96 protein-coding genes, 10 pseudogenes and 2 other annotated features (1 of these 108 running past the window's edge) are annotated in these 115,343 nt (G+C 36.0%); of the genes and pseudogenes, 77 read left to right on the top strand and 29 right to left on the bottom strand.

Going from position 1 to position 115,343, the window contains the following annotated elements:
- From B3D94_RS18960 to B3D94_RS18995, 9 genes and pseudogenes are all read left to right on the top strand, one after another.
- Positions 1 to 202 carry the 3' portion of a DNA cytosine methyltransferase gene (locus B3D94_RS18960; RefSeq protein ID WP_349679818.1) on the top strand. 98 nt of this gene lie to the left of the window's left edge, so 202 of the gene's 300 nt are visible here — the last part of the coding sequence; its start codon lies beyond the left edge, outside the window; it ends in the stop codon at positions 200 to 202.
- Between the two features lie 97 nt (positions 203 to 299).
- On the top strand, positions 300 to 722 hold the full coding sequence (locus B3D94_RS18965; RefSeq protein WP_291759340.1) for a hypothetical protein: 423 nt from the start codon (positions 300 to 302) through the stop codon (positions 720 to 722).
- 1 nt (position 723) lies between these two features.
- Positions 724 to 1,425: a DNA topoisomerase gene (locus B3D94_RS18970; protein ID WP_069481324.1), complete on the top strand. Its 702-nt coding sequence runs from the start codon at positions 724 to 726 to the stop codon at positions 1,423 to 1,425.
- Positions 1,426 to 1,516: 91 nt separating this feature from the next.
- On the top strand, positions 1,517 to 1,726 hold the full coding sequence (locus B3D94_RS23090; protein WP_175423024.1) for a DNA topoisomerase: 210 nt from the start codon (positions 1,517 to 1,519) through the stop codon (positions 1,724 to 1,726).
- 234 nt (positions 1,727 to 1,960) lie between these two features.
- Positions 1,961 to 3,088, top strand: coding sequence for a DUF6602 domain-containing protein (locus B3D94_RS18975; RefSeq protein ID WP_069481325.1), 1,128 nt, complete (start codon positions 1,961 to 1,963; stop codon positions 3,086 to 3,088).
- Positions 3,089 to 3,500: 412 nt separating this feature from the next.
- Positions 3,501 to 5,507, top strand: coding sequence for an ATP-dependent nuclease (locus tag B3D94_RS18980; protein ID WP_291759346.1), 2,007 nt, complete (start codon positions 3,501 to 3,503; stop codon positions 5,505 to 5,507).
- Positions 5,508 to 5,518: 11 nt separating this feature from the next.
- Positions 5,519 to 7,342, top strand: coding sequence for a UvrD-helicase domain-containing protein (locus tag B3D94_RS18985; protein WP_069481326.1), 1,824 nt, complete (start codon positions 5,519 to 5,521; stop codon positions 7,340 to 7,342).
- Positions 7,343 to 8,082: 740 nt separating this feature from the next.
- Positions 8,083 to 9,408 carry an SIR2 family protein gene (locus B3D94_RS18990; RefSeq protein ID WP_069481327.1) on the top strand — a complete coding sequence of 442 codons (1,326 nt, stop codon included), beginning with the start codon at positions 8,083 to 8,085 and terminating at the stop codon, positions 9,406 to 9,408.
- 276 nt (positions 9,409 to 9,684) lie between these two features.
- Positions 9,685 to 9,822 (top strand): annotated as a pseudogene (locus B3D94_RS18995) (purine-nucleoside phosphorylase); the annotation flags it as partial.
- Here the strand turns inward: B3D94_RS18995 and B3D94_RS19000 are convergent.
- Positions 9,806 to 10,843: pseudogene (locus B3D94_RS19000) on the bottom strand (DNA topoisomerase); the annotation flags it as partial. The pseudogenes B3D94_RS18995 and B3D94_RS19000 sit on opposite strands and share 17 nt — an antisense overlap.
- A pseudogene (locus B3D94_RS19005) lies at positions 10,819 to 11,184 on the bottom strand (glutathione-dependent formaldehyde dehydrogenase); the annotation flags it as partial. The pseudogenes B3D94_RS19000 and B3D94_RS19005, both read right to left, overlap by 25 nt.
- Positions 11,185 to 12,222: 1,038 nt before the next feature.
- Between B3D94_RS19005 and B3D94_RS19010 the strand changes: the two are divergent.
- Positions 12,223 to 12,660, top strand: coding sequence for a helix-turn-helix domain-containing protein (locus tag B3D94_RS19010; protein ID WP_069481329.1), 438 nt, complete (start codon positions 12,223 to 12,225; stop codon positions 12,658 to 12,660).
- Positions 12,657 to 13,838 carry a macrolide family glycosyltransferase gene (locus B3D94_RS19015; RefSeq protein WP_069481330.1) on the top strand — a complete coding sequence of 394 codons (1,182 nt, stop codon included), beginning with the start codon at positions 12,657 to 12,659 and terminating at the stop codon, positions 13,836 to 13,838. The genes B3D94_RS19010 and B3D94_RS19015 overlap by 4 nt, the downstream gene beginning before the upstream one ends.
- A 678-nt stretch (positions 13,839 to 14,516) precedes the next feature.
- On the opposite strand, the pseudogene B3D94_RS19020 reads toward B3D94_RS19015, so the two are convergent.
- Positions 14,517 to 15,389 (bottom strand): annotated as a pseudogene (locus B3D94_RS19020) (GNAT family N-acetyltransferase).
- Positions 15,390 to 16,058: 669 nt separating this feature from the next.
- On the opposite strand from B3D94_RS19020, the gene B3D94_RS19025 reads away from it, so the two are divergent.
- Complete coding sequence (locus B3D94_RS19025; RefSeq protein ID WP_291759354.1) at positions 16,059 to 17,558, top strand: methyl-accepting chemotaxis protein; 1,500 nt, start codon at positions 16,059 to 16,061, stop codon at positions 17,556 to 17,558.
- Positions 17,559 to 17,832: 274 nt separating this feature from the next.
- On the opposite strand, the gene B3D94_RS19030 is transcribed toward B3D94_RS19025, so the two are convergent.
- Entirely contained in the window at positions 17,833 to 18,297 is a 465-nt protein-coding gene (locus tag B3D94_RS19030) for a DUF2691 family protein (protein WP_069481332.1), read from the bottom strand.
- Between the two features lie 174 nt (positions 18,298 to 18,471).
- On the opposite strand from B3D94_RS19030, the gene B3D94_RS19035 reads away from it, so the two are divergent.
- Positions 18,472 to 19,620: a copper amine oxidase N-terminal domain-containing protein gene (locus B3D94_RS19035; protein ID WP_254664277.1), complete on the top strand. Its 1,149-nt coding sequence runs from the start codon at positions 18,472 to 18,474 to the stop codon at positions 19,618 to 19,620.
- A gap of 149 nt (positions 19,621 to 19,769) precedes the next feature.
- Here the strand turns inward: B3D94_RS19035 and B3D94_RS19040 are convergent, their stop codons facing one another.
- Positions 19,770 to 19,973 (bottom strand): hypothetical protein, encoded by a 204-nt coding sequence (locus B3D94_RS19040; RefSeq protein ID WP_069481333.1) that lies wholly within the window; start codon positions 19,971 to 19,973, stop codon positions 19,770 to 19,772.
- Between the two features lie 604 nt (positions 19,974 to 20,577).
- On the opposite strand from B3D94_RS19040, the gene B3D94_RS19045 reads away from it, so the two are divergent.
- From B3D94_RS19045 to recQ, 5 genes are all read left to right on the top strand, one after another.
- Complete coding sequence (locus B3D94_RS19045) at positions 20,578 to 22,464, top strand: FAD-dependent oxidoreductase (protein ID WP_069481334.1); 1,887 nt, start codon at positions 20,578 to 20,580, stop codon at positions 22,462 to 22,464.
- A gap of 193 nt (positions 22,465 to 22,657) precedes the next feature.
- Positions 22,658 to 22,877, top strand: a binding site (T-box leader).
- A gap of 45 nt (positions 22,878 to 22,922) precedes the next feature.
- Positions 22,923 to 24,596, top strand: a complete 1,674-nt coding sequence (argS, locus tag B3D94_RS19050) for an arginine--tRNA ligase (protein ID WP_291759360.1) — start codon at positions 22,923 to 22,925, stop codon at positions 24,594 to 24,596.
- Positions 24,597 to 24,705: 109 nt separating this feature from the next.
- Entirely contained in the window at positions 24,706 to 25,881 is a 1,176-nt protein-coding gene (locus tag B3D94_RS19055; RefSeq protein WP_069481336.1) for a CynX/NimT family MFS transporter, read from the top strand.
- 255 nt (positions 25,882 to 26,136) lie between these two features.
- Positions 26,137 to 27,237 carry a hypothetical protein gene (locus B3D94_RS19060; protein ID WP_069481337.1) on the top strand — a complete coding sequence of 367 codons (1,101 nt, stop codon included), beginning with the start codon at positions 26,137 to 26,139 and terminating at the stop codon, positions 27,235 to 27,237.
- A gap of 7 nt (positions 27,238 to 27,244) precedes the next feature.
- Entirely contained in the window at positions 27,245 to 29,017 is a 1,773-nt protein-coding gene (recQ, locus tag B3D94_RS19065; RefSeq protein ID WP_069481338.1) for a DNA helicase RecQ, read from the top strand.
- A gap of 64 nt (positions 29,018 to 29,081) precedes the next feature.
- On the opposite strand, the gene msrA is transcribed toward recQ, so the two are convergent.
- On the bottom strand, positions 29,082 to 29,603 hold the full coding sequence (gene msrA, locus B3D94_RS19070) for a peptide-methionine (S)-S-oxide reductase MsrA (protein ID WP_083244670.1): 522 nt from the start codon (positions 29,601 to 29,603) through the stop codon (positions 29,082 to 29,084).
- A gap of 177 nt (positions 29,604 to 29,780) precedes the next feature.
- Between msrA and B3D94_RS19075 the strand changes: the two genes are divergently transcribed.
- The 3 genes from B3D94_RS19075 to B3D94_RS19085 all read left to right on the top strand — a co-directional run bounded on the left by B3D94_RS19075 (position 29,781) and on the right by B3D94_RS19085 (position 32,436).
- Positions 29,781 to 30,731, top strand: a complete 951-nt coding sequence (locus B3D94_RS19075) for an LCP family protein (protein WP_069481339.1) — start codon at positions 29,781 to 29,783, stop codon at positions 30,729 to 30,731.
- Between the two features lie 64 nt (positions 30,732 to 30,795).
- Positions 30,796 to 31,995, top strand: coding sequence for an AI-2E family transporter (locus tag B3D94_RS19080; protein WP_069481340.1), 1,200 nt, complete (start codon positions 30,796 to 30,798; stop codon positions 31,993 to 31,995).
- Positions 31,996 to 32,070: 75 nt separating this feature from the next.
- The gene (locus B3D94_RS19085; protein ID WP_291759368.1) at positions 32,071 to 32,436 is read left to right on the top strand and encodes a cupin domain-containing protein; all 366 of its coding nucleotides are present in this window, start codon (positions 32,071 to 32,073) and stop codon (positions 32,434 to 32,436) included.
- Positions 32,437 to 32,479: 43 nt separating this feature from the next.
- Here B3D94_RS19085 and B3D94_RS19090 read toward each other — a convergent pair whose 3' ends face one another.
- The gene (locus tag B3D94_RS19090) at positions 32,480 to 33,655 is read right to left on the bottom strand and encodes an aminotransferase class I/II-fold pyridoxal phosphate-dependent enzyme (protein WP_069481341.1); all 1,176 of its coding nucleotides are present in this window, start codon (positions 33,653 to 33,655) and stop codon (positions 32,480 to 32,482) included.
- Between the two features lie 282 nt (positions 33,656 to 33,937).
- Here B3D94_RS19090 and B3D94_RS19095 point away from each other — a divergent pair, with 282 nt between their 5' ends.
- A complete protein-coding gene (locus B3D94_RS19095; RefSeq protein WP_414674003.1) occupies positions 33,938 to 34,753 on the top strand; it encodes an ATP-binding protein in 816 nt (271 codons plus the stop codon).
- 46 nt (positions 34,754 to 34,799) lie between these two features.
- Here the strand turns inward: B3D94_RS19095 and B3D94_RS19100 are convergent, their stop codons facing one another.
- Positions 34,800 to 35,594 carry an enoyl-CoA hydratase/isomerase family protein gene (locus B3D94_RS19100; protein WP_258270100.1) on the bottom strand — a complete coding sequence of 265 codons (795 nt, stop codon included), beginning with the start codon at positions 35,592 to 35,594 and terminating at the stop codon, positions 34,800 to 34,802.
- Positions 35,595 to 35,955: 361 nt separating this feature from the next.
- Between B3D94_RS19100 and B3D94_RS19105 the strand changes: the two genes are divergently transcribed.
- On the top strand, positions 35,956 to 36,831 hold the full coding sequence (locus B3D94_RS19105) for a tyrosine-type recombinase/integrase (protein WP_291759377.1): 876 nt from the start codon (positions 35,956 to 35,958) through the stop codon (positions 36,829 to 36,831).
- A gap of 51 nt (positions 36,832 to 36,882) precedes the next feature.
- On the opposite strand, the gene B3D94_RS19110 is transcribed toward B3D94_RS19105, so the two are convergent.
- The 3 genes from B3D94_RS19110 to B3D94_RS19120 all read right to left on the bottom strand — a co-directional run bounded on the left by B3D94_RS19110 (position 36,883) and on the right by B3D94_RS19120 (position 40,208).
- Positions 36,883 to 37,737, bottom strand: a complete 855-nt coding sequence (locus tag B3D94_RS19110; protein ID WP_008177642.1) for a transglutaminase family protein — start codon at positions 37,735 to 37,737, stop codon at positions 36,883 to 36,885.
- A gap of 61 nt (positions 37,738 to 37,798) precedes the next feature.
- Positions 37,799 to 38,764 carry an alpha-E domain-containing protein gene (locus B3D94_RS19115; protein ID WP_193831947.1) on the bottom strand — a complete coding sequence of 322 codons (966 nt, stop codon included), beginning with the start codon at positions 38,762 to 38,764 and terminating at the stop codon, positions 37,799 to 37,801.
- Positions 38,718 to 40,208 (bottom strand): circularly permuted type 2 ATP-grasp protein, encoded by a 1,491-nt coding sequence (locus B3D94_RS19120; protein ID WP_291759385.1) that lies wholly within the window; start codon positions 40,206 to 40,208, stop codon positions 38,718 to 38,720. Before B3D94_RS19120 ends, B3D94_RS19115 begins: the two co-directional genes overlap by 47 nt.
- 75 nt (positions 40,209 to 40,283) lie before the next feature.
- Here B3D94_RS19120 and B3D94_RS19125 point away from each other — a divergent pair, with 75 nt between their 5' ends.
- The 3 genes from B3D94_RS19125 (at position 40,284) to B3D94_RS19135 (ending at position 42,556) form a co-directional block, all read left to right on the top strand.
- On the top strand, positions 40,284 to 40,697 hold the full coding sequence (locus B3D94_RS19125) for a hypothetical protein (protein ID WP_291759388.1): 414 nt from the start codon (positions 40,284 to 40,286) through the stop codon (positions 40,695 to 40,697).
- A gap of 328 nt (positions 40,698 to 41,025) precedes the next feature.
- A complete protein-coding gene (locus B3D94_RS19130; protein ID WP_291759390.1) occupies positions 41,026 to 41,988 on the top strand; it encodes a tyrosine recombinase XerC in 963 nt (320 codons plus the stop codon).
- 52 nt (positions 41,989 to 42,040) lie between these two features.
- Complete coding sequence (locus B3D94_RS19135; protein ID WP_291759394.1) at positions 42,041 to 42,556, top strand: DinB family protein; 516 nt, start codon at positions 42,041 to 42,043, stop codon at positions 42,554 to 42,556.
- Between the two features lie 55 nt (positions 42,557 to 42,611).
- Here the strand turns inward: B3D94_RS19135 and B3D94_RS19140 are convergent, their stop codons facing one another.
- Complete coding sequence (locus tag B3D94_RS19140) at positions 42,612 to 43,004, bottom strand: hypothetical protein (protein WP_291759396.1); 393 nt, start codon at positions 43,002 to 43,004, stop codon at positions 42,612 to 42,614.
- A 442-nt stretch (positions 43,005 to 43,446) separates the two neighbouring features.
- Here B3D94_RS19140 and B3D94_RS19145 point away from each other — a divergent pair, with 442 nt between their 5' ends.
- From B3D94_RS19145 to proS, 4 genes are all read left to right on the top strand, one after another.
- Positions 43,447 to 43,596, top strand: coding sequence for a hypothetical protein (locus B3D94_RS19145; protein ID WP_004230023.1), 150 nt, complete (start codon positions 43,447 to 43,449; stop codon positions 43,594 to 43,596).
- A 206-nt stretch (positions 43,597 to 43,802) separates the two neighbouring features.
- The gene (locus B3D94_RS19150; protein WP_291759407.1) at positions 43,803 to 43,973 is read left to right on the top strand and encodes a transcriptional regulator; all 171 of its coding nucleotides are present in this window, start codon (positions 43,803 to 43,805) and stop codon (positions 43,971 to 43,973) included.
- 393 nt (positions 43,974 to 44,366) lie between these two features.
- Positions 44,367 to 46,082 (top strand): putative bifunctional diguanylate cyclase/phosphodiesterase, encoded by a 1,716-nt coding sequence (locus B3D94_RS19155; RefSeq protein ID WP_232540555.1) that lies wholly within the window; start codon positions 44,367 to 44,369, stop codon positions 46,080 to 46,082.
- A gap of 334 nt (positions 46,083 to 46,416) precedes the next feature.
- On the top strand, positions 46,417 to 47,853 hold the full coding sequence (gene proS / locus B3D94_RS19160; protein WP_291759410.1) for a proline--tRNA ligase: 1,437 nt from the start codon (positions 46,417 to 46,419) through the stop codon (positions 47,851 to 47,853).
- A 47-nt stretch (positions 47,854 to 47,900) separates the two neighbouring features.
- Here proS and B3D94_RS19165 read toward each other — a convergent pair whose 3' ends face one another.
- Together B3D94_RS19165 and B3D94_RS19170 are read right to left on the bottom strand one after the other, a co-directional pair.
- Entirely contained in the window at positions 47,901 to 48,575 is a 675-nt protein-coding gene (locus B3D94_RS19165; RefSeq protein WP_291760676.1) for an HAD family hydrolase, read from the bottom strand.
- Entirely contained in the window at positions 48,562 to 49,059 is a 498-nt protein-coding gene (locus B3D94_RS19170; RefSeq protein ID WP_291759413.1) for an NUDIX hydrolase, read from the bottom strand. The genes B3D94_RS19165 and B3D94_RS19170 overlap by 14 nt, the downstream gene beginning before the upstream one ends.
- Positions 49,060 to 49,288: 229 nt before the next feature.
- On the opposite strand from B3D94_RS19170, the gene B3D94_RS19175 reads away from it, so the two are divergent.
- The 5 genes from B3D94_RS19175 (at position 49,289) to B3D94_RS19195 (ending at position 55,338) form a co-directional block, all read left to right on the top strand.
- Positions 49,289 to 49,975 (top strand): diphthine--ammonia ligase, encoded by a 687-nt coding sequence (locus tag B3D94_RS19175; protein ID WP_291759415.1) that lies wholly within the window; start codon positions 49,289 to 49,291, stop codon positions 49,973 to 49,975.
- A 226-nt stretch (positions 49,976 to 50,201) separates the two neighbouring features.
- On the top strand, positions 50,202 to 50,528 hold the full coding sequence (locus B3D94_RS19180; RefSeq protein WP_036125832.1) for an ArsR/SmtB family transcription factor: 327 nt from the start codon (positions 50,202 to 50,204) through the stop codon (positions 50,526 to 50,528).
- Complete coding sequence (locus B3D94_RS19185; RefSeq protein WP_291759421.1) at positions 50,525 to 50,935, top strand: SRPBCC family protein; 411 nt, start codon at positions 50,525 to 50,527, stop codon at positions 50,933 to 50,935. The genes B3D94_RS19180 and B3D94_RS19185 overlap by 4 nt, the downstream gene beginning before the upstream one ends.
- Before the next feature lie 132 nt (positions 50,936 to 51,067).
- Complete coding sequence (locus B3D94_RS19190) at positions 51,068 to 54,238, top strand: ATP-binding cassette domain-containing protein (RefSeq protein ID WP_291759424.1); 3,171 nt, start codon at positions 51,068 to 51,070, stop codon at positions 54,236 to 54,238.
- Between the two features lie 146 nt (positions 54,239 to 54,384).
- Entirely contained in the window at positions 54,385 to 55,338 is a 954-nt protein-coding gene (locus B3D94_RS19195; protein WP_291759427.1) for a nucleoside hydrolase, read from the top strand.
- A gap of 1 nt (position 55,339) precedes the next feature.
- On the opposite strand, the gene B3D94_RS19200 is transcribed toward B3D94_RS19195, so the two are convergent.
- The 3 genes from B3D94_RS19200 to B3D94_RS19210 are packed head-to-tail and all read right to left on the bottom strand — an operon-like array spanning position 55,340 to position 59,115.
- Complete coding sequence (locus B3D94_RS19200; RefSeq protein WP_291759429.1) at positions 55,340 to 56,464, bottom strand: Ger(x)C family spore germination protein; 1,125 nt, start codon at positions 56,462 to 56,464, stop codon at positions 55,340 to 55,342.
- Positions 56,451 to 57,572: a GerAB/ArcD/ProY family transporter gene (locus B3D94_RS19205; RefSeq protein WP_291759432.1), complete on the bottom strand. Its 1,122-nt coding sequence runs from the start codon at positions 57,570 to 57,572 to the stop codon at positions 56,451 to 56,453. Before B3D94_RS19205 ends, B3D94_RS19200 begins: the two co-directional genes overlap by 14 nt.
- Positions 57,573 to 57,588: 16 nt before the next feature.
- The gene (locus tag B3D94_RS19210; protein WP_291759434.1) at positions 57,589 to 59,115 is read right to left on the bottom strand and encodes a spore germination protein; all 1,527 of its coding nucleotides are present in this window, start codon (positions 59,113 to 59,115) and stop codon (positions 57,589 to 57,591) included.
- Between the two features lie 479 nt (positions 59,116 to 59,594).
- On the opposite strand from B3D94_RS19210, the gene B3D94_RS19215 reads away from it, so the two are divergent.
- From B3D94_RS19215 to argH, 7 genes are all read left to right on the top strand, one after another.
- Positions 59,595 to 60,476 (top strand): GNAT family N-acetyltransferase, encoded by an 882-nt coding sequence (locus B3D94_RS19215; protein WP_069481361.1) that lies wholly within the window; start codon positions 59,595 to 59,597, stop codon positions 60,474 to 60,476.
- Positions 60,477 to 60,623: 147 nt separating this feature from the next.
- Positions 60,624 to 61,166 (top strand): glycoside hydrolase family 73 protein, encoded by a 543-nt coding sequence (locus B3D94_RS19220; protein ID WP_069481362.1) that lies wholly within the window; start codon positions 60,624 to 60,626, stop codon positions 61,164 to 61,166.
- Between the two features lie 11 nt (positions 61,167 to 61,177).
- Entirely contained in the window at positions 61,178 to 61,816 is a 639-nt protein-coding gene (locus B3D94_RS19225; RefSeq protein ID WP_291759487.1) for a response regulator transcription factor, read from the top strand.
- A complete protein-coding gene (locus B3D94_RS19230) occupies positions 61,813 to 63,147 on the top strand; it encodes a sensor histidine kinase (RefSeq protein ID WP_291759489.1) in 1,335 nt (444 codons plus the stop codon). Before B3D94_RS19225 ends, B3D94_RS19230 begins: the two co-directional genes overlap by 4 nt.
- A 158-nt stretch (positions 63,148 to 63,305) precedes the next feature.
- Positions 63,306 to 64,601 (top strand): hypothetical protein, encoded by a 1,296-nt coding sequence (locus B3D94_RS19235; protein WP_069481365.1) that lies wholly within the window; start codon positions 63,306 to 63,308, stop codon positions 64,599 to 64,601.
- A 290-nt stretch (positions 64,602 to 64,891) separates the two neighbouring features.
- A complete protein-coding gene (locus B3D94_RS19240; protein WP_291759492.1) occupies positions 64,892 to 66,463 on the top strand; it encodes an APC family permease in 1,572 nt (523 codons plus the stop codon).
- Positions 66,464 to 66,492: 29 nt separating this feature from the next.
- Complete coding sequence (gene argH, locus B3D94_RS19245; protein ID WP_291759495.1) at positions 66,493 to 67,815, top strand: argininosuccinate lyase; 1,323 nt, start codon at positions 66,493 to 66,495, stop codon at positions 67,813 to 67,815.
- Between the two features lie 116 nt (positions 67,816 to 67,931).
- On the opposite strand, the gene B3D94_RS19250 is transcribed toward argH, so the two are convergent.
- Positions 67,932 to 68,789: a PhzF family phenazine biosynthesis protein gene (locus tag B3D94_RS19250; protein ID WP_291759498.1), complete on the bottom strand. Its 858-nt coding sequence runs from the start codon at positions 68,787 to 68,789 to the stop codon at positions 67,932 to 67,934.
- 162 nt (positions 68,790 to 68,951) lie between these two features.
- A complete protein-coding gene (locus B3D94_RS19255; protein ID WP_291759501.1) occupies positions 68,952 to 70,160 on the bottom strand; it encodes a CynX/NimT family MFS transporter in 1,209 nt (402 codons plus the stop codon).
- Between the two features lie 150 nt (positions 70,161 to 70,310).
- On the opposite strand from B3D94_RS19255, the gene B3D94_RS19260 reads away from it, so the two are divergent.
- Positions 70,311 to 70,850 (top strand): helix-turn-helix domain-containing protein, encoded by a 540-nt coding sequence (locus B3D94_RS19260; RefSeq protein ID WP_291759504.1) that lies wholly within the window; start codon positions 70,311 to 70,313, stop codon positions 70,848 to 70,850.
- A gap of 91 nt (positions 70,851 to 70,941) precedes the next feature.
- Here the strand turns inward: B3D94_RS19260 and qoxD are convergent, their stop codons facing one another.
- The 4 genes from qoxD to qoxA all read right to left on the bottom strand — a co-directional run bounded on the left by qoxD (position 70,942) and on the right by qoxA (position 74,717).
- On the bottom strand, positions 70,942 to 71,226 hold the full coding sequence (qoxD, locus tag B3D94_RS19265) for a cytochrome aa3 quinol oxidase subunit IV (RefSeq protein ID WP_008177593.1): 285 nt from the start codon (positions 71,224 to 71,226) through the stop codon (positions 70,942 to 70,944).
- Position 71,227: 1 nt separating this feature from the next.
- A complete protein-coding gene (qoxC, locus tag B3D94_RS19270) occupies positions 71,228 to 71,824 on the bottom strand; it encodes a cytochrome aa3 quinol oxidase subunit III (protein ID WP_069481370.1) in 597 nt (198 codons plus the stop codon).
- Positions 71,821 to 73,770, bottom strand: a complete 1,950-nt coding sequence (gene qoxB, locus B3D94_RS19275) for a cytochrome aa3 quinol oxidase subunit I (RefSeq protein ID WP_291759509.1) — start codon at positions 73,768 to 73,770, stop codon at positions 71,821 to 71,823. Before qoxB ends, qoxC begins: the two co-directional genes overlap by 4 nt.
- Before the next feature lie 68 nt (positions 73,771 to 73,838).
- Complete coding sequence (qoxA, locus tag B3D94_RS19280; protein ID WP_291759512.1) at positions 73,839 to 74,717, bottom strand: cytochrome aa3 quinol oxidase subunit II; 879 nt, start codon at positions 74,715 to 74,717, stop codon at positions 73,839 to 73,841.
- A gap of 349 nt (positions 74,718 to 75,066) precedes the next feature.
- Here qoxA and B3D94_RS19285 point away from each other — a divergent pair, with 349 nt between their 5' ends.
- The 7 genes and pseudogenes from B3D94_RS19285 to B3D94_RS19315 all read left to right on the top strand — a co-directional run bounded on the left by B3D94_RS19285 (position 75,067) and on the right by B3D94_RS19315 (position 83,776).
- Complete coding sequence (locus tag B3D94_RS19285; RefSeq protein ID WP_291759515.1) at positions 75,067 to 76,512, top strand: PLP-dependent aminotransferase family protein; 1,446 nt, start codon at positions 75,067 to 75,069, stop codon at positions 76,510 to 76,512.
- Between the two features lie 649 nt (positions 76,513 to 77,161).
- Positions 77,162 to 77,538 (top strand): annotated as a pseudogene (locus B3D94_RS19290) (enoyl-CoA hydratase).
- Between the two features lie 19 nt (positions 77,539 to 77,557).
- Complete coding sequence (locus tag B3D94_RS19295) at positions 77,558 to 78,526, top strand: MBL fold metallo-hydrolase (protein ID WP_069481374.1); 969 nt, start codon at positions 77,558 to 77,560, stop codon at positions 78,524 to 78,526.
- Positions 78,527 to 78,605: 79 nt separating this feature from the next.
- Entirely contained in the window at positions 78,606 to 79,184 is a 579-nt protein-coding gene (locus B3D94_RS19300; RefSeq protein ID WP_291759518.1) for a LysE family translocator, read from the top strand.
- Positions 79,185 to 79,195: 11 nt separating this feature from the next.
- Complete coding sequence (locus B3D94_RS19305) at positions 79,196 to 79,975, top strand: AraC family transcriptional regulator (RefSeq protein WP_291759520.1); 780 nt, start codon at positions 79,196 to 79,198, stop codon at positions 79,973 to 79,975.
- A gap of 427 nt (positions 79,976 to 80,402) precedes the next feature.
- Complete coding sequence (locus B3D94_RS19310; RefSeq protein WP_291759523.1) at positions 80,403 to 81,899, top strand: ATP-binding cassette domain-containing protein; 1,497 nt, start codon at positions 80,403 to 80,405, stop codon at positions 81,897 to 81,899.
- A 350-nt stretch (positions 81,900 to 82,249) separates the two neighbouring features.
- On the top strand, positions 82,250 to 83,776 hold the full coding sequence (locus B3D94_RS19315) for a DHA2 family efflux MFS transporter permease subunit (RefSeq protein WP_291759526.1): 1,527 nt from the start codon (positions 82,250 to 82,252) through the stop codon (positions 83,774 to 83,776).
- Between the two features lie 72 nt (positions 83,777 to 83,848).
- Here the strand turns inward: B3D94_RS19315 and B3D94_RS19320 are convergent, their stop codons facing one another.
- Positions 83,849 to 84,388, bottom strand: a complete 540-nt coding sequence (locus tag B3D94_RS19320; RefSeq protein ID WP_083244674.1) for a TetR/AcrR family transcriptional regulator — start codon at positions 84,386 to 84,388, stop codon at positions 83,849 to 83,851.
- 171 nt (positions 84,389 to 84,559) lie between these two features.
- Here B3D94_RS19320 and B3D94_RS19325 point away from each other — a divergent pair, with 171 nt between their 5' ends.
- Positions 84,560 to 85,990, top strand: a complete 1,431-nt coding sequence (locus tag B3D94_RS19325; RefSeq protein ID WP_291759531.1) for a DHA2 family efflux MFS transporter permease subunit — start codon at positions 84,560 to 84,562, stop codon at positions 85,988 to 85,990.
- 84 nt (positions 85,991 to 86,074) lie between these two features.
- Here B3D94_RS19325 and B3D94_RS19330 read toward each other — a convergent pair whose 3' ends face one another.
- Entirely contained in the window at positions 86,075 to 86,983 is a 909-nt protein-coding gene (locus B3D94_RS19330) for a C40 family peptidase (protein ID WP_291759534.1), read from the bottom strand.
- Between the two features lie 846 nt (positions 86,984 to 87,829).
- Between B3D94_RS19330 and B3D94_RS19335 the strand changes: the two genes are divergently transcribed.
- From B3D94_RS19335 to B3D94_RS19345, 3 genes are all read left to right on the top strand, one after another.
- Complete coding sequence (locus B3D94_RS19335) at positions 87,830 to 88,789, top strand: 2-hydroxyacid dehydrogenase (RefSeq protein WP_291759536.1); 960 nt, start codon at positions 87,830 to 87,832, stop codon at positions 88,787 to 88,789.
- A gap of 65 nt (positions 88,790 to 88,854) precedes the next feature.
- Positions 88,855 to 89,238, top strand: coding sequence for a cupin domain-containing protein (locus B3D94_RS19340; protein WP_069481383.1), 384 nt, complete (start codon positions 88,855 to 88,857; stop codon positions 89,236 to 89,238).
- Between the two features lie 447 nt (positions 89,239 to 89,685).
- Positions 89,686 to 90,951, top strand: a complete 1,266-nt coding sequence (locus B3D94_RS19345; RefSeq protein WP_069481384.1) for an MFS transporter — start codon at positions 89,686 to 89,688, stop codon at positions 90,949 to 90,951.
- 299 nt (positions 90,952 to 91,250) lie between these two features.
- Here B3D94_RS19345 and B3D94_RS19350 read toward each other — a convergent pair whose 3' ends face one another.
- A complete protein-coding gene (locus B3D94_RS19350) occupies positions 91,251 to 92,864 on the bottom strand; it encodes a PucR family transcriptional regulator (RefSeq protein ID WP_258270138.1) in 1,614 nt (537 codons plus the stop codon).
- Positions 92,865 to 93,018: 154 nt separating this feature from the next.
- On the opposite strand from B3D94_RS19350, the pseudogene B3D94_RS19355 reads away from it, so the two are divergent.
- From B3D94_RS19355 to B3D94_RS19420, 14 genes and pseudogenes are all read left to right on the top strand, one after another.
- Positions 93,019 to 93,431: pseudogene (locus B3D94_RS19355) on the top strand (L-lactate permease); the annotation flags it as partial.
- A gap of 276 nt (positions 93,432 to 93,707) precedes the next feature.
- Complete coding sequence (gene allC, locus B3D94_RS19360) at positions 93,708 to 94,937, top strand: allantoate deiminase (protein WP_291759543.1); 1,230 nt, start codon at positions 93,708 to 93,710, stop codon at positions 94,935 to 94,937.
- A 36-nt stretch (positions 94,938 to 94,973) separates the two neighbouring features.
- Positions 94,974 to 95,777: a (S)-ureidoglycine aminohydrolase gene (gene allE, locus B3D94_RS19365; protein WP_069481389.1), complete on the top strand. Its 804-nt coding sequence runs from the start codon at positions 94,974 to 94,976 to the stop codon at positions 95,775 to 95,777.
- 132 nt (positions 95,778 to 95,909) lie between these two features.
- Positions 95,910 to 96,959, top strand: coding sequence for an ureidoglycolate dehydrogenase (gene allD, locus B3D94_RS19370; RefSeq protein ID WP_069481390.1), 1,050 nt, complete (start codon positions 95,910 to 95,912; stop codon positions 96,957 to 96,959).
- Between the two features lie 18 nt (positions 96,960 to 96,977).
- Entirely contained in the window at positions 96,978 to 98,732 is a 1,755-nt protein-coding gene (locus tag B3D94_RS19375; protein ID WP_291759549.1) for an acyl-CoA synthetase FdrA, read from the top strand.
- On the top strand, positions 98,732 to 99,997 hold the full coding sequence (locus B3D94_RS19380; RefSeq protein WP_069481392.1) for a DUF1116 domain-containing protein: 1,266 nt from the start codon (positions 98,732 to 98,734) through the stop codon (positions 99,995 to 99,997). Before B3D94_RS19375 ends, B3D94_RS19380 begins: the two co-directional genes overlap by 1 nt.
- Positions 99,994 to 100,764, top strand: coding sequence for a DUF2877 domain-containing protein (locus B3D94_RS19385; protein WP_291759554.1), 771 nt, complete (start codon positions 99,994 to 99,996; stop codon positions 100,762 to 100,764). Before B3D94_RS19380 ends, B3D94_RS19385 begins: the two co-directional genes overlap by 4 nt.
- Before the next feature lie 5 nt (positions 100,765 to 100,769).
- The gene (gene arcC, locus B3D94_RS19390; RefSeq protein WP_258270144.1) at positions 100,770 to 101,702 is read left to right on the top strand and encodes a carbamate kinase; all 933 of its coding nucleotides are present in this window, start codon (positions 100,770 to 100,772) and stop codon (positions 101,700 to 101,702) included.
- Between the two features lie 836 nt (positions 101,703 to 102,538).
- Positions 102,539 to 103,138 (top strand): nitroreductase family protein, encoded by a 600-nt coding sequence (locus tag B3D94_RS19395; protein WP_291759558.1) that lies wholly within the window; start codon positions 102,539 to 102,541, stop codon positions 103,136 to 103,138.
- 349 nt (positions 103,139 to 103,487) lie between these two features.
- Positions 103,488 to 103,613, top strand: coding sequence for a hypothetical protein (locus B3D94_RS19400; RefSeq protein ID WP_291760760.1), 126 nt, complete (start codon positions 103,488 to 103,490; stop codon positions 103,611 to 103,613).
- Between the two features lie 171 nt (positions 103,614 to 103,784).
- Positions 103,785 to 103,998 (top strand) — a binding site (T-box leader).
- 127 nt (positions 103,999 to 104,125) lie between these two features.
- The gene (gene serS / locus B3D94_RS19405) at positions 104,126 to 105,406 is read left to right on the top strand and encodes a serine--tRNA ligase (protein WP_291759561.1); all 1,281 of its coding nucleotides are present in this window, start codon (positions 104,126 to 104,128) and stop codon (positions 105,404 to 105,406) included.
- 338 nt (positions 105,407 to 105,744) lie between these two features.
- Positions 105,745 to 105,897: a hypothetical protein gene (locus B3D94_RS19410; RefSeq protein WP_291759564.1), complete on the top strand. Its 153-nt coding sequence runs from the start codon at positions 105,745 to 105,747 to the stop codon at positions 105,895 to 105,897.
- 30 nt (positions 105,898 to 105,927) lie between these two features.
- Positions 105,928 to 106,272 (top strand): hypothetical protein, encoded by a 345-nt coding sequence (locus tag B3D94_RS19415; RefSeq protein WP_291759567.1) that lies wholly within the window; start codon positions 105,928 to 105,930, stop codon positions 106,270 to 106,272.
- Between the two features lie 130 nt (positions 106,273 to 106,402).
- The gene (locus B3D94_RS19420) at positions 106,403 to 106,744 is read left to right on the top strand and encodes a hypothetical protein (protein WP_291759570.1); all 342 of its coding nucleotides are present in this window, start codon (positions 106,403 to 106,405) and stop codon (positions 106,742 to 106,744) included.
- Between the two features lie 277 nt (positions 106,745 to 107,021).
- On the opposite strand, the gene speD is transcribed toward B3D94_RS19420, so the two are convergent.
- From speD to B3D94_RS19435, 3 genes and pseudogenes are all read right to left on the bottom strand, one after another.
- Positions 107,022 to 108,527, bottom strand: coding sequence for an adenosylmethionine decarboxylase (speD, locus tag B3D94_RS19425; RefSeq protein WP_083244675.1), 1,506 nt, complete (start codon positions 108,525 to 108,527; stop codon positions 107,022 to 107,024).
- A 231-nt stretch (positions 108,528 to 108,758) separates the two neighbouring features.
- The gene (locus tag B3D94_RS19430) at positions 108,759 to 108,881 is read right to left on the bottom strand and encodes a hypothetical protein (protein ID WP_291759574.1); all 123 of its coding nucleotides are present in this window, start codon (positions 108,879 to 108,881) and stop codon (positions 108,759 to 108,761) included.
- A gap of 40 nt (positions 108,882 to 108,921) precedes the next feature.
- Positions 108,922 to 109,104: pseudogene (locus B3D94_RS19435) on the bottom strand (IS3 family transposase); the annotation flags it as partial.
- Between the two features lies 1 nt (position 109,105).
- Here B3D94_RS19435 and B3D94_RS19440 point away from each other — a divergent pair.
- The 9 genes and pseudogenes from B3D94_RS19440 (at position 109,106) to B3D94_RS19480 (ending at position 115,093) form a co-directional block, all read left to right on the top strand.
- Positions 109,106 to 109,333 (top strand): DUF1259 domain-containing protein, encoded by a 228-nt coding sequence (locus B3D94_RS19440; protein WP_254664361.1) that lies wholly within the window; start codon positions 109,106 to 109,108, stop codon positions 109,331 to 109,333.
- A gap of 682 nt (positions 109,334 to 110,015) precedes the next feature.
- Positions 110,016 to 110,591: a sigma-70 family RNA polymerase sigma factor gene (locus tag B3D94_RS19445; protein ID WP_291759577.1), complete on the top strand. Its 576-nt coding sequence runs from the start codon at positions 110,016 to 110,018 to the stop codon at positions 110,589 to 110,591.
- Positions 110,581 to 111,618: a hypothetical protein gene (locus B3D94_RS19450; RefSeq protein ID WP_291759580.1), complete on the top strand. Its 1,038-nt coding sequence runs from the start codon at positions 110,581 to 110,583 to the stop codon at positions 111,616 to 111,618. The genes B3D94_RS19445 and B3D94_RS19450 overlap by 11 nt, the downstream gene beginning before the upstream one ends.
- 235 nt (positions 111,619 to 111,853) lie before the next feature.
- Complete coding sequence (locus B3D94_RS19455) at positions 111,854 to 112,357, top strand: MFS transporter (RefSeq protein WP_291759583.1); 504 nt, start codon at positions 111,854 to 111,856, stop codon at positions 112,355 to 112,357.
- Positions 112,347 to 112,538: pseudogene (locus B3D94_RS19460) on the top strand (tyrosine-type recombinase/integrase); the annotation flags it as partial. The gene B3D94_RS19455 and the pseudogene B3D94_RS19460, both read left to right, overlap by 11 nt.
- A 241-nt stretch (positions 112,539 to 112,779) precedes the next feature.
- A pseudogene (locus B3D94_RS19465) lies at positions 112,780 to 113,535 on the top strand (alpha/beta fold hydrolase).
- Entirely contained in the window at positions 113,532 to 114,377 is an 846-nt protein-coding gene (locus B3D94_RS19470; RefSeq protein ID WP_291759586.1) for a DUF2785 domain-containing protein, read from the top strand. The pseudogene B3D94_RS19465 and the gene B3D94_RS19470 overlap by 4 nt, the downstream one beginning before the upstream one ends.
- 4 nt (positions 114,378 to 114,381) lie before the next feature.
- Positions 114,382 to 114,693: pseudogene (locus B3D94_RS19475) on the top strand (nucleotidyltransferase domain-containing protein); the annotation flags it as partial.
- Between the two features lie 112 nt (positions 114,694 to 114,805).
- Complete coding sequence (locus B3D94_RS19480; protein ID WP_291759589.1) at positions 114,806 to 115,093, top strand: hypothetical protein; 288 nt, start codon at positions 114,806 to 114,808, stop codon at positions 115,091 to 115,093.
- The last annotated feature ends 250 nt before the right edge of the window (positions 115,094 to 115,343 follow it).

Genomic DNA, 115,343 nt, shown 5'->3' on the forward strand with positions numbered 1-115,343 from the left:
GGGGTTTGATGACGAAGATTTTGATTTAATGTTAAAAGAATTTCCACAAAAAGAAAACTGTCGTAGTGCTACATTGTATGCGTTAGCAGGGAATAGCATTGTTGTCCAAGAGTTAGAGGCAATATTCGAAGTCATTCTGAATGAGGATTATGTTACTGAATTTATTACTGACTCAACAGGGCAATTACAATTGATTTGCTGAACAATTTAAAGAAATTGATATTACAGTAAATTTAAAAAGTTAAGGATTCACCAAAATTGGTGAGTCCTTTTTTTATCAAAAGGAGCGAGCGTGTAACATGGGGATTTTAAAGCTTTTAAAGAGGTTGAATGAGTGGTTTTTGATACTAGCGATGCTTTATATGAGTATCGATGGAATGTGTGTCTTAACATCTATTATTAGTGATAATGGTGGAAAAGAACGTGAAATTGTCGAGGGTCTTATGAGTATTTTAGTTATGATTTCCTTAACCGAGTCACTAATTTTAAAATTTGTGTTTCGGATGTCTAAAACCTTATTAGAATACTTTTTGCTTGGTTTATCTCTTTATACATTGTTAGGGTTATCGTTTTTAGGAAACGAGGAACGTACAACATTAATAATTGTAATTTACCTTGCTGTAAACACGGTTTTCTTCATAGTTCAAAAATTAATACTACGAAAAAATCTGAAACTGAATAATTTAAGTACAAATAAATTAGTAAATAAAGGTGGTCATTGAAATGAGTGTAGTTATATTATGTGAAAAACCATCACAGGCAAGAAACATCGGTGGCACGTTAGGTATTGAATGTAAGCATGATCATTACTTTGAAATTAAAAAATCAGGTTTACTTCCCAACGGTGCTACGCTAGTTTGGTCAGTCGGCCATTCAGTATCACTAAAGGAACCACATGAGTATGATGACAAGTATGAAACTTGGCGATTAGAAGATCTACCGAATAAGCCCGAAAGATACGAATATAAAGTAGATGAGAGTAAACGAGATCTTTTCAATACTATGCAAAAGCATTTGGCTGAAGCCAAAATAATAATTAATGCAACAGATGTTGGAATCGAAGGTACTCATATCTTCTTTTCAATTCTTGAAACTGCGAAAATTGACACAACAAATAAGACGCTTAAACGCTTATGGATTTCCTCAGAAGAAAAAAGTGAGGTACTTCATGGTTTCCGGAATTTAGAGCCAATAGAAAAGGATTTGCTACGCTTTGAGCGAGGGAAAGCAAGAGCGATTAGCGATTGGTATTTAGGTATGAACACAAGTCGATTTGCAAAACTTAAAGCAAAAGAGAAAAATCCTAATATACCTAAAATCGCAATCGGTAGAAATATGCAAGTGGTTCTATCTATGGTTTATCAACGTCAAAAAGAAATTGAAAGTTTTGTTTCTAAACCTTTCTACGAGCGAGCTCGATGCTGATTTTGTTAGCGATCAAGGCGATTACAGAGGAAGATCTAAGCTAAAATTCGATACTAAAGACTAGTTAAATACTTTCATTGAAAAAAATAAGTTGGTTCCAGGTGAAAATTTTGATGCTACAGTTTCTAGTATTACAAAAGAAACTAAGAACCAAAATGCGCCTACATTGCTAAGTCTATCGTCACTTCAAAAACTAGCATTTAAAAAGTATAAGTATAGTCCAGATAAGACCATTAAAATTGCTCAAGATCTCTATGAAAAACGCGTCTTATCATACCCACGTACATTATCTATAAATTAACTATGGACATAAAAGAATGAAGTTTGATTTACCTCTTGATAACACTCAATTTTGTAGTGAATATTGATTGGACATAATTAGCATGTGGACATGATTGTGAGATAAAAGAAAAATAGTAAACTTTGAAGTACTCAATAATCGGGGAGAAAAGTTTGTTGGTAAAATAAAATGTTATAATATTTTATATGTAAAGCCTTGGAGAAGGCATTTAAATAATATACCAGGGGGGATAATATGGACGTAAAAACTATCTTTAGAAATATTTCTAAACAGCTTATATCTGACTTCGATATTTCAGCACAAATAAATCACTCTGGAATTAAAGGAACGTACAGAGAAGATACATTAAAAAAATTTTTGTTGAACGGTCGTATACCTAAACGGTTTTCAATAGGTTCAGGGGAAATTATTGGACCAAATCATGATGTATCAAAACAATGTGATTTAATATTCTATGATGGGGATAATTGTCCTGTCTTAATGTTTGGCGATTCTTTTCATGTTTATCCTGCTGAATCTGTATTTGGGATTATTGAAATAAAATCTTCCTTAGGTAAAAAGGAATTAACAGATGCTCTAGCGAATGTAGCAGCGTTTAAGAGTATGGTTCCTTTTGATTCTAATGCCACACGACCTTTTGGAATAATATTTGCGTATAGCCTTTCTTCTAATTCACTTGATTCTTTAGAAAAAAACTTAAAAGAGTATGAATCGAAGAATGTAACAGATCTTTGGCCAAATATGGTTGTGGTATTAAATGAGGGAATTATCTATCATAAAAATCGATTTAATAATGTTTTTAAAAGTGAGGAATTCAATGATTTATCGTATCTTATTTCAATAAAATTTAAAGAAGATACATTGTTAGAATTTTACTTATCATTGTTTGATTTATTATCATCTAAGATTAATGCCCCTTTAAATCTAAGAAAATATAAAGAACTCCCTACCAAGTTAGGGAGCTACTATGTTACAGATCACGATAGATTTGTTGATAGTGAAAATGGACTTGTATTGTCTATAAAAGAATGTTTTATTGAAAAAATTTATACATATTGCAAAGCAATTGGAAAAAGGTTATATAGTGAAATTTTATTACTAGAATTGGGTGGATTGCCAGAGAATACAAATATAGAAGATTTTAATCATCAAATTTACTATTATGATCCAGATAACTTGCCCGGATTGCATGAAGTAGAAAATCCTATAGTTATGCTTGAAAAAGGATGTGTGACTTCAGAAAAATTAAAAGTACCTAGCCATACAATTACAATAAATGGTGAAAGGTTTACATTTCCAATGGCGTATTTGTCAGAAGAGGACTTTGAAGTTCAAATTGGAAAATGTATTAATGATTTGTAAACAAGATAATTAAATAGAATGTTAAAAATGATCAAATTTTTTTAAAAACGAAACTAATATCTGCTGATAAAGAAATTTTGATCAATCTTTTTTCAAACTGGATTCTTTATATTTATTGTAAAATGTTGGTTTGTGGGATTTTTTGATCAAACTTTATTTCAAAGCAACCTAAGAAAAGCGCGAGAGATCAATGTTCTTAAAATTGATTTCACGTGCTTTTTAAAGTTTTGATCAATTTTGACTCACCTCTTTTAACCATTATAAACCATATATTGTTACTATATATATATAATGGTATGATTTAAATGGTATATTTGACATGGTTAATGTTTATTTTAAAAGTTTAATTAGAGGCTACAAGGGAGCTTCTTTATTAAAAATTAATATTACTAGTAACAGGGGGAACTGTAAAATGCAAAATAATATAAAGCATCTATTCTTATCGAGAATATTTATCAAAAATTTCAGAAACTTCGGAGAGCTAGATCTTAAAATGACTAGCAAACAAATAATTATAGGAGAAAATAATGTAGGAAAATCTAATTTAATTAGAGCGATTCAATTAATTCTTGATCCAAGTTTATCTGAGCAAGACAGACATTTAAAAGAAACGGATTTTTTTGATGGATTGGAGGAACCTCAAACTAATGGTAAGGAAATAATTATTTCTATTGAGTTGCAAGGGTTTGAGCATAATAAACAGTTAAAAGCTTTGTTATGTGATGCTATAGTTAATGAAAATCCTTTTACAGCCAGAATAACGTATAAATATAAAATTATTAATCCGTCAACAAAAGAATATGGTTTCGTTATATACCAAGGGGAAGATGAAGAAATATCGTTTGGATACAGGGAACGAAAGGTACTAAATTTTATGGTGATTGATGCTATTAGAGATGTTGAATCAGACCTAAAAAGTGAAAAGCGATCACCAATCAAAAAGTTAATTAAACGTATAGATATTTCAGACGAAAAGTTAAAAGATATCGCTGAAGCAATGAAGGGTAATAATGATGAAATATTGAAAATAGATGAAATTAGTATATTAATAAAATCAATCAATAAACAACTTAGTAGAGTTACTGGCAGTAATGGGGACGTAGAAATTGACTTACAGACTAATGATATTATTCCATCTAGAGTACTAAATAATATTAATCTTTCAGTAGGGTCAAAAGCAAGATCAGTTAAGGATTCTAGTTTAGGTATAAACAATTTAATTTACATATCATTGTTAATGATGCATCTCGAAGATGATACGGTACCTAAATTATTGAACGAAACAGCATTTAATGATTTTATTGGTCTACAAAATGGTGAACATAATTGTTTATTAAAAAAATGGTTCCTTAAAAATGACGAAAATTATATTTTGAAAGACTCTATTCCTAATGAAGAGTATATGGAATTGTACGAATTTTTTGATGAAAACCGAAGCAATGAAAGTTCCTTTACTTTATTAGCGATTGAAGAACCAGAAGCTCATCTTCATCCTTCTGTACAGCGAACAGTTTATAGAGAAGTAATGAAAGAAAATACTTCAATATTGGTGTCTACTCACTCACCTTTTATAACATCTATTGCTCCAATAAAGTCAATAGTTCATTTAATACCAAGCAAAAATAAAGGAACTAATGGCTTTTCGACCTCAGAATTAACCTTAAGTGAAAGGGAAATGGAGGATTTACAGAGATATATCGATGTAAAAAGAGGGGAATTATATTTTGGTAAAGGTGTTATTTTAGTAGAAGGAGTTGCTGAAGAATACTTAATCCCAAGATTTGCAGAATTAATGGGTATTCAATTAGATATCGAAGGAATCATATTTTGCAATATTAACGGTACTGATTTTAAACCATATATTACTTTTTTTAAGCAGCTAGGTGTACCTTATGTGGTTATAACAGATGGAGATTATTATTACTATAACAAAGAAGGGAAAAAAGTATTTAACGAAATTTATTCAGAAAGTCATGAAAATTATGGTTATGATGGAATCGATAGAATGAGAGCATTGAATGAGGAAGTTGGGTTATTTCCAAAAGAAACTCTAAACGAAAAAATGGATTTTAATGATATGGATAAAATTTTTAATGAAAATCACATTTTTATAGGAAATCATACATTGGAAACTGACATTATGGAATGTATTGAGGATTGTGAGGGAAGTAAAAACATATTATTTGATTTGTTTGAATCATTAACTTCTGGGGGAGATGGACAGAAAGCTAATTTTAAAACATCTTATAACGCAGGCGAATATGATAAATGTCTAGCTAAAATAGAAAGTAGCCACTCTAAAATTGGGAAAGGTCGATTTGCACAATCATTGGCAAGTAAATGCACTTCTAAATTTAATCCATCGTATGTTAAAAATGCCATTGAGGACATTTTAAAACAGATTTTGAATAAAGAATAGGATGGGATAATGTGAGTATTTTTAGTAAGAAATTAAAAGAACTAGATACTTTACAGTACGAAGCATTTATTAGCAAACAAAACACAATTGTTAGGGCAGGACCAGGTAGTGGAAAAACAACAATTCTAACAATGAAAATTGCGGATTTGTTAAACAATAATATAAAAGAACCTAGAGGATTAGCGTGTATTACCTTTACAAAAGATGCAGCCAAAGAATTTAGTAATAGAGTAAAAAAATTAGGTGTAAAGCCAAGGGAAAATGTTTATTTAGGTACTTTACATGCCTTCTGTATAACACAAATTATATTACCCTTTAAATTAACTTCTACAAAGCATATATCTACTGATATAGCGAATTCTAGTGAATTAAAAAAGATCTTTACTGAAATAAAAGATAGCTTTTTAAAAAACTATAATATTGAACAATTACCTAGTAATCTAAATGAATTGGATGAATATAGAAACTCCTGCTTTGTTGGTATTAGTAAACTAGAAATTGAGGTAAATGGAATTTGGGAAGAATTTATTTCAGTATATGAAAAGGAACTTATAACCTTAAACAAAACAGACTATATATTCCTAGTTAAACAAGCTATAAAGGTTCTAACAGAGAATCAAAATATTAGAAATATTATTGAGGCTAAATTCAAATGGTTACTAGTTGATGAATACCAAGATTTCAACAAACTATTCCATGAGTTGGTATTAGTTTTGAAAGAAAAGACTGATATAAAATTATTTATAGTAGGAGACCCTAATCAATCGGTATATAGCTTTATGGGTGGGTCACATGAATATTTTTATGAGTTTTATGAAGATAGGTCATTTAAAGTAATTAATTTACAAAATAACTATAGAAGTACTCAAGATATAGTAAATGCCTCAGCAAGTTTTTTAAATATAGACGATATAGAATTTATAGCAATTAATAAAGATAAACTTAAAACTAAATTTCAATTTATAACTTGTGAAACAGGTTGGAAAGATCAAGTAAAATATATAGCTGAAACAATTATTCCTTCATGTGATACGAATAAAATACCTAGAGATGAAATTTGTATTTTAGCCAGTAATAATTATAGATGTAAAAATATACAATCCGAACTCTTGAAGTATAATATCAAAGGTAGAATTAATAAGGATGAATTATTCAATAATGAGATTATTCAATTTATTATTACCATAATGAAATACTTAACGAAAAATGATTATTCTTTTAATTTTATTATTAACACATGGTTTAAGATGAAAACACAATCTGGATTAGCTGTTCATGATAGTTTATATAATAGAGAAAGACTATTTTTTTACAAAGTTTTAGAAGAAAGTAGAACTTACTTAAATGATATTAATAATTGGATTTCCAAAATAATAGAGTTATTACAGCTTGAAAATATAATAAATGGTAATGAGAATTACACCGAAATTACTGAAGTTAAAAAGTACTTTTTTGAAGAAGAAATAATAACAGTTAATCAAAAAATTGAGAAGTTATTCCCACCTAATGAATTAGTTATTTCTACTAGACATAGCTCTAAGGGTTTAGAGTTTGATGTTATAATTCTATTAGAAATGGAAGATGGAAAATTTCCTAGCACGAATGTAACTGATGAGTATAGCAAATTTATAGAGGAGAAAAGGTTGTTTTTTGTATGTATAACTCGTGCTAAAAAAGATGTTTATCTGCTTAAATCGGCTTCTCAATGGGAATTGGCAGAAGAAAAATGGGTGAAAAAAGACCTGATTTCTTCTGTGTTCTTTGACGAGGTATTGACAATCTGTAGTGATATAGGTATTAATTACGATGTGAAAACTTTAAATTCAGATGTTTAAAGATATTGTAGTTTTTTGAAGAAGAAGTAAAAACGAGTAAATCTATTGTCTACTTTAGTACCTTTTTAACATAATAAAACGAAATTACAAAGCGTCAAACAAAATTTTGCATTAATTATGTGATATTATTTGGCGCTTATTTTTCGCTGAATAAAAAGTCTAGTAAGATTTAATAAAAGGGAGGTAATCTAATAGAGTTATCTAATTATTCGAAAAAAAGTTTTATTATCATAAATTTAAAGAAACCAGTATTGGAGTGGATACGTAAGATATGTAGGAGAGGAAAGTAAATTAAAATGAACCGATTACAACAAGGTAAGAGACACGATTAAGATACAACATCAGTATATATTAAATTCTCTAATGCGGGGGATTAACTCGATGAGATTTCTTTTAATATATGTGAACGTGGTCATTTTGGTTGGGTCTTCAATTGTTTGATTAACCTATTCTTTGATCAAAAAAAACAAACCATACAAGAAAGAACTAGGTCGTTAAACTTAAACTTCTCAAAAGATTAATGATATGTTTTTTCAAAACCCTTTTTAGGTAACTTTACTAATAGCCTATTATTTATCGATACTATAAATAGATTAACCACGCTTTAGAAATGTTAGAAAGTCATTCCTCAATCTTGTAGCAAAATAGGAAGGAATTAGTAAAAATGGGTTGATTAGATCTGTTAGAAAAAGTAAGATGGATAGAGAAAAGTATAAATAAAATTTACCAGGAGTATAAGTATGAATAAGACACAATATAATAAATTATTACCTGACAGCTTACAAAAAAATATAAAAATGAAAAGTTGCGGTTTTTTTATTGGAGCTGGTATTAGTGTAAAATCGCCAACAAATCTACCAGGGTGGAAAAAACTTCTGAAAGATTTCGTGGTTTATGCAGAAAAAAACAAAGAATTAGAGAAAGACATTATTGAGCAATTGTACGACTCTTTAACACAAGATAAATTACTTGAAGTTGCTGAGTATTTACAAGGAAATCTTAAAGAAAGTTACACAAAATTTTTAACAGGAATCTTTGATAATGAACAAACACTTCCTAATCAAAATCATAAATTACTTGCAAAAATAGAAAGTCCTTTGTTTATAACTACGAACTATGATAAATTGATAGAAAATTCTATGATTAAAAAAAGTATTAACCCAATTGTTTCTACTGCTAATAATAATGAAAAGCTTGAACAAATTCATAATGTTTCATTAAGGCAGAAAATATTGAAAATTCACGGAAATATTGATGATACTGAGACCCTTGTTCTTTCTGAGACAGATTATATGAAAACCCTTAATAATCAAATGTTAAATGTTATTTTGAATAGTTATTTCCATAGATATTCTTTCGTCTTTGTAGGTTGCAGTATGACTGATCCTGATGTATTAATATTTTTAAAAAAATTAAAATCAATATTTAATGGGTATAGTCCAAAACATTATGCATTAGTAAGAAAAGGTTCAATTAATATAGTAGATCAGTATATTTATAAGAAAATATATAATATAGAGTTTTTATTTATTGATAAACACGATGATGTAACAGATTTTTTACAACATACAGTTGCATTACAAAAACCACCAAAAAAAGTTAATCCTTGTGAAGAGGCTCTTAAAATACATAGTAAGTTAAATCATATGGAATATTTATTATATAATATGGAACTTATGCATGATGATAATACTTCTTATGATGATACCTTTAAGTATGATGAAAAGTATATTGAAGAGGATCTTAAATTTGCTGTGATAAAAAGGAATACTTTTGATGAATTCAAAACAATGGATTTAATTAACCTTATTTCATATCCCGAGAGTGATTTTTTGAATGTTTACAACATGGTTAATAACCTAGAAAATGATATATCAGAGCTTGTGAATAATCCACAGCATAAGGCAGTTTTATGTGATTCATTAAATGATACCAAAGATAATTTAACTATATTTATAAAAGAGGTAAGGGATTATATACTAAGAAAAAGATTAATAGTTAATGATGAAATTATAAAAGAAGATAAGAATGAGACAATGTTAAGCAATCTAAATAATAATTTATAGTAAATAAAGAGCAAGTATATTACTATCTTGCTCTTTTTCTATAGGGATAAATAAATTAATGTTTTGACAGGGTGGATATGTCAAAGCTCTAGCTAGTATTAAAGGTAAAAGTTCAAAAATATTGGAGTTCATTAGAACACAAGGTTTTTTTGGATTCATCATTTCTTCTATAGTTTCAAAGAAATAAACATGTAACACCAAAAACGTCTAAATGTACAGTTAGTTTTCAAGAGACGCAAAATCTATAGTTGGTTATGAATAATTCAGGTGAATAATAAATTATTTCGTTTATCGGTATCATACCTAACAGTTTCAGACCACATCTTAACAGGTGAGGCAACATCTTCAGAAGAATGTCAAACGACTTTCAACGATATGTTGAAAGTAGAATTGTTAGTTATTGTGGAAATTTAAAATTAATCTTACGTTCTTTTTCATCCCAAATAAGGTGGGCATTAAAAGTTTTCTCGCCTTTTTTAAATCCTTTTATCAAGTCTGTTTCACGAGCTGCCAAGAGTTTTTTCATATTCGATTGTGAAATAGTTTTTCTTAAAAGTTTCTTTGAAACCGAGAATTTACAATTAGCTGTTTTATAATTTGAACACCCGTAAAAAGTGCCATGCTCTATGATTGACCCCTCGCAAAGGATACATTTCCCAACAACTGTTTTTTCTTTATTATATTTTTTATTATACGGATTATTTGCAGTGATTTTATCGACTGCATTTTGATTAAATGACCATTCCTTTTCACGCTTGTTAGCATCTGAAATCAATTTGTCAGCAAGCTTTTTTACTTGTTCTATAAATACTTTAGGTGAAGCATTGCCTTCGCCGATTTCAGATAGTCGTTGCTCCCATTTTGCAGTCATTGAAGGAGACGTTAAGATGCTTTCACCTAGTGCTTCAATTAATAGTAAGCCTTTAGTCGTTGCAAAGACTTGGTTTTTCTTAACTTCGATATAGTTTTGATCTTTAAGTGTACCAATAATTCCAGCGTGAGTGGCTTCAGTACCTAAACCTTCAGTTTTAGATAAAACCTTTTCTAATTCAGCATCTTCTAAATGTTTACCAGCTGTTTTCATCACTGTAATTAAATTTCCTTCAGAATAACGATTAGGTGGTTGAGTTTCACCTTTTTTTACGTTAGCTTTCGCAACGATACCTTGCTCATTTTCATGTAACGGGGGGAGCAGTTCATCTTTGTCTGTAGGTGAGTTATCTTTAGAATGATAAATAACCTTACGCCAACCTTCTTCCATTAGCACTTTGCCCTTAGAGATGAATTCTGCACGTTTATCAACAAGTGAATGAATCGTTGTGTAAGAAAATATGGCATTGTTGTAATGTGCTGCAATGACTTGTCTTGCAACTAAATCATAAATCTTTTCTTCTTCTGTACTTAGCATTGCTACGTCTGGTATTTGCTCTGTAATATAATACAGTCTTCCTGTTTTGTATCGAATATTTCATAACCATGTTTTGCTTTTTCAAGAGGGAGGACATGTGTAATGATATCACCTGCGTTCACTTTACCATCTGCGATTAAGTTATAGACATGAGGCATGATATGAACAACTGGGGCTTGTCCAGTACGAATCGCTACATTACGCTGGAAAATATCTCCGAGTGGGAAGGCGTTGTATCGACCTCCATATACACCTGTAATTTGGATAGTTCCTCCTTTACGTACAGCTTGACTGGCTGTGACAATAGCTCCCATAGCACCACTTTGCAGTTTTACGCCACTTGAAAGAAATTCGAGAGGCGTCATTTTGAAAGAGGGGAGTAGGGGAGATTCAGGTATGGGGGAATGAATAGTTTTATAAACAAAAAAACTACTCTAAATTGAGTAGCTTAAAAAAGTAAAAATATTTAAAAGATATTTCAAAGATACATTATTTCAAGTTTACATTATCTATTCCCATTTTTACGCTGCCTAGCAATATTTTTAGCCCCAATTCAGCCCCAAATCGCCCCAAAACAAAGCATTAATATGCTATATCTTGCACAGTTCAAAAATACGAAAAAACCTGTAGAAGGTTGATGTAATGGGATTTCCGTCCTAGCTGTTGTTATACTTTGCATCGGTTTCACAGTATATCATGAAATATGTTCCATAGTCTATAAACATTATGACAGCAAGGTTTATTGGCAATTGCTTTATTGAATAGCCCCAGCCACCTGTAAACTGTTACTGAATAAAGCTACGGATTCCGTTTCCATTTCTTTTAAAACATGTCCGTAACTTTATAAATCATATCAGGTGTATTCCCCAGTCTTTCAGAAATTACTTTTACATTCATTCCTTGATGTAATAAGCTGGTGAAATGTGTGTGACGTAATCCATGCAAAGTGATTTTTGGAATAAGAGTTCTTTTTGTGATTATATCAACCATTTTTTGGTTCGTTCAGCAGATAACGGTTCAAACGAGTTAGCGGAGAGAAAGACAAATGAACTTTCAGATAATTTTTTGTCACAGGGAAACATTTATTAACACGAAATGTTTAGTAATGAATATTCACCAAGAAACAGGTCTTTCTAGGAACACTGTTTACTCATTTAAAAGGCAATTAGAATTGGATGTAGATTCGAAATAAAGTCACGACGTTAATAATAAGTAGAAATCCTGTGTTGATAAGCAGGATTTTTTTTGTACCAACGGGTCAGATCATGGAATAAGCATCAAATATGGATAGGATATCTTTCTTGCGTATGAATATTTGCCACAATATTTAACAAGAAATGTTATGAACTGTTGATAGATATATCCTTAAATCCTCTATATTATAAAAATAAAAGGAGATGAAAAACATGATTGGTATGAATATTCGTGTTTTGCGTAAAAGGCATAAACTAAGTCAAGAACAATTGGCTGAAAAGGTAAACGTATCACGGCAGACCATAGCGAAGTGGGAAAACGGGGAGGCTATACCAGATATTCACAAATTCAAAATGCTCGGTGATATTTTTCAAGTAACCATAGATCAATTATCCCAAAATATGAATGAAGAAGAAGCAAACCGGATCAGTCCTAAAGGGAAGCAGTTCTTTGGTGTTGTGAAGGTAGGAGAACGCGGACAGATTGTAATTCCAAAACATGCACGTGAAATGTATCAGATTCATGCAGGTGATAAACTGGTTGTTTTAGGAGAGGATGCGACAAAAGGAATCGCTGTCTTAAAAAGTGACGGCTTCCTAGAATTTGCAGAGATGATTCGAAATGCGGAATCGAAGGATGAGATTGAATGAGTAAAATCATCTTTTTTTCGTTACCCGCACATGGTCACACCAACCCCACTATTCCGGTAGTAACCGAATTAATAAAGAAAGGTCATCAAGTTTGGTATTATTCCTTTTTAGAATTTCAGGACAAAATAGAAGACACGGGTGCTTTTTTTATGGCTTGTGATGAATTTTTACCTAAAGTTACACATATAGAATTGGACCGTAAGGTTGGCAAAGATTTTGCAGCATTAATTGAAATGGCAGCGGATATAACGATTGCTTTGGATAAAAAGGTGTGTAAAGAATTAAGGGATATTCAGCCAGACTGCATTGTATCTGACTCTTTATGTATTTGGGGAAAATTATTTGCTGAGAAACTAGGAATTCCATATATTTGTTCGACTACTTCGTTTGCCTTTAATCAGTATACAGCAAAACTAATGAAGCGGAGTTTCATGGAAGTCTGGAGAATGATTCTAGGCATGCGAAGGATTAACAGAAAAATTAAACTATTAAATGATCATGGTTATCGAGTAGAGAATTTTGTATCGTTAGTTCAAAATGATAATGAAACGGACACCATTGTTTACACTTCGAAAGAATTTCAGCCAATGGCGGATACCTTTTCTGAGCGCTATGCCTTTGTTGGACCATCCATAAAGCAGTCTATACCGATACAGAATGATAAAAGAGTTAGAAAAGTAATCTACATCTCTCTTGGAACTATACTAAATCAGAATCAGGATTTTTACCAAAACTGTCTCAAAGCATTTGGGAAGACAGACTATGATGTTGTGATGTCAGTCGGAGAAAAAACTGAGATTTCGTCTCTTGGTAGCGTACCAGAAAATTTCATAGTGAAAAACACTGTGGATCAGATCTCGGTATTACAGAAAGCAGATGTATTTATTACCCACTGTGGGATGAATAGTACGAATGAAAGTCTATATTTTGGAGTTCCAATGGTTTTATTTCCGCAACATAGCGAACAAAGAATGGTAGCTGACCGAGTTGCCCAGCTCGGTGCAGGATTAAAACTTAATAGAAAAACTCCAAAGTATTTAGCAACAGCGGTAGCTGAAGTGCTCACAAATCGAGTATACCAGGAAGAAGCGCAGAAATTGTCAGAAAGCTTTAGGAAAACTGGTGGTGCGGTAGAAGCAGCTAATGTGATCCTGCGTAAAATTGGAGAGAAATCCTAACGGCTTCGTATTCTGCAAAAGTTTATATGGTGAACAAAACTTCAAGAAGCAGGCGCATTTCTTTATTAAGGAATGCGTCTTTCTTCATCTAAAGGGCCAGATTATAGAATAACGTACTTTAACGAAAGGTTCCAAAACGATGCTGTGGGAATTTTATTTTCTGTAATCTCCAAACTAAAAATGGATGACAAAGTAACTGGCTAACCAACGATATTCGAGATAATATCATAGAAATAAAAGTCACTGATAAGTCAACGGTGAAACAGACCATTAATTTACTCAATATGCTGGTGCGAGTTTTCAGTCTGTACGTAAGCACCGTATTGAACACACGCTGAACAAACACCTGAGAAGACGCTTGCCTTCGTAAAGAAGCATAGTAGGAAATAGCTCAATACGCACATCAGGTTTGGTTTAATGAATTGGCTTCTGTCCGTTACTAGTAAGCTAAAAAACATTACATGGTATTAATATCACCTTTGTAGGAATACCTTGTAACTTCATTTCAACTGCTTTTAATTTTACTTCTTGCGTATAACTCACTCTCGTTCCCATAAAAAATAAGCACCTCCAATTGATATTAGGATACATTACCCTAAATTCAATTGAAGATGCTTTTTTGTTTTGTCTAACCCGAAGGGGGCAGTTCAAGGGGCAGCCCACCCCTCTTTTTGTTACCTAATTGAGTTTTGTGAAGTATCTTATCTCTTCTTTATCCGTATAAAAGCCAACCGATTCGTATAGAGATAAGGCTGATTTATTTGTCGTTAGTACCATGAGAGTAGCTTTTTGTAGCTTATGAGACTTAAGATATTTCAAAGCCTGTGTAAGCGTAAACTTTGCAATTCCACGCTTTCTCCATGGTTCACGGACAAAAACGTCCTCAATTACACCGTAGTCTTCTTCCTGCCATGTCATTAGTCCGCCAATAATAGTGTCTATTTGACGTATGACCATGGATGTCCATAGCTTGTTATTTTTGTATTCAGACAACCTATTAAGACCAAGTGGAGCATCTGGCCAAATTTCAGCTTCAATATCAAGGTAATCTCTTTCCTCGCTACATGTCTCCATGTTCCAGTGTGAGAATTGAAACTCCTCCTGAAGTTTTAACTCAAGAACCTGTTCAGTCAAATCTCGATTCATGCTATACAAACTATTCAGAGGGAGATATCCTTTTTGGATAAAAAACTGATTGTTTGCAGTTTCTTTCGAATCGTTACCAACACAAAGTATTGTTCCATATTCTTGAGGTAAAGTTACCTTTAATTGCTTTGCTCTTGTTAAAAGATATTAATAGACTTTGTCAAGCAGAGTAATGTCCTGTTCTCTTTCAGAAATGGTTTTCAGATTAATATATATAGAGTGATTGTTCTCTTTTGAACGACCAGGAGGAACAACATTAATGATGCTAACTTGCCCCTTAGCGACCATTTTCCCATCTTCAAATGCGCAATAAACGTTACTCCAATTATCTTCGTCCCCGACCCACCAAAATGTCGCGTTGTCTTTTGCTGTTACTGATTGGTACAACTCACCAAGTAAAGGCATATCTCCATGTTCAAAGTTACGAATGAAAAATTCTGTTGGTGATTGGCTCAAAATAATACCCCTCTCAATAGTAGGGGGTTCCGCAGTTTAGAGGGCTAGCTATGCGTTTTCCCCTTGATAAATTTGCCCTTTGCTAACATTCATTTTATCACAGTAAACTCCTTCTTTTACTATTATTACCATTTAAAATAACACACTTTAATACTTGTATCTACATATTTTTATCTCTATATTAATTTTTTTCAACAAGTATATAATCGAATTTCGATAACACACTAATTTTATTCTATTAATAAAACTTCAATGACAAATTCAATTAAAATTTATGAATATAGCATCGATTTATTATGTATTTAAAAAGATTCCTTTGTTTCGCGTTGGATAGCCCGAAAGAAGTAATCAAAGAATCTCTTTTTATCTTATAATTCCTAGGGATTCACTAGTAATTTGAGTATTTGGATACAGATTCAAAAAAATATATAGTTCTTAAAGTAAATGAGGTAGCCGTTATAAGGTATATAGTGCATCTAAAAAATATATAATTTTTCGAGTGCTTTTTAACTATTTTTTCGGTTATAATGAGAAAAACACGAAATATGATTCTAGTTTTATAATTAATGATTCTTGAATTAGTCATGTAATCTATACAATATCGAAGGGGAACTAAGAATGTTTTTAAAAAAAGAACGGAACATAACAATTGGCGATCTTATTAAGTTGAGTGAGGCTCAATTGCAAATGGCTAAACAGGGTCAATATGATTATGAGTATACTTTAGCTTCAACAAATGATGAGGAATTAAAACAGTTAGTACATAATTTAAATCAAGTAAATAGGCTTCGGAAAGAATCTGAAGCTCAATTGCAGAAAAAATTGGGTAATGTATTGAAAAGTAATGAAATTGGTCTTTGGGAATTACAAGTATTGAACGGGCGCTTGGATGATCCAAACAATGTTTTTACAGCTTCGACAGAATTAAAAGAGCTCTTAGGATTCGATAGTTATGCTATTAAAGACAGTTTTCAAGATTTTTTGAAGGTAATTACAGTGGCGCATCGTTCTGATTTTAAAAAGATGCTAGAGGAAAGTTTAGAAACACAAACTCGTTTTAATATGGAGCATTTGATATGCTGTCGTGACGGTCAAGAGCGCTGGATACAGACTACAGGAATGGCTTCTCATCTTGAAGATGATCAGTATCAAATAATTGGTTTGATTATGAATATTCATGATAAAAAAATAAACTTGGAAAAATTACAGGGATATGTAACACGTTATGATTTAATCAATAAAGCTCTAGTAGAAGCGCCATGGGATATGATTGTAGATCAAGGTGATCCATTAAATCCACAAAATTCCTTTTGGTGGAGTGAACAATTTCGAAGAACATTAGGCTTCAAGGATGAACACGATTTTCCAAATATTATGAGCTCTTGGAGTGATCGCTTGCATCCAGAGGACAAGCAGCTTGCATTAGATGCGTTTAGTGCACATTTATTAGATTTTTCTGGGCGTACGCCATTTCAAGTAGATTATCGCCTTCAATTAAAATCAGGTGAATATCGCTGGTTTCATGCAAACGGTACAACGCTTCGTGATAGTGAGGGAGCTCCTTTGCGAGTGGCAGGAACTATTCGAGATATTACACATGAAAAAATGAAAGAGCAAAATGTGCAAGAAACTATGACACGTATGGAGGAATTATCAGCTTCTATTAATCAAATGGTTGTAGGCATTAATTCTATTACTATGCAGGCACAGGAACTGGCGAACACACAGGAAAAAACAACAGAAGCTGCCAATGATGCGAAAGGGGTAGCAGATGAAACACAGATTATATCTCATTTTATTCGAGAGATAGCAGATCAGACAAATTTATTAGGGTTAAATGCTGCAATAGAAGCCGCACGTGCAGGAGAACAAGGAAAAGGTTTTGGTGTAGTAGCTGAAGAGGTAAGAAAATTAGCAGTTAATTCGGCTAAGGCAACAGGTAATATTGAATCAAGTTTAATGCAAATAAAGGTTTCTATTGATACAATCATTGACTATATGGATAAAATTAGTGAGCTTGCGCAAATGCAGGCGGCTCTTACAGAACAATTGAATGCCTCGGCAGATGAAATTGGTACAATGTCACAGGATTTGGTGGAATTTTCAAAGCAACAATAAAATTAAAGAGTATTTATATGATTAATTTTTACTCGGAAATGGATGCAACTCTTCAGGTTACAAATCCAAAAGATGCAATGCTATTAAATAGAACAAAGACTAAAGTGGTAAGGCTAAATAAGTGATTATTTAAAGGCTTTATATAATTTCCCTCATATTCATGATTGGAATTGGAGTAATCCTATTCCAAGATCAGGTGTTTACCCAGCCCAATTTTAAAATAAAAAACTATGTTGTGATTTTTGGCAACATAGTTTTTTTAGTAATCAATTAGTTATCCCCATACTGTCAAACTTGTACGCGTATCATTTTCGTTAGTGATATAGTTAATATTAGTGTAATGAAAACTTTTTGCACGTTCGAAAAGTTTATGAGTAATTGACTCATCTTTTGAAAAAATGGAGACATAACATGAATCTATAATTAAAAGTGCAAGTTCACAAGTGCTCTTTAAAAAATCGTCATAACTTTTAATTTCCATTACCTCTTCCATATTAGGAAAAGCCTTTAGATCCGTAAATATTAAATAATATTCATTAGTTGAAATATATTCTAAGAATGATGGACCATTTAAACTAACACTGTGGGGGAATAAATCTGAACCAAGTGTTCCTTTTTCTATTTTGTAAGACTCTCCAGGACCTACTGACCAATACCAAGAAGGATCAATGATATTTGAAAAAATATCAGATAAAAACTTGCCATACTCATTATTAATCTCGAAAGAAATACCTCGCATTTTAACATCCTTTCTTCGAACTACTAATTTTATTATAAAACAAAAAAATCTATCAATTACAAAATGTAATTTACTGGGCAACTCTCAATAGAAAAATGTATAATTTAGCTTATATTGGAAAATGCAGACGTCTATGCATACCTAAAATAAACAAATCAAGTAGGGGAGTATAAAATGAGGATAAAAATTATCATAACAGTAGTCATTTGTTTATGGATGTTGCCATTTAGTCAAAATGCGCAGGCAGCAAATCTTAGTGAACATTATAATGATATTACAGAAAATGATCTTCATAACAGTATCATTATGTCGCCTGAAAGCTCAAAGGCATTTGTCAATGGTAATATGGTTTCTGCAGTACAGCCACTTATCAAAGATGGAAGAACCTTAGTGCCACTTCGCTTTATTTCTGAAGGGTTTGGCGCAAAAGTCGATTTCAATGCTAAAAACAATACTATAACTATTAAAAATTCTGATAAAATAATAACCTTGAAAATCGGAAACAAGGCTATTGATGTGAATGGCCACTCTATTCAAATGGACGTTGCGGCTAACCTTCATCATAATTCTACCTATATTCCTTTAAGATATATAGGGGAGGCTTTTGATAAGAAAGTAGTTTATTTAAAAAATGAAAACCTACAACCTTATAGTTTGATTATTATTAGGGATGTAAAGGCAGTGGAGCTTGAAAATCTTAAACTTGTCCGCATTTGTGAATGGCTATTTCAGGGGAAATCAATTGTCTATAGCGATCGTTTTATGGCAGTGATCCAAGAAAAAGGCCAATTATTCTATAGCAATTATTTTTCTGATTTTGAACCATTTGTTTATGAGGAATTTGTTGAGGATAAAAATATAGTTAAATTAGGGGATATTTGGATTAAAACAGATATGGGCAATTTTTATATGGACTACGCTTATAACACTACAAGAGAATTTATTTTATATTATGTGGATGGACAATCCATTTCAAGAGTAGCCGTAGAAAAAGCACCGATTAAAGCTGTAAAACCTTATGAGAAGAATGTCTATTATCTAACAAGATATGAGCGTGGTATTGTAAATGCTCATGAAACAAGTAATTTAAAATATGCAACACGAACAAATGGGCAATGGGTTACTGATTATTTAGGTAAACCAGGGTTCTACTATGGTTTTGATACTATAGGCAATTCATATAACTGGAAAATAAATGATAATGGCATCTACATTTTTGGGTATAATAGGTTTGGCCATTTAAGCTCAGAAGATAGAAAAAAAACTTTTGGAAATTACAGGGTAGACGTAAAGGGGCATAATCATGAGGTAATATACCCTTAAAGTTTGCGTATTCATGATACAGCGAATTGGCTGGTTTAGGTTCTGTATTGTACGGAACTTGAGCCAGTCAATTTTTGCTTACTCTGTTCGTAATGATTGGAATGGGGCATTGCCATTTGTTTGATACTACTTTCCGACACGTAAATGTTCTATTGTTTACGTTTCTTTTTAGTATAAAAAGCAAACCAAATATAATATAAGATTACAACAAGTGACAAACCTAATGAAACATATTTATTTTGCTCATTATTCAAAAGAATAATAGAGATAATAGCTAATATAATTGCAGGGGATACCGTGTAAAACCAGATTCGCACAGCTTTATTTTTAAAAGTAACTTCAAATCGATCCATACAAGCACCTCATTTATTATTTCTAAGTTCAAGTAGTTGAAAATTCTTACTTAATAAAAAACATAACATAACAAATTTTGAGTTAGAAGTGAAATGGTAAATCGATGCTGAAGGGACGGAAGAAATTAACCCATGAAAGATTATTGAAAAAAATCTTTTTTCATGTAACTTTATTTGAAGTTGATGCGTCTACATAGTAGTGTATTAACTATTTTTGAAAAAGAATAGTAAATTGACATCATTTACCACAGGGGTTTTAGTTGCTTATTGACAAAAATATAGACTAAAATGATTCTGACTGTTTTTTTATCAGGTATAATTTATCCAGATCATCTAATTATGCCCACAAGCACATCCCCGTTTTGACTGCCTAATGTAAGTGACGAAACGAACCTTGCCTGCATATCGGAAAAAAACATCCCAACTCTCTATATGATGGAATACACGTATCCTTTGCGCTAATTTTATAGGAAAAATACGGTAGTAAATGATATGCCAAACAATATTCGGCAATGAAACAAATAGGACATTCAGCTCTTTTAAGAGACGGAAATGATGATAAAATAAACATGTTATTGGAAATATTAACAATCGGAGGTATATTATGGGTAAGGGCTTATTATGGACAGCCACTTCTATCTTAGTAGTTTTACTTGGGTTTGGAAGCTACTATTTTATCAAAGAAATAACAAACTCTATGGCATACAATAAATTAGTGGATGAGTATAAAAAGCCAGTACCAATTAACAATATAGAGTCTGAATATGATGTAATTGTCATAGGTGGTGAGCCTGAAGGTGTCGCTGCTGCGGTTGCTTCAGCACGTAATGGGGCTAAAACATTATTAGTAGAAAAACGTGAAGAATTGGGTGGATTATTTACATATGGGATGTTGAATTTCCTAGATATTCCACGTGATGGTCATAATAATTCCATCAGTGAAGGTATTTTTAAAGAATGGCATGAGCTTGTTCGAGGCAATGATGCTTTTGGTATCGTCGGAGCTAAAGCAGCATTTAAAAAGCTGATTGATGAGGAACCCAATTTAACATTGTCGGTGCAAACGGAAGTTGTCAAAGCGAATCTTCAACAACACCAACTAACGTCTGTTGAGCTAAAAAATGAATACGGTACATATGTCGTAAATGGAAAATCATTCATAGATGCTACACAGGATGCGGATTTTGCTACGATGTCTAAAGTTCCTTTCTTCGTCGGTGGTGAAGATATAGGGATAAAGGATAAGCGCATGGCTGTAACATTAATGCTTCACTTGAAAAATGTTGATTGGGATCAAGTAAAAAAAGCGGCCAAGTCAGATGTATTTGGCGGGGCTAACTTGAATCATACCGTTATGTGGGGCTTTACAAAGCTTCATGATGAATATAAACCTTTACAAGAAGGTACAAGATTAAGAGGGTTAAATTTAGCGCGAGTGGATGATGAATATTTTATTAATGCCTTACAAATTTTCGGGATTGATGGCTTAAATGATCATTCGAAGCAGGCGGCCATTGCTGCAGGTAAAAAAGAAACATTGCATGTAATTAAATATTTACAGGAAAACTTCCCTGGATTTGAAAAAGCAGAAATCGTCAGCTTCCCAGAAGAGCTTTATGTACGAGAAACTAGACATATCTGGGCGGAATATCAATTACCAATGTCCGATATTTGGCAAAATCGTGATCATTGGGATAGCATTGGCATTGCCTCTTATCCGGTAGATGTGCAGGCTCAAACACCACATGATTATGGCTATGTCATTTCTGCACCGAAGCAATATGCGATTCCTTTCCGATCTCTAGTACCAAAGGATATTGATGGTTTACTTGTTGTAGGACGTTCTGCTGGTTATTCATCTTTAGCAGCGGGAAGTGCCCGAATTGTTCCGACTGGTATGGTGACTGGGGAAGCGGCAGGGACAGCGGCAGCACTGGCTCTTCAACAAGATGTTACTTTTAGAGAAATGAGCAAGGATAAAAAATTAATAGCTACGTTAAGAGAGCAATTGGATAAACAAGGTGCCTACATCAATTCATTTTCTGTGGACTATCCTTATCAGGGCGAATGGTATGATGAAGCCATTCAATCGTTAATTAACTATGGACTTGTAGTGGGTGGTTATGATAATGATTTAAAGGTCGACAGTAAGGCAACGAAAATTAAGTTTGCTAAAATGTTTAAAGAAAGTATGATTCGTGCAGGCGGAGAGAGTACAGCCAATAAAAAAGATGAGCTGGAGATTGTCATTAATAAGGTATATAGCACGGGTGATGAAGCTATTACGCGAGATGAGCTGGCGCAATATTTGGCAGATGTGCTTATCGATGAATCAACTGGAACAAGCTGGGAAAGCTTAATTGAAAAAGAAATTGTTACTGAAAAAGTAGCGAAAAAAGTGAAAGACAATAAGCAACTGAAGTTAAAAGAGATGTATGCCATCATGGCAGATGTCATTCATTATATAGAAAAAGAACGTTCCTCTAAATGAGGAGCGTTTTTTTTATGTGGATCGTTTGAATGCCGTCTGTAACTCATGAAGGTGAATGCAGATGCAATCAGTGCCAACGTTGTTGCTGACCAGGCAAGATATTCTAGACTCCCTGAAGTGATGACAATGATTATTTAATACAAAAAATGTTGACGCCAAGAGAAGACTCCTGTAAAATATGTCAAAATCATAGAAAAATTCGATGAAAAAGAGAGTAATTGATGGGACAACTGGAAAGCGAGTTAGGGATGGTGTGAGCCTAATACAGAATCCATGAATGAAGCGCACTTTGGAGAAGGTTCTCGAACTACTAGTAGAGAATAGCGGGGCGTCACCTCGTTAACAATGGAAAGTGGTCATTATAAATGGCAACTAGAGTGGTACCACGGGATTACTATGCTCTCGTCTCTAATTATAGAGGCGGGGGCTTTTTTTATTGAAAATGGAGGAGACTATATATGAATAAACAAATTGCAAACAATATTGCTGAAATTTTAAAGCATCAGCTAACAACTCAAGACGTGGAACAATTACTAGAAAAACCAAAAAATTTAGAAGTTGGCGATGTGGCATTTCCATGCTTCACCTTGGCTAAAATATGGAAGAAGCCACCTCAACAAATTGCAGCGGAAATAGCGAACCAATTGCAAAATGAGATGATCCATCAGGTGCAATCTGTTGGTGGCTATGTCAATATCTTTTTAAATCAAGAAAAAGTAACGCAACAAGTGTTGGGCCTTATTATGCAGGAACAACAAAATTTTGGTACGAATCAAACCGAAATGGGAAGCGTTGTCCTCGACTTTTCTTCGCCCAATATTGCAAAACCGTTCTCTATGGGGCATTTACGTTCAACCGTCATTGGGAATGCCTTGGCAAATATTGCCGTGAAAAATGGTTACCAGGCTATTCGTATTAATCATTTAGGGGACTGGGGCACCCAATTTGGCAAGCTTATCGTTGCATATCAAAAATGGGGTGATAAGGAAGCCATTACAGCATCCCCTATTGAGGAATTATTAAAGATCTATGTTAAATTTCATACAATGGCCGAACAAGATCCAACATTAAATGAAATGGCACGCTCCGCGTTTAAAGCATTAGAAGATGGTGATTCAGAGGCGTTAGCATTGTGGCAATGGTTCCGCGATGTATCGTTAAATGAATTTCAGACTATTTATCAGCTGCTAGGTATCAATTTTGATGAATATACAGGAGAAGCCTTTTACAATGATAAAATGACAGAGGTTGTGACAGAGCTACAAAGCAAAGGGCTTCTAATCGAATCTGATGGTGCCTTTGTAGTAGAGATGGAGGGAATGCCTCCTTGTTTAATAACAAAAACAGATGGCGCCACACTTTATGCAACTCGTGATTTAGCTGCTGCCTTTTACCGACAACAACAGTATCAACCGAACAAAGTTTTCTATGTAGTTGGCAATGAACAAACGCTCCATTTTAAACAATTATTTCAGGTGATCGAAAAAATGGGGTACGGCTGGGCAAAAGATTTACAGCATGTACCGTTTGGGATGATGCTTAAAGATGGTAAGAAAATGTCCACACGTAAAGGAAAAGTGGTGTTATTAGCTGATGTGTTAGCCGAGGCGATTGCGACAGCTAAGCGCAATATAGAAGACAAAAACCCTCATTTGCAGCAGAAAGAGCGAGTAGCACAGCAAGTAGGAGTTGGAGCGGTTATCTTTAATGACCTAAAATATCATCGTTTAAACGATATTGAATTCTCCATCGAGCAAATGATGAATTTTGAAGGGGAAACTGGGCCTTATGTACAGTATACCTATGCTCGTATTTGCTCAATCTTGGCAAAAGGCGATGTGCCCTCTCAAATGAAGACATTTGCTCCATTAGGGCAACAGGCTTGGCCAATCATTTTATTATTGGAACAATTTCCGAAAGTGGTGGACACCGCTTTTAATCAGGCAGACCCATCCGTTATTGCAAAATATGCGTTACAGCTAGCACGTTTATTAAATAAATATTATGCTCATCAAAAAATATTAGCCGATGATGCCCAGCAAGATTCACGTCTAGCGCTCTGTTATTGTGTAGCAATTGTGTTAAAAGAGTCATTAGCTTTATTGGGCATTGAGTCGCCAGAAAATATGTAGTGAACGGTCACTTAGAGCATCATTGACCATTTATTGAATACATGGTAAAAGGATAGAAGAATAAAAGAAAAACTCTTCCATTGACTGGCAGCAGAGAGGATTAAATAAAATGGATAAAAAACAATGGACCGTTTCACTGATTTTAGTCGTAATGAGTATATTTTTTGTGGCACTGAATATGAGACCCGCAGTAACGGGAATTGGGCCACTCTTTAATGTCCTCATGACAAGCTTACAGGTTTCCAATACGAGTATGAGCTTTCTCACATCCATCCCTGTTTTTTGCATGGGTTTATTTGCTCCTATTGCTGTACCATTTCAGCGTAAGCTTGGAACAAAACTAGCAATCGTGCTGTTAATGGTTATACTCATCTTCGCAAATGGGCTACGCTTTTTCGAAGAAAGCTATCTTTTATTAGTTGTTACCAGTTTTGCGGCAGGCTTGGCTATTGCGATGATTGGGCCTATATTAAATGCATTTATTAAGAAAAAATTCCCTCAACGCTTTACGATTGTTATTGGTATTTATTCATTTGGCATCGGCGTTGGTGCGACATTAAGTGCAGCATTGACTGTGAGCTTTTATCAGTATTTTGATAATCAGTGGACAGTTGCACTGGGTATGTGGGCCTTACTGGCTATGATCGCCCTTATTCTATGGAGCTGGGCAATTCCGAAAGAACAAGTGGCAGATAGTGAAGAATTGGCTAAAAATGAACCGGCACGTAATCCTTGGGTAACTGGACGTGCTTGGTCAATTTTATTGTATTTTGGCTTACAAACCTCACTGTTTTTCTCTATGATGTCGTGGCTTACACCTCTTTTACAGGACAAAGGTATGACGCTTAAGGAAGCGAGTATGATGCTAACGTTTATGTCCATTGTACAAATGATTGGTAATATTGCTGTGCCGATGCTTATGGAGAAATGGACTAATCGATTAGCTTGGGCAGTGGCATTAGGCTGTTTAGGGCTGATAGGCTTTACATTATTATGGCTTTTATCAGGTATTTATTTGTGGCTGGCCGTATTTATAATCGGGATTGTTCTAAGTGGGCTATTTCCGATCGGCTTGCTGTTACCGCTCGATGAAGCAAGAAATGATCAGGAGGCCAACAGCTGGTCATCGATGGTATTTTCAGGCGGCTTTATGCTAAGTGCAATCATTCCTGTTTTGATTGGCGTTTGCTATGACATGACAGGTAACCATACATGGACGTACGTCATTTTCCTAGCATTAATGCTTGGAATAATCGCGACAACAGGGCTATTGCGAAAAAATTAATTCAAGAAGACATGCCATTCATAACGCATGTCTTTTTTTTGTCAAAAATATTTTGAAGGCCTAAAATCCATCCATTTTCACAGCAAATCAAAGAATCCATAAATTTTAATAGGTAGAATGGAATAGAACTAAAGCGATTGCTCTATTTTACTACTAGTTAAATTCGAATAATTATATTATGTAAACTTGAAACATCCTAAGTCCTTGATTATGATAGATAAGAGAGATAGTTGAAAAGAAAGTTTTGGTGAAGGTATGTATAAAAAGATGCTCGTTTTAGGAGCGGCTACAATACTAATGACAAGTTGTGACAGTCAAATAGGTGCAGGATGGTTTCAAGCAGAAAAAGCAGAGACTCCAACAAAAACTGTGGACAAGCAAGAAGAAAAAATAGTGCCTGAGGTTAAGGTGATAGGTGAGCATGGAGTTGGTGCAGGCATTATTATTCAGCAAAAGGATGATGAGCTTTATATTTTAACAAATGGCGCACTAGTAGCCTCAAAGCCAACTGCCCTTGTGCAAATTGGTCAGAATAAGCTAAAGGCAGCGAATGTTCATTTTATGTCAACAGCTCATAATGTTGCACTTTTGCAGGTGACTTATAAAGCGAGTGTACAAGTGCCAAAAATGTATGAGGGGGAGCTCGATCAGCTATCAGTTTACGTGAATGGCTTACCCTATACGATTCAAAAATACGAAGACAAAATAGCTGCCTATTACATTGATACACAGGAAAAGCTACCTTTGGGGAGCCCCGTGTTGGAGGCGGAAAACGGAGCAATTGTCGGTCTTTATTTTAACCGTCAGCAGCAAGGTGAAGCACAACCATACATATTGCCGATTAAGGAAATTCAACCGTTTATGCGGAAATGGTTAAAGGAAGGCATGAAGCCGAGTGTACGCCTATCCCAATCGAAAAATTTATATTCTTATATTGAACAGGGTGATCAAGAAGCCGTACAGCAAGCCATCGACCAATATGGTGAAAATATATTTGCGTATAATATAGATGAAATCAATCTTTTTTTAGATACATTCCATAAGCATCTAAAAGGAGCTGTAACTATTCAAGATGCAAGTGTTATGGAGCCGATTGTAGGATCAGAAGATTTGCAAGACACTTTGACAGGCATGGTTGCCTACTATGCCTCCAAACAGGCGAAGATTCATTTCTCGAACACAGATATTCAAGATATTCGAATAGTGGATCAGCATCTTCGGGTACGTGCTAAAACGGAGTATGTATTGACCAATGCAGCTGGGCAGGAGGCACTTGCCCATTCCATCATGCTTTATGAAATTATGAAAAATGAACAGGGCGAGTACAAGCTACTTCGTCTTACTACCGAGGAGTGAACTTTGCATGGAGCAAGCAAGACAAATGCTACAGCATCATTTTGGCTATGAAGCCTTCCGGCAAGGACAAGCCCAAATTATTGAACAAACTTTACATGGACAATCAAGCCTTTGTGTGATGCCAACAGGTGGAGGGAAATCTATTTGCTATCAGATTCCAGCGTTAATGCTTGAGGGGCTCACAATCGTCATATCGCCCCTTATTTCTTTAATGCAAGATCAGGTGGAAGCTTTACGAGCAGCCAATATTCCTGCTGCCTATATAAATAGTACATTAACAGCACAAGAAGTGAATGAAACGATGCAGCTAGCTAGTGCTGGTTATTTAAAACTACTATATATCGCACCTGAAAGACTTGAAAGTGCTTCCTTCCTTCAAGCATTGTCCTATTTATCCGTCCCATTAATTGCGGTGGATGAGGCACACTGTATTTCTCAATGGGGCCATGATTTTCGACCAAGTTATCGCTCCATTCAAAAACTTTTTACACTATGGCAGCAGAAGCCAACTGTTTTAGCGCTTACCGCCACTGCGACACCTGCTGTTTGTGAGGATATACGGCAATTATTAACCATTGATGAAGATGCAACAGTGATGACAGGCTTCACACGTGATAATCTGGCCCTTTCAGTGTTAATTGGTGAAAATAAAGAACGTTATATTAAAAATTACTTACAGAAAAATAAACAGGAAGTCGGTATTATTTACGCCGCCACACGAAAAGCGGTAGACGCAATTTATGACATGCTTAGTCGGTCGGGTGAAGCGGTAGCCAAATACCACGCTGGGCTATCAGAAGATCTACGGATGTCTGAGCAGGAGCGATTTTTAAAAGATGAGGCACGCATTATGGTGGCTACCAATGCATTTGGTATGGGGATCGATAAAAGTAATGTGCGCTTTGTATTGCACTATCAAATGCCCCGTAACATGGAGAGCTATTATCAAGAAGCTGGTCGAGCTGGTCGAGATGGTCTTCCAAGTGCTTGCATACTACTGTATGCCTCCGGCGATGTTCAAACCCAACGTTTTCTCATTGATCAATCACAAGATGAGGCACGAATACCCCAGGAATTAGCGAAGCTCCAAACAATGGTCGATTATTGCCATACAGAGGGCTGCTTACAAAATGCGATTTTAGCGTATTTTGGTGAAGTACAAGAGGAGCCTTGTGGCCGCTGCAATAATTGTAACGATGGCCGAACGGTAATGAATGTGACGGAGGATGCACAGAAGGTACTCGCCTGTGTTGTACGAATGGGCCAAAAATTCGGCAAGACGATGGTGGCACAAGTACTAATCGGCTCCAAAAATCAAAAAATGAATGAATTTGGGTTTGCACGTTTATCGACCTATGGCATTTTGAAAGGGCATTATTCGTCTAAAGATGTCTCGAACTTTATTGAGTTTTTAATTGCTGAAGGCTTATTAGCAGTTAAGCACGGCACGTATCCGACTATTTATGTGTCAGCCGATGGCAAAGAAGTTTTACTTGGACAACGACAGGTCATGCGGAAAGAAGCTGTTACAGTTAAAAAACTGGTTGATAATGATCCTTTATTTGAACATTTACGTGTGTTGCGAAAAGAAATTGCAGATGAAGAGAAAGTTCCACCATTTGTAGTATTTTCGGATAAAACATTGCGTGATTTATGTGACAAGAAGCCCGCAATACTGGATGATTTACGCCAGATAAGCGGCATCGGTGAAGTGAAATTTGATAAATACGGCAAGCGTTTCTTTGAGGCGCTACAATCGTTTTTAGAAACACCCATCTAAAATTATGCATGTGTTTTTACAAAAAAGAGGTGTCTCAATGAAAAATTGAGGCACCTCCGTTTGTTTATTTATCCCAATGCTTCGTTATAAACTCATCACGGCCGGAAATAGCACGGTCTTGCTTATAGTGATCAGCTTCTTTTTTATAGTAATCTTGGTGATAGTCTTCCGCTGGATAGAAGCGTTCAGCATCACGAATTTTGGTTACAATAGGTTTATCGAAGCGTCCACTAGTGGCAAGCTTTTCTTTAGAGGCCTCGGCGATTCGTTTTTGTTCATCCGTGTAAGTAAAGATGGCTGTTGAATAGGACTCTCCACGGTCATGGAACTGTCCAAAAGCATCAGTGGGATCGATTTGCATCCAATAAATGTCTAGCAGTTGTTCATAGCTAAAAATGGCTGAATCGAATTCAATTTCGACGACTTCTAAATGGCCAGAAGTCCCTTTCTTAACATCTTCATATGTTGGGTTTTCTAAATGGCCGCCCATATAACCAGATGTTACTTTATGTATACCATCCCACTCGACGAATGGCTTAACCATGCACCAAAAACAACCGCCAGCAAATGTAGCTTTTTCTATCATGTACAACATCCTTTCTTTTGTTAAAATATTATAGCATTGTTTGGCGAAAAAACTGAGCATTTGGGTGTAAAATAACAATAAGATAGATGAAGATGGGACTTCCTCTATCAGTTAAATGAAACTTTCCGGCTAATCAATCGTTACATTAACTATAAAAAAATAGAGGAGTTAGTCATTATGGAAGAGCAAGATTATACAAGACGCTCACAACGCCCTACAAAACGAAAACTTCGTAAAGGGAGAGCAATTTTTACATTATTATTACTTTGTATCATGGTAGTGGCAGGTTACTCTATCATGCAGTACCGCAGTGGACTAAAGCTTGCCAATCAAACACAAGTCGAGCAGGAGGATTTTTCTGGCGATACGTTAAAAGGCGATATTGAAAATTACTTAATCCTCGGTGTTGATACACGTGGCGAGGAAAAATCTCGAACAGATACGATGATGGTATTATCTTGGAATAAATCAAACAACGATATTAAACTCGTATCCTTTATGCGTGATATTTATGCGGATATCCCTGGCTATCAATCCTATAAACTTAATACAGCGTATTACTTAGATGGTGTACAGCTGCTGAAGGATACATTGACAAATATGTTCGGCTTACCGATTCACCATTATGCCCTTATTGATTTTAAAAATTTTGAATCGTTGGTGGATATTTTAGCGCCTAATGGTGTAGAGATGGATGTTGAGAAGGATATGTCTGAAAATATTGGGGTAGAGTTAAAGCAAGGTGTTCATCACTTAAATGGACAGGAGTTACTAGGCTATGCACGATTCCGTCATGATGCGGAAGGTGATTTCGGTCGTGTAGCACGTCAGCAAAAGGTCATCGAGGCTTTAAAAAATGAACTTATAACACCTGCAAATGTATTGCATTTACCAAAATTCGTAGGGGCAGCACAAGGCTATATTACAACGGATTATTCTTCTGCTGAAGAAATGCAACAAGTGCTGAAATTGTTATCTAAGGGCAAGGTGAACATTGAAAAAGCAACGATTCCAATTGAAGGTAGCTATCAATTCAAAAACTTTAGTCATGCCGGCGATTCAATCGTTATAGATGTAGAACAAAATAAGGCCTTTTTAAGTGATTTTTTAGGCATTTCACTGGAGTGATGTTTAGCAAAATCCAACATTATCCTGTAATATAAAGGTAGAGCTTTTTGATTGGGGTGGATATATGGAAAGAGAAAGACCAAAAGAGCGTTCAAACCTGTTAGCAACCAAGTTTATTCGTTTCTTAGGTGGTAGAAACCTATTATTTACGCTGGTTATTTTATTATTAGTTGCATGTGTTATTTTTATGTTTAATCAAGTTTCCTTTATCTTTACCCCGCTTCAAGTATTATTTGAAGTAGTCATTTTACCAGGGGTACTAGCCGTCATTGGCTACTATTTATTACGTCCATTGCTGGCGATTTTGGTTAGATGGCGTATCCCGAGAATTTGGGGTATTTTAATTCTCTACATTGCGGTCGTTGGTGTCATAACACTGCTCGTTGTGTTGGTTTATCCGTTTTTACGTGATCAATTCACGAACCTAGTGCAGGAATTCCCAGAGTATTTTATGAAGTTTACGGAAAAATTTGTTGCATTCTTTAATCATTCACGTTTTAACGATTATTTAGATAAAATTAATTTTGACTACAATGAAGTGGTTCAAAACTTTACTACAGATATGGTGAAAACTGTGAAGGATACAGCTGCAAATATAGCACAAGGTGTAGCATCCGGTATTACGGGCTTCCTATCAACGTTAACAGGCATTGTTCTATCGCTTGTAACAGTACCATTCATCTTGTTTTATTTACTGAAAGAGGGCGAAAAGTTACCGAAATTTATGCTGAAAGTTTGCCCACCGCGTATGCGTAAAGAAGTGACTGAAATTTTCCATGATATGGACAAGCAAATTAGTTCTTACATACAAGGGCAAATTTTAGTATCAATGTGTATAGGTGCAATGGTAACGATTGGCTTCTTAATTATTGGTATGAAATATGCTTTATTGCTCGGCTTCCTTGCAATGATTACAAGTGTAGTGCCTTATTTAGGCCCTGTCATTGCCATCACACCAGCCGTTATTATCGCCCTTGTCACATCACCATTGATGCTGATTAAGCTAGCGATTGTATGGACGATCGTGCAGTTAATCGAGGGAAAATTCATTTCTCCTCAAATTATGGGGAAATCGCTCAGTATTCACCCGATTACAATTATCTTTGTATTATTAACGGCAGGCTCACTATTCGGTGTCCCTGGTGTCATTTTAGGGATTCCTGGATATGCAATTTTTAAAGTGCTTGTGACGCATCTATTTAAGCTATTTAAACAGCGCTATAACCGTTACGAGGACGACGTTCATCAAAAATATGATGTATAAATAAAGAAGAAACAGCTACTGCCGATTGACAGTAGCTGTATTTTTAATAAGAGATGAAGGATGGGGGAAAAGGGAATGACATACATACTGATTAATTTTCAAGAAAAATTAGCGAAATTCCAAGAGCACTGGTCACCAAAGGTAATTGCCGAAATGAATGAATATCAATTCAAACTTGTTAAAGTAATGGGAGATTTCGTCTGGCATAAACATGATGATACAGATGAAGTGTTTATTGTTATTGAAGGAGAGCTCCTCATCGAATTCCGTGATGGAGAAGTGAGATTAAAGGAGGGTGAAATGTTTGTTGTACCACGCCAAGTCGAACACAAACCTTATGCCGCTGCCGAGTGTAAAATCTTGCTTGTAGAGCCTGCTGGTGTAGTGAATACAGGGGAGGAAAATTCTGCGCTTACTGCTGAAAATGATGTTTGGATATAGTTAAGAAAACCCTTCTAGCATGTTGCTAGAAGGGTTTTCTATGTTAGTTTTCTTGTAGTACTTGTATTTGCGCTAAACGATCAACAGCTTTCTGAAGGATTTCCGCTGGTTGCACGAGTGCTAAGCGCAGATAACCTTGTCCTGCCGTTCCAAATACAGTACCTGGAACCGTAACTATGCCAACCTGCTCAATCAATTTAAAGGCAAGTTCTGTGCAGTCCATATCATATGGGTATTTTGCCCAAACAAACATCCCGCCATTGGAAGGCGCTGCGTCCCAACCTAGTGCCTGTAAGCCATTCATCAGTGTTTGATGACGCTTAGAGAAGGTAGCACGTAAGCTTGCCGTAATTTCTTCAGCATGATCAAGGGCAACGACAGCTGCATCTTGAATAGGCTCAAAAATACCAAAATCTAAATTCGATTTTAGTTGCTTTATGATCGCGATCATTTCAGCATTTCCTGCGATATAGGCAATACGGGTTCCTGCCAGACTAAAGCTTTTGGAAAGGGAGTTAATTTCCATCCCAACTTCTTTTGCACCCGGTGTAGCAAGGAAGCTAATCGGTCCATCGCCCGTAAAATAAAACTCAGAATAGGCTGCGTCATGCAAAACGATGATGTTATATTTTTTAGCAAAGGCAATCACTTTTTCAAAATATGCTAAGGATGGCATCGCTGGTACTGGATTTCCTGGTAAGTTTAAAATTAATAGCTTTGCTTTTTGGGCAATATCTTCCGGAACAGCGTCTAAGTCAGGTAGATAGTTGTTGTCAGCTGTCTGAGGCATGTAATAGGGTGTTGCACCAGCTAAGTGAATACCTGCGTCATACGCAACGTAAGCTGGGTTTGTGGAAAGCACGATGTCTCCTGGATCACAAAAGGCCATTGGAAGATGCACTAAGCCTTCTTGAGAGCCAATCGTTTGAATAATTTCAGTAGTGGGATCTAAATCAACATTGCTACGGCGCTTATAGTAGCGACTGACTGCCTCATAAAAACGCTGTGTGCCTGTAAGTGTATAGCCATATGATTCAGCTAAACCTGCTCGAAAAGATAGATGTTCACGAATTTTGGCATGTGGGGGAAGGTCTGGGCTTCCTAAGCTTAAGTCAATCAGGGTCATGCCCTTTGCTTGCTGCTCTCTGGCAAAATTTTTCAAATCTCCGAAAATTGCTGGTGTAAATAATGACATTTTTTTAGATGGTACGATTTTCAAGACTAGTACACTCCTTGTAGTTGTATAACAGAATAGTAGTTCACATTTTATCATACTAAAGCACAGAAAGGGACAGATATTCTGAAAAAAGAAAATATTTATATAATGTAGAGGATGTGCGCATAGGCTAGCGAAAATGGAATGCCTAATGCTGGGAAAACCTACTGTAAATTCCGTAAATGTAGAAGTTGTATTATACTTACTATATAGTTTTCAGTCTGAATTATTGGTGCGAATTGATGGATCTAACTGCTATCATTAGCATAAGAGAGGGTGAGGGCCTTGAAGGTATATTCGTTAAGTGGACCAAGTGGCACAGGGAAAAGCACTAGTGCTCTGTCTTTTGCCCATAAAATAGGCGCACAGGCGATTATCGATGATGGATTACTCATTGTCAATGGCGTGAGAGTCGCAGGAGTTTCTGCCAAATTTGAAAAAAATACAATTACCGCTGTAAGGCGTGCCATTTTTACGGATCAGGAGCACCGTGAGGCCGTCAAGAAAGCGCTAGCAAGCCATCGAGTGGAGTCTATTTTACTTATTGGGACGTCAACGAAAATGACGAATAGTATTGCAAAGCAGCTGGAGCTAGGGGCTATCGAGCATTATTATGATGTGGGAGATGTTCGTTCCTTTAAGGACATCCAAAAAGCTCGTTTTATACGTCAAACGCAAGGGAAGCATGTCATGCCGATCCCTTATCGACAAGTTGAGCAAAACTTTTTTAAGCGACTGGTGCTAAAGGGAATGGAGATTTTTTCAACAAAACGTGAAAAAATTGGGGAAACAACCATTGTTCGTCCTGATTTTCAACGGGAGTATATTGAGATTAGTAATCATGTGTATGTCCAGCTACTTACGTATTGCTGTCAACAACAAGATTTCGTACAAAAGGTGGAGCAAGTCCAATTTGTGCTAGGTGAACAGGTCCAAGCTATATTGTCCCTACAGGTAAGGTTACCGATTGATTATCCGTTGGCAGAACATTTATATAACTTACAACAAGCAGTGCAGACGGAATTTTATGAGCATTTTGGCTATGAATTGGATGCTATCCATGTTCATGCCAAATCCGGAATACAAAAGAAAAAGTCATAAAAAACAGGTACTCCCGTCGCTATTGGGCGAGAAGAGTACCTGTTTTTTATTTAGGTTGACGCGTAAACTGTGGCTGGCGTTTTTCAACGAATGCTCGGCAACCTTCTTCAAAATCATTACCGACAAATGGCGTGGAGCCTTGCCATAAGGCTGGAACACTATCCAGACATTCTTGGACAGATTGCTTTACTGCCAGTAAGGATTCAGGAGACATCCTCGCCACAAGCTTACCCATGCGGATCATGTATTTATTTAAATCCTTCTCTGCTACAAGATAATTGAGCATCCCAAGCTTATAAGCTTCCTCTGCTTTAAACATTCTTCCTGTAAACACTAAATCCTTCGTTGTAGCAGGGCCAACAAGCTGTACTAAACGCTGTGCAAACTTATTATTTAATGTGATCCCCAATTTACCAACAGGAATGCCGAGTTTGGCTTTATCGGAGCCAATACGGATATCGCAGGCTAACGCTAATTCCAACCCAGCCCCCATTGCAGGACCATTAATCACACCAATCGTAGGAATCGGCAAGCGCTCAATAGTGGAAATGGTCTTTTCCATATGTATAAACGCCTCTTCAGCCTTGTCGAGAGAAATGGCATTAAATTCTTTAATGTCAGAGCCAGCAGTGAAATTTTGTCCTGAGCCTCGTAAAATAAGGACTTTATTTTTGGGATTATCTAATACTTGTAGGGCAATTTTTGCTAATTGGTCCCACATATTTGCGGTTAATGCATTTTTCGCTTGTGGTCGATGGATTGTAATAATTGCTAGCCCAGCAGTTTCTTGATAAATAATTTTTGCGTCTTCTGCTTCCAGTCGAGTCGTCTTTACTTGCATTTTAGAGAGCCCCCTACATATTTGTCTATATCTTTATTATATAGCACAATGAACGATAAACACGAAATTATACGAATTTTCATATAAAATTGCGTTGTTATACAAAATAGGTGGAATAAATAGCAATTGTTCTACAACAGAGGAACGGAATTTACTATTGTAAGAAAGCAAAAGTTGTGAGAAACTAATAGTCGAACATTTGTTTCTTAATTATGCAAGAAGCATTTGAATGATGGAAGCGGGTATGAACCTTTGAGTACAGATTATCCGACACTATAATATTACATAAAAACCAGAACATACGCACCCAATATATAGTAAAATAAAAATAACTACCGCTCAGCTAACAAGGAGGGAACTCATGATCACACTCAAGGATGCGTGGAACAGATATATTTTGCTGCTGCAGTCATTAAAGAAAAGTGCAGCAACGATGAAGCAGTACAATATGGACGGGCAGCATTTTTTATCCTTCGCCCATGAAAAAAATTACTTGTATGTAGATCACCAATTTCAAGAGTTATTACTAATTTATTGTCACTATTTAAAGGAAACCTATAGCAATATCAATACATTTAATCATAAAATAGCAACAATGCGTGGCTTTGTAGACTTTATTTTCTTACGCGAATGGATGGAGCCCTTTGATTATCAACATATTTTACAGCCGAGAAAAAGGCAAAAAGAGGCGTTACAAGTACTCACAACTAAGCAAATAGGGCAAATGGCTAATGTTTGGCCAAATTATTTTCAATATGCAAAAACAGCAGAGCATGCATGGCTGGCTAGACGGAATGGTTGTATTGTTCAGGTTTTGATGGAAACTGGTTGTAAGCCGGCAGAGCTTGTACGGATGAAATGGTCGCATTTCCAAAAGGAAAAATCAACTCTTTTTATTGCCAATCAGAACGGGCGCCGTGAGGTAAAGTGTTCGCCCATACTTATGGACATGCTAGCACATTATAAGGAAGAAACAGAAGCCATGCATGACAAAGAGGTAGAGGAATGGGTGTGGGTGAGTGAAGCAAGCATGACAAAGCCGATTACGACGAAGACAGTGGAACGTATTTTTCAAACGATGTCTAAAGATATTGGAAAAAACGTCAGAGCCACCGATTTGCGTTATACCGTTATGCAAAGGGCGTTTCAGGAAGAGAAAACACTGGAACATATTCAGCAAGAAATGGGCTATGTTCGCAAATGGGTACTAACAGAAAGACAACAGCGCTTTGAATAAAAAATGTGCAGCAATCGCGTATATCGCCATTCCTGCACATGTCATTATTTATTATAAATGATTCAATGCTTTGACACTTACTTTTACGGTTAAATCATGCTTGCCTCCTGAATAAACCCCTTCAACAGGGCTTATATCACTATAATCTCGACCAATACATAAAATAATATGGTTTTCTAATACTTCCACATTATTTGTAGGATCTAAACCAATCCAGCCAATACCAGGTATCATCACTTCTACCCAAGCATGTGTTGCAATATCGCCGACGAGAGCTGAATTTTCATCGACATATAAATAACCACTAACATAACGTGCTGGAATTCCTTTAGAGCGCAATACACCTAGCATAACATGGGTGAAATCCTGGCATACTCCACGTTTTAGGGCAAATGCCTCACTGGCTGTTGTACCCACATCTGTTGCTGAAGGATCATATTCAAAGCTAGAGTATAAGTATTGCATTAAATTAAGCGAAAAGAGCACAGGATTTTCAGCATGGCCAATTGCATGAAAAACTTCCTCCAGCTGTTGCTCGGTCATATACGTAAAATGAGTTGTTTTTAAATAGGGAAGATAATGTTCATAAAATAGCTGTGAGTGAAAAATAGTTTGCATTTCGGGCGAATATTGAATGCGATGAATAAATGGCGCACGCTGGATACTGACAATCGACGATGTATGAATTTCTAGTACTTGATGCTGCTCAGGAATATAAAATGAACCTACTGTATTTCCCCAAATATCCGTATGCTCACGGGTAAGAGAGGATGGAGTAATCGCAATTCGATAGGATAACAGCCGTTGACGCTCATCACTCCGCGGCTTTAAACGAATCGTATTTAAGCTTTGATCGACTTCAGACTCATACTGAAAAATATTTGTATGTTGAATTTCAAATTTCATCGTGTCCGCTTCCTTCTGCTTACTGACTTGCCTGTTGAAAGGGAGCTGTGATGGATTCCTTTCAAGGTTGTATGCTGGGTTCATATAAATGATAGATTGTCGAGAATGTTTCGCTAAATGCAATCCATTGACTCAATCTTTCCTCCATTATTGTGATGGCTTCCTCAACGCTCATTGACCAAAAATCAAGATGATCGATTCCTAGGACAAAGCTTTTGATGGTCGAATGAAGCGTTAAACATCTTGACGACAAAGGATCATGCTCGATGGATTTGAGAGCTTCTTCTAATTTTTTCAGACAAAACATGACAGAGCAAGGAAAATGTTCATCCTGCAATAAATATTGAATGACGGTTAAGAGATTGGTTTGGCGGTGCTTCTGCAAAAATGATTCTTTTGCGGCAGCAAGGTCCAATAGAAACGTACCATCCATCTCATGAAGAGATTGGCCAGTTATTTTCTGTTGTTCTAGAATAATGAACGTCATCCGCATTGTTTTTTCTGCTCTTTCCAGCCATTTCCCAATCTGCATGAAATAAAAGGGGAGATCCCGATCCATCGTGCTCTCAATTAATCCAGTCACCATCCACAAGGTCTTCCGTACTTCCTGTAAAAAAGCTTGAAGATCAATTAATGGGATAGGCCGATCCGTTGTTAGTATGTCCTGTTGCTTAGTTAAATAAAAGGCATTTTGTATTTCCCAAAGCTCCGCAGGTATACGATCTCTCGTAACTCGAGCATTCTCTCGAATGGCGCGTAATGTAGCAAGGAGAGAGTTGCCGTTTTTCTCAGAAAACAGAAGATAATCAATTAATGGATTAACACGTATAGCTGTATAATTGGCTAAATACTCCTCCTTTGAGGCACAAATATTTAATACAGCCTCCCAATGATCAATATAATCATGTTCTTGCCCAGATTGCTCCAACATATTCAACAGCTGTACCTGTAATATATGTGTATTGGTTTGCGTGCGTTCACTATACCGTGCCATCCAGTATAACGCGTCGGCTACTCGACTCAGCATGCTGCAACTCCTCCTTTAAGATCCATGTGTCCTTAGCACCACCACCCTGCGATGAATTGACCACAAGGGAACCTTCTTGTAAGGCCACTCTTGATAATCCACCTGGCAACACATAACAATCCTCACCCTTCATGGCATACACACGTAAATCCACATGGCAAGGATAGAATCGCCCATTTTGAAAGGATGGTGCTCTAGACAATTTAATAGTTGGCTGGGCAATATATTGGCATGGATGCATCATAATTTTGTCCTTAAACAAAGCGATTTCTTCCTCATCTGCATGGGGGCCAATCAGCATATCATAGCCCCCAGATGCACTCACATTTTTAACGACTAGCTCCTGAATATGCTCCAGTACCCATGCTCGCTGTTGCTCATCTTCTAAATGATAGGTTTTCACATTGGGTAATATCGGCTCTTCTTGTAGGTAATAGCGAATCATTTGAGGGACATAGGCATACATCGCTTTATCATCTGCCACACCATTACCAACAGCATTTAAAATGGCCACATTGCCTGCTTGGTAAACTGCCATTAAATGAGGGACGCCCAATAAGGAGTCCTCACGGAATGCAACCGGATCTAAAAAATCATCATCGATACGGCGATAAATAATATCGATTTGCTGTAAACCGTAGATGGTTTTCATATAAACCTTCAAATCCTTTACGACTAAATCACGGCCTTCCACCAGTTGAATCGTTAAATGCTGAGCTAAAAATACGTGATCATAATAGGCTGAGTTGTACATTCCTGCTGTTAGTAGCACAGCTTTTGGTTCTCGCCCTTCATCCATAGTAGGTGGGCGATGGGCAAGCAATGTTTTTTTCATGTTAGCCATCTGCTTATCAAGAGATAAAATAGTATGTTTTGAAAAAAATTCTGGATACACTTCCTTCATGACGTCACGGTTTTCAAAAACATAAGAAATGCCAGAAGGATTCCGTAAATTGTCTTCCAGCACGAAATATTCACCTTTTTCATCCCGGATTAAATCAATACCTGCTAAAAATATATGATTAGCAATTGGCACATTAAGTCCCTTCATGATAGGCGAGAAATATGGATTCTTTTCTACCAGCTGTCTAGGAATATAGCCATCACAGATGATTTTTTGTTCATCATACACATCCTGTAAAAATAAATTCAGTGCTTCTACACGTTGTTTGACACCTGCCTCAATAATCGCCCACTGTGTTTGAGGAATAATGATAGGGACACAATCAAAGGGCATAGTCCTTTCGGTTCCATCTTGTGCACCATAGACAGTAAAAGTAATGCCTTGTCTGAGAAAGCTTGCTTGGGCTTGACGATATTTCTCTTCGAGTTGCTCCTGAGAAAAAATGGATAGCTTATGATGAAAAGATCGATAATGGGGCTTCGGTTGATTGCCATCAAACATTTCATCGAAAAACAGACTAGAATCATATAAATTCATCATATGGATCCCTCCGAATTTGAGTAGTAATAAAAAAATGGTACACTGTGAGTAAATACATAAAAGGAGCTAACATTCATGACAATCATTAATCTAATGCAAGCTTATGAACTTGATAAACTATCTAAATTAAATTATTCAGACGAGGAGATCTTACGTGCTTTACGGGCAGGGGATGTATCAGCTTGGCAGGAACAAGTACCAAACTATGAATTTAGTGAAACAATGGCACTTTTTCAGGATGACGAACAAGAGTTCTTAGATGCGTTACATGGCCATTATCGAATCAAGTATGTAACTTTGCCTGGCATCCAACGTTTATTGCACCTGCGCTTTAACCTTGAAGAAGGAGTAGATTACCAACTGTTAGAAACTGGTATCCAACATTTGATGTGTGATGAGGAAACGGTCACAAAATTACAGCAAATGTTATCGACGAACTGGTCACTTACAAAACAAGCCGATCAGAAGTACTCGGTTTTTGTAAAATAGTTGTTTTATCCAAATAATACCATGCACGTTATGAGACGAATCGACATAGGTAGTTACCCACCTTTCTATTTTTCGAGTCGCCTCACAAAGCAATAGAAGTATACTAGATTTTAATATTCATCGAACATCAACTTTATACCTAAAAACCAATAACTGTCACAATTTAGTTAGAAGATCCTCTATATAAAAGAGGATCTTTTTTATTCGCATGTATATCGAACGAATGTTTCTAAAACGTAAAAAAGTAGCTTGTTTTTTCAATAAAGTTCCCAAATTTATATTTGGGAACGTTTTTTATGGTAAAATAGAGCAAATAGAGGTGATTGAGATGCAAAAATCAAAACAACCAAAAATCATGAAGGACTTTCTTGTTTATTTAACGACCATCAAAGGAAAGTCACAGCGCACAAGAAAAGAATACGAATATGATTTGACTTTATTTTTCCGTTTCCATACAGCTGTCCAGGAGGAACTGGATTTAGATAATTTAGCAGCCATTAATATTGCCACCATTACAATAGATGAAATTCGAGATATTACATTGGAGGACCTTTATTACTTTATGGAGTATTGTGAGGTACAGCGCGGAAATTCTGCAGCTTCAAGAGCACGGAAGGTAGCGACATTAAAATCCTTTTTCAAATACTTAAAAGGTAAACGAAGACTCATTGAGGAAAACCCAGCAGAGGAATTAGAAACACCAAAAATTGGTCGGAAAAGACCCATCTATATGAATTTTCAAGAAGCTACACAATTTATAGATGGCATACCTGCCAATCAGGCATCACCAAGAAATTACTGTATGATGATGTTTTTCTTAAACTTAGGAATTCGTGTGACAGAGCTATGCCAGCTTAATATTACATCTATACAAGGACGCCATTTAACCGTCGTTGGGAAGGGAAATAAGGAGCGTACTGTTTATTTGAATGATAGCTGCATGCAGGCACTTGCAGACTATGAAAATAGTGGAAAAACACCATATAAGGGAAACGGAGATGAGCCTCTTTTTGTCTCACAGAAGGGAACACGTTTTACGCGGCAAACTGTTGCTAAAATCGTAAAACGTATTAATCAGCAATCAGGCCTCCAAAAAGAGCGACTTACACCACATAAGCTGCGCCATACTTCTGCAACGATGATGTATAAGACGGGTGCTGATATTCGAAGCTTACAACACATCTTAGGGCATTCAAGTGTAGCAACCACTCAAATTTATACACATATCGAGGATGAGCAGCTACAGCAGGTTTTAGAAAACAATCCATTTAATATGGTGCATAAAAGATGATTTACACCCATCTCTGTCGAATATAAAGGTATAACGATTATGGGGGTAGTGTATGATTTTATTTGCAAAGGATCAATTTGATGCCACAAGAGAGCAATTACTTCAGGAGATTAACCATTTAAGTGATACCGAATTTAATGACAAGCCAGATGCACAAAATTGGAGTATAGCACAAATCTGCCATCATCTGATTTTAGTAGAGGAAGCAACAAAGAAGGCTGTTACATGGGGCTTAAAATCACAAGAACAGTCGTCTCCTGAACGAAAAGATATGCAACTGCTGTTAGACCGTACACGAAAATTCCAAGCGCCAAGCATAGTGAAGCCTTCGGAAGAACCATTTCATGTTCAAAAAATGGTGGAATCGCTAGCAACAACAAGAGCGGAATTTCTCGGATTTTTAGAAACGATTGAGGACACTGATGCTTTAGCAAAGCGCACTGTGAAGCATCCAGCTCTTGGTGAATGTCCACTCGATCAATGGATTGAGCAAATTTATCTCCATGAACAACGTCATATTCAGCAAATTCAGGAAATAAAAAATAGCTGGCAACAGGCTCCAAATTAATTTGAAACAACCCATCTATCTGTTTAATAGATAGATGGGTTGTTTTTGCGATTTATCATTGATCAGGAAGTTTTTGGATAAGGTTTGAATAAACGCTTATCTTCATTTTCTTTTCTATAAAATGTCCATTTATATCAGCATAAATGGCTTTAGTTGTACCGTCCTCATACTCTGTAAAAAGCACCTTTCCATGGTTATAGGGTTCCATGATGGAATCTGTATCTAAACTCATATCCGGTAAAATATTCTCTGCGGCTATAGATAGTACTCTTCGTTCACGGAAAAGCTGTCCAATGCCTCTATGTTTACATTTGTAGAAATTAAAAATGAGCAAGCCATTGCTTTTGCGCAGGTACCTCCATTTGCACGGCTCGCCCATTTTTAGAGGCAGTATGGTATTTGCAGTGATTTTTAAGTAATCACCATTTTTGCTTTGTACGATTGTCATTTTAGTCTTAGCATTAAAACTTTAAGAAAATCCAAGTGATGCAAGGGCACGAATCGGAACGAAAAGATGATGACAGTCCATTAGTGGATGTACATCCTGCTTTATACATGCACTATTGACAACAACTTTGAATGGCCTAACCTCCTCTTCTGGCTTTGATACAGACGCTACGAATGCAGGAGTTTTGGCTATTATTCCGAAACCTACTATTAAATTGATCCCTGCTATGATGTTCTTCGTTCCCTCGTTCTAAAGTTTATATTTTAGCATTGAATACCAAAAAAACGCCCTATTTTAGGAGTTCTTAAACGCTAGCAAAGCGATGCAAGCTTGAGATGATTTTTTCTGTCATAAGCACTTGACGTCCATCATAATCTGTTATATATTAAATAAAAATAAAAACAACTGTTATAAAACAGATTCAACTAAGGAGGAGTTTTTAATGTCAAAGTATCGAGATGGGTATGAATTTTATTGTGAAATGTGTGAGCGTTATGGATTAGAACCAATTTCATTCCGCTATTATGTATTACAGTTATCACAGCAACAACTTTCTGCTTATAATATGCAAGCGAAACAATTAGGGATTTAAAAGGATATGGTGATGACGGAAGCCGACGCGAATATTTTATGAAAAGCCCAGCCATACTAATTAATATGGACTGGGCTTTCATCTTTCTAAAAAAAGATTTCGGAAAATTCGTTGATTTATAAAGTAGAGACGGAAAAATATTATCAAAATAAAAATACAGTTATAAGTACAAGGAAAAGTAGTTCAAGTGAAAGGAAGAAATAAAGATGACTGATTATCGTGAAGGCTATGAATTTTATCGACATATATGTGAGGAGCATGGATTAGAGCCCATCAATTTTCACTATTTTATTTTAAATTTATCGCAAGAGCAGTTAAATGCTTATAATGAGCATGCTAAAACATCAGGAGGATCAATAGAATATGAGGTCTCCTAGCTATTTTAGCTATTAAAATGCCTTACTGCTGCTTATGAATGACAGTAAGGCATTTTGTCTGAGTACTTTTACAATCTGATAAATTTATAAGTTATTAGTATGTTGTATTTAATGGAGAAATAGCCTAAGGAAAGTACTATCAATAGTACAAAAGTATTCAAAAACCTTAAAATTAGACAATTTTGTATGTTAATAATAACTAATATTTGTATTTTATATCAAAAAATATTCCAACCTTGCTTTGAATGATTTCATATTTGGGTTGAATTAACTGCTTTTCTAAGACTATAATATAATTACAGAAAAAAGGGCGATATACCACAACTTTATACCTCGCTGTAAAATAAAGCAAAAGTACCAAACCCTTCATATTTTAATGAATGGAGAATGAAAATGATGAATATCACGCCTAGTAGTAATCAAATGAACTACAGTCTTAAAGAATTGCAAGATATTTTTTCCGCTATGAATAGTTCCATTATTGTGGCAATTACAGATCGTACCGGAAAAATTACTTTTGTTAATGATCATTTTTGTAAAATTTCGAAGTATACGCGTGAAGAATTAGTAGGCCAAGATCACCGTTTACTGAATTCAGGCTATCATCCTAAATCTTTCTTTAGAGAGATGTGGAGAACAATCGGTAATGGTGAAATGTGGAATGGCGAGGTTTGCAATCGTGCGAAAGATGGCAGTTTATATTGGGTGAAGACAACTATTTTCCCATTCCTTGATGACCGGGGAAAGCCTTATCAGTATATCGCAATCCGCGTCGATATTACAGCGCAAAAGGATATTAAAAAAATTACCCACATAGCCTATCACGATGAATTAACAGGGCTACCAAATCGTCGTAAATTAGAACAGCGTTTAGAAAATGAATTCCATCAATCTCGACGTACAGGAGAAAAGTTTGCGTTATTTTTCATTGATGTGAATCGTTTTAAACACATTAACGATGGGCTTGGTCATATTATCGGTGATATGTTTTTAGTGGAAATGTCAAATCGTTTAAGGAATATTGATTATACCTCTAATTCTTTCTATCGCCACAACAGTGATGAATTTGTCATGATTTTAAATGATGTGAATCGTATAGAGGAAATGGCCAAGGAAATTATGAGTGTCTTTAATGAAAGCTTTGTAGTAGATAACTATGAATTTTATGCAAGTATTAGCATAGGCATTAGTATTTTCCCGGATCACGCAAACACTGTAGAAGAGTTACTGAAAAATGCTGATATTGCGATGTATGCTGCTAAATCTACGCGAGGAAATCAATATCGCCTCTACCGTGCCAATATGGATGAAGCGAATGATAAATGGCTTTTACTGGAAACAAAATTACATCAAGCATTAAAAAAGGATCTTTTAGAATTACATTACCAGCCTAAAATTGATTTAAAAACTGACACAATTATTGGTATGGAGGCATTATTGCGCTGGTATGATCCAGAATTGGGGCATATCCCGCCGGATCGATTTATTCCATTTGCTGAAGAATGTGGACTCATTAATGATATTGGTGTATGGGTGCTAGGTAAAGCCTGTGCACAGGCTAAACTTTGGAATGAATCATATAATCTCAGATTACGTGTAGCTGTTAATATTTCACCGATTCATATAAGTACATCAGGCTTTGTAGATATGGTGAAGGAAGTCATTGTTGGAACAGGCATTGACCCACATTTATTAGAAATTGAAATTACTGAAATGAGCATGCTTGATTATACAGAAGATTTAATTAATACGATTAATCAATTGCGCGCGCTTGGGATTACGATTTCATTAGATGATTTCGGGACAGGCTATTCATCTCTAAATTACTTAAAAAAATTCCCTGTGGATGTACTTAAAATTGATCGTGCTTTCGTTCGTGATATCGTTCCTGAAAAATCTGGTATCGCGATGATTTCTGCAATGATTTCTTTAGCTCATGCGCTCAACCTACAAGTAGTTGCTGAAGGTGTGGAGGAAGAGGCTGAATTAAACGTACTTCGTGAGCATGGCTGTGAGTATGTTCAAGGCTATTATTTTAGTAAGCCACTTTCTGTAGAGGATTTTACAAATATAATCGTACAGTCGTTCACTAATAGTTCCAGTTATTAATTGCTATTCATGAATAATTTTGCTAAAGTGAGAGATAATATAAATTACAATTTGATGATGTGGCCAAGTAAGTAAGAATAGTGAAACAGAAAATATAGCACCTGCTGAGAGCTATATCACCGCTTCTTTACTGAACACCTACCACGGAGAAGTTATGAAAAACATAACCGAGTCGTTTTCGTTACTAAACGCTAGAGGGTTTTAAGCTTAGCTTAAAGCTAAATTCAAGGTGGTACCACGTCGATCCAGCACAAAGACGTCCTTTATACAAGGACAGCTTTGTGCTTTTTTAATTCATCAAATAAATACTTACAAAAAAATGGAGGTAAGCACAATGTCAAAACAACTAGAGGATTTTTCAAAATGGTATATCGAAACCATTCAAAAAGCAGATTTAATGGATTATACGCCAGTTCGTGGCTGTATCGCCTTTAAACCAGATGGCTACGAAATTTGGGAGCATATACAGGAGGCAATGGACCGTCGTTTTAAAGATACAGGCCATCGAAATGCCTATTTTCCAATGCTAATTCCTGAATCCTTCTTCCAAAAGGAAAAGGATCATATTGAAGGGTTCTCACCTGAGCTTCCTTGGGTGACTGAAGCAGCGGGTGAAAAATTAGAAGAACGCTTAGCACTTCGTCCGACATCTGAAACAATGATTGGCCACCTTTATTCAAATTGGATTAAAAGCTACCGTGACCTACCTGTTCTCATTAATCAATGGGCAAATGTCTTCCGATGGGAAAAGAAAACATTACCTTTCATTCGTACCTCAGAATTCCTTTGGCAGGAAGGGCATACGGCCCATGTTGATGAGGCAGATGCACGTAAAGAAACGATGCAAATGCTAGACATTTATAAAGAAGTGGTGGAACAAGTTCTAGCGATTCCAGTCTATGATGGACAAAAAACACCATCTGAACGTTTTGCAGGAGCTGTCGATACGTATTCGATTGAGGCAATGATGAAAAATGGGAAGGCTGTGCAAGCTGGTACGTCCCATTATTTAGGAACAAAATTTGCAGAAGCCTTTAACATAAAATATTTAAATAAAGCGAACCAGCACGAATATGTACACACAACATCTTGGGGGACATCTACACGTTTAATTGGTTCTGTCATTATGGTACACGGGGATGAGCAAGGACTAGTTTTACCTCCACGAATTGCTCCAACCCAAGTGATTTTAATTCCAGTAGGACCATGGAAAAAGAATCCTCAAATTATGGAGCAGCTGGATGAAATTTTTGCGGCATTAAAAGCGAAGGGGATTCGGGTACGACTTGATGATTCAGACCAATCGCCTGGCTTTAAGTTTAACGAATGGGAGCTAAAAGGAGTGCCTGTTCGTCTTGAATTAGGCCCACGTGATCTTGAAAACAAGCAAGCTTTACTGAAAGCACGTGATGAGGATGAAAAACAGACGATTGAATTATCAGCAGTTGTGACAGCCATTGAGAAAGAATTAACGACGATGCAAACACGATTACTAGAGAAAGCTCGTCAATTCCGAGAGGCAAATGCTCATTCAACGATTGATACATTGCCACAATTACAGCAGCACATTGAAACAGCTAAGGAAAATGGGACTATTCCAGGCTGGGTACTTGCTGGATGGTGTGGGGAAGATGTGTGCGAGGAAAAAGTGAAGGAAGAAACGAAATACACGACTCGCAATATTCCATTCAATCCACCAACAACAAAAACGACTTGTATTTGCTGTGGGAATGAAGCAAAACATACCGTTTGGTTTGCCCAAGCATATTAATAGTACGTACACGAACCCCTGGGCGAAAACTCAGGGGTTTTGTCCTTCTATATGAAGTAACTTTCTAAACGCTCCAACGAATGAATCTCGGCATATGGCTGGATAGCAGTGTCATTTTTGCGAATGGATGGATTAAACCAGACGCCCTTTATATGGGCCTGTTGACACCCATTAATATCCTTCTCTAAGTCATCCCCAACAAAAAGAGTTTCCTCTGGATTGACATCCAGTCTTTTTAAGGCCATTTCAAAGATACGCTTATCTGGTTTACTAAATCCCACTTCCTCAGAAATAATGACCGTATCAAAACAGCGATCTAATTTTGTGTAGGCTATTTTAGCTTTCTGCCTTTCTACAGCGCCATTTGTGATTATGCCCACTTTCACTTGCTGCTTTATACGATGAATGAACGTTATCGTATCCTGATGAACAGCAAAACATTGAGGAAAGTGAAGATTCCAAAAGTCTTGAATAGCATGGTTTGGCATGCCGTTTTGCGGCGGAAATTCACCAAAAAATGAAGCGATAACATCGGTTTTATCACGCTGACCAAAGTATGTTCCATCATATACTTTAGATTGTTGTCGCATTTCATTTTCTAACGTATGATCAACATCTCTGTAACACATTTTTACCAGCTTGAAAAATAATCTATCTACTGCCTCATCTCTATTAAGTAAGGTGTTATCTAAATCAAATAACATTGCTTTAAAACGGTTCAACCAAGTCACGACCTTTCATCCTATCAGTGATGTTTTCCTTTAATAAATAGGTATTAATAATATCTATTGCTTTCTTGACGGTATTAGATGGCAACGCATCTAAAGAAAAATAGGCTAGCTGTAAACTCTCACCATCAACCGTTTCAAGCTGTCCATCTATTTGTTCTGCCAAAAAAACGGCGGTTACCCCATATACTTCATCGCCATTTGGGTATTGATAATAATCCTGCTGACCAGATAGCATCGTTACAAAACGTAGTTGGGAAGTATGTAGCCCAGTTTCCTCAAATAATTCACGTCTTGCGGTATCCTCTAAACTTTCACCAGGTTCCATCGCTCCTCCAGGTAAACCCCACATTTTTATATCAGAGCGTAGCTGGAGCAGAATTTGTTTCTCATCATTTAAGACAATGACCGTTGAACCTACCAAAATTAGAGGCATTGTCCCAAGCTGTTGTCTGAGTGCTTTTACATAATCACTCATAGCATTCCTCCTTTTTCCATCAACCGTTAAGTATACCTTAACATAAATATCCAGATTCTCAGCATGCTTGTGATAAAATAAAAGAGTGATTTCCTACTACATCCCTATCATGTAAAATTATCAATAACGTTGGTGAAAAAAATAGATGAAGCAAGTAGCTTTAATAGCGACTACCTAATAAGAATGCAAGAAGGATTGATCTTCATGGACAGTAAAAGGAGAAATAGAAATGACAGAAACAACTGGCTGGAAAAATAATGCGCACAATCATCCATTCATCGCTTCATTCAGTGGGGGAAAGGATAGTGTTTTAGCTTTATATAAAGCATCACAGGTGGGACGAGCGATGGGTCTTATTGTCATGCTAGAGGAGGAAGGGAAACGCTCTCGATCCCACGGCATGCCACCTGAGCTTATACAGGCTCAAGCCGATTCGATCGGATTGCCAGTCTATACGGCTGCGGCAAGTTGGACGGATTATGAACGTGTATTTATCGAACTTTTAAAAAATGCGAAAAATCAAGGGGCAGAGGTGTTAGTTACGGGTGATTTAGATATGCCTGCACATGGCTGCTGGCATGATGAGGTGACGAAAAAGGTTGGTCTAAAGCTTGGCATGCCATTATGGGAGATGAATCATCGGGACGCAGTTGATGAATTTATTCACTTAGGGTTTGTCACCATGGTGGTGACAGTAAATTTATCATTAGGCATGACAACGGAGGATTTAGGACGAGTACTTACTCCTGATTATATAAAAGAATTGGAAGAGCGTAATATCGACCCTTGTGGAGAAGGGGGAGAGTTCCATACTACAGTTTTGGATGGACCACTTTTCCAATATTCCATTAAGGTTCGTAAATGTCCTATTATTCGAGATGGGGAATATGCATTTTTACCATTAGAACTTGCTTAAAAATATCCTAAAAACAACGATGGATGCCTGTTTTATGGTATGTCCAAAGCATAATATCCATAGACAATTATCATTCATACAAACACAAAGGAGCTCACCTTTGTGTTTTTTGTATTCATAAGTATAAAATCCATAACAAAATGTCCAAAATAATAATTGACTAGACACTAAATGGTGTCATATAATTAGGACACCATTTAGTGTCCTAATAGAAAGGGTGGTGGTTTTGAATAACAATCATCAAGAGCGTGACGTGTATGTAGCCATTGCTGACCCTACAAGACGCCAATTGATTAATTTATTAGCTAAGGCAGATGAGTTACCGCTTCACGAATTAACGGCTCACTTTGATATGGGACGTACTGCCGTGTCTAAACATTTAACTATCTTGAAAGACGCAGGCCTTGTGATCGCTCGAAAAGAAGGTAGGGAAACAAGATATAGGCTAAATGCGGCTCCATTGAAAGAAATACAAGATTGGATATCGATTTACGAAGATTTCTGGAAAGCAAGAATTTCAAAATTACATTTATTATTGGGGGAAGACAAATGAAACCAGATGTAGCATTAGATTTTAAATTTACAAGTTCCATCGAGCAAGTATGGCATGCCTTAACTGATTCGGACACACTGGCAAAATGGATTTGGAGCAATGATTTTCAGCCGATTGTAGGCCATAAATTCCAGTTCCAAGCTGAGCCAAACGAATGGTGGGATGGCATTGTCGATTGTGAGGTACTTGAAATTGATGAGCCGCATAAACTATCTTACACTTGGACAAGTGCGGGTGAAACAACAACTGTAACTTGGACATTATCGCAATCATCTGACGGTACAACTCAGTTACATCTCGATCAAGGTGGATTTAGTGAAGAAACAAAAGCTCGTCAAGGAGCAATTGAAGGAGCTAAATACGCTTGGACTAACATGGGTAGTCAGCTTGAAAAAGTATTAGCCTAGTAATTGAATCAACCTTTATGAAAAAGAGCGCAATTCCTTTAAATGAATTGTGTTCTTTCATTTTCTGAAGGTCGCTCTTCTTAGATAAATAAAGTGTCCATGTGAAAATAGTAAACACGGAAGGAAAACAGAATGAAGATTAATCAACTTATTGCCAACAATATTAACCGTTTAGATGTCGACTTACCTGAAGATCTATCCCTTGGCATTGCTGGCTTGTCTGGATCAGGGAAAACCACTTTTTGTCAAACAATAGGGGAAGAATCCAAAAAGCGTCTTGTTTCTTTATTACCTAAAGCTGAATACCAATATTTGTTTCCAGCGATTATGGAAACGAATTTTAGCGCCATTAAAATGGAGGATATGCCATTAGTTCTTTTTCTAGGGAAATCATCCATATCTACAAATCCACGCTCAACTATCGGTACGCATACAGGTGTATTTAAGGAAATACGTGATCGATTAGCGGAAGAGTTTCATTTATCTCCAGAAGTTTTTTCCTTTAATAATGCACTAGGCTGGTGTCCGACGTGTAAAGGACGTGGGACGACGAAAAATATTGAATGTAAAAAATGTCAGGGGAAGCGCTATAGCCAGGAAGTAGAACAGCATCAGCTAACATTAAGGGATGAACTATATAGTATTTCAGATATCCATCAATTAAGTGTGGAAACGATCTATTCCTTATCAACAGAATTAAAGATTAGTGAAGAAAAACAACGTATTCTTCAAAATATTATCCAAATGAATATTGGCTATTTATCATTAAATCGCATAATGGGTACATTATCAGGAGGAGAATTAACAAGACTCTATTTAGCTGAGTTTATGGCAACGAGCGAAAATACGGTAATTATTGTTGATGAAATCTCCGTAGGTCTTGACCATGACACACTCTTGAAAATTTTAGAGCAAATTCAACGACTTGGCTCTAAAAATCAAATTTGGCTAATCGATCATTCGGATACGGTTTTAGATACAGCAGATAAACATCTATTCTTTGGACCAGGGAGTGGAAAATACGGAGGAAAAATCGTGGAAGAATCTCCTCGACCACAGCCTATCTATTGGGAACGTAGTCAGGTAAAACCAAAGACCTTCTATCAATTCCGCGACCTACATTGCCGCAATATCCAAATAGACGCGATAGAAATTCCACAAAATCAACTTGTCACCTTCACAGGAGAGTCTGGCTGTGGGAAATCAACACTAGTTAATGAGTGTATCGCAAAGGATTTTCTAAAGCGCTATCCAAAAGATAAATTAGTGATGGTTGGGCAAGATCGAAATCAATCGATTACAAGCCGATCCACTGTTGCGACATTTCTTGATATTAAAAAGAAATTGACCAAATATAGTGAGGAAATCGATGATATTTTTCAACGCTCGATTGAAGATATTATCGAGGAGCTCCCGAAGGAAGATATTGCTCATAAACGTTTAAGCTTGCTCATCAAACTTGGTCTAGGCTATTTAACGCTGGAAAGAAAAACACAAACTCTATCAACCGGTGAATTCCAATGTGTGCATTTAGTGTCAGAGCTGTTCGCCAATTCTCGAAATCCTCACACACTGTTTATTTTTGACGAGCCTTCCAAAGGATTATCACAAAATATTTTAAACCAATTTATTGATAGTATTAGGGATATTCTGAAAGATGATTCGATCTCCATTATCATGATTGAGCATAATGCCTATATGCTTGAAAGCTCTGATTATATTGTAGACTTTGATAAAAGGCAGCAGGGGCCAGTGACACATCTTGATGTAGTGGGTCATGAAGCATATTTTAAACAATCGCACCTTACGAAAAGCACCACTGACCTACAAATCACATCTACCTTAGCATCGAAAAATGGTATTCATTACTTACATGACCATCCTATTAGCTATTTTAAAAATGCCGAAAATATTTACAAAGGTGGCATCTTAAAAAGCCTTTCATCAATGGCCCGTCTAATTTACGGTGAATATGAATCGAATAAGATTGCTCCTGTCATTGCGATTGATCTTGAAAGACATTTATACAGCCAATATAGTTTTCTATATGAAATAGGTGGCCTCATAAATCATATTGTCGCTGCCCATCCGACGAATAAGGATACGAGAAGCTTTGATTTCTTTAGCCAAGAAAATCATTGTCCTAGCTGTTCAGGTCGATTACAAATTGAAGAATTCGATTTTGATTTAGTCATTCAAAATAAAAATGTGCCATTCTGGGACGGCTTATTGCATCCTGAGGTGATGGATGTTCTAAAATACTACCAACATTCAAAATTAGCATTCCTTTTTGAAGAGATAAAAAATGAACTAGGTCAAGACATCAGTAAGAGCTATAATGATATGACTGAAGAAGAAAAGTATACATTTTTATATGGTTATTGGGACAAATCATTTTATGATAAAGCAACAAAATCCTCGAAAAAATGGGAAGGCTTTAATTTTATTATTGGCCGTTATATTGTCATCTCTAAATCCATCATTAAAGAGCAAATGAAGGAAACAAGGAAGATGGTACCTTGTCCAATTTGTCATGGCTCTGTCCTGAATCACCAAAAGAAATTACATTTTGGTGACACGGATATTCGAGAAATAATTCATCAACCGATTGATGAGGTCATTAAACTAGTAGGCCATTTACCACAGCTTGAAAAAATCCAAGCCATTGTAGGTAGTGATATGTCACTGATACAAGATGTTTCATTACTGCCAAGGGAAATGCAAGTATCACTGAAAATGATGGAATTAGAGCTTGCCAGCTTTGTTGGCTATGAGATTGTTCTGCAAAATACATTACCATTCTGGGATAAAATCAAAGATAATATTGCTACGATCAGCCGTAAAAACCAAGTAACGATTTGTGATTTCCCGAATATTTATGAAACAAGAGACACAATTATTGATCAATATTTTACGAATGGTAAATATAAAAAACTAACGTATGTTTATGAAGCTTTCGGCTACAAAAAAATTGTGACGCAAATCAATAAAGTGAAAGGCAGTCATTCTTGTCCATTTTGTAAGGGGAAAAAAGTTCTAACGGAAGATGGACTACATGACGGTGTCTATAAATTAACGGTTCCATGCGTTAGCTGTGGTGCAACTGGTATTAATGATGAGGGCCAAAAGGTAATCATCGAGGGCATTGACGTACATACATGGCTAACGGGTACCGTCAGTGATGTTGTAACGGAAGGAACCCAGTTGGAAGCAGTGGCGCAAATTCCTATTTTCAATCGTATTAGAGAGCTAAATAAACAAGAAATGATGGCGGTTTATCAGTATCTTGAACATAATCGTTAAAATTTCGGTTCAAAGCCCATTTGCCAATGCAGATGGGTTTTTATGTATCACTAATTTTTCCAAAAAAGTAAACAATCTGTGTCGTCGTTGACATAGGAACCGTACTATAAGGATAGGTGAATTGGCAGTAAAAGGGAGGCTTATGTTTGATGAAAAAAGTGTTACTATTTGGGGACATTGGCATCGACGATACGATAGCATTGATTTATGCCAGACTACACAAAGAAATCGAAATTGTTGGGTTAATTGCTGATTATGGAAATGTCTCAAGAGAAGATGCTGTATCTAATATTTATTATGTCATGAAATTATTTGATTTTCCCGAGGAAATTCCCGTTATACTAGGGGCAGAGATCCCTCTAACTGGCGAACAGCCAACGTATTATCCAGAAATACATGGAGAGCATGGGCTTGGTCCCATTATCCCGAACGAAGATCATGAAATAAAAATCGAAAACTTTTTGGAAATCGTGCAAATCATCGAAAAATATAAGGATGATGAACTGATCATTGTCAATATTGGACGTCTTACATCACTAGCGACCATGTTTATTCTTTATAATAGACTCATGCAACATGTGAAGGAATTTTATATTATGGGTGGGGCATTTTGGGTGCCAGGCAATGTTACGACCGTAGCGGAAGCAAACTTTCATGGGGATCCATTTGCGGTAAATATTGTGCTCACCTATGCAAAAAATGTTACTATTATTCCATTGAATGCCACACAGAAGGCTATTGTTACACCTGGGATGGTCGATTATATAGACTCATTTGGCAGGACAAAAATCCTCAAACCTCTAATGGAATACTATACAAAATTTTATCAGGAACGGGACCCGTCATTACTAGGCAGCCCCGTCCATGATGCGTTAACGCTAATGGCAACGATTTATCCTGAGATGTTCATTTATGAGTCATACCCTGTAACGGTCATCGATAAATTAGATGGACCAGCAAGAGGGCAGAGCATTGCCGAAACACGACCATTTAAAAATGTAAATAATGATGAAAAAAGACATCGTATTGCATTTGATATCCACTACGACATGTTTTTTCATCATTTTATATCCATTATGACAGGCCATGATAGGCAATAGCCTATTCAAAAACACCATCTCTTAAGATAACAAAATCAACATTCACATTCACTTTCATATCTTTATACATTTTATGCCATTTGTCTTTTGTTAAATCGGAATGTCTCACAACGCTTCTATACTTCTCACCAAAGCCAAAAATATCGGATTCCACTTTCTGACTATGAGCAATTACTCTTGCTATTTCCTTTGACATTTTTTTTTCAACTGCTTCTTCTAATATTCTTACACTTTTGGGGTCATCAAAATTGATATCTGGATAAACCTCTAATACACGTGATCGTATGTTGATGTTGAGGTCAAACTCTGGTGTATCGGCATTTACTAATGTCATTTTTCTTTTTGAATGTATTGCATCAAAAGCAATAGTTATTTTATTTGCGGGTTTTTGAAGAATTTTGGATGGAACATCTTCCTTTTCCAAAACGGCTTCATATAAGCCTACTTTAAATGTATCCCTGATAATCCTTACATAAAAACTGTCCCTTGCAGAGAGCGAACTAACCATTTTGCCACCTTTAAAGAGAGCTACACCACTGAGCTCGACTAATTCCTCATCTCTTTTAATGATCGGCATTGCTAAATCCTTACCAACAGAATAATAATCATGTGCTATCTGATGAAGAGTGGCCGAGATCATGTATTCCTGTCTCACATTTTGCTCGATTAGCCTGAAAATATGCTGTCCTATATCCTCAATATCTTTATATTCGTATTTCAATAAGGGTGCTGTTTTGCCTTCCACCACTGCCATATAGATACCATTGCTAACGCTAGCGTTTTCTAGGTTTGTATCGATGTAGTAACGAAGATCATCTTTCGCCAAATCTTCTCCAAACAAAACAACCCTCATTTGACCAACCATAATTTTTTTTGAAAGCTTACGGTTCGCTTCCATTCGAGTCCCTTTACTCGTATCATTTTCTGTTGTCAAAATTTCTACTTTACTTTGGAATTCCGGATTGACTTCACGAATAACCGCTGTTGTAGCCATTTTATGTTCTGTACCCACATCATAGCCGACTAATGTGGTTAAACCTACTTTGTCTAAAATATTTGTCTGAACACATCCATATAAAAAAACAAACGGTAAAAGAACAATAAAATAGCGTCTAAGCTTGTTCATTTTTATGCACCTTCTTTGATGTGAAGTTCTTTTTCAGTATGGCCAAAATCCATAGCAATACAGGGTAGACAAAGATAACATAAAATGCTATATGTCCAAAAACTGTGTTAATTGTATTAATCTGTATGCGTGTTTGAACGATTATTGTACAGATGAAAGCAAAGAAAGAAAATAGCCAAACAAACGTTGTACCGCGTATATTGACTAATCGAATTACCCCACGATAAGCAGCCCATAAATACAGGCACATATTCGGTATAATAATGAGCATCCAAAAACAAACGGCTATAAATTCAAATCGCTCTACAAAAGGGAAGCTAATAAAACTAAATAATGTCAATGTTGCCCAGATTGTTTTCAAAAGCTTTCCCTCACTATAATAGGTAATCGACACCATCATGACGGATAAATAGATAAATGTTGAAAACAACAAACCTAAATGAACGGGTTTTCTGACATTTTTCTTGTCTTTTACAAATGGATATATAACGTTAATGATTTCGAAGCCAATAATGGTAAAGGTCATTGAATGGGCTCCTTTTAATATAGAAAGAACATCGTTTTCTAAAATAGGAAGCAGACTTTCAGCCACTGAATACTTCAATGGGAAGGCCAACATTGGGAAGATCCATAAAGAAAGTATAATACTAAAAAAAGAAATACCTACAATCACTCGAAGCCCACCCGTAAAGGCATAGATAGTGATAATTAATAAAGTAGCTGACAGAAACCATGTCCCAATACTAGGAAATAACCATACCTGTATCACTTCAATATAATTTCGTAAAACAGAGAAAAATGCAATAAAACAATAAAAGACATACATAGCATTTAAGAAATTGCCAATCCATTTTCCAAATATGTCCTGTTGGATTCCATATAAATCATTGGAGCCGTAGATCTCTAATGTTTTAATCATACAAAAGGTGACAATATGTGAGGCGATGCCTGCAAGGAGAACGGATATCCATGCATCCTGTCTGGCATCTTGATAAATAATGCGTTGAAATCCTTGTATACCAACCCCAACTTGAGCGCCATGCACAACAAAAAAAAGCAAATAGGCATTGATCATATCTTTAGGGCTAAGTTGTATAGGATTTTTCATTTATTTCACCTTCACTTCAACTTTTTTCTGGTTTGACAGGCTCAGGCTCGAATTTGTTTTCATCTTTTGGTCTAGTTAAAGCAGGTCTTTTTGCTGTTAATGGGATAGGCAATCTGATAATACTATCCCGCATTTCTTTCAACCTTGGTGGGTAGAAAGGAGACATATAAGGGGCACCTAAGCTTGTTTGACGTAAAAGATGAATAAGAATAAAGCAAAATGCTAGCATAATGCCGTAAAATCCCCAAAAACCTGCAAGGATAATAATGGGAAAACGAATCAGACGAATTACATTGCCCATCATATAACTTGGTGAAGTGAAGGATGCGAGTGCACTTAAAGCGATGATGATCAATAGAATATTACTAGTAATTCCTGCCTGCACTGCTGCTGTCCCAATTACGATACCCCCAACGATACCAATGGTTTGTCCAATTTTAGTCGGTAGCCTTGCCCCAGCTTCTCTGAGTAGTTCAATAATAAACTCTAAAAGTAACGCCTCGAATATCGGTGGAAAAGGGACCAAGGCCCTGGACTCACTTAATGGCACTAAAAAGGCTTGTGGAAGGACCTCATAATGAAAGGTTACAGCTGCAACATAAAATGGTGTTAAATAAACAGATAAAAAGAAGGCGGCAAGCCGCAATAAACGAAGAAAGGTGGCAATTTGCCATCTTAAATTTTGATCTTCCTGACTTCGGAAAAATTCTGTAAATGCCTGCGGGCAAATGATGGCCAAAGAGCTACCATCCACTATAACGCCAATTTTGCCATCTAATATGGCATCACAAAACCGGTCAGGCCTTTCCGTCAGAAGCATCTGAGGAAAAACGGACAATGAATTATCATCAATCATTTCTGACAAAACGGCACTATCAAGTAGCTCGTCGATATAAAGATCAGTCATTCGTTGGCGTAATGTATTGACCATTTGTTCATTAGCGATGCCATTCATATATAATAGTGCGACAGAGGTATTCGTACGCGTACCGATTTTTAGTTTTTCATGACAAAGGTTAGGACTGACTATGTAGCGACGGATCAAAGAAATATTCGTAGTTAAACTCTCATTAAACCCAACCTGCGTCCCGATTACTTGTGATTCATTTTCAGGGGCTGATAATGATCTGGATTCTCTTGTAGCGATATTGGCAAGAAGAACCTGTGAGTAGCCATCTATATGAATAACGACAGACCCATTGACCATCGAATCTACTGTTTCCTGTAGTAGATTGGATTGTACGATTTCAGGAATAGAAAGAGTCCATTCAATGGCATCAGGTGTTTCTTGAGGACTGTTCAGCAAATTAGCGAGTATGTCATTGTTCAATGTCTGATTATCGACTAAATTATCTATATAAATAAGCGTAAGATTCGGTGGGATAGATTTAATAATTAGATCAGCTGGGTTATTCGTCGCATTTTGAATCGACTGAATAAAATGATCAGTTGTCGGGGCGACCCTTACGAGATTTTCTTTTTCTTTTGGTGCCTCTCCGACGGATGGTGGTTGTTGCTTATTGAAAGGTAGTTTAAATTTCATGCTAAATTATAGGCTCCCTTCATGATTAACTTCGTTTATAGATTTAACATTTGAAGGATATTCTATACTTAGTTCATTCTTTTTAAGTGTAAACATTGTCAATGAATCTCTAGACAACTTTTAACAGAAAGTGGTAAGATTAAAGTAATCTTAAAAACAGAAGGGAGATTAGACATTTATGCTAAAACTTATTATCGCAAATTAAATTCCCATGAATTTAATAGAAGGGCCATTCTATAATGTTTGAAATATTATAGGATTATTTAGTATTGCCCTTTTGCGATAACGTAGAGAAGCATAATTTTGTCTGATCCATATAAACAGATACTATCGTAGCTACTGAAGTGGTTAACGTTGTTTTCTGTGTATAAACAAAGGACTTTATGAGGTTTTCTCATAGGGTCTTTTTTTGTTTTTAGGAGGTGATGATTCCAATATTAATAATAATGTATAAATAGATAAAATCGGAGGGAATAAACATGGAAAAGTACGAATTAGTGAGCGATTATCGTCATGATGATCGATTAAAGGAAAGCTTTAATGATTTAGCGATAGAAACGTTTGGGTTGGATTTTCGAGATTGGTATAGCAAAGGGTATTGGAACGACCAATATATTCCTTATTCATTTGTTCAAGAAGGAAAAGTCATTGCAAATGCTTCTGTTTATAAAATGTCGATTCGCATAAACGGCGAGCAATTAAAGGGGATTCAGATTGGTACGGTCATGACCGATGAACATTATCGTCATCAAGGCTTGGCAAAGCAGCTGATGCTGCATATCATGAACGAGTACGAAGGAGCCTGTGATTTCATGTATCTCTTTGCCAATGAAACAGTACTAGATTTTTATCCGAAGTTTGGTTTTACTCGTATCCATGAAAGTGAATTCAGCTTAGACCTTACAGCAAAACCTATTCAACGACAGCAGACCAGCATCCAACAGCTAACAATTGAGCAAGATCTAGCACTCCTTGAAGATTATGCAAAAAATCGATATATCCATTCAAGTATGATCGCTGTTGAGCAAAATGAAAGTTTATTAATGTTTTATTTTACGTTAGTTTTCCCTCACGCCATTTACTATTTAGAAGACTTAGAAACAATAGTAATCATGGAGGAAGAAGAAGGGGTGTTAAATATTTTTGATATTATCTCCCTACAGTCCATTGACATTGAGGAGTTGTTAGCCAAAATTGTGAAGGATACTACCCAAAAAATAGTATTTTATTTCACACCAGAGTTTACCTTGAATGGTATGACCGCGACCATCCAGCCAAATGATGACGACGCTTTATTCGTTCTTTCGAAAAAAGCAATTTTGCAAGGTAATTTTATGTTCCCTTTAACCTCGCATTGTTAATTGGAAGAGGATGGAACAAACTATGCGCAAGCCCGTACCTTAAAAAGTACGGGCTATTTTTTACAACTTTTAATGTTTTGTCAAATAACTGTAACATTGCTGTTTTACGATACAACCATCAGTTTAATGGAAATGAGGTACAACACAATGAAAAAAATCTATATTCTATTACTTACCGTTATTTTAGCCCTATATATGGTCAAGCTATTTGGACAAGGCCATCAAGACGAAGTTGAATTTATTGATGAAATAGCACCAATAGCCGTTGCATTAAATAAGCAAAATCAAGAGATATTGCCTAGTGTAATTATTGCACAGGCTATATTGGAGTCGAATTACGGTAAAAGTGAATTAGCTGTCAATGCAAATAACCTGTTTGGGATGAAAGGCAGGTATCATGGAAAGTCCATTAAAATGCCGACAGTTGAATATGAACAAAATAAAAGCTACACAACTGAAGCAGAATTTAGAGCTTACCCTGATTGGAAAAGTGCAATAAAGGACCATCGTCAGCTATTATTAGAGGGTACCAGTTGGAATGAACAACAATATGAAGAGGTTTTGGTTGCTTCAACCTATCAAGAAGCTGCCTATGCCTTGAAAAAAAGCAATTACTCGACAGATCCTTTATATCCCGAAAAATTAATTGCTATTATCGAGCAATATAATCTGGAAAAATATGATGATTAGGAGTTTCATACATGAATATTCTCATTGCAGATGATGAATTAGATATGTTAAAGATTTTACAAAACTATTTTCAAAGAGAAGGGTTCACGGTTTTTACCGCAACAAATGGAGAAGAAGCACTTGCCGTTTTTTATCAAGAAAAAATTGATTTGGCCATTTTAGATTGGATGATGCCTAAAATAGATGGGATGATGGTTTGTCGTGAAATGAAAAAAACACAAAAGATTAAGGTCTTAATGTTAACAGCAAGGGACACAGGTGAAGATGAATTTCAGGCGTTAGCAGATGGGGCTGACGATTATGTCAATAAACCATTTTATCCTAAGGTACTGATAATGAGGGCAAAAAAATTACTGCAAATCGAAGCTATACAACAACTACATGATGTGTCCTTCGATGTGACAAGTAAACGTGTTTGGCGAGCAGGGACCGAAATAGAGTTAACGAAAACAGAATTCGAGCTGTTACGAATTTTTAGCCAAAATCGAAGACAAATCTTGACGAGAGATCAATTACTAGATTTAGTGTGGGGGTTGGACTATATGGGAGATCCACGAACGGTGGACACACATATTCGACGATTGCGAGAAAAAATAGGAGAGAACATTATCCAAACACACAGAGGGATTGGATATAGTACAAGCGAATGAAACAGAAACTCGGCACAAAACTAACCATTTATATTACTTTAGTAGTTATTCTTACATTTTCTATATCCTTTGCTGTAAGCCAGTTTTTCCTCCCTAAATATTATCTATATCAGCTGAATAAAAAAGTATCAGAAGCCTTTGATTCTTATCAAGTATTAGAGGATGTAGAATTGGTGGAGCGACAATTTGATGTCACGATTGTAGCAGTCCCATTAGAGGACTCCATTAATGACCTGAATGAAAATTTAAGACTTCAGCTGGCGAGAGAGCATATTGCCCTAAATAAATTTTGGGTTTCCGAGGAAGTACTACAAACTATCTCGGAAGATAAAATTGTAGGAAAGCTCTATGATCAAGGGAAACAAAAGTCTAGCTTTATTGTTCATTATGCGAAAGAAGGGGATCAGCTTGTCATGATTGGAGCCTCTATGGCCCATTTTACAGATATAGCCTATTTTATAAATCGTTTTAATTTAGCCTTTCTGATAGTGAGTATTTTAATCATTATTATGGTCACAGCGCTATTATCTCGGAAGATAACCAATCCATTAAATGAATTGCAACAAGTAGCAAAGGAGATTGGGGAACTGAATTTTCAACAAGCTACCATTCAAACAGGTGATGAAATCGAAGAGTTAGCCAAAAGTATTAATAAAATGAGTACAACGCTTGAATCAGCGCAGCAATTATTAACACAACGGAATCTAGATTTAAAACAATTTATGATAGGCCTAACACATGAGTTAAAAACGCCTCTCGCCCTAATCAATGTATATTCAAGTGGGATCGAAGATGGGATGGATGATGGCACCTATTTAACAGTTATACATCAGCAAGTGGATCGTATGGAAAAAATCATTACAGATATGCTTTATTATGCTCGAACCGAAGAAAATGCTTTGAACGTATCACATTTTAACTTTTTCTCGCTACTACAAGAAATTATCCAAAACTATCAGCCCTTGCAGGGGGAGAAACAAATATTTCTTCAATCTGACGTAACGGAATTTATGCTGAATAGTGAGCAGGAAAAAGTCTATTATATTATAGAAAATTTGGTGAGCAATGCACTAAAATATACATCAGACAATGAAATACAGATTTCCTTTACATCGGGTATATTGGAAATAAGTAATCATACAACACTACAAGATATTTCTAAAATATGGCAACCGTTCTATGTAGGCGAAAGCTCTCGAAATAAGCATTTCTCTGGAACAGGGCTTGGTCTCGCGACAGTGAAAAGTATTGCCGAACAATTAGGCTTTGGAACGAATTCCACACTAACAAATGGAAAAATATCGTTTACGATAGATTTTTCAAGCAAGTAATTGTATTCTGTACAGATCTCTTTTTATGTTCCCATCCGACAAGTGACCATTATTGCCATAAAATACCTTATTTTTGGATAGTTTTTAAATGACACTATAAAAATTGGGCATTTCTCTATAGAATGGTATATATCAAGTAATTTTACTAGGAGGAAATAATGTATACAGTTGGAGTCATTGGCCCTAATTCATCTGTAGAGCGCATCATTAAATTAGGCAAAGAATACGAAATGACTATGAATTTTATAGCATTTCCATATCATGATTTTCATGAAACCGTAAATATTGTAAAGGAAAATCATCACGCTGTGGATGCATGGTTTTTTTCTGGTCAAATTTCGTATATGGTTGCGAAAAATACGTTACATTCAGGTGAAAACTTAGTTTATATTCAACATACTGAATCTGGCATTTATAAATGCTTGTTGCATATGGGCTTTTATCAGGGAGAATTTTTAAACAAGGTAAGTATTGATGAAATCACGACCTCTCATTTGGAGCAAGCCGTAAAACAGCTAGATTTTGCGCCTAAAGAAATCTATGTCAAAACCTTTGATGTAAACACCAGTACAAAGGAATTAGTGGATTTTCATATTGATTTATGGAATCGTGAAAAAACGGCAGGTGCTTTAACTTGCTTTCAAGCTGTCTATTTAGGACTGAAGGAGGCTGGTGTTCCAGCTTATCATATATCGACTACAGATATGGAAATTCTTCAAGCATTACGAATACTAGAAGAAAAACGTAGAACTTTTTATTTTAAAGATACTCAAATTGGTGTTCAAATTATCGAAATTGAGCAATTTGACAAGATTTCTGAAAAGGCGAAAAGCACTTATCATCTTCAGTATTTAGAATTAAAGTTAAAAGAAACCTTACTGCGATTTTGTGAGCAACTAGATGGCTCTTTATTAGAGAAGGGGAATGGCCGCTATATTATTTTTAGCTCTCGTGGAGCTATTGAACGGAAAATTAAGGACTTGCAGGAGACGATCTTTCAGCTTTCAAATGAATCCAATACGACTGTCACTGTTGGAATTGGCTATGGGGTAACTGTTCATTCTGCAGAAATTAATGCTCAGCGCGCTATTCAGCTATCGAAAGAAAAGTCAGAGCTGCCGATTGTCATCGTGCAGGAAGATGGAACGATCATTGAATCTGTAGGTGAAGAAGATGAAGTCAGTTTTTCTTACCAGAGTAATGATGATATTTTATTAGAAAAATTGAAAAAAGCAAAAATTAGCTTAAAAAATTATAATAAATTATGTGCAATCGTCAAAAAAATGAGCTGGCAAGAATTTACCATTAAAGATTTAGCTGCGCATCTTTATTGGGATGAAAGCAATGCTAGACGAATTTTAACAAGTCTAAGTGACGTGGATCTAGTAGAGTACACAGGCAAAGACGCTCAAATTAGCCGAGGAAGACCAAGTAAAATTTATCGTTTGAAATAACCATCTTCATGGATGGTTATTTTTTTTTGAAAAAAATATGTTGAAAAATTCAAACGATTAAAATAAAATCATTTTAAGGTAAACACCTTTTAATTACCTTTAATTAATGGTGCCTAAAAAATGTGTGCAATGTTTCATCATCTAGAAAGGAGCACAATCTATATCAATCACCTACACTACATTGCGCTGCAGAGTAAAATATGTATTTTTTTCTGCCAAAACGTCATTTTATTGAAGCGTCCAAATTAAAAGGTCATACCAATATTCTCTTTTCAGAGAGGGGAACATTCATGAGTCAAGAACAATATTTGAAAAAGAAAATGGGGTTTTGGTCACTTACAACATTATCTCTAGGGGGAATAATAGGATCTAGTTGGCTCTTTGGACCATGGGTAGCTGCAAAATTGGCAGGCCCGGCAGCCATACTTTCTTGGATTATTGGTGCGTTTGTTATCACACTCATAGCGCTTGTTTATGCTGAGTTAGGAAGAGTAAAACCTGAAACAGGAGGCTTAGCAAGATATCCGCTTTATTCTCACGGAAAAATGCTTGCTACCGTTACTAGTTACTCCATCTGGTTTGGCTATTGCGCTACAGCTCCCGTAGAATCATCAGGTGTTATTCAATATGCCAATCAATTTTGGCCAGGATTATACGATGTAACGAAGGAGCAACTAACAACATCAGGTATTCTTGCAGCGATGGTTTTAATGGTATTTTTTGTTGTTTTTAATTATTTTGGGGTGAAATTATTTGCAGTCACAAACAATATTATTACAACCGTAAAGTTTATTGTTCCTGTTCTAACGATCATTGCCTTTTTCATGACAGGCTTTCATACGGAGAATTTTTCAAGCCAAGGATTTGCACCAAATGGCTATAGTGCAGGATTAAGTGCCATTTTAACAACCGGAATATTTTTTGCTTATACAGGGTTTGGCAATGTCATTATGATGAGTGGGGAAGTAGTCAACCCTAGAAGAAATATTCCACTTGCCCTCATTACATCATTAGGTGTTGCGGCAGTATTATATGTGTTACTTCAAATTACATTTATCGGTGCAGTTCCAACAGAAATGTTAGCGAATGGTTGGAGTGGCATTAAATTTGATTCACCATTTGCTAATTTAGCCATGATGGCTAATATGGTTTGGCTATCATGGATTATTACAGCTGATGCGATGGTTTCGCCAACAGGTTCAGCTCTTACTTATACAGCTGGTACGTCAAGACATGTTTTTGGTATGGCGAAAAGTGGTTTCCTACCATCTTATTTTGGAACAATTAATAAAAAATTCGGTGTCCCAACACGTGCACTTGCACTCAATTTCCTAGTAGGATTATTATTTTTATTCCCACTTAAAAGCTGGACAGCTATCGTTGCGATTGTAGGAGCTATCGGTATTTTTAAATATGCATCTGCATGTGTAACGGTTATGGTTTTCCGTAGGGTAGGTTTGACAAAAAATAATGGGTTACCAGGTATGCAAGTCATAGCGCCAATGGCATTCGTTTTTGCCACACTGCTTATTTATTGGACAAATTGGAGTAAGGTACAACTAGCTATTACAGGACTTGTGATCGGTATTGCCTGTTATTTAGTGATTTACTTTATCCAAAAACATCAATCAGTGGAGTTCCTTGGTGGCATATACATTATTTTTTATATTTTAATGCTTGTATTTATGTCCTTCCTAGGGAATTTTGGTGGTAAAGGCATAATCCCTGATCCTCATATGTCCGTAATTGTCGCTATATTTGGCTTAGCCTTTTACTATTTTGCTGTTTACAATGGTGTCTGGTATATGCGTAAAAGAGGAAATATACAGGAATTACAGGAAAGCATTTCTGAAATATCATAACGTTTAATAGAATGGTTGAAGGAGAATGAATGATGAAGCTTTGGGGCGGTCGTTTTAGAAAAGAAGAAAACAAATTAATGGAAGATTTCAACAGTTCACTAAAGGTGGATCAAAGACTTTACACAGAAGATATTAAAGGCAGTATTGCCCATGTCCATATGTTAGTACAATGCGATTTATTGACTGAGAAAGAAGGACAAGATATTGTTAATGCACTTCTTTCCATTTTAGAGGATATTGATAATGACACATTACGAATTGAAGGAAATTATGAGGATATTCATAGTTTCGTAGAGTCGAATTTGACTCTGCGGATCGGTGAAACAGGGAAAAAACTTCATACAGCGAGAAGTCGTAATGACCAAGTAGCAACAGATATTAGACTTTATGCAAAAAACAAGGCGTTTGAGGTGATTGCCTCTATTGAAGAGTTACAACTGAGCTTAGAACAAAAAGCAAAAGACAATAACGTTATTATGCCAGGATACACGCATCTTCAACGTGCGCAGGTTGTAACGTTTCAACATCATCTGATGGCTTATTATAATATGCTAAACCGTGATAAAAAAAGAATTGTGAAAGCGATCGAAATTATGAACGAAAGCCCGCTTGGGTGTGGCGCATTAGCAGGCACTACTCATTCGATTAACCGTGAAATGACAGCTAATGAGCTAGGTTTCTCTAAGCCTGTAGATAATTTCTTAGATGGAGTAAGTGATCGCGACTATTTATTAGAGCTAATGTCAGATTTCTCCATAATCATGATGCATTTAAGTAGATTAAGTGAAGAGCTCATTTTGTGGAGTAGCCAGGAGTTTAAATTTATTACGATTGATGATGCCTATTCTACTGGCAGCAGTATTATGCCGCAGAAGAAAAACCCTGATGCAGCAGAGCTTATACGAGGCAAAACAGGCCGAGTATATGGCTCGCTAACGTCTCTATTAACAACAATGAAGGGTTTACCACTTGCTTACAATAAAGATATGCAAGAAGATAAGGAGCCATTTTTCGATGCATTGGATACCGTATTATCTTGTCTACAAATTATGTCAAAAATGATTGCTACGATGAAGGTGAACAGTGAAAACATGAAAAAAGCCGTCAAAGGAGGGTTTCTGAATGCAACAGAGGTCGCTGATTATTTAGTGAGCAAGGGGGTTGCATTTAGAGATGCTCATAGTATTGTCGGAGCCATCGTTATTTATTGTGAAGATCATGACAAAGCGATTGAGGAATTAACAATAGATCAATTGAAAGAACTAAGTTCATTTATTGATGAAGATATCTATGACTATATCGACTATCAAAATATACTAAGTAAAGGGATTAAAGTAGGTTTACTATTATAAAAAAACAAACCGTTATTTTGACTATTTTATAGTCAAGATAACGGTTTTTTTATTTCAAAGATGAATTAGATTTCTCCGTAAGCCAAATAAGGGAAGAAGCATTCGTTTTTTTACGTTCACTTCATATTTTCTACATTTAAACATTTTGTTTCACAGTAATAGCCTTTGCCGCCAACATAAACTTTTTCTATTTCATTCTTGCTATTGGTTGCTAATTTAACTAATATTTCGGAAGGAGAGTGTAAAGAATAACCTTGTTCAAATACATATACTTCTTTTTGCAATTGGTGTTGTTCATAAAGGTAGCAAGCTAATGCACCATTTGAAGTTCCAGTTGCTGCTTCTTCATTAATATCGTATAGTGGAGCAAAATTTCTGCATATCATTCGATTGTCATTAAAAGTATATAGATGCATCCCGACAACATTATAATATTTGCTAATTTCTTTAACTTTTTCAAAATTAGCTTGCAGTGCATGTAATTGTGTTTCGCTTGTTATAGGAATTAAAATATCTTTTAAGCCCGTGGAAACAATTTGAATTGGGTATTTATTGTCTATATCTTTAATGTCAAAACAGTCGATAAACTCGTTTGGAGATATAACATCATAGAATATCGGTTTGTTTTGTTCCATGAAAATGATGTCATCTTTTATGGTAATAGTAAGAACACCGCTGTTTGTTTCAATCGTATAGCGATCTTTGAAAAGTTTATTTAAATGCATCAGTATCGTGAAAGCGCCAATTGTGGCATGTCCACATAAATCTACTTCTTCCTTAGGTGTAAAATACTCAAATTTGTAATCAGCCATTTCAGATTCTGATATAAATGCGGTTTCCGCATAGCCCAGCTGTTTGGCTATGGCCATTTTTTGAGTAGTGGTCAATGTATTCTCATTAAATACCACTCCTGCTTTATTCCCGCCTTGATGATCCTTGCTAAATGCACTTGCAACGTAAACAGATATTTTCATAAGACTCTTCCTTCCTCACTTATAGTGAATAGCAGTATATAAATTACTATTTAAAAGTATTTTTTGGATAAATTTTCTATAAAGCAAGAGACAAACTATTTTAGCATCTGAAATCTCTAAATATAGTTTGTCTACAGTCTAAAACACGGTTGAAACACTCCGTCATCTACTAGGTAGAACGCGAATAGTAGCTGATTCCGTCTTTGTTTTAACCTTTAACGTCAGCCCCATAATAACGATGATTATAAATAATAAGGTGAAAAGGGCAACGTCAAACGTATTCGTCATATCCTTGATGACACCAACAAGCATTGGAATGATGCCGCTAATGATATAGCCACCAAATTGAATCATCGCTGTCCATTCACTTGCCTCTTTTGGTGTAGTCGTTGCATCTAAAGGTAAAATCATTGCTAATGGGAATAAGCCACCAGCACCGATGCCCGTTAATGTCGCACAGAAAATAGGTGAGATTCCGCCCATGATTAACATCATAATACCAATAAAGGAGCTTGAAGCACAAAGTAGCATCCAAGGTTTTCTCTTTAAACTATTATTTATTAAGATGGGAATGATAAAGCTACAAATCATTTGCATGACTGAAAAAATAGTGACCGTTGTTGCGGCGTAGGCGTCACTATATCCCATATCCTGTACTTTAGGAGCGAGCCATGTAGCTAGGGAGTAATAAACGCCAGATTGTAAACCGAACATGACCATAAGGAGCCAAACATATCGGTTTCCCCAAGGTAGTCGACTTTTTTGACTTGCAGATTTCTCTAATGACTCTTGAGATTGCTTGGATTTTTTGATAATTGGAATCCAAACAATAATACCCATAAGAGCGAATACCGCCCATATCGCTAAAGCTGCGTTCCAGGATTGATGAAAAGCATGCATAGCAGGTACAACTAAACCAGCACTTAAAGACGCTCCAATTCCCATACCCGCAGAATAAACACCGATCATCGTAGAAGAATATTTAGGAAATTCCTTTTTGATATAGCCCGAAATCAGTGGACCTGTGATGGCAATACCTATCCCACTAAGAATAGCGGTTACTAATAAAAATAAAGGGAAAGTTGCCACTAAGCGTAAAGCTGTTGATACACCAATTAATAAAACGGATAGCCCAATCGTCCATTCGATACCCCATCGTTCACTTAGCTTGCCAGCCAAAGGTGCAAAAATCCCCATACAAAATACGGGAAGTGCTGTTAATAAACTTACAACAACACTTGTCATCTGCAAATCCATTTGAATATTTTTCAATACTGGCGAGATAGATGTTATCGAAGCTCGTAAATTCATAGATAGTATAAACAAAGAAAAAACGCTCCAAATAATCGGAAAGTTTTTTGATTTCGCCATCACTGAAAACACCTCTTTTAGTTATTATTTGATATACTATAGTTAACTTTTTAATTTCAAAAATAAACTATAATTAATCGACTTGTATACTATAATATACTTATTGTGCAAAGTCAATGAAAGGGGTGCCATCTATTGCAGGAGGAGAATATGGATTTATCTAGTCAAGTAGGTGTGAACTTAAGAGAGATTCGAAAAAACAAAAGGATGAGTCTCGAAGAGCTTGCAAGCATTAGTAATGTCAGTAAGCTAACATTAGGGAAAATTGAACGAGGGGAAACAAATCCAACTGTTAATATTCTTTGGAAAATATGTAGAGGGCTTCATATTCCATTAGTTTCTTTATTATCTTTTGAAGAAAATGTAGAGGTCCATCGTTTTGGATCGGAATACCAATTTGCAGGTCATAATAACAACTGGTTTGTTGAACCTTTATTCAAAACAAATGCAACTGAGTGGTTTAGAGGTCGTCTTGAACCTAAAAGTGAATACAGCGAGTGTCACTTAGCAGGCTCTGAGGAAATAGTGCTTGTATTGAATGGGCAATTGGAGATAAAGGTAGGAGAGAAAACCCATCAGTTAAACCAATGGGATGTCATTAAATTCAAGGGTGAAGAACTTCACACTTATAGTAATCACTCGGATGAAAAAGTACATTTAATGCTGTCATTAACGTATACAACCCCCTAAGTATGGATAAAGAAAGTCATATTACTCTGTAAGTGTACTGCCAAAAAAAATCGTCCTTACTTTATACAAGTAAAGGACGATTTTTCTCTATTTAGATATACCCCCAAATCATACATAATAATGTTCCGAAAATGGTAACGAGCGCAATGACTAACCCATAATAAATATTCGTATAGATGGCTGGTTTATCATTGGTTTCACCAGCATGCATAAAGACAACTAACTGCAAGCCAGCCTGTATAAATGCTGTGACTAAAAGTATCGTCATCGTAATCGGCATTGATATCTGAAAAAAATAGACACAAGCTGCAATGATGGTAAGGATGATTGACAAGGCAAATCCCATCACTTGTTTTAGTGGGAATAAATCACTCATTTCACACCATTCCTTTCAAGTAAATGAAACTGAAGATAAAAATCCAAACCACATCCAAAAAATGCCAGTATAAGGAGAAGATGAAAGATTTATTAGCTGTTTCAGGCGTTAATCCACGCGTAATTAGTTGGTAGACAATAAACATGCCCCAGAACACACCAAATGTGACATGGGCACCATGCGTCCCTAATGTTGTCAAAAGGGTAGCTGTAAAGGCGCTCGTTTGTAAGCCTGCACCAACATGAACATAATGAATAAACTCATAAACTTCAAACCCAATAAATGTTACACCTAGTAATAGCGTCAAAACATAGAATGTAATCATCGCTTTCATATAGCCTTTGCGCATAGCATGAACGCCTAGACCAATGGTAAAGCTACTTGTTAGTAGAATAAATGTTTCAAATAAAACAGGTGTTATTTCAAAAATGTCCGCTCCAGTTGGACCTGTTCCCGTACGATCCACTAGCACAAAATAAGCTGCGAACAGCGTTCCAAAAAGCATGATTTCAGCGCCGATAAATACCCAAAAGCCTAGTATATTCAATTGATTTTGCTGTGTACTATATTCTAAAGGGAGTGATTGATCGATTTTCATGATTGACTACCTCGCAATTTTGATTCCGTTTCTTTCACTTTTTCGACAGGTACATAATGTCCAGGATCTTTTTCCAATGAACGGTGAGCCATGCAAATAAAAATCCCGATAGTTGTAACGATCGTTGGAATCCACATACCAAATACAAATGAGAAGCCCCAAGCAAAGAATATACAGCCTAAAATAAATGGTATACCGCTGTTATTTGGCATATGAATTTTTTCGTATTTTTCTGGGAACAAATCATGCTGACGATATTTTGCATCCCATAAAGCTTCAGTTGAAATGACATGTGGTACTTTTGCAAAATTATAGTACGGCACAGGACTTGGTGTAGCCCATTCTAGTGTACGTGCGTCCCATGGATCTGAGCCAATGTTTCTTGGTGCATAACGAATACTGTAATAAACGTTGTAGACAATTAACAAAAAGCCAATTGTAAGACCAATAGCGCCGACAAAGGAAACCATATTCCACATACCAAAACCTGTAGATGCTGAGTAAGTATACATGCGACGTGCTTGTCCATCTAAGCCAGAGAAGAACATCGGCATAAAGGCAAGTAGGGTGCTGATTGCAATAATCCAAGCCGTCACTTTGCCGATTTTTTCATTTAACATAAAGCCAAACATTTTTGGCCAATAGTAATGTAATCCTGCTAGCATGGCAAATACAACACCAGGAATAATGACCATATGGAAGTGAGCTACTAAAAACATGGTATTATGGTATTGGTAATCAGCTGCTGACATACCTAGCATTACACCTGTTACGCCACCTATTGTAAAAGTAGGGATAAACAACATGGAATAAAGCATCGGTGTTGTAAAGACAATTTTTCCTTTCCACAAGGTGAATAACCAGTTGAATATCTTCACCCCAGTCGGCACAGCAATAGCCATCGTTGTTATTGAAAAAATACTATTTGTTAAAGCGCCTTGCCCCATTGTAAAGAAATGATGGGTCCATACTAAAAACGATAGGAAGGAAATAATCACCATGGAGCCGACCATCGATTTATAGCCATAGAGATTGCGTCCAGAGAAGGTCGAAATAATCTCACTGTACAGCCCAAAGGCAGGTAAAATGAGGATATAAACCTCAGGATGTCCCCAAACCCAGAAGAAATTGGCCCATAGCATATCCATACCACCATTAGATGTTGTGAAGAAGTTCGTAGCAAATAGGCGGTCGAATGTTCCCATGACAAGGGCAACCGTTAATACCGGAAAGGCAAAAACGATAATTACGTTTGCGACTAATGAAGACCACGTAAACATAGGCATTTTCATTAATGTCATTCCTGGAGCTCGCATTTTGAGAATGGTAACAATCATATTAATACCAGTAATTAATGTACCTAACCCTGAAATTTGTAGAGCAAACAAGTAATAGTTGACCCCTACAGATTGACTAAATTCATTACTAGCAAGAGGGAAATAATTCGTCCAGCCAGCATCAGGTGAACCGCCAATAACAAAGGAAATATTTAATAACATAGCTCCCATGAAAAATAGCCAAAAGCTTAAAGCATTCAAACGCGGGAAGGCCACGTCTCTTGCGCCAATTTGAAGCGGTACAATGTAATTCATAAAGGCCATAATAAACGGCATTGCCATAAAGATAATCATGACCGTACCATGTGTTGTAAATATTTCATTATAATGCTGGGCATCAAGTAATTTATTATCAGGAACTGCCATTTGTGCTCGCATCATAATAGCATCAGCACCGCCACGGAATAGCATAAGAATGGCAGAAATTAAATACATAATACCAATGCGTTTATGATCAACTGTTGTTAACCATTCCCGCCAAAGATAACCCCACTTTTTAAAATAAGTTAATCCAACAATAATCGCTATAACCGTTAGACCAATAGCGACCATAGATGCATAAATAGCTGGGCTTGGATGGGGTATAGCAAAACGTTCAAAGTAATCCATCTGACTATGTCTCCTTTCGACATAAACCTTATCGTAAACTAGTTTCGTTTGAGAAATTCAAGATTGATTTATTGAGAGGCATGATCTTTTTCGTGTGAAGAGCCATGCTGATGTCCACCATGTTCACCCTCAGGTGCCGGTAGAAACGTTAAATGCGTTCCATTGAATGTGGACTGTCCCACATGACCTGGTTCTAATAACGTATTAAATTTTTCCTCTGTTAATAAATCTGCTGTTTCCTTTACTTCCTTCACCCATGCATCAAATTCATCATGAGTCATCGCTGTAACATTAAACGTATTTTCCGCGAAACCTTTTCCATTAAAGTTTGCATTTCTTCCCATAAACTCTCCGGGCATATCCGCAGCCAAATGCAAGGTATTCACCATATCGGCCATTGCATATTTTTGACCCCCAAGCTGAGGAATCCAGAAGCTAGTAATCGGTCCATACGAATAAAGCTTGAATTCGATTGGACGCTCTGCAGGAATATACAAATAATTTACGGTTTCAATATCTTCTTCTGGATAACTAAAATGCCATTTCCAGTTAGATGTTGAAGCATAAATGACCAATGGCTTTTCATCTTTGTATTTTTCCGGTGTCGATTCCACCTTGTAATTACTTTGAACTGAAATAATAGACATGTACGCAACAATTAACACAGGGATACCTACACAAATTACTTCAACCATTGTGCTCCCTTTAATATGGGGAGGCTTATAGTCGGGACTTTGCTTGGAAGCACGAAATTTCATTAACATATAAGCTAAAATCACAAAAACGACTAGTACGATAAAGGACATAATCCCTATCGATAGCATAATATCTTTGGCTTGTACTTGAGCTTGAGGACCTTTTGGATCTAATACTAAAAGTGGGTCACAACCGGTTAACATAGTGACAATAGTGAAAAGACCAATTAATCTGAGCCAACTTTTTTTCATAAACAAACCCCTTTAACTGATTCTTTGAGTGGCTATCGGTTACTATAGGTTTGTATGGATTTTGATTCACAATTGATTTTTATCATAGGGGTACATCCATTGAAAGACAAGGCGTTTTGCAAGATAACACAGAACGTTCTAAAACTAAGAAAGTAATTTTAGTATAATAATATCGAGAGGAATATGCGTCAAGTAAGGGTTTTCATAGATTTTTATGGACTAAAATTAAAAGTGGATGGCGAAAGTATTAAGAAAGTGGATGGTTATTTATCGTTAACATTATATTACGATTGACTTTTTAGCTTTTCAGACAAAGCTAGAAAAAAGAGGCATATAGAGGTGAGATTAGATGAATTGGAAACCAGATCGACATGCAAAAAAGGCTATCTATAAACAACTTGCAGAATATATTGAAAAGGGGATTGCTGACGGAACATTTCCGCCCGATAAACCATTACCATCAGAGCGATATTTAGCGAATGCTTTACAGGTAAATAGAAGTACAGTTGTTAGTGCCTATGACGAATTAGAAGCAATGGGACTAATTGAGCGCAATAGAGGAAGCGGTACAACCATTAGTAAAGATATTTGGGGAATCACAAGAAAGCGAATTCCGAGCTGGAATCGATATATTGAGGCAGGCTCCTTTTTACCGAATCTTCCTGTTACGCAAAAAATAAGAAAAGAGGCAGTGGAACACAAACTCATCAATTTAGCGACCGGAGAGTTATCGGAGGATCTTTTTCCTAAAAGCGCATTAAGAGAGATTACAGCAACACGTTCTTTCATTGGTAGTCTTGGATATGATCACCCACAAGGAAGTGAGATTCTACGAACAACCCTTACAAACCATATTAAAACTACCAGAGGAATTGATACAAAGCCTTCTTCCATCCTGATTACTTCTGGAGCTCAACAGGCGTTACATTTGATTGTCCAATGCCTGTTAAAGCCTGGAGATGCTGTCGCGATTGAAGATCCTTCGTATAACTTCAATTTACCTATTTTTAAATCAGCTGGTTTAAAAATCCATTATCTTCCTATTGATAAGGATGGCATTAATCCGGATGATTTGCAAGCACTATATAAAAAGCATCGAATTAAAATGATATTTTTAAACCCAGATTTTCATAACCCAACAGGCTCTTCATTAGCTATAAAGAAAAGAGAGGCTATTCTAGAAATATCGTCCAAGCTAGGCATTCCAGTAGTAGAGGATGACCCCTATAGCTTAACAGCCTTTTCAGGTGAGAAAAGACCAACATTAAAATCATTAGATAAAAACGGAAATGTATTATATATTAGCTCCTTATCTAAAATTGTAGCTTCAGGTTTACGAATTGGCTGGATTATTGGTCCTACATCAGTTATTGAAAGACTATCCGACGCCAAGCAACAAATTGACTTTGGCCACTCCAGCTTCACGCAATGGATAGCGAATGATTTTTTAGAGTCAGCCAATTTTAACTTGCATATGAAACATTTAGTGAAAGAATTAGAAAGACGCCGAGATACAATTGTCCAAAGTCTCAATACGTACTTAAAGGATCAGGTAACATTTTTTCCACCACAGGGCGGCATTCATATATGGTGCCAAGTACTGATGGAAGATTATAATGAAACGCAATTACTAGAAGAATCTATTAAACGTGGAGTCATCTATGTGCCTGGCTCGACTATGGGTTCACAAAAGGGATTTGTCCGTTTTACGTACGGCAGAGAAGATATTCGGTCCATCGATGAAGGAATCAAAAGGTTTGCACAAGCACTGCATTGCCTAAATGGAAAAAGATGAGTTTTTGTCAATAATAGACAAGTGGATGGTTAAATTAACACTAATGTGGATGGTTAAAAAAGTAGGGAAAGTATTTATGATAGAAACATGGATAACCAACATCCATCAAAGCTATCGACAATCATAGACGTGTGGATCGATTCACAATTATTCGCACAAGTAATGAAATCTGTAAATGGGGAAGGTGATAGGGAAACCTTGACAGAATGCCGAGGATATTAGGGACGAGGTAGGTCACTAATGCTAGTAGGTCCATGTGTCACAGAGGTTTTTACGAAAAAATGCTAGAAGCCCACTTTTAATAAAGAGGTTATAACATTCACAACACCTATCGTTAATGTTGTTTTAAAGCTTTACCTGTTCGAACAGTCTCATTTTTAGCTTTAGCTGCCGATGAAAAAAATCAAGGCAGTCACTACTTATTATATTTTATTGCCCACGAGAATATATAAGGGATATAGGCACTCCTTATATACTCCAATCAAATCTAGTTAAAAACATGAAGTAGCCACCTAGCTCCGCACTACCATCAGCGCGCTAGGTGGCTACTTTTATAGAAAAGCTAGGGAAAATAGTTGAGTAATCTATCAATAAGTTTTAATATTCTGATTATAACAACTTTTTGATTACTTAGCTAAGGGGGATGATGATGGTATTACAAATAGGGGAAAAAATAACATTTGAACGTACTTTTATAAAGGAAGATGTAGAATTATTTACGAAGGTTTCTAAAGATGAAGGTGCTCATCATATAACGCCTGACGAACAAGGGCGGTTTGTTGTGCAAGGGCTACTAACAGCCTCACTTCCTACAAAAGTAGGGGGAGACTCTAATGTGCTAGCTCGTAACATGAATTTCGAGTTTTTACGTCCAGTTTTAGCGAGGATACGATTCGTTGCAACGTCATAATCGAGCAATTTGAACGAGATGAAAAAAATCGAACAGCCATTACAGCACTATTTACATGCATCAATCAATTGGACAAAGAAGTATTAAAGGGGAGTTTTTCAGGTATTATTTTATAAATCAAAGTAGGGGGTATATATGAAAAGTACTGAGATTCTTTTTTTTGAACGTCCATTTCCAAGTGCGAATAGTATAATTATTCGTGGTGATCAATCATTTTTAGTAGATACTGGATTTGGCAGCGATATTGTGCGAACTGAGCAGCTTTTAACATCTGCAGGGATTTTACCAGCGCAATTAAACGGCATTATTAATACCCATTATCATAGCGATCATGTTGGAGGAAATCATTATTTTCAACAGCAGTATGAAATACCCGTTGCTGCACATCCTTGGGAAGGTGAAATGGTGAATCAATGCGATTTAGAGTCCTGTGGTGCACATTTTTTAGATCAACCCGTGGAACAATACACTGTTCAGCAATTACTAGTAGATGAACAGCAAATTATGACGGGGCAAAGTGCTTTCCAAGTTTTACATACACCCGGACATACATTGGGTCATATTTCTTTATACGAGCAAAAACAGGAAATATTAATTTGTGGAGATTTATTTCATTATAATGATGTGGGATGGCTGAATATATTTAGAGAAGGGACAAACAGTATAAGACGTTCCATTGAAAGTTTAGATCGACTCGCTAGACTTTCTATCAAAAAAGCATATCCTGGTCACGGTCGGGCTATCGATGAGCCATCCATAATGATAGACAAAGCAAGAGAAAGACTTGAAAAATGGATAGAGTCTCCTGAAAAAATGGCTTGGCATGCCTGTAAGCGAATTTTTTCATTTACGCTGATGATAAAAAATGGATTAAAGAGTAGAGAAATCACTCCTTATCTACTAAGCTGCAGTTGGTTTTACGATTTCGCTGTCCACTCTTTCCGTTTAAAACCCGAGGAATTTGTACAACCATTGTTAGATGAAATGATTCGATCTAAAGCAGCAGCATGGCATCAAGACAAATTAATCTCAACTGCACCTTATGAAGCACCAAATCAAAAATGGATAGAAGAGGATTGGAAACCAAGTGATTGGACAAAGTAAATGTGCAATTTTGTACTATAATGATTTTAATAATAGATGTAATAATTCAAAGAGATAAACTTGAAAGGAAGTTTGCTTCATGGATATTACATCTTTTTTATTGTACTGTTTTATTATTACGGCTACACCAGGGCCGACAAATGTGGTTATTTTATCAACGACACAAAATTACGGTATTAAAAAGGGCTTACATTTTTCTTATGGTTCTACAATTGCGTTTTTTATTTTATTAGCATTATCAGCTTTTCTAAATTCATTGTTTTCAACTTTGGTCCCAAAAGTCTTGCTAATCATGCAAATTATCGGAACTGCTTATATGCTTTATCTAGCCTATCAAATAGTTAAAATCGATATTTCGAGTGATGCTACTAATAAAGCTGGAAACTTTAAATCTGGTTTTTTCATGCAATTTTTAAACCCTAAAGTCGTATTATTTACAATGACAGTTATTCCAAGCTTTGTGCTACCATACTATGAATCGTTTTTTGCGGTATTCGTAAGTGTATTCGCCATTACCCTCATCGGATTAATAGCTTTCTTATTATGGGTATTGTTTGGAGCTATCTTTAAACAATTTTTACAACACCATAAAAAAGTCGTCAATGCTTGCATGGCATGTTGTTTAATATACGCAGCCATCATGATTTGGATTGAATAGAGGGGAAAAGAATGCAGCAATTTACTTATAAAAAAATGGATGGAATTACAGCATTGAAGGCAAGCTTTACTGATTTTAAGTATAAAAAGCATGCTCATCAAGAATATGCATTCGGGGTAACGTTAAAAGGTATCCAGCATTATCATCTAGATGGAAGTTTACAGCTTTCACACCAAAATGGCGTTATGCTTTTTAATCCTGAACAAGTACATGACGGAATGGCTTATAATCGTGAAGGACTCGAATATGTAATGCTTTACGTAGAGCCATCTTTATTTTTAGAGGCTATTCAAAAAAGAGAAATCATTAGTTTTGATAAGCCCATTATCTATAACAATCGTATAAAGAATCATATACTAAAACTGTCACATGCCATTTTAACAGAAGAAAATTCAGCATTATGTCATGAGTTGTTTTTACATTTATCAGATGGCTTAGTGGAGCAAGATTTTAGTCCAGCAATGCAAATGGATAGTATTATGATTAGAAAAGCCAAAGAAATCATCCATTCACATGTAGAGAATACACTAAAAATCGAAGATATCTGTCAGGAGCTACAATTGACAACATTCCAATTCATTCGTCTTTTTAAAAAGCACACTGGGATTACGCCTTATCAATATTTCTTAAACTGTAAAGTCGAACGAGCTAAATCCATTATTGAACAAACAGGTGATATTTATGCGGGAGTTGCACAATGTGGATTTGTTGATTTACCCCATTTGAATAAACATTTTAAAAGTATTTTTGGTATCACAGCATTTGAATATTTATCCATTGTTAAAAACTGAGAGTAAAATGAATGAAATTGACAATAAATAGAATTTTATGTTAAAGTAGAGTTACTTAAATTGATCGGAGGGTGAAAAGATGAGCCATTGTTTATTTATTCGAAAACATCATTTCAATATAAATAAACAAGAAGCCATTCTTCACCTATCATATTTAGAAATTACTACTCTATGACTGTTTATGCTCATTCAAAAAATGTTGAGTGTTCGAACAAATACTGAATCAACATAAATGATCAAATGGTTGCCACTGATTAAAAAATCTGGACACCCATATAGGTTGATACATAGGGAAACTATTTTCATTGAGCAAGATGCTTCTGTTTATAAACAGAGGCATCTTTTTTGTTTTTATCAAATGTCGGGGTGATGCATATGAACAACTAAAAGGAATGATTACGGAAGAATTAATGAAGGGAGCATTCACATGATTGAAATTCAACATCTAACCATCAGAACAATTAAAGACAATCGGACGTTGATCAATCAATTCCAGCTAAGTATTGAAAAAGGAGACAAAATTGTCATTATAGGTGAGGAGGGCAATGGCAAAAGTACATTATTAAAATGTATTTATAACGAAAAATTAATGACGGATTATTGTACGTTTGAAGGAAAAATTCATAAGGACGGCTACTTAGTAGGTTATCTTTCACAGGAACTATCGGCACAGGAAGAAGTGTTAACGATCACTGAATTATTTTTAGATAATAGTTGGAATAAGGCTCTGTTAATGGCCATGGATGATTTTAATATCCAATCCTTGGTTTCAGATCAAACGATTAGTGATTTCTCAGGAGGGGAACGATTTAAATATCGTTTTTTAAAATTACTCTCCATGAATCCTGATGTTCTGTTACTGGATGAACCGACAAACGATTTAGATATAGGCACAATAGATTGGCTAGAAACGTATATGCAGCAAACTACGATTCCCATCATATTTGTATCGCATGATGAAACATTTATTAAAAATACAGCGAATGCTATTATTCATATGGAGCTTACCAATCGCAAGCAAATACCCAAATATACATTTTCAAGAGAGCCCTATGAAACATACCTAGTACATCGGGAAAACGATTTACGCAAACAAGAGCAGGTAGCGAGGAAGCAAGCAGCCGATTATAAAAAACAGATGGAAAAATGGCATGATGTATGGAATAAGGCAGAGCATCAGCATCAAAATGTAGCTCGCTCGGACCCGAGATTACAGAAGAAAGTAAAATCATTAAAACACCAAAAGCAGCGAATGGACAGAGCTACAGAGAATTTTTTCGAGATTCCAATTGTAGAGGAGGCAAGCGAATTCCGATTCGATTCCTCAATCCATATACATCGCCATAAAAAAATTCTAGAGCTATCATTGGAAACGCTTGAAATAGCAAACAAACAGCTTTCCCAAAATATAAACTTATCGATCATTGGACCAGAAAAGGTTGCGATTATTGGGGAAAATGGGGTAGGGAAATCAACCTTGCTAAAAAGGATATTGGACACGTTGAAGGACCGTTCTTCATTAAAAATTGGATATATGCCGCAAAATTACGAGGATTTATTGGACCCAAATCAAACTCCTATTCGTTTTTTAGAAAGAACAGGTGATAAGGAAGCAATGACGAAAGCTTTTACTCATTTGGGGAGCATGAAATTTACGAGCGATGAAATGCAGCAAAAGATTGGCCAGTTAAGCGGTGGTCAGAAGGCTAAGCTGCTTTTGTTAAAGATGATTATGGACGGTTGTGAACTATTAATATTGGATGAACCAACGAGAAACTTTAGTCCTTTGACAACGCCTGTACTGTGTCATGCATTAGCCCAATATGGTGGCGCCATTATTAGTGTTTCGCATGACCGCCGATACTTAAAGGAAGTTGTATCAACCATTTACGAATTAACGAATGATGGCTTAATCAAGAAATAAGCAATAAAAAAGTCGATTCTCTGTAAGAAAAGAATCGACTTTTTTCAAAAAAATATATGTAGAACACATTGAAATCAACAATGGTTTATGGTAAATTTATAGAGATAGACATTGTATAATTAACTTACCACGTACTTTCCCTATTTTAATTATACAATATACTCTATTCTTTCGTCAACAGTTTTATTAATTAGTTTTTAAAGGGGTGGTTGCTATGAAATCAGCAAAGGCACTACAACAGATGGGAGGAAAAAACTACTCAGCTCATTGACGAAGAAGTCCAGACCTAAAAAGACAATCGAAATTCTCAAGAAAATGAAAAAGTTAAAAGAAAGTAGGATTGATACTACATGTCGGAGAATACCATTTCTGTCGAGACAAAAGCGCCATACGGCATGATTGCCATTTTATTTATTGGGGCATTTGTCGCAATTTTGAATGAAACATTATTAAACATTGCTCTCCCAGCCATTATGACGGAATTTGACGTAAATGCTACTGCCGTACAATGGCTTTCCACAGGCTATATGTTGATTAACGGTATTTTAATACCGGCAAGTGCATTCTTTATTCAACGTTTTACAGATAAAAAGCTATTTATTACCGCAATGGCCTTATTTACACTAGGTACATTCCTAGCAAGTATTGCACCAGCATTTGGTGTATTATTAGCGGCACGTATGATTCAAGCTGCCGGCTCAGCCATAATGATGCCTTTACTAATGAATGTTATGCTTACTGCATTCCCAGTTGAAAAACGAGGTGCAGCTATGGGGATGTTCGGTCTCGTGATGATTACTGCTCCTGCAATTGGACCTACACTGTCCGGCTGGATCATTGAGCATTATAGCTGGAGAATGTTATTTGATATTGTTCTACCAATTGCTATTTTGACATTAATCTTTGCAGCCTTTAAATTGAAGGATGTGACACCACAACGTGCCATTAAGCTTGATGTGCTATCACTCATTCTATCGAGTATCGGATTCGGCGGACTGCTATACGGCTTTAGTTCGGCAGGGGAAAAGGGTTGGGACAATGTACTTGTCTATGGAACAATAATTGTCGGAACGATTGCTTTAATTACCTTTGTCCTTCGTCAATTTCGTATGGATGAACCAATGCTTGAGTTTCGTATTTTCAAATATCCTATGTTTGCCTTATCATCGGCAATTTCCATCGTCATTGCGGTAGCTATGTTCTCCGCAATGATATTAATGCCTATATATGTACAAACGATTCGTGGTATTTCACCAATGGATTCAGGTTTATTAATGCTACCAGGTGCGATTGTGATGGGGATCATGTCGCCAATTACCGGGAAGCTCTTTGATAAATATGGCGCAAGAAGCTTAGCCGTATTTGGATTAATCATCACGATTGTCACTTCTTATTACTTTAGTAAAATAAGTATGGATACGGCTTATTCGACACTTGTTCTGCTATATACATTACGTATGTTTGGAATGTCGATGGTTATGATGCCCGTTATGACAAATGGTCTGAATCAGCTACCAGCACATAATAATCCACACGGAACAGCAATGAACAATACGCTTCAGCAAGTATCCGGTGCGATTGGATCAGCTGTATTGATTACAGTAATGAACAATAAAACAACTGCTAAAGCTGAAGAAATAGCTGCTAGTGCCATGAATAATATGAGTGCCAATGCACAGACATCTACACAGGGTGCCGCTGAACTAAAACAACAAATCATGAATGAAGCCATGCTCCATGGTATCAATTACACCTTCTTTATTTCAACATTGATTGCGGTGATCGCACTCATTCTTGCATTCTTTATTAAAAGAGTTAAACCAAATCAAGAAAATATGATGCCTAATGAGGCTGAAAAACAAGTAGAAGTGAAATAGGTAGGGAAACGGGTGTTGCTTAAATTAGCAACACCTGTTTTTTAGTTAAAATAATCTCATTATAACGACTAATTATCGATATAACGCAATCATTTGATTGGCGATATACTCTGAACTAAACTGAATGCCATCTTTAAGCCACCACATAATGATGCCTAGTACCGACGAGGCGAGTATATCCATAGATAGTGTTATTTCTGTCGGATCCAAACATTCCCTTTCACGCTTAATCACAATCATGTCTTTTAACATTCTATGGAATTTCCTTTTGAAGCCAGGATGTTCAAAAAGCACAGCTAAAATTTTTCGATGTTTATAAAAATAATCTAAAAAGGTCATCAATTTTTCTTGATTATTTAAATTGTCGATTTGTAAAGTAGGTGATATTTTCATCGACAGGTCGTCAAAAATATCGTACACAACTTGCTTTAATAAATCATTGATATCTATAAAATGCAAATAAAAGGTTGCACGATTTAGCTCAGCACGCTGGGCTATTTTTTGTACGGTAAGTTTTGTAATGTCCGGATCTTCAATTAATATTTCTACAACAGCTTCTTTAAACACTCGTTTAGATCGAATAGCTCGTGGATCTTGCTTTTTCTGTGACATCAATGACATTCTCCTTTATCTATTAAATTCTATTTTATTAATAGTTTTTATAAATCTGTTGTTTAATTAACACTTCTTTAAAAATTGTAAATAGGCATCAAAAAATAAAAATGTTATTATCTATTTTATTGACAGTGTGTTAATAAAACAAGTAGAAAGAGGAATTTTAGCATGTCGGAATTGATCAATAAAAAAGTGTTGTTAACTGTCTTAATCTTAGGCTGTTTTTTATCGACACTGAATCAAACATTGTTAAACGTAGCATTGAGTAATTTAATGGAAGTATTTTCAGTTTCAGCTACAACTGTACAGTGGTTATCTACTGGCTTTATGTTAGTGAACGGAGTATTAGTTCCCATTACGGCATACTTAATGAAACGTTTTTCTACACGCCAATTATTTATTAGCTCCATGCTATTTTTATTAATTGGTTCGATTATATGTGCTATGGCACCGAACTTCGCTTTGTTGTTAATAGGGCGTATGGTTCAAGCCGTTGGCGCAGGAATTATTATGCCACTGCTGATGAGTATCGTCATGTTTATTTTCCCACCTGATAAAAGGGGCAGTATGATGGGGTTAATAGGACTTGCGATGATTTTCGCTCCAGCAATTGCCCCTACATTAGCAGGCTTTATTATCGATTATTATTCATGGCGTTGGTTATTTATCGGTCTCATTCCGTTGGTGGTCATCATTATTTTATTAGCCGTAAAATACTTGATAAATGTCTCTGAAACAGCCAAAACGAAGTTAGACGTAATGAGTGTTATATTATCAACTATTGGTTTTGGTTTAATTTTATATGGATTTAGTAATGCAGGTAGTCACGGCTGGGATGATAAGGTGGTCATCAGTACGATCATTGTAGGGATCGTAACCATTGCAATATTTTGTTTAAGACAAATAAAATCCAATGATCCGCTTCTAAATTTATCCGTATTTCAAAATAAAGTATTTACATTAACGTCCATCATCAATATGATTGTCACAATGATGATGTATGCGGATATGATTTTATTACCAATCTATTTACAAAATGGGAGAGGATTTACGGCATTAGACGCAGGTTTATTATTACTACCTGGTGCACTTGTAAATGCCTTTATGTCTCCTGTTACAGGAAAAATGTATGACCGTTATGGAGCGAAGCCGTTGTTTATCATTGGTTTAATTTTCATCATACCTTCTATGTGGATTGTTACAGATTTATCAGAAACTACATCTTTTACTTTTTTAATGATCCGTACCATTTTCCTACGTATAGGTTTGAGTTTTATTACGATGCCTTTGAACACAGCTGGGTTAAATGCCTTGCCGAAAACACTTATCACACATGGTACAGCAGTTAATAATACGTTGCGTCAAATTTCGGGTGCGATAGGAGCTGCTGTGGTCATCACCATTTTTACAGCACAAACGACAAGCCATGCGAAAAGCTTGCTTGTAGAAACACCCAATGCTACGGCTGAAATGGTTCGAACACTAGCATCCATCTTAGGCTCCAGCGATGCCTATTATTTCATGACCATCTTAGCGATTATCGCATTTATTTTAACACTATTTGTTCCCTCTAAAAAAATGATGCAACAAAACGGTTAAGAAGGCTTTGCGATGGATTTGAGTGGGGAGGTGAGCTTGAAATTAAAAAAATGGCGTTTCATCAATGTGAAACGCCATTTCATATTATTGAGTTAATCGTTGGATAAAAGCATCTAAATGTTCGATTGTAACATTATCGTTAACACCAAATAAATTATCACCTTTACCTACAGTAATATTATTGGATGCAAGGATGGATACATAGCTGTTAGCCCAATGTGATCCAGGAACATCTACAAAGTTTTCTGTAGCTCCTTGTTGTTTTAAGTGGAATGCTTCTACTAAAACTTTTGATAGTTGACCGCGTGTAATAGGTGAACCTGGATTGAATTTCCCGTTTTCATCACCAGTAAATACACCGATATTTTTTAGGGCTTCAGCAGCACCTGCATATTTAGATCCTGGCTTTATATCAGGAAAACTTGAATTTGTATGACTAGTATCTAATTGTAGCTTCTTAGCTAATTTAAGAGCGACTTCTCCACGTGATGAATAAATAGTAAAGTCTATTTCAGCATCTTTTACCTCTCCATAATCAGAGAAGCTTGCAACACGTTTTGCCCCCACGTAACGAAATCCCCAATAATACGGGTCATTGATTTTATCAATTTTAACCCCTGAACTAGTAGTAGCCGAAATAAAATTGCTGTCACCTATGTAAATGCCAACGTGAGAAACACCGCTTCCCGAAGTATTAAAAAATACGAGGTCGCCAGTCTTTAAATTGTCCTTAGCAATAGAAGTACCTTGTTGATATTGAGCATTCGATGTACGTTCTAATGAAATACCTAACTTAGAAAATACTAATTGTGTATAGGCAGAACAATCAACACCTGTCTTAATATCTGTGCCTCCATATTTATAAGGAGCACCAATATATGCTTTTGCTGTATTTGTTATATCTGTATATGTAGCTGCTTGCGCATCGTGAATACCTATTCCTGTAAAGAACATAAAAGATGCAAAAATCGGTAGTAATATTTTTTTCTTCAATTAATCCTTACCCCTTTCAAAAAGCAATCGCTTTTGAACTAAAGTAAGAATATCATGAAACGGTTAAGAGTTATTTTTCAATAATATTACTGATTAACACTTTCCTATGATTCTGACATGTTATTTTTAATTGTGTAATGTATCTGCAATAATTATGGTCAATTTTGCTAAAAATATATGAATTAATTGGATATTAAGGGATATAAGTTCTATTAATTATATTTATGCTAAATATGGAGACATTCAATAATCAATTCTCTTGCTAGAAAAAATATAAAAAGTTGAGATTTAATAATGAATTCTCGTTAAAAATAGGGAGGAGGGAATTATGGTCAATAATTTGGCATGCTTTAGAGGAATTAGTTGATCACCACGATATAGTAGATATTATTCATTGGAACTTGACTTGAATAAATTAAATCTTCTTCTACGCAAGACGCTATCAACTAAAGAATATTCAATCCAAGGCAAGTTTCCATGAGATGACGAAGAACTTACAGAAAAGGTACAAGGGAAAGTAATCCTAAAGCGTATTTCTAGTTATTTTAAATAGTAGCTTTAGTCAAAAACATGTAATGTCGTTTCTGTTTTTGTTTAAAGTGAACAATGTTATTTAAATGGACCTATCCTACAATTAAATTAAGCAATTAACATAATAAAAAATAAAAAAGGAAGTGACTGAAAACGAAAATACCTGATTTTTTTGTGCAATATGTGCAAAAAATATCATCCACCTCTTGCTGTGAAATAACAGTCTTGAAGAAATGCGAATCTCTCTTCTATAAACCTATGGTAACTAGTTAATCAACAGACGTATTAATAAATAATAGGAAGGAATGGATTGAAATGTTAGTCAAATTATTAGAACCATTGAATGTTTCAGATTCGATCATTGAAAAATTAGCGGAGCCAATCAAACAGGCCGGTCACGAATTTGTTTATTACAACAAGAAAACAACCGATAGTGCAGAATTAGCAAAACGTAGTGAAGGTGCAGATGTGATTATGATTGCTAATAATCCTTATCCTTCAGAAGTGATTGATCAAAATGCCAATTTACAATTAATAAATGTAGCCTTTACAGGTGTTGATCATGTAGGTATCGGGCAAGCGAGAAATCAAGATGTTATGATATGTAATGCAGCTGGATATGCGAATCAAGCAGTTGCTGAATTAACAATTGGTTTAGTATTAGATGTGTACCGTCATATCACTCAGGGTGATAAAGAAATCCATGCCGATCATTTCCCAGGAGCATTCCAAGGTAGTGAAATTAAAGGGAAAACAGTTGGTTTGATTGGTACAGGAAAGATTGGTATGATGACGGCTCGTTTGTTTAAAGCATTTGGCGCAAAAATAGTAGCTTCAGACCAATCTAGAAGAAATCCGGAAGCTGAAATTTTGGGTATCGAGTACATGGAATTAGATGAGTTATTAGCACAATCAGATATTGTGTCATTACATATCCCATTACTTTCAAGCACAAAAGGATTAATCTCTAAAGAAAAATTAGAATTAATGAAGGAATCAGCTATTTTAATCAACTGTGCACGTGGCCCAATTGTTGATAATGATGCATTAGCAGATGCATTAAATGAAGGGCGAATTGCAGGAGCGGGAATTGACGTATTTGATATGGAACCGCCTATTCCTGAAGACTATAAACTATTACATGCCAGAAATGTTGTTTTAACACCTCATGTAGGCTTCCTTACGAATGAGGCAATGGAACTGCGGGCTAAAATTGCATTTGATAACACAATGGCATTCTTAGAGGGAAAACCTCAAAATATTATTCGCAGATAATCATTTTCTGATAAACGCTAAATGACGTGGGACTAGTTTGAAATTCGAAACAAGGAGAAAATACCATGACATTAAAACAATTAGCAAGAGAAGATTTAAAAAATCGTATTTTCCATTGGCCAGATATTCAAGAGTTTAGAGAAGAAGAAGCAACAAAACATATTTTTTATGAAACACCTAATACTGTTGGAGCTATATGGTGTATGCGCCCAGGACAAACTTTGCCACTTCACTCACACGAGAAAGCTGATGATATTTGGGTTGTTGTTGAAGGAACAGCAGATTATTATCCAGAATGTGGTGAAATGGTTCAAATTAAAGCTGGTGATGTTGTAGTTTCACGTGCAGGTGAAAAGCACGGAATGACTAATAATTCTAGTAGAGATTTCATCATGTTAGGGATTGCAGGTCCGACACCAATCGGCTTTATTGCGCATAAACATCATTAAAGAGTTAACCATCACGTCTGTTGATTAACTAGTTTTCATAGTAAAAAAGATTCTTCCTTGTAGATGCATTATCCACAAGGGAGAATCTTTCGTGCGGTTACAAAGGATTGTCACACCTGAGTAAAATTTTTTTACAAAATAGGATTTGAGCAAAGGTGTTTGCACTTAGATTGCGATCGGTCCGATTACCTATAGGGTAGTCGGGCTTATTTTTGTTTATTCGAGCCGAGAAAAGTTTGTAGATACAAAAGCACTGAGTAGAAATCGGCAAATAAGAATGCCATAAGTCATGCATTTATAAACTTCTCAAACATTGTCTTTTGTCTAAAATGTGCAATGCTGGTTCTGTTTTTGTTAAAAGTGAACAATGTTATTTACGTACTCATCACCTAAAATTAAATTAAGCACTACATAAGTAAAAAAAAAGAAAAATGGGAGTGTCATATTATGGGACAAACAGTTAAAAAGAATGACCCGAATTATTACAAAAAAATCATTTTTGCCCTGTGTTTAGGTTGGGTAGCTATTTGGATTTATCGTACAATACTCACACCAATATATCCACAAATTCAAGAATCGCTTGGTAATATTAGCGATACTCAAGTAGGACTTATTGCTTCTATTTATTTCTTTGCCTATACGGGTATGCAAATTCCATCAGGAATACTCGTTGATAAATTTGGACAAAAACGAGTATTGATCCCTGCGTTTATCATATTTGCATTAGCAGCAGTCGTCATTGGATCAAGCACGACAATCACTCAAGTTTATGTAGGCGCCTTAATGGCGGGTCTTTCAACTGGCTCATACTATGGTGCGGCCTTCTCATTATCCGCTAAATATATGCCAAAAGATAAGAAAAGCTTTTCTAATGCGATCATCAACAGTGGTTCGGCATTAGGGATGGTTATTGGTCTAGTAGGCTCATCTGTATTAGTAGGTGGCCTTGAAATCCAATGGAATTACATGCTTTATATGATAGCAGTCTTAATAGTAGCTGTAACATTTGTGTTTACCTTATTTGTTAAACAAGACAAAAAAACAGCTACAAACGAAACATCCGAAGATAAAATAACAGCACAAGCCACAGTATCTCAAGGCGTAGAATTATTCTCGATAAAAAAATTAGCTATTTACTTCGTCTATTTTGCAACATGTTATGGTTATTACATGATCGTGACATGGTTACCATCATTCCTTGTCGGAGAAAAAGGATTTGAACAAGGTTCAGTAGGATATGTAGCTGCTTTAGTTGCAGTCACAGCAGTACCTGGTGCATTGATATTTTCTAAGTATATTGATAAAAATGCACATATGCGTCAGAAATTAATAATCTTCTTGTTAATTGGGGCAGCCGTAACAATTAGTTTAACCGTATTTGCACCTAACCCTTCTGTCCTTTATGCAGCATTAATTTTATACGGTTTATTAGGTAAACTTGCCATTGATCCAGTTTTAATCACATATGTAACGGATTCAGTACCTTCCAATAGCATGGCCAAAGCACTAGGTATCTTTAACTTCTTTGGAATGACTTCATCAGTTATTGCGCCAACTCTTACAGGTTATATTGGTGATATCACTGGTTCGAAAGTATTAGCATTCTATATTGCAGCAATACTTCTTGCAGCAGCAGCGATTTTATTCTTCCTTGTCGTGATGTTGAAAGAGAAGAAAGAGAAGAAAGTAATCCATCCCCTAACTAATGAATAAAGTAAAGCTACCTATTAGCGGAGGTTTAATACATCTCCCGCTGATAGGTAGTTTTGTTATTGCGGCCCAAAGGCAGCGACCAGCTGGAAGCAGCGATGCTCGTGGAACGGTTGTTAAAGCAGCTCCATTTATATGTGGATTCAATCGAATAAGCGTCTGTTTATTGATAATATCGTGAGTAGGAGCTACTTCATTTGCATACTCATAATTGAGGTAGGGAACCGAGTGTTCCGGTAAATTAGGTAAAAAGAATCCCGCTAAAAAGCATTCATAACAGCTTTTTAGCGGGATTTTTAAGTTTATAAATTTACTTTCTCTGAAGCAAATAATGCTAATCGTAGATCCAATGATATATCAGGCGATTCGATAGACTGACCTAAGATCTCTTCACATTTTTTAATACGATATTTTACTGTATTCCGATGAATAAATATATCTTCAGAAGTCTTTGTCAGATCACAATGATTCGCCAAATAGATTTTCAATGTATGTTTTAGTTCTTTTTCTTTCGTCGATTTTGGATAGGCTAATGAACCAAGTGTATACGTGATAAACGGTTTTAATTTATTGGCTGGAATGAGTTGTAACAATTCTTCTACACTTTTAGATTTATAGAGTTCTATAAATTCCACTTTACTACTTTCAGACTTATGATCAAAAGCTTCATTCGCTTCAAAATAAGAGAGTGGTAACTGTGAGAATTCAGTCACTTCATTACCAATACCGAATGACAGTGTACTATTAAAAAGTTTTTGATACTCTTTTTGGATATATTTACAGTAATCTAAATAATATTGATGTTTAGTTTGTAATAGGATCGTAAATCGATGATTACCTGGAGACCTATAAACACTGATAGAAGGATCAATGTCAGTAAATTTATGTGTTAGCCATTCAAAAGTCATTTGATAACGTTCATTCAAATAGATATTATTTTCCACATCCCTTTCTTGATCAATCGCACAAACGATCACTTGATAAAAATTGGATGGTTGAATAAGGTGCTTTTTTAAAAACTCAGGGTGCTGTTTGACTGAAATAAGATTATCAGGATGTTCAGACATCAATGTTTCGAAAAATCGGTTGACATCTTGTTGTTCCGCTTCTTTGATTTTACTATTTTTATAAATGGCGAGACTGAGTGTATTTACGGCTTGTTCTATGGCAAGCAAACTAAATGGATATGTGAGCGTATTAACATTTGAAACCATCAAATAATACGGAAAATATTTAAATGCTGGAACTTCAAATATAATATGTTCCTCTTGGAAAGATGCTTTATTATTAGGTGAAATTTGCTTGGAATTAACACATCTTTTGAAGTAACTAAGATTTTTTTGAATTTGCTCTGAGTGTTCTTGGAAGTGATGGCTCATCGTTTTAATTTGATGAAAAGGATTTAAGAGCATTACAGGGACTCTAAGAAGTCTGCTCATTCGTTCAATCATCATTTCCAAGCTTAAACCTCTCATAAGCATTGTATTTAATTCTTGTTGGATATCTAATGCAAAATATAACTTTTCAGTTTCTTCATCCAAGATATAGGATGATATATGATGTGTAATGGATCCGAGATTCCAACTATCAGGGATTCTAATAATAGGAAATTTTAACTTGTTTGCAAATTCTATTACTTCATCATCAATTTTTTCTAAAAAACGCGATAATTTAACGCCTATGCCAGCAACTTGTATATCATTTAATTCTAGAATGAGATCCTTTAATCCGGATTGGTCGTGTTGATAACACATACCCGTAGTGACGATAAATGAATGAGGTGCTGTGAAATTTTTAATATCTGGTGTTTCCGTAATATCGACCATTTCTACTTCTCTATCTAAATCTCCCTCATCATTTAATAATGTTAAATCAGAAAATTGTTGGACAGACATGATTTCTTTTAATGTTGTCATAAGGATCATCTCCTTTATATTTGTTAGAAAAAGCCCAAAATAATAAGAAATATATTTGTAAAACGCTACAAGGATAACCTATCACTCTGATTGTATACTATTTTTGAAGGTTATTATACGTATAATTCTTTATTTCGAAATAGTAAAGGAGAATCTTACAATCGTACTTGTAATGACTTTTGCCAATCTTTCTGACTTCTCTGGGCTTAACATTTCTCTATTACCCGGACCTGCCAAAACGGGTGAATTCTTCGCATTTGTTAGTCCAGTATTAGGCTGGATTGGTGGCTTTCTAACGGAATCGGTTGTAAATAATCATGCACTATTCGGTAGCTTACAGGCAGTTACCGAGAGCAGATAGGCATCTCGCCATCATTGCTAATAGCAGCTAACACTGCTGGGCGAAGCGAAGCAAAAGTGATTTCTCCACAATCTATCGCGATTGCAGCAGCAGCTGTTAATCAAACCGGGGATGAGTCTAAAACCTTTCAATAGCCAATACGATATAGCTTGGGCTTGCTCCTATTTCTAAGGTTCTTGACACACGGGCTATCGTTTATCCTTTAATCATTTTAATAGGGACTATACCACATAGATTTACTATGTGGTTTTTGTTTTTTAGTAAGGATAGAATGGATGATTTACTCCACTCATACGCCTTCTTAAAGCCTTTCCATAATCGATAGCAAACAGCGTTCTTTTTTACTCCGAGCTACTTGCTCCTTATCCATATCTATTTGTCTAAAGTGCATAAAAAGACCATCCATTATTGTTCATTGTGTCAATGAATGGTTATGGGGGAGGACCTATAATAAAAGTGTAGAAGGAAGGAGTGAAAGAGGTATGGATATTCAATCAACTTTTGAAATGTTAGATAAGAAATTTACAGGTTTTGGTGGCTTAGAACAGGGTGGAATTACACGCCTTTTATATTCTCAAGAATGGAATGATGCAGTTCGTGAACTGGAAAAAACATTCAAAGAAGAAGGATTAGAAGCAAGCTTTGACGATATCGGGAACTTAACTGGGCGTCTGGTTGGCAGTAAATATCCGGAAGAAACCATTTTAACAGGATCACATATCGACACAGTAGTTGAAGGCGGTCATCTAGATGGCCAATTCGGTATCTTAGCTGCACTAGTAGCTGTGAAATATTTAAAAGCTAAACACGGCCAACCACTACGCTCATTAGAAGTATTATCTCTTGCAGAAGAAGAAGGCAGTCGATTCCCTTACACATTCTGGGGTAGCAAAAACTTCTTTAACTTAGCTAAAAAATCGGATGTTGAGACAATTGCAGATGCTGAGGGCATTAAGTTCGAAGACGCGATGCGTAAATCAGGCTTTGATTATCGTAAAACTACTGACGTTCGTAATGACATCAAAGCATTTGTTGAAATTCATATTGAACAAGGCAAAGTGCTAGAGACGGAAAACAAAACAATCGGTGTTGTTAATGGCATCGTTGGTCAAAAACGCTTCACGATCAACTTAAAAGGTGAAGCAAACCACGCTGGTACTACGCCAATGTCATTACGTCGCGATACAGTTGTTGCCTATAGTGAAATTGTCTCAAATTTAACAAAACGTGCTAGAGAAATTGGGGAACCACTTGTTTTGACGTTCGGTCATATCACACTTGTACCAAACACAGTCAATGTAGTTCCTGGTGAAATTACGTTCTCCGTAGACTGTCGTCATATTGATCAGCAAATATTAAATGATTTTGCAACGGAAATCGAAGACAAAATTAAATTAGTCGCTGAAGCAAATAGCATGACTTATGACATTAATTTATGGATGGATGAAGCACCAACATTGATGGACAAAAAAATTGTTCAAATCATTGAACAAGCAGCAAAGAATAATGTGGGTAATCAATATAAAGTGATGCCATCTGGTGCAGGACATGACTCACAAATCTTTGCTCAATATGTTCAAACGGCAATGTTGTTTGTACCTTCTATTGGTGGAATTAGTCACAACATTAGTGAAGAGACGAAGATAGAAGACCTTGTTAAAGGTATTGAAGTATTAAGTGATGTACTTTATGAACTAGCATACAAAGAATAAAAATAATGAAAATAATGAAAAAGGAGCCAGATACTTATGGGTTACTTAAATCAAGTTCAAGGATACAGAGAAGGTTTATTAGAAACACGTTCTGTCATTAAAAAAGACAATTATGCGGTAATCACACCAGATGGCCTAGTTAATAATGTTGTACCTGGCTTCAAAGATTGCGACGTCACAATTTTAGGGTCCCCGCGTTTAGGTGCAAGATTTGTAGATTACTTAGTAACAGTAAAAAACCAAGGTGGAAACAAAACTGGTTTCGCTGGTGATGGTATTCAATCTTTTGTATACGTTGTTTATGGCAAAATCAATGCGTTTGCTGATGGTAAAAAATACGAATTAACTGAAGGTGGGTATTTATATGTGCCTCCACACTTACAGTTAACTTTTGAAAATAATAATAACGGTGAAGATAGCCGCTTATTCTTATACAAAAAACGTTATCAACCTCTTAAAGGACAACCTCTTAAAGGGTATACCCCAGAAGTCGTTACAGGTAATGTGCACGACATCGAACAAGAGGCATATGAAGGGATGAAAGAAGTATTAATTCAAGACTTATTACCAAAAGAAATTGGCTATGATATGAACATTCATATTCTTTCATTCAAACCAGGTGCTTCACATGGTTACATTGAAACACACGTTCAAGAACACGGCGCTTATGTTTTAAGTGGGCGAGGCATGTACAACTTAGACAATGAATGGATGCCGGTTGATAAAGGTGATTATATCTTTATGGGCGCTTATGTACCGCAAGCAACCTATGCAATTGGTTTAGATGAACCATTCTCATACATTTATTCTAAAGATGCAAATAGAGATATTGATTTATAAAAAGGAAGTCTATTATCTCCGATAGTTAACCAAAGATAAATTAGGCATCTTAGTTACAAAAAAATTTCTAAAATAAAATTCTGATTATTTAGAATCTGAGTCAAAATATTAATTAAATGAGGAGTAAACAAGATGCGTGTATCTAAAGAAGAACTATTTAATTTAATGAAGCAAAAGTTTATAAAAGCTGGATTAAATGAAGGAGCGGCACATGATGTTGCAGACGTATTAACATACGCTGACCATAGAGGTATTCATTCACACGGTGCTGTACGTGTTGAATACTATTCTGAACGAATTGCAAAAGGCGGGATTACAAACAATCCCAACTACACATTTGAACAAACAGGACCAGCATCTGCGATCTTTAATGGGGATAATGGTCCAGGTCACCAAATAGCAAAACAAGCGATGGAAAAAGCGATTGAAATGGCTAAAAAATCAGGTGTTGCCGTTGTTGGTATGAAAAATATCTCACATAGTGGTGCTTTAGGTTACTTTGTTGAAATGGCAGCAGAACAAGATATGGTTGCTCTAAGTATGTGTCAATCAGATCCAATGGTCGTACCGTTTGGCGGAACTGAACCTTATTTTGGGACAAACCCAATTGCTTATAGTGCACCATCTGCTGATGACCGCATCATTACATTTGATATGGCGACTACTGTCCAAGCATGGGGCAAAATTTTAGATGCAAGAAGTAAAAATGCATCGATTCCAGATACATGGGCTGTGGATGCTACTGGTGCACCTACGACGAATGCAAGAGATGTTCATGCACTCCTGCCAATTGCAGGTCCAAAAGGATACGGCTTGATGATGATGGTAGATATTTTATCAGGTAGTCTTCTAGGAGTCCCACATGGTATACACGTGTCTTCTATGTATCAAGACTTAACTAAAGGACGCGATTTAGGTCAAATTCATATCGTCATTAACCCTGCCTATTTCACAGATTTGAATGCTTTCAAGCTACAAATTACAACAATGCTCAATGAATTAAAAGCACAGCCCGCAGCAGAGGGTTATGGAGAAATTTATTATCCAGGTGAACGCGGTATATTAAGAAGTAAGGAATATGATAAGGAAGGTATTGAAATCGTAGACGACATTTACAACTATCTTGTGTCAGACGACGTTCATTACGATCGTTATCATGGGAAAAATAGATTTGCAGAATAATAAAATTGGAGGATCATCATGTTATACACAATTATAAAAGAAAACACTTATAAAGACTCCATCGTGTTAATGCTTTTATCCAACAAGTTGTCTGCAATTGATGGTGTAAACAAAGTATCGATCATGATGGGAACACCAGCGAATAAGGACATTTTTAAATCTTCTGGCTTAGGCACGGATGAATTAGAAAAAGCAAAGCCAAATGATATTGTCATCGTTGTAGATACAGAGCAAGAAGAAAAAGTAGACGAAGTGAAAGAAGAAGTAGAAATCGCTTTAAAAGGTGATTCAGATTCACAAAATACGTCTAAAGATCAAGAAGCTCATAACTGGAAACGTGCAATGGAGCTTGCGAACAATCCAAATTTAGCGTTAATTTCAATTCCTGGTCAATATGCTGCAATGGAAGCGGAAAACGCATTGAACGAAGGTTTACATGTGTTCATGTTTAGTGACAATGTTTCGAAAGAAGACGAAGTGAAACTAAAACAAAAAGCGCATGAAAAAGGGTTATTAGTGATGGGTCCAGACTGTGGTACTGCCCTTATTCACGGCGTCCCCCTTGCTTTTACAAATAACGTCAACGAAGGCGATATAGGTATAGTTGGGGCATCAGGTACAGGGATTCAAGAAGTCACAACAATTATTGACCGTTATGGTAAAGGTGTTACGAATGCTCTTGGAACAGGTGGACGTGATTTATCGACGGAAGTTGGTGCCATTACGATGTTAGATAGCATCAAAGCGTTAAATCAAGATCCAAAAGTAAAAGTCATTACAGTGATCTCCAAACCACCTGCGGAGGAAGTACAACGCAAAGTATTAAACTTATTAAGAAATATTGATAAACCAGTTGTTACGCTATTTTTAGGTGACAAACCTTCCTACCAAGAAGAGAACATTTATCATGCTTATACACTTGAAGAAGCAGCAGTTGTAGCTGTCCAATTATCTAATGGTGATAAACCGAATTTTGAACCGACAACAGCTGATGTTAACGTTGTATTAAAAGAATCACAAGTTGGTATTAAAGGTTATTATTCAGGCGGTACATTAGCATCTGAAGCGGCTATGCTAGTGAGAGATGCGTTTAAAGATACAATGACTGAAGAGAAAAGCGAAAGCTATGTTTTAAAAACAAACACTCATGAAATCATTGATTTAGGTGATGATGTTTATACAAAAGGTAAACCACATCCGATGATTGATCCTGAAAAACGTATCGAAATGCTTGAAAAATCTATGAACGACCCTAAAACTGCAGTCATTATGATTGATAACGTGATCGGTAACGGTGGTCATGAAGATATGGCTAGTGAGCTAGCACCAACAATCAAACGTATTTTGGATAGTGCACGTCAAGAAGGTCGTCAGCTTGCAGTGCTTGCAACGGTTGTAGGTACAGCACAGGACATTCAAGGTTACGATAAACAAATTGCCATTTTAAAAGAGAGTGGTGCAATTATTTGTAAGACAAACGATCAAATGGTCCGCACAGCTATCCAACTTGTAGGCGGTAAAGTGGAACAACCAATTACTGATGTACAAAAATTTAACTATACAGAAGAAAGCTTAATAGTGGATGAGAAAATTCTGTCATTCATCAATATGAAACCAAGCGTTATCAATATTGGGCTAAAAAGCTTTACGGAAGCTGTTCAAAACAGTGGCTCAGAGTGTGTTCAATTTAACTGGCGCCCAATTGCTGGTGGCGATGAGAAGTTAATGAAAGTACTTCAATTCTTAAACTATTATGAAGGAGGTACAATCTAATGGGATACAAAACAATAAATGAAGCGAATGAAGCCGTTATCCAGAAGATCATAGCAGCAGCACCATTTTTAACGGATGTTGTACCTGCTAAATCTGTGATTCCTGAATTAGAAGAGTACGTGCTATTACATGCTGGACCTCCAATTAAATATGAAAACATGACAGATCCTATGCAAGGTTCCTGTGTTGGTGCAATCCTTTTTGAAGGATGGGCAGAAGACGAAAAGAATGCACGTGAATTACTTGAAAACGATAAAATCAAATTCATTCCATGTCACCATGTGAATGCAGTTGGACCAATGGGTGGTATTACTTCCCCTAACATGCCAGTCCTTGTTGTTATTAACAAGGAGAGTGGTAACGAAGCGTATTGTCAAATGAACGAGGGGATTGGTGCAGTATTACGCTTCGGTGCTTATAATGAGCAAGTCATCAATCGTTTACACTGGATGAAGGATGTATTAGGTCCAGTATTAAGTAAAGCCTTAAAAACATTTGATGGAGGCTTGAACGTCAACGTATTGATTGCTAAAGCTATTGCAATGGGTGATGAGTTCCACCAGCGTAATATTGCAGCTTCACTTGCATTTTTAAAAGAACTGTCTCCAGTAATTGCTTCATTAGATAACGTTGAAAAAGATCAACGTACAGAAGTAATCCAATTCTTAGCTGACACAGACCAATTTTTCTTAAATATTGCTATGGCGACAGGCAAAGCGATGATGGATGCAGCACGTACCATCGAACACGGTACAGTTGTTACCGCAATGTGCCGAAACGGTGAAAACTTTGGTATCCGTATTGCCGGTATGGGAGACGAATGGTTTACTGGTCCTGTTAATACCCCGCAAGGATTATATTTCACTGGTTACTCAGCAGAAGATGCAAACACAGATATCGGTGATTCAGCGATTACAGAAACAATCGGTGTCGGAGGTATGGCGATGATTGCAGCACCTGCAGTAACACGCTTTGTTGGTTCGGGTGGATTTAATGATGCACTTGAAACAAGTAATCAAATGACTGAAATCTGTATTAGCGAAAATCCGAACTTTGTTATCCCAACTTGGGACTTTAAAGGCGCATGTTTAGGTATCGATGCACGGAAAGTTGTTGAAACAGGGATCACACCAGTTATCAACACTGGTATTGCCCATAAAATTGCGGGGTACGGACAAATTGGTGCCGGTACAGTACATCCGCCAATTGAATGTTTTGAGAAAGCCATCACAGCATATGCTGAAAAGCTAGGATTTAAAGGATGATTTTACAAGCAAGTGCGGTTGGTTCAATCGCACTTCAATTATTGAGTGAAGGAAAAACCTTTACCGTGCACAGTATGTTTGAAAAAGGTTTAAATATGGTTGATCAAGATGGAGAATTGATATTTGTTGGTACCGATGAAAATGGGACATTTCCGTTCGGGATCCTGCTTGATCCTCAAACGAGACAAACAGTAAAGACCAATATTAAGGTAGGCGATACATTAATATTTCGTAATAATCGTCTTTTTCATAACCACTTCGAAATGGTGTTTAATATAAAAATAATACCGTTAGATATGGATTTTGAACATGCAAATATAAATAAATTGAAAGAAAATTTTAAATTCATTTCATTTACATCATACGAATCATCAGATTTTGAACGAGCACGTGTATTATCCTTGATTAATCGATTACAAGATCCAACCCAAAATCTTGACGAGACATTCCGTTATTTTATTGGGCGTGGACAAGGCTTAACACCAACAGGTGATGATATATTAGTCGGTATATTGTACGGACATTTTATTAAAAATTTTATCGAACATAAACATCTAGAAACACTAAAAGCTCTTATCAAGGAACCTTTAACAACCATTGTCAGTAAGCGTTTCTTAACCTGTGCTATAGACGGTGTATTTAGTTCGAAGATTACAGCATTGCAACATGATCCATCTTTAGAAAGCATGAACAGTCTTATAAAAGTAGGATCATCATCTGGGATGGATACGTTATATGGCATTTACTTGTCATTAACTAAGGAGTGAAAGAAATGGGAAAAAGTGTAGTTATTGCTTTAGGTGGTAATGCCATTTTACAGCCGAAACAAGAAGCAACTTATGATAATCAATTTAAAAATGTAGTGTCGGCAACAGGCCATATGGTGGAAATTCGAGAAGCGGGTCATAACATCGTCATTACACATGGTAATGGTCCGCAAGTGGGGAATATCATTGCCCAAAATGAAGCTGCGAAAAATGTAGTCGAACCACTACCAATCCATGTTTGCAACGCAGAATCACAAGGTTTCATTGGTTATATGATGGAAACAGCTTTAAAAAACCATATGAAAGAACGTGGCATAGCTACAAATGTGGTTACATTGTTAACGATGGTTGAAGTCGACAGGGATGATCAAGCTTTTAAAAATCCGACTAAACCAATCGGTGTATTTTTCTCGGAAGAAGAAGCGAAACGTTTAGAAGAGCAAGGCTTTACTATGGCAGAAGATGCTGGGCGAGGATATAGAAGAGTTGTCCCTTCACCAGAACCAAAAGTGATTCATGGTATAGATGAAATTAAACGTTTAATTGATGAAACGATTGTTATTTCATCTGGTGGTGGCGGTATACCTGTATATCGTGAAGACAGTGGTCAATTACATGGTATTGAAGCAGTCATTGACAAAGATCGTTCAGGATTAAAGCTAGCGCAACAAGTGAATGCAGAAGTTTTCATGATGCTAACAGATGTGCCAAATGTCTATATTAATTTTGGTAAAGAAAATGAGCAAAAGCTAAGCCACATTACCGTAGCAGAAGCTGAACAGTATGTTGCAGAAGGACAATTCCCGGCAGGTAGTATGTTACCAAAAATGCAAGCAGCTATAGAATTTGCAAAATTAGGGAAAGAGTCAATCATTTGTTCAATCGATCAAGCAGTAGCTGCATTAGATGGAAAAGCTGGTACACGTATTACAAAATAAGTTTAACGTATGGTTCAAGAACCATCATCCATTAAGTTTGCAAAGTCATGAAGTGAGTAATCACGGTCTATAGACGTTGCAAACTTTTTGACGCTTCAAAAAGTTTTTCATTTGTAGAATTAGTGTGGAAAAGGAGTTTGAGACATTCTATGATTTCCCAGCCATTCACACACTATTAAGTGGTGTGTTTTTCAATAGAAGAGAAGAAAAGAATCTGGAAAACGTGAAGGAGAAACAAGTAGTTGATTTTGTTGAGGAAAAGACGAGGAAAATAGTAAATTAGTAATTTTTTTCACATTCCCGAAATGGTTTTGAAACTTAATGAAACGAAAGACCTCATAGTTAAAAAATTACTTAAACTTTGAGGTCTTATTTATATACCACATAAATTAACTTATCTTCGTTATCGTTAACATCATTACTTAAGCAATAGTAATTTAATGGAATAATTATTGATGAGATGGACTGGGAGAGTAACACCTTTCAAGCACAAGAGGCAATTGGCAGAACATCTAGTGTACTGTTCTTGGTATGGATGTTGTTTAACATAGTCAATATAAGTTGATTTTTTATTAAACAAAATTATCGAATCTTTTCTTAAATTTACTTCTGAATACTCTTACTTTTGTTTGGGCAATATATTTTTGAACATTAAACGTGATTATATAACTTTCAATTCTTTTTTGATTTAAAAGTAGGCGTGACGGACAGGGGTTGCAGTTCTATTTGGTGGAGGTCTTAGAAATAAAATGGCCATTTGAAAATTCTAAATAAAGATTTGGTAAGTAAAATTCTCGAAGCACGAGGTACAATTTAAATTTCAGGAGGAAAAAATTATGACAAAAGATTTCTACACTACACTTAAAGAAAGACGTTCTTACTACGGAATTAGTAAAGAGATAAAAATATCGGATGAAAGAATAAAAGAAATTGTAGAATTTGCTGTGAAATATACTCCATCAGCATTTAATTCCCAAACAGCGCGTATTGTTGTCTTATCTGGTGACGCACATAATAAATTATGGGACATCACCACGGAAACATTAAGAAAAGTAGTTGGAGATCAAGATTTTTCAGGAACTCAACAAAAAATGGATTCCTTTAAGGCAGGTTATGGGACAGTATTATTCTTTGAAGATCAGGCTGTAGTTAAATCGCTTCAAGAGCAATTTGCACCCTATGCTGAGAACTTTCCAATTTGGTCAAATCAAGCATCAGGTATGCACCAATTAGTCGTATGGGCGGGATTGGAAGCAGAGGGATTAGGAGCTTCTTTACAACATTATAATCCACTAATTGATGATGAAGTGAAAAAAGAATGGAATATACCTAAAAATTGGAAACTTATTGCACAAATGCCCTTTGGTAACCCAACGGTAACACCAGGTGAAAAAGATTTCCGACCACTTGAAGAGCGAATGAAATTTTATAAATAATTAATTACAATATATCCCACACCATGTATCAAACCAGTACCGTAACGGAACTGGTTTTTTTGTACGTAGAAACATTAATTTCTTTAAATAATTAGGCTTATTCTTATCACATATCTCATATTCGTGATAAATGGAAAGGGGGTTTTTAAATGAGTATCAATTGCTTAGAGCAAGGGTATAAAAGTTTTTGTTAAGTTTCATATTACTATTGTACGTCTCTCCTTATAAATGAGAAGAACTCATAATCATAATAAACATACAAATAGTTGTAAAATAGCAAGCTAAACGTAAAGTACTATTGCAGAAAGGCCAAATAATAAAAAATTTATCATAGATAGGAGAGCAAAAAATGGATATCTTCCTAGCAATTTTACCAGCTCTGTTTTGGGGAAGTATTGTGCTCTTTAATGTCAAGCTTGGTGGTGGTCCCTCCACTAAGTTATTTAACCTAAAAGGTTTTTTCTTTAGATATTAAATGGTACATTCTTCAACAATCAGGCGCAATTGCAGTACAATTATTGTTCCAGAAACGGGCAAGATTGAGAAGTATCTTGTAAAGGCATTATGGGTTATAGAATAATTTGTATCCTATGGTATGACTTGAAAAATATGTTTTAATATAGTACAGTAGGTTAAAATTTAATAACTGAACACGATGATGGGAAGTAGTAGCAAGCACGTTTTTTTAAGAGAGTCAGCGGTTGGTGGAAGCTGATAAAAGCACTTGTGAATCCGTCCCGGAGTTGCACAGTCGAAGTCAATGAAGTAGGCTGTTGCCGGCTGAAATGCCGTTATGAAGTAAGTGGATTAGGTATGCCTAATCAATTAGGGTGGCAACGCGGGTAGCTCTCGTCCCTTTTTAGGGGTGGGGGCTTTTTTGTGTTTATTTTTATTCAAAATGGAGCTATGCGAATAGCCTGCAACGCTATTTCACCAAGACTTAATGGATGCAACGATTCTCATCATTAAACTACTGGAGGTATGACTATGTTAGATATTAAACGCGTACGCGATAATTTTGCGGAAATTAAAGAAATGCTATTAACACGTAATGAAGATTTAGGAAACTTAGATGACTTTGAAGATTTAGATGCAAAACGTCGTGAGTTAATTGCTAAAACAGAAGAATTAAAGGCAGAACGAAATAAAGTATCTGAACAAATTTCAGTGATGAAGCGCAACAAAGAAAACGCAGATGAAGTGATTGCTCGTATGCGTCAAGTGGGCGATGAAATCAAAGAACTTGATATTCAATTAAATGATGTGGAAGAGCGCTTTAAAGATATGATGATGCGCCTGCCGAACGTTCCTCATGAATCTGTACCAGTGGGTACAACAGAAGATGACAATGTTGAGGAATATACATGGGGTGAAATTCCAGCATTTGATTTTGATATTAAAGCACACTGGGATATAGCTACAGATCTAAAAATTGTGGATTTTGAACGTGGCTCGAAAGTAACCGGTAGTCGATTCTTATTCTACCGCGGCCTTGGGGCTCGCTTAGAACGTGCGTTAATGACATTTATGATGGATTTACATGCAGAAGAGCATGGCTATGAAGAAATGCTGCCACCTGTCATTGTTAATCGTGATAGCTTAACGGGTACTGGAAATCTCCCTAAGTTTGAGGAAGATTTATTTAAATTAGAGGAAACAGATTATTTCATGATTCCAACGGCAGAGGTACCTGTAACAAACTTCTATCGTGAGGAAATTTTACTAGCTGAGGCTTTACCACAAGGCTTTGCTTCTTATAGTTCGTGCTTCCGTTCAGAGGCAGGCTCTGCGGGTCGTGATACACGTGGTTTAATCCGTCAGCACCAATTTAACAAAGTAGAATTAGTACGCTTTGTAAAACCAGAGGAGTCATATGAGCAGTTAGAGCTGTTAACGGGTCATGCTGAAAAAGTACTGCAATTACTAGGTTTACCATATCGTAAATTAAAAATGTGTACAGCCGATTTAGGCTTTACTGCTGCGAAAAAATATGATTTAGAGGTTTGGATTCCTGCACAAAATATGTACCGTGAAATTTCTTCTTGTTCAAACTTTGAGGACTTCCAAGCACGACGCGCAAATATTCGCTTCCGTCGTGACCCAAATGCAAAACCAGAATATGTTCACACATTAAACGGTTCAGGTCTTGCGATTGGTCGTACAGTTGCCGCTATACTAGAAAATTATCAACAAGCCGATGGAAGCGTAGTAATTCCTGAAGTTTTACGACCACATATGGGTGGAAAAGAAGTAATTGCCCCAAAATAAATAACGGGAAAAAGCGATTTTTGATATCCTTAACAGGTAATCGTATTGCCTTTTATCGATTTAAAGATACTTTTAATAGTCGCCGTGGAATAAAAAAGTGCTTTATTACTTTAAGGAAATTTAGCTAGATTAAAAAAGATGTTACTTTAAAAAAGGTGGGGAGCATTAGAAAAAATTTAGAAATGACATTTTACAGCTCTTACACATATTCCACTATTCCACAATCGGGCGCTTTTCTGAAATAAGGAAAGCGTCTTTATTCATGGAAAGGGCCAGATTGTTTAATTGTTAAACCAAATTTTATATATGGTAAAATTATGTTATAAAGAAGGGGTTGCATGAATTTTTCTGGAGATATGGTTGGATTGTTGTTTCCGTTAACACCCATATTGTTAGTAGCGAAACTATTTAGATGGGTTCAGATCATTTGGGTAAATATTGAAATCCAAATTGAACAAAACAAAGAAATCATCTCTTTACTAAAAAAATAATAGAGATAAGATAAGAGGAGATAAAAAGCAATGATTGAACAATGTAAATGTGATGAAACATATGATTTAAGAGTAGAAGCAGATATCGGGGCTGATGCTATATGGTGTAATAAATGCCTCTGTAACTTTGAAATATCATATGTTCCAATTTCCATCGAACTGCAATCGGAATTAACAAAATGGATATTAAAATATGGTGAGTGGATTGATTGGGCTAATGATGGAATAGTTTCTAATGGGATTGAACTTGAAGAAATACATAATCAACAAGGATTAAAGCTAACGGAAAAAGTAAAGAAGGAACTTGAAGGGAAATACAAAGTTTCATTTTCCTCTTCTACATTTGCAAAAAGGCATGCAAACAAAAAGAAGTAAACTGCTATTACATAAACGGACGATTTTCTGAATTTAGGAAATCGTCTTACTTCATAAAAAGGGGTGGGTTTGTTAATAAGAAACTAGTTGGATAATTGTGGTAATATATGAATTAAGGAGGATAGATACGGTGAATATATTTCCATTTTTAGGGTTAATTGTATTAATATTAGTATTTGGATTAGCTGGCTTATTAAGCCCCCAAAATAAAATGAACTCCTCTAAAAAGAAGGTATATCTTTTAAGTCTCATTTCAACTGTTATTTTTGCTTTCATACCTACGGGTGGCTATCAAGTCGATAGTAATGGGTATCTTTACTTCGGTTTTCCTGCTGAGAGTTTTGTATATCGTGGCGGATTAGTTTTCACATTTAGTTCTTTGGGATTATTATTTAATTTTTTTCTGTTTTATTGGTTTTTTAAGCTATTACTATATCTATGGAGAGTGTTAAAGGTACAAGTAAAGATGTAAATTCAGACTTATATTTGTAAATCATCTTATTTAGCTAACGGAGCAGATTAGTTGAAGAGTGGTGTTTTTCATGTGTTCAACAAACGGGCGCTTTCCTCGAATAAGGAATTTAAAGGGCGCTATTCTGTAGTAGGGTAAAGTATATCCTTTTGCAACTAATGATGGCTTTTGTTGAAGATTTGAAGATGAAATAAATTAAAATGGCTTGATTCTTTTAGTGAATCAAGCCATTTTCTTTGTCGAAAAAAGCAACAATATATATGCTAATTGGGGTAATCTATTTACCTCGATGTACGTAATGTTGTGTGGTATTTCCTGCATTAAATTGATCAGTAATATATTGTACAGCCTCTTGTAGCGCTAATTTACTGTTACAAGTGAAAACATCTATTGCCGCATAGCCATACTCTGGCCACGTATGAATCGTTAAATGTGATTCTTGTATAATGACTACACCGCTAACCCCGTAAGGTGAAAAATGATGGAAATGTTCGGTCACAATAGTTGCTTTTGCTTTATGGGCAGCTTGACACATAATCTTTTTAATGTGTTGTACGTCATTGAGCAATGCATCATTGCAATCATGCAACTCTAATAAAATATGATGCCCTAATGCGTGCTGGGATTGTGATTTTTTTACTGTTCTCTTAATTTGTGAAAACTTGTTATTTTTGCAATTCGGACAACCACTGGATTGAAGCTGTGTAATCGTAGTGTATTCGTTGCCAGTGCCTACTGTAAGTGAGTTCTTACAATGATTACACTGATAAACAACAGATTTCTTCTCAATCTCTCCTGTGTAAATTGGTCGCGTAAATTTACGCTGATTAGGAATATAAGGAATCATTTGCTCTGTAGTTTGTAATACGAATAACTGACTTGTAGCACCTAAAATCTGCGCACCTTCATAGTTGTTTATGTCGTAATGAATATTATTAATCACAAAGCCCATAGCATATAAGCTTTGCTGTAGCTCCCAATGCTTTTGATAACTACGTTTGGCATAGGAAAAAAACACATGCCGCATTGCTTCTGGCTTTAGTGCATTAATTGCACGAGATAAAAAGAGCTGTGCGCCAATCAAGGTATACGGTGTATCTGTATATACGCAATCAAACTGGTCAGCATATGTTTCGGGCAAAGGCTCCTGAACGTTATAATAATCTGTTGTAATCGAAAGCTCATAGTCTTTAGCTATTTTGCTAATAGTACTTAAAACTCGTCTATCAATATCTAATACAACAATTTTAGTTGCAGAGTGTGGAGCGATTTTCTTTATTAAAAATGCTAATGCAATACTGATGAAATCATCATCGCCTAAACACAAAATACGCTTATTGAGTAGCATCGTATAGTCTAGTGCCAGCAATGCACGTTTTAAGGCAGTCTCAACTGTACATTTTGCTTGATCAATTGCCACGTCAGCTATAGGCCTAGCCTCATAAATAGTGCTTAATTCGCTTATATTTTGTGAAATCCATTCTATTCGAAATGCATCATCTGTCGTTAATTGTAGGTAGAGTTCAGCATCGGCACCTGAGAGTTTGAAATATTGCATAACGGCTAGCTGGCCTTTTTTCGTTAAGCTATGTTTACCCCAACCTTGTTTGGCAAATTCTTTCTTCATAGCTGAAACGATAGGTATTGGTAAGGCTGTCATATAAGCTAAAGATTTAGTTGTACAATTATTATGGAAATATAAAGTAAGTAGAGCTTTCTCTAATGTATGGTAATGTTCTTCAAGCTGCATATCAGCTGTAATTTGTTGTAATAGTTTTTGCATTGTAGATTCGTCCTCTCAATTTTAATAAGTAAAAAATTAAAATTGTCTAAATCAACGAACAGAAAAAGCGCGACTAAAATTAGTCGCGCTAAAGGTTTATACTAGCCTACTAATTCTAATCTTGCTTTTTTTGCACAACAAATAACACCCATATTAGGTGGTTTTGTTCAACAAAATTTAGCTATAACGTTGATTTAGATTAGAATTCTACAGTAACAAAAAGTTCACCCTTTAATAAAATAGTACTTCAACTATAAAATAGACATAGTAATTTGGCAAGTTATATTTATCGTTACCCTTTATTAAGCTAATGGATACTTTACTTTGATAACGATATTCAATAATCGGGCGCATTTGGTAGTGACCCCTTAAAGTTAGAGTTTTTATTATGCAGCTAAATTGGCTGGTAGTTTCGGTAATTTACTGGACTCATGCCGGCCAGTTTTTGTTTAATGCGATCATTATTATAATAACTGATATACTTTTCTATTTTCTTTTGTAATGCTTCGTATGAGATTGATTGTTCTCCGTAATACATTTCCTGTTTTAGTAAACTAAAGAAGTTCTCCATGGCCGCTATGAAAGAGCTTCAAAGGCGAGGTCTTATTGTTACAGCAGTGCATAATCATTGGCTTTTTGATAATCCTAGATTAATGTACATGCATTGGAGAACGTTGGGGATCCAACAGATTTTGCAAGAAGAAGTTTTAATGCTGCTGTTGCAGCAGGCTTATTCAAAAAGTAAAAGGGATACTATCTTAAACTTAGATGAAGTTTATTGGTGTATAAACAACGAAGCTCAATAGTATGTTCCTGTTTTCCACCATGTCTTTTAAGAGGCTACTAATTTGGTAGCCTCTTTTTTTCCATTGTAAATTGATTTATTTCGCCAATAAAGGGAGCCTGATATTCAATACTCACTTTTTGGTATAAGTCAATTCTTAGTACATCGTAAGAATGTTTATGAAACTGGCACTGATAAACGTTCAACGTTTTGATAAGTGTTGAATTAAAATAAAGATTAATGATTGATAAAAAAGAAGCGAAGTTCGCGATTTTTATAAAAAGTTGCGATGCTTCACCTCTTTGGATAAGGATATTTCAAAGGGTAATAAAGTTTGATCATTTTTGATAAATTCTGTTTTTTATTAGCCTTTTGATACTCTTTTATCATCTTAAAAAAGTTAAGGAAAAAGATGGATGTGCCAAATAACTTTTATCGCCATCTAAAAAATATTAGAATCCCCAAGTAACCAGCAATAAGAAACGGCGAAATTAAAATGAAATAAATCACCATGCTATGACCTAGACTGAAAAATATAGCAATAGACAGACCACGGGTGGCCTACGGGTCGTTGTACTCCTGATTGTCTTCCTGATCGATGGCCGCCGACACTCAGCCGTTTGCAAAAAAAAAAACAAAGAACCGAACCTTTTTTTGATAGAGAGACAATATAGTGTGTAAGCTTACTTAGGAGGACCCTCTGAATGCAAAATGAATATATGTACCAATTACTCCAAAAAATGAAAGAAGGTGATCAACAGGCGTTTCGTACGATGTATGATGCCACCTATCAGGACGTCTACCGGACAGTCTCCTTTCTGGTGGATCATCAGCAGGATCGGGAAGATGTCATGAATGAGATATATATGCAAATGTGGACCTCACTTGCTAACTATGATACGAACAGACCTTTCCACTTCTGGCTAAACGGCTTGGTAATCCGTCAAGTGCAAAGATTTCGGGTCAAGAGCTGGCGGAGATTCCGAATTTTTGAACGCATCCGTGCCTTTTCTCGGGAAGAGCCTCATTGGGATCAACCTTCTGTGTTGATGGATGGGACGAAGCAAATGATAACACAGGCAATCCAAAAACTGACCGATAAACAACGATCGGTGATTGTCCTCCGCTTTTTTCACGACTATAAACTTGAGGAAATAGCGACATTGCTCGAAATTCCGCTGGGTACGGTCAAGTCCAGGTATCATGCTGGCCTTCAGGTGCTTCGAAAAAACTTAAGTAATCTCCCCCCAGAAAGGATGGAAGAAATCAATGCCAATTGAACGCAAAATCCGTGAATATCTGCACAAAGAGGCAGAAACTATGGAGTGCCCTCCGGCCATTTCCAAACGAATAGAACAATCCTATTCTCAATATTTCCAACGAAAAAGGAGCGAAATAAACATGAAAAAACGATTAATTAGTGGATTAGTTGCTACTGCGATTTTGATTCCAACCGCAGCATTTGCTGCCCCAAACCTGATTGAAATGCTTACTAGAACACCAATGACTGTTGAACAAGTCAAGGTGGATGAGGTTGGCAAAGCAACACTAGAGAAGCTGTATAACGCATTTCCCGAAACAAAATCGTTTGAGATTATCAATGCAAGCGAGGTACAAGGTGTCCAAACAAGCATCATACTGCAGGAAAAAGGAGGAATGGGCAAAAAGATTTCCCTTCATACAAACGGTATTACGGGTGCGATTGAACACGTGAATCAGGAGAATTGGGAGCCAAAGGAGAAACCACTCACTGCCTTAACCGAACAGGAAATCAAGTCAAAGGTAGATTATCTAATTGATAAAATGTTTGGCAACATCGAAGAGTACGAGTTTGCTATGGAGCAAATGGAGAACCCAGATCAAAAAACGTTTATGTTGAATTACATCAAAAAGGGATCAAAAACACCTTTCTACCAGGTATTTGTTCAAGAAAATACAATCAGTGTTTCTCTAATCGGAGGTGAGACTACACCTTCAAACATTAAAGTAGAAGGTTTTTTCTCTACAAATGGTAAGCCCGATTATACTGCTGATTCCTTTTTAAACGATGAAAAACTGTTTTCTTTACTAAAAATTAGCCCAACAAAATTACAACAAGAATTAGCAAAAGGGAAATCTGTTGTCGAGATTGCCGCATCTAAAAATGTCTCTAAACAACAAGTGATTGATGTGATTGCACAAACACAGGCTGAAGGACAAATTCAAGGTGAAAATAATGACGATGTTCCTTCAAGTGAACAAATGATGAAAGCTGTAGAACCGAAAGTATTACAAGTTATTGAACATAAAACTGAAACGCCATGGTAGTAATAACAAATCCTAGGCGGTTGAGGTTGGCAAAATATCGCTTGAGTACATCTAATTCAATGGTTGTTTCTTGAATATGAATTTGAATGGTGGCATGAGGGGCGTTTAATCAAACTTCATTACAAGCCTGAACTTAAACAAATGCTCCTTTAGTACAACTAGGGTTTAAAAAATAGTCAAACTTTTTTATAAAGAATTTAATCTGAGCATGTTTTGATCAATCTTTTTTCAAAACATGCTCTTTAGATCTATTCAGACCTTATTAATCTTCGGTGTGTGTATGTTCGTGAGTGGTTCCATTATTGGTTCCATAGCAAATCAGTATATCTTTGTGATCATTGCAAGGATTATTCAATCTACTGGAGGTAGTGCTTTCATTGCCTTGTCCATGATTATCGCCAATCAATATATGACAGCCTCTAAAAGGGAACTGGCATTAACGTTAATTAGTGGATGTTTATCATTAGGTTTAGGAATAGAATTTTTAATTGGCGGCACGTTTACTTTCTTATGGGGCTGGCATTCTTTGTTTTTATTGATGTTGTTGGTGGTCCTGACACTAATCGGGTTATTTATGTTTATGCCTTCAGGGTATGCCGACAAGAAAAAAGTTACCCGTCCTTTTGACGTCGTCAGGTTATCATATTTACTGATTTTCGTTGTGTCGTTTATTCTGGGTGTTAAAATGAATGGCTATCTCCTTATCATAACTGCTCTGTCAGTAGTTAAATCGCGCTAGTATAAAAAAGAGTATACATCCGCATTAATTACGACACAGCTATGCAACGCATATGATTAATAACGGTGCGCCAATTGATGTCATTCAAAGTTTACTGGGTCATGAAAAGAATGAGACTACAAAGATATACGCTCAACTAAACGAAAAGCTAAGACAAGATTTATACAGTAAATACTTTTAAAAAACTTTTATTCAATTAAGACACTCATGTAGAAATGGGTGTTTATTTATTATAGGGCCAGATTGTTGAGGAACGTTTTCGATAAATTGGATATTATTATTGAAATATAGAGTAAGATTGTGAGATTCTCACTTTAACTGACGGAGAACTTTGGCAAATTATTACTGAGTTGCATAAATGGTCCACTTTTATATTGTAGAAATAATAATGTAAAGCTTATAATTTTATTAGGTGATTAAAAGTGACGATACAATATAAAAAGATAATCAATTTCTATGATAGGCGTATACTGTTCAATAAATATCATAAAAGTACACCCAGCGTAATCTTTATTGCAGGGTTAGGCGATAGCCATGAAACATGGAAAAAGGTCCAAGACCGAATATCGGATGAAACGTCAACCTAGTCCTATGACAGGGCGGGTATTGGCAGTAGTCAAGACCTAGCTGTCCCGCGAACTTGCTGTGATCTTGTTGAGGAGCTCTCCGAATTGGTGCAAGCGCTTGACGTGGAGAAACCTTATATATTAGTAGGCCATTCCTTTGGTGGATTGGTCGCCAGATTGTATACCAGTCTTTATCCGCTGGACATCTGTGGTATGGTTTTGGTTGACGCTGCACCGGAATATAAAGAACTTGCCTATGAAAAGGTTCTACCAGAAAATCTACTTGCAGGAAATAGGGAATATTTCGAGAATCCCATGTTGAATAGTGAGAAAATTGATAAAATACAGAGTTATAAGCAAATTGTTGATTATTCAAAACAAAGTGACATTCCTCTCTCAATTATTACAAGAGGTTTACCCGATACTAATGAAGATGGATGGCCCTCGCAAGAAATATTAGTAATTGAACAAAGTCTACAAGCAGAATTCCAATGGCTGTCAACGTCAAGTAAGTTCCGGATTGCTAGTCGTAGTGGACATTATATACATCATGATGAGCCTGATATTGTAATTGAAGAGATTTTATTAATGTTAAAGGAGATGGGAAAGTGAGCGAAATAAGGTTGAAACTTATGGAGGATTTACAAAGAATTGAGGAGAATGAGTATCAGTTAGGCGAAGGTGAACAGCATCAAGATTTCTTACCTTTGTTACTTCAATATATTGGCGATCCTCAGCCGGAATTGCGGGATAACTTGATTTATCCGATGTTTTATATGTGGATTAAGGAAGAGAATAAGTTCAGTGAAGAGGAGTTGCGTAGTCTTTTAACTGTTCTGACTGATGAGAACCATTTGTTCTATAATATTGGCAGCGAGGAGGATCAGTCAGTTTTTACAAGAACGTTTTCTGCCTTGCCAATCGCTTTGATTATACAACGCCACAGACAGAATCCATTTTTAAATCAAGAAGAAATTGAGCAATTAATGCAAGTAATGCTCCGTTATTACAATGAGGAGAAGGATCTGCGGGGTTACCTTTCTGTAGGAGGCTGGGCTCACAGCGCGTCTCACGGTGCAGATGTTTTTGTTGAGTTGGTGCAGTGCGAGGAGAGCAGCGTTGCAATGCTACGTGAGGTTCTTGTCGCTATTTCTGGCATGCTACATAATGGAATACATATTTTTAGTGATGAGGATGATGAGCGGTTGGTCAATATCGTGGATACGATGATTGATCAAGGGTTACTTCCACATCAAGAAATTGCTGATTGGATTAGCTGCTTAGCGCAATGCTGCAATTTGCCGAGAAGTCGCAGTCAGGTAATTGCTCGCGTGAACAGCAAGAATTTTTTACGCAGTCTCTATTTCAGAAGGGGACAAGATAGCCGAGGGAAAGAGCTTAATACTGCCATACTTGGCACTGAGGCAAAATTAAACAGGTTTTCTATCAGTTAAAGGTTTAACTGATGCTCTGGATGATTTTATAGGTTGTAATAATCGTGCTGAGGAACTATTTATTGCCAACTCATTAGCTGATCTTGTTCATGAGTTCGTTTTAAGAACTAATGGATATTGGATAGGTTCTTCGAAATGGATTATACGTGCCCTGAAGCATTATGATATAAAATTTACGGAAGAATTCATTGAGGCCTTCGATGACTTTTATAAAACTGGTCAGAAGAGAAAGGATATTCAACTAACTGAAATTGTTTCAGAACCATTTGGCGGTCGACTATTTGAAGGTTTTTCGTTAGGAAAGGAAAAACTATAAAATAACATTCTCTAAACAAACGGGCGCTTTCCTGGAAAACTAGGAAAAGGTCTTTGTCTTTATTTGGACACGGTGTTATTGAACACTGCATTCATTAGGAGGAGGCATTGTTATGGAAATATACTGGGTAAACGGTCAATATCAAGAAGATGAGCGTATTTTTGATTCTCAGTTCGAAGTTTATGAATGGACGGACTCATTATATCAAGATTTTTCAAATGGTTTTTTAAGAAAAGAAAATATCGGTTATGCAACTCCTGATGTAAATGTAATTGATTGTTTAACGGAACTTATACCACAATGGGCGGAATACACAAATGTACATGTAACAATGCACAGAGATAAGATTGAGGTAGACGGTAAAGAAATATATAGATTTTGGACTTCATATAGTGGATAAAATTATTCCACAAACGGGCACGATTGTGGGGCAACACAGATAGAAAATAATCCAACTTTTTTATAAAACCTAACTTAAAACTGCTAAAGAAGAATCCCTTTTGATCAATCTTTTTTCAAAAGGGATTCTTCTTACTTTAACGTAAAATAAAGATTTGCGAGGCATTTTTGCTCAAACTTTACTCAAAACAACACCTGTCTCTACACGCATTGTTTATTCTGGAGTGGGAGAAGTTAGTGTTTATATATAT

Source organism: Lysinibacillus sp. UBA5990 (assembly GCF_002429815.1).
In the GTDB taxonomy this organism is placed as follows: domain Bacteria; phylum Bacillota; class Bacilli; order Bacillales_A; family Planococcaceae; genus Lysinibacillus; species Lysinibacillus fusiformis.

What these genes read in the sequence shown, in the direction of transcription:
- B3D94_RS18965 (WP_291759340.1), top strand. Translation starts at nt 300, where the DNA reads ATGGGGATTTTAAAGCTTTTAAAGAGGTTGAATGAGTGGTTTTTGATA.
- B3D94_RS18970 (WP_069481324.1), top strand. Translation starts at nt 724, where the DNA reads ATGAGTGTAGTTATATTATGTGAAAAACCATCACAGGCAAGAAACATC.
- B3D94_RS18975 (WP_069481325.1), top strand. Translation starts at nt 1,961, where the DNA reads ATGGACGTAAAAACTATCTTTAGAAATATTTCTAAACAGCTTATATCT.
- B3D94_RS18980 (WP_291759346.1), top strand. Translation starts at nt 3,501, where the DNA reads ATGCAAAATAATATAAAGCATCTATTCTTATCGAGAATATTTATCAAA.
- B3D94_RS18990 (WP_069481327.1), top strand. Translation starts at nt 8,083, where the DNA reads ATGAATAAGACACAATATAATAAATTATTACCTGACAGCTTACAAAAA.
- B3D94_RS19010 (WP_069481329.1), top strand. Translation starts at nt 12,223, where the DNA reads ATGATTGGTATGAATATTCGTGTTTTGCGTAAAAGGCATAAACTAAGT.
- B3D94_RS19015 (WP_069481330.1), top strand. Translation starts at nt 12,657, where the DNA reads ATGAGTAAAATCATCTTTTTTTCGTTACCCGCACATGGTCACACCAAC.
- B3D94_RS19025 (WP_291759354.1), top strand. Translation starts at nt 16,059, where the DNA reads ATGTTTTTAAAAAAAGAACGGAACATAACAATTGGCGATCTTATTAAG.
- B3D94_RS19030 (WP_069481332.1), bottom strand. Translation starts at nt 18,297, where the DNA reads ATGCGAGGTATTTCTTTCGAGATTAATAATGAGTATGGCAAGTTTTTA.
- B3D94_RS19035 (WP_254664277.1), top strand. Translation starts at nt 18,472, where the DNA reads ATGAGGATAAAAATTATCATAACAGTAGTCATTTGTTTATGGATGTTG.
- B3D94_RS19040 (WP_069481333.1), bottom strand. Translation starts at nt 19,973, where the DNA reads ATGGATCGATTTGAAGTTACTTTTAAAAATAAAGCTGTGCGAATCTGG.
- B3D94_RS19045 (WP_069481334.1), top strand. Translation starts at nt 20,578, where the DNA reads ATGGGTAAGGGCTTATTATGGACAGCCACTTCTATCTTAGTAGTTTTA.
- argS (WP_291759360.1), top strand. Translation starts at nt 22,923, where the DNA reads ATGAATAAACAAATTGCAAACAATATTGCTGAAATTTTAAAGCATCAG.
- B3D94_RS19055 (WP_069481336.1), top strand. Translation starts at nt 24,706, where the DNA reads ATGGATAAAAAACAATGGACCGTTTCACTGATTTTAGTCGTAATGAGT.
- B3D94_RS19060 (WP_069481337.1), top strand. Translation starts at nt 26,137, where the DNA reads ATGTATAAAAAGATGCTCGTTTTAGGAGCGGCTACAATACTAATGACA.
- recQ (WP_069481338.1), top strand. Translation starts at nt 27,245, where the DNA reads ATGGAGCAAGCAAGACAAATGCTACAGCATCATTTTGGCTATGAAGCC.
- msrA (WP_083244670.1), bottom strand. Translation starts at nt 29,603, where the DNA reads ATGATAGAAAAAGCTACATTTGCTGGCGGTTGTTTTTGGTGCATGGTT.
- B3D94_RS19075 (WP_069481339.1), top strand. Translation starts at nt 29,781, where the DNA reads ATGGAAGAGCAAGATTATACAAGACGCTCACAACGCCCTACAAAACGA.
- B3D94_RS19080 (WP_069481340.1), top strand. Translation starts at nt 30,796, where the DNA reads ATGGAAAGAGAAAGACCAAAAGAGCGTTCAAACCTGTTAGCAACCAAG.
- B3D94_RS19085 (WP_291759368.1), top strand. Translation starts at nt 32,071, where the DNA reads ATGACATACATACTGATTAATTTTCAAGAAAAATTAGCGAAATTCCAA.
- B3D94_RS19100 (WP_258270100.1), bottom strand. Translation starts at nt 35,594, where the DNA reads ATGCAAGTAAAGACGACTCGACTGGAAGCAGAAGACGCAAAAATTATT.
- B3D94_RS19105 (WP_291759377.1), top strand. Translation starts at nt 35,956, where the DNA reads ATGATCACACTCAAGGATGCGTGGAACAGATATATTTTGCTGCTGCAG.
- B3D94_RS19110 (WP_008177642.1), bottom strand. Translation starts at nt 37,737, where the DNA reads ATGAAATTTGAAATTCAACATACAAATATTTTTCAGTATGAGTCTGAA.
- B3D94_RS19115 (WP_193831947.1), bottom strand. Translation starts at nt 38,764, where the DNA reads ATGCTGAGTCGAGTAGCCGACGCGTTATACTGGATGGCACGGTATAGT.
- B3D94_RS19120 (WP_291759385.1), bottom strand. Translation starts at nt 40,208, where the DNA reads ATGATGAATTTATATGATTCTAGTCTGTTTTTCGATGAAATGTTTGAT.
- B3D94_RS19125 (WP_291759388.1), top strand. Translation starts at nt 40,284, where the DNA reads ATGACAATCATTAATCTAATGCAAGCTTATGAACTTGATAAACTATCT.
- B3D94_RS19130 (WP_291759390.1), top strand. Translation starts at nt 41,026, where the DNA reads ATGCAAAAATCAAAACAACCAAAAATCATGAAGGACTTTCTTGTTTAT.
- B3D94_RS19135 (WP_291759394.1), top strand. Translation starts at nt 42,041, where the DNA reads ATGATTTTATTTGCAAAGGATCAATTTGATGCCACAAGAGAGCAATTA.
- B3D94_RS19140 (WP_291759396.1), bottom strand. Translation starts at nt 43,004, where the DNA reads ATGACAATCGTACAAAGCAAAAATGGTGATTACTTAAAAATCACTGCA.
- B3D94_RS19145 (WP_004230023.1), top strand. Translation starts at nt 43,447, where the DNA reads ATGTCAAAGTATCGAGATGGGTATGAATTTTATTGTGAAATGTGTGAG.
- B3D94_RS19150 (WP_291759407.1), top strand. Translation starts at nt 43,803, where the DNA reads ATGACTGATTATCGTGAAGGCTATGAATTTTATCGACATATATGTGAG.
- B3D94_RS19155 (WP_232540555.1), top strand. Translation starts at nt 44,367, where the DNA reads ATGATGAATATCACGCCTAGTAGTAATCAAATGAACTACAGTCTTAAA.
- proS (WP_291759410.1), top strand. Translation starts at nt 46,417, where the DNA reads ATGTCAAAACAACTAGAGGATTTTTCAAAATGGTATATCGAAACCATT.
- B3D94_RS19170 (WP_291759413.1), bottom strand. Translation starts at nt 49,059, where the DNA reads ATGAGTGATTATGTAAAAGCACTCAGACAACAGCTTGGGACAATGCCT.
- B3D94_RS19175 (WP_291759415.1), top strand. Translation starts at nt 49,289, where the DNA reads ATGACAGAAACAACTGGCTGGAAAAATAATGCGCACAATCATCCATTC.
- B3D94_RS19185 (WP_291759421.1), top strand. Translation starts at nt 50,525, where the DNA reads ATGAAACCAGATGTAGCATTAGATTTTAAATTTACAAGTTCCATCGAG.
- B3D94_RS19190 (WP_291759424.1), top strand. Translation starts at nt 51,068, where the DNA reads ATGAAGATTAATCAACTTATTGCCAACAATATTAACCGTTTAGATGTC.
- B3D94_RS19200 (WP_291759429.1), bottom strand. Translation starts at nt 56,464, where the DNA reads ATGAACAAGCTTAGACGCTATTTTATTGTTCTTTTACCGTTTGTTTTT.
- B3D94_RS19205 (WP_291759432.1), bottom strand. Translation starts at nt 57,572, where the DNA reads ATGAAAAATCCTATACAACTTAGCCCTAAAGATATGATCAATGCCTAT.
- B3D94_RS19210 (WP_291759434.1), bottom strand. Translation starts at nt 59,115, where the DNA reads ATGAAATTTAAACTACCTTTCAATAAGCAACAACCACCATCCGTCGGA.
- B3D94_RS19215 (WP_069481361.1), top strand. Translation starts at nt 59,595, where the DNA reads ATGGAAAAGTACGAATTAGTGAGCGATTATCGTCATGATGATCGATTA.
- B3D94_RS19220 (WP_069481362.1), top strand. Translation starts at nt 60,624, where the DNA reads ATGAAAAAAATCTATATTCTATTACTTACCGTTATTTTAGCCCTATAT.
- B3D94_RS19225 (WP_291759487.1), top strand. Translation starts at nt 61,178, where the DNA reads ATGAATATTCTCATTGCAGATGATGAATTAGATATGTTAAAGATTTTA.
- B3D94_RS19230 (WP_291759489.1), top strand. Translation starts at nt 61,813, where the DNA reads ATGAAACAGAAACTCGGCACAAAACTAACCATTTATATTACTTTAGTA.
- B3D94_RS19235 (WP_069481365.1), top strand. Translation starts at nt 63,306, where the DNA reads ATGTATACAGTTGGAGTCATTGGCCCTAATTCATCTGTAGAGCGCATC.
- B3D94_RS19240 (WP_291759492.1), top strand. Translation starts at nt 64,892, where the DNA reads ATGAGTCAAGAACAATATTTGAAAAAGAAAATGGGGTTTTGGTCACTT.
- argH (WP_291759495.1), top strand. Translation starts at nt 66,493, where the DNA reads ATGATGAAGCTTTGGGGCGGTCGTTTTAGAAAAGAAGAAAACAAATTA.
- B3D94_RS19250 (WP_291759498.1), bottom strand. Translation starts at nt 68,789, where the DNA reads ATGAAAATATCTGTTTACGTTGCAAGTGCATTTAGCAAGGATCATCAA.
- B3D94_RS19255 (WP_291759501.1), bottom strand. Translation starts at nt 70,160, where the DNA reads ATGGCGAAATCAAAAAACTTTCCGATTATTTGGAGCGTTTTTTCTTTG.
- B3D94_RS19260 (WP_291759504.1), top strand. Translation starts at nt 70,311, where the DNA reads ATGGATTTATCTAGTCAAGTAGGTGTGAACTTAAGAGAGATTCGAAAA.
- qoxD (WP_008177593.1), bottom strand. Translation starts at nt 71,226, where the DNA reads ATGAGTGATTTATTCCCACTAAAACAAGTGATGGGATTTGCCTTGTCA.
- qoxC (WP_069481370.1), bottom strand. Translation starts at nt 71,824, where the DNA reads ATGAAAATCGATCAATCACTCCCTTTAGAATATAGTACACAGCAAAAT.
- qoxB (WP_291759509.1), bottom strand. Translation starts at nt 73,770, where the DNA reads ATGGATTACTTTGAACGTTTTGCTATACCCCATCCAAGCCCAGCTATT.
- qoxA (WP_291759512.1), bottom strand. Translation starts at nt 74,717, where the DNA reads ATGAAAAAAAGTTGGCTCAGATTAATTGGTCTTTTCACTATTGTCACT.
- B3D94_RS19285 (WP_291759515.1), top strand. Translation starts at nt 75,067, where the DNA reads ATGAATTGGAAACCAGATCGACATGCAAAAAAGGCTATCTATAAACAA.
- B3D94_RS19295 (WP_069481374.1), top strand. Translation starts at nt 77,558, where the DNA reads ATGAAAAGTACTGAGATTCTTTTTTTTGAACGTCCATTTCCAAGTGCG.
- B3D94_RS19300 (WP_291759518.1), top strand. Translation starts at nt 78,606, where the DNA reads ATGGATATTACATCTTTTTTATTGTACTGTTTTATTATTACGGCTACA.
- B3D94_RS19305 (WP_291759520.1), top strand. Translation starts at nt 79,196, where the DNA reads ATGCAGCAATTTACTTATAAAAAAATGGATGGAATTACAGCATTGAAG.
- B3D94_RS19310 (WP_291759523.1), top strand. Translation starts at nt 80,403, where the DNA reads ATGATTGAAATTCAACATCTAACCATCAGAACAATTAAAGACAATCGG.
- B3D94_RS19315 (WP_291759526.1), top strand. Translation starts at nt 82,250, where the DNA reads ATGTCGGAGAATACCATTTCTGTCGAGACAAAAGCGCCATACGGCATG.
- B3D94_RS19320 (WP_083244674.1), bottom strand. Translation starts at nt 84,388, where the DNA reads ATGTCACAGAAAAAGCAAGATCCACGAGCTATTCGATCTAAACGAGTG.
- B3D94_RS19325 (WP_291759531.1), top strand. Translation starts at nt 84,560, where the DNA reads ATGTCGGAATTGATCAATAAAAAAGTGTTGTTAACTGTCTTAATCTTA.
- B3D94_RS19335 (WP_291759536.1), top strand. Translation starts at nt 87,830, where the DNA reads ATGTTAGTCAAATTATTAGAACCATTGAATGTTTCAGATTCGATCATT.
- B3D94_RS19340 (WP_069481383.1), top strand. Translation starts at nt 88,855, where the DNA reads ATGACATTAAAACAATTAGCAAGAGAAGATTTAAAAAATCGTATTTTC.
- B3D94_RS19345 (WP_069481384.1), top strand. Translation starts at nt 89,686, where the DNA reads ATGGGACAAACAGTTAAAAAGAATGACCCGAATTATTACAAAAAAATC.
- B3D94_RS19350 (WP_258270138.1), bottom strand. Translation starts at nt 92,864, where the DNA reads ATGACAACATTAAAAGAAATCATGTCTGTCCAACAATTTTCTGATTTA.
- allC (WP_291759543.1), top strand. Translation starts at nt 93,708, where the DNA reads ATGGATATTCAATCAACTTTTGAAATGTTAGATAAGAAATTTACAGGT.
- allE (WP_069481389.1), top strand. Translation starts at nt 94,974, where the DNA reads ATGGGTTACTTAAATCAAGTTCAAGGATACAGAGAAGGTTTATTAGAA.
- allD (WP_069481390.1), top strand. Translation starts at nt 95,910, where the DNA reads ATGCGTGTATCTAAAGAAGAACTATTTAATTTAATGAAGCAAAAGTTT.
- B3D94_RS19375 (WP_291759549.1), top strand. Translation starts at nt 96,978, where the DNA reads ATGTTATACACAATTATAAAAGAAAACACTTATAAAGACTCCATCGTG.
- B3D94_RS19380 (WP_069481392.1), top strand. Translation starts at nt 98,732, where the DNA reads ATGGGATACAAAACAATAAATGAAGCGAATGAAGCCGTTATCCAGAAG.
- B3D94_RS19385 (WP_291759554.1), top strand. Translation starts at nt 99,994, where the DNA reads ATGATTTTACAAGCAAGTGCGGTTGGTTCAATCGCACTTCAATTATTG.
- arcC (WP_258270144.1), top strand. Translation starts at nt 100,770, where the DNA reads ATGGGAAAAAGTGTAGTTATTGCTTTAGGTGGTAATGCCATTTTACAG.
- B3D94_RS19395 (WP_291759558.1), top strand. Translation starts at nt 102,539, where the DNA reads ATGACAAAAGATTTCTACACTACACTTAAAGAAAGACGTTCTTACTAC.
- B3D94_RS19400 (WP_291760760.1), top strand. Translation starts at nt 103,488, where the DNA reads ATGGATATCTTCCTAGCAATTTTACCAGCTCTGTTTTGGGGAAGTATT.
- serS (WP_291759561.1), top strand. Translation starts at nt 104,126, where the DNA reads ATGTTAGATATTAAACGCGTACGCGATAATTTTGCGGAAATTAAAGAA.
- B3D94_RS19410 (WP_291759564.1), top strand. Translation starts at nt 105,745, where the DNA reads ATGAATTTTTCTGGAGATATGGTTGGATTGTTGTTTCCGTTAACACCC.
- B3D94_RS19415 (WP_291759567.1), top strand. Translation starts at nt 105,928, where the DNA reads ATGATTGAACAATGTAAATGTGATGAAACATATGATTTAAGAGTAGAA.
- speD (WP_083244675.1), bottom strand. Translation starts at nt 108,527, where the DNA reads ATGCAAAAACTATTACAACAAATTACAGCTGATATGCAGCTTGAAGAA.
- B3D94_RS19430 (WP_291759574.1), bottom strand. Translation starts at nt 108,881, where the DNA reads ATGCGCCCGATTATTGAATATCGTTATCAAAGTAAAGTATCCATTAGC.
- B3D94_RS19440 (WP_254664361.1), top strand. Translation starts at nt 109,106, where the DNA reads ATGAAAGAGCTTCAAAGGCGAGGTCTTATTGTTACAGCAGTGCATAAT.
- B3D94_RS19445 (WP_291759577.1), top strand. Translation starts at nt 110,016, where the DNA reads ATGCAAAATGAATATATGTACCAATTACTCCAAAAAATGAAAGAAGGT.
- B3D94_RS19450 (WP_291759580.1), top strand. Translation starts at nt 110,581, where the DNA reads ATGCCAATTGAACGCAAAATCCGTGAATATCTGCACAAAGAGGCAGAA.
- B3D94_RS19455 (WP_291759583.1), top strand. Translation starts at nt 111,854, where the DNA reads ATGCTCTTTAGATCTATTCAGACCTTATTAATCTTCGGTGTGTGTATG.
- B3D94_RS19480 (WP_291759589.1), top strand. Translation starts at nt 114,806, where the DNA reads ATGGAAATATACTGGGTAAACGGTCAATATCAAGAAGATGAGCGTATT.